Consider the following 111,658-nt stretch of genomic DNA (forward strand, 5'->3'; position numbering starts at 1 on the left):
TGCTGTTTATTGGATTTGTTCTGATCATGGCGGAATGGAATTTTTATAGTTTCATTCCGTGATCACTGCAGGGCAACTTTAACAGAACAGTTAGTCAATAAACGATCAATTAGGGGAATCAAATTTGAATGGTAGCTAGAGTATTTTTAGTGTAAGTGAAGTTGCTTCGTTAGCTACGTGAGCACATACACTGCTGTCCTAATTGTGAGTGCAATGAAAGATATTGGGCTGAAGCCGATCATCACATCGGAGGAGTCTACTAAGGAAATTGGAGGCGCCCGGTTGTCGAGGGACAAGAACATAGTCCAATTACCGATTAGGCATGTATCTAATCGATTTACTTCCGTTAAATAACGGGCAGGGTAGTCGCGGGGAACCGTATCATAAATAGGACGAATTTTTTGATGGGATTGGATAAACGTCCAGGCTGCTTTTTTTTCATCGTTTTTGAGACCACATTGTGGTCGAACAAGTCTTCCCTGTCTTCTTTGGTCCAGTCATCCTCTGTAAACGTCATTTTTGATGGATCTTCATTATCTTAAGCAATGGTTGATTCTGAAAATCGTCCAACAAGCCACCATTCTAGAGAAAGTATTAGAATTTCGAAGTGAGGGTAAGGGCTACAAATGGATTGAACTTGGTGGTAAACAGTGTTACTCTAAAAGTCTATGTTCGACAATACATTTAATAATAGTCACCATTTTAGTTGTAAAGAAAGGTAACACTATGATAAAAGTTGATAATTTATCCTTCTCATTTCCTCAAAAAGAACTATATAATAACATTTCATTTACGTTTGAAGAGGCACAACATTGCGCTTTTATAGGAACAAGTGGCAGTGGAAAAAGTACACTGATAGATATACTAATGGATCCCGAAAGATATTTGTTCGATGGCAAATTAGAGATAGACCCAACTTGCACAATTGGGTATGTAAGTCAGTTCTCACAAGTAGACAACACGAAAGAAACAACCGTTTTTGAATATATAGGAGAAGAATTTATTAAGATACAAAATGAAATCACAGCCATTTATGCGGAGATGGCCACCACGTCGGATATGGATTCGCTACTGGAAAAGTATCAATTGGCTTTGGATGCCTTCGAGGCGATGGATGGGGATAATTTCGAAAACACCATTAATAAGCAGCTAAACCTGGCCAACCTCATGAAGCTAAAAGATCTTAATATATCCGAATTAAGCGGCGGGGAATTCAAACTTATTCAAGTAATGAAGGAAATGCTTAATCGTCCAGACTTAATGATTATGGACGAACCAGATGTATTTTTAGACTTTGAAAACCTAAATGCACTTAAAAAACTTATTAATTCCCACAAGGGAATGCTGCTAGTTGTTACGCACAACCGATATCTATTGAATCATTGTTTCAACAAAATTATACACCTTGAAAACACGGAGATCCAAGAGTTTGACGGGCGATATATCGATTATAACTTCTCGCTGCTTCAGACTAAGATCGAGCTGCAAGAAATCGCGGTTGCTGAAGCTGAAGAAATTGAGAGATACGATCACATCATCGACAATCTTAGAGAGATCGCCACCTATAATTCGGAAGCCTCCAGAGGCAGAGCGTTAAAAGCCAGAGTCAAGTTTCAAGAGAGATTGGAAGCACGTCGAATAAAAGAGCCATTCGTCGATATCAAGCAGCCGAATATCAGTTTTTGTATCGATAAGGAAATGGAAGACACCGTTGTGGTTAACGTCAATAATTATAGCGTTTCCTTTGACGAGTTGCTTTTGGAAAATGTGAACTTCGAGATCAAATCGACAGATAAAGTAGCCCTGATCGGTCCAAACGGTACCGGGAAAACGACTTTACTCCGAGAAATCTTTAAAAACAATCAGGATTCCATTGAAATAAATGCTGATGTTGTTAACGTGGCTTATTTATCTCAGGTTCAAGGCGAGATGCTACAGGATTCCAATACAATATTAGATGAATTCATCGAGGCTGGGTTTGAAACTTATGATGAGATTAGATCATTTATTTCAAACTATGGCTTTGAAGGAGAAATTCTTGATCAAAAGATAAAGTCTTTATCTGGTGGAGAAAAAAACATGCTTCAATTGGCTAAAGTTTCTGCCAGTCAAGCAAACGTATTGCTTCTTGATGAACCGACAAGCCATTTAGATATCTATACACAAATCGCATTGGAGAAAGCTATTGAGGACTACAAAGGTGCGATTCTCATGATTTCTCATGATTTCTATTCTGTTGTTAATGGTATGGATTATGTTTTAATTATTGAGGACAAGACGATTAGTAAAATGAGTATACTAGAATTTAGACAGATGATTTATACAAGTCATTTTAATGAAGACTATCTAGAAACGGAACAAAAGAAAAAGTCTGTTGAAATGAAAATAGAATTGGCTTTAAAAGATACTAATTTTGAACTTGCAAAAGTATTGGTTGATGAGCTAGAAGAGCTGATTAAGTTGCTTTAAACTACAACTCTCTGATTGAAATGATTACAAGAAAGTCAAGTCAGTTACAGCGAATAGGGCTAAAGTGAATTACTCTGAGTTCAACGATGAAACATGATGTTGGTGGAAAAGTATCAAAATAAAAAAGACACTGATGAATAGAATATCTGTCGAGAGACAAGAACATAGTCCCATTTAAAGTCGCTATTTTAGCGGCTTTTTTGTTTGACGGATTGTAATATGAAGTGCGACACCTACTGGAAATAAATAAAAAAGGGCCCATGGCCGGATTCGTGTAGAATGAAGTCACCACAACAACCATTCACACAAGGAGAATCCACCATGAGCTACACACATCTTAGCATAATCGAACGTAGCAAGCTAGAAATCCTCCATCAGCAGGGCAAAAGCTCACGAGCGATCGCAAAGGAACTCGGTAGACATCCTTCGACGATTTGCCGTGAATTAGAGCGCACAGCTTCACCCGAGAACAAGCCCAGAATGCATATCAGGAGCGTCGTAAGGCTTCTGTATCCATTGGCAAATGGTCCGCGATTTTAGCTGCCTCACTGGTGGAAAAACTCCAGGCCACCTGGTCTCCAGAACAGATTACCGCACGTTTCCGCATCGATGGCCTGCCTGTGGTCTCCTTCAAAACCATCTATCGCTGGATATACACGGGAAGGTTGGTTCGAGGCGCGCTACATGTCCTCCGGCACAAAGGAAAACGTCAGAACCCCGCTGAAACTCGCGGTAGATCTATCATTGGAAAGTCCATTTCTAATCGTCCGAAGGAAGTTCGTTCTCGTGAAACGTTTGGGTACTGGGAGCTGGACACGATCGTATCCAGTTGTGGCAAAAGTAAAGGATGCGTAGCCACGCTCGTTGAACGGAAGACCCGCCTGTATACCGCCATTCTCATGCCGATTCGGACGGCCTTGTCGATGGAAATAGCCCTTGGTGTAGCCATCTCACAGTACCCCCAAGGGACATTTCTTACCGCCACAGCTGACCGCGGGAAGGAGTTTGCTTGCTATGCGAATGTGGAAGCAACCCATGGCCTAGACGTTTATTTTGCTGATCCGTATTCATCCTGGCAACGGGGTTCCATTGAGAATGCGAACGGGCTACTTCGAGAGTTTTTCCCGAAAGGTACGGATCTTGCTGGGCTATAAAACGTAGTAAGGTTTCTTCATTTCAGTTTCATTATAAAAATATATATTACTCGCTATCTCTGAGAATTGGATGTTCAAGTTCCGAATGGCCCATAAAACTTTCCAAAGCCTCACCATCTATGAGAAGCTCAATGCTCTTTACTTCTTCGAATTGGAACATTGTTTCCTTTAAAGCTTCTAAGGCGAGAAGCTCTCCTCCCGAACCTAATTTTGCCTCATCGGGAATATGCACGTCTACTATAAGAGCCCCTTCATTTAACTTCATCGAAAACAATTCGACCTTACTCCATAATGAGATGAGTTCAGGATTATTATCTATTTGTAACGCTTCAAACACTTTCCTATACTTATCACTGCTATCTGTATAACTGATTTCTGCTTTACTATGTTCTAGTTTTGACACTTGAGTATCGACGAAGAAGACTTGGATTTCTTCCGATTCTTCGGTACTCTCCAATGGCTTTCCCGAAGCGTTAGTCGAAGATTTAACATTACCTTTTGTATTTGTAGTTATTTTTTCAGAGTCTGTAATCGGCTTATCGCCACATCCCGCTCCTATAATTGCTACTAGACAAAATAACAGCGTAATGTACACACCTTTTTTCATAGAAGCACTCCTCATCACTTTTGACCTAAATACTCTTTAATGCCATCAACAATAGCCATGGCTGCTTTCTGTTGCACAGTTTCCGACATCATTGCTTTTTCCTCTGAACTATTGCTTAAAAATCCTATTTCGAGCAATACAGCTGGCATTGTAGTTTCTCTAATGACTTGTAAACTCTTATCCTTTACACCACGATCCTTAAAACCAATAGCTTTGATCAAATTTTTATGAATGATATCAGCCAATTCTTTGCTACTGCTACGTTGATAGTAATACGTTTCTGTGCCACTAGCCTGAGGTGATGAAAGCACACTGTTACCATGTATAGACACAAAAACATCTGCACTAATTTTGTTTGCTAGTTTCACCCGCTCAGTACGAGTAGGGTAAATATCTGTCTCACGTGTCATGACAACTTCGATTTCCGGCTCATTTAATAGTAATGCTTGGACTTTTAAGGCTAATGCTAAGTTAAAGTCTTTTTCATGCTTATTTGTAATACTTATAGTACCTGGATCAGTTCCACCGTGCCCTGGATCAATTACAACAACTTTTTTTCCTGAATCCCCACCCACAGGTATAGCAGGTAAAGTGCCCCCAACTGATTCCTCAGTTATATCTAAAGAAACAAACAGTTTATCTGCAATGAACTGTTGATTGACTTGGACATCATTTGCATTATTCAATTCAATCACAATTCTAACTTGTGCTGGATCATTCTTGAAAAGGGAGTATCTAACCTCTGTTATATTCGCTAGTCCGTTCACATCCAACTTTCCCATAGAACCCGGTTGAAGAGACTGAGAAATATCAGCGAATGTAGTATTAGGAAAATCAACAACAATACGTTCAGGATTTTTAAGTCTTGAGATAGTTGGAGTAACCCCACCATCTAAAGATACTATCAGCTGATTGTTTGCAAAGTTAATTTCATTAACATAATTTATAGATTCATTTCCCGTACCAGAAGATGGAGGGAGGGGCCCCGAATTATTTTGATTGTTACTCGTCAGACCCACAACTTTGTCTTTATTATTCCAAGTGACTTTAAGACCCATTTCTTCACTTACAAATCGAATAGGGACAACAACTGTATTTTTAATGATTTGTGGTGCCATACTCAGGAGGACTTTCTCATTCTGAACCATTGCTTCTTTATTTCCTACTGCGAGTAGTATCGTCTTAGAATCTTGTTCAATCTTTACATTCTGAGCCTTTTGGTTCCAATCCACTTTAAACTTTAAGTTTTCCGCAACTACACGAATAGGGATCATCACATTATTGTTTACATTTGCGACTTCAACATCTGAAGATAATACAAGTTCTTTGCCATCTAAAATTATCTTGGTTTGAGCTGCTGCATTTCCTTGTAGAGGAAATGCACACAAAAAAAAGACACTAAATAAAATCAAAAAAATGGATTTTCTCATTTTACACCTCAGTTTAATATAAGCTGAAACATTTAACCGACTAGATCAATAAGTTTTATGCACTATTCTACATCCATTTTATTGTTAAGGTTCTCTAAGGAGGAAGGATACATCACTGCTAGAATATACGTCCTTAAAGTTCCTGTCTCTGACTGCATCTATTACTGATATGCATAACTGGAGCAGAAGTAATTGGTTATCAAGCTAAAGCGGTTACTGATCGTTCACCTCCCAATTCGCACAGATATGTAGCAAATTAAATCTAACTACAACGCTTGATTATGACATAATTCTACATTTATTCATAATTATCCTGCAATAGATATTGTTTTTCAGCAAATATCTATAATTTACAAGCTCATTTCTAGCTACACATTGTGTTTGGTGGATAATTTAAATACTATTCCTTCTCATATTATGGTATAATATGTAAAAATAGCAAAAGGGTGGATACTAATGAAAAGCACCGGTATCGTCAGAAAGTTAGACAGTTTAGGGCGAATTGTTTTACCTAAAGAACTAAGATCTACAATGGAGATAGAAGAGAAGGACCCAATAGAATTTTTCATAGACAACACAAGAGGAACGATTGTATTACGAAAATATCAGGGACGGTTGTGTATATTTTGTGGTTCGCCAGACCAACTTTTTCTCTATAAAGAGAGGTTGATTTGTCAGCCTTGCTCGTCTTCTTTCTCAGTTGAAGGATCATCTCAACCTAACATTCCGGACCTTACCCAAAAACAAGAGAAGCATGATCACACTATCAGCAAAAAAAATAAGATCCAATCGCTCAAATTACATTGCGATAGGATCTTATTTTTAAAAGATGCCTTTTGTATTACCCCTTTAATCTTTATAAAGGTTCTTAACTTTCAGGTACTTGATCGGTTGATTCTTAGCCAATCTCAGTTAGAGCTGAAAGCAGTATATAGCCCGAATATGAATATCCATCTTTACTTGTAACAGGAACCCATGTTACTCCGTTCACAACTACATAATCATGACCACTTGTTAATTCTACTCCTTGACCAGCATATACACTTATGACAACTGCTCCAGTTGGTGATGGGGTTTTTCTAATGTTGGCATCTTTAGTGACTAACCAAGTTGTACTCATAATAGTAACTTCATCTGCACTTGGTGCGACTGTAATACGTGAATCTATACCATTTTGGATATTCGGTTTAACTCTATCTGTAGGATTGCTTGAAGCAAACGCCCCAGTTACCGGAAGTGCCATTGCAGCAACTAAAGAAACAGCAATCAATTTTTTCAACATGTTAGATTCTCCTTTTTTTATAACGGATTCTTATCAATTCTCTTTTTCAAATTAATTAGAAGCAGTCAGAGCTGAGAGCAGTATATAGCCCGCTTCAATACCATTGTCGTTCCAGACAAAGACCCATGTTACACCGTTCACAACGGTGTAATCACCACTTTCACTGTGTAATTTAAAGCCGGGGTATACAGTGAGGACATGCGCTCCGGTTGGCGATGGGGTTGCTCTTATGTTGGCCGCAGTATTGACTGTCCATTTTGCTATACTCTTTGCAGATAACTGATCCTTATCAGGAGAAATGGTGATACGTGAATCTATACCATTTTGGGTATTCGGATTAAATCTGTCTGTAGGATTACTTGAAGCAAATGCTCCAGTTACCGGAAGTGCCATTGCAGCAACTAAAGAAACAGCAATCAATTTTTTTAACATTTTAAGATCTCCTCTTATTATGATGAAATATATCAAGTGTTTCTTTCTTCCTTACCTTGATAAAATCCAAATTTAAGTTTCCAGATGGTTCTTAACCAGTCTCAGTTAGAGCTGAGAGCAGTATATAACCAGATACAGTATTATTATCGTTCCAGACATAGACCCATGTTACTCCGTTGACAACAGTATATTCACCACGTTGACTGTGTAATTGATAGTTTGCGGGTACACTTTTGACAAGTGTTCCAGTTGGTGATGCAGTTGCTCTTATATTGGCAGCTACTTTGGTTGCCCATGTTACACTCATAATGGTAACTTCATCTGCACCTGGTGCGACTGTAATACGTGAATCTATACCATTTTGGATATCAGGCCTAACTCTATCTGTAGGATTACTTGAAGCAAACGCCCCAGTTACCGGAAGTGCCATTGCAGCAATCAAAGAAACAGCAATCAACTTTTTCAACATTTTAAAGGCTCCTTTTTATTTGATTTGGAATATGTAAAATTATAGTATTCTCCTTTCTATTTACTATTCACCTTATATATGTTAATAAGAGAACATACATAATGTACCATATAATGTCACAAAAAGGAAATGTATTTTTCGTGACATATTGTTAAATTTTTAATAGTTTAAGACAAACAAAAAAGCAGCTTTCTCCCAATTAAGGATGACCTGGTGTATTCATTATCGAATAATAAGCTTATACATAAAGCCAAAGAACGACCTAGCGAGCACAGTGTCCGGTAGCAATGGTTAAAGACGGGCAAATCTATTATTACCATTTGAATGGTCATGGGGATGTTGTCAGTTTAACGGATCAATCTGGTAACGAAGTAGCGCAGTATGAATATGACGCATGGGGGAATATTGTAAATCAAAGTGGCTCGCTTGCGGATGAAAACCCATACCGTTATGCTAGCTACAGATACAATGCAGAGACTGGCTTGTACTATCTGATGTCCAGAAACTACAATCCGCAACTAGGTTCCTTTATTTCTCTGGATTCCGAACAAGATTTGGATCTGGATCTGGATAACCCGCTGAATCGAAATGGGTACAGCTACGGACTAAATAATCCTATTACATTTGTGGATGACGATGGAAATAATCCATTTATAATATTTGTTATCGTCTTCGTTGTAAAAGTAGTTGCTAAAAAAGTATTCAAAGCCGCTGCTACAAAGGCGAGTAAAAAAAAGGTGTAGTATATAAACGCACTGATAAGAATAGCGGACAGTATATTGGACAGGCAAAAAGTGATGCCAGATACAAAGCAAGACAGAAAGAACATGACAGAAGTAATCCTCTTGCTGAATATAAATTTAAGGAAGTGGGACGGGCCAAGCCTGGGAAAGATTTGAATGTGCTTGAACGGAAAAAATCAACCAATATGGTGGTTTTCAAAAAAATGGTGGAACATTACAAAATAAACGAAATCAGATTAGTGAGAAAAGGTGGAACGAATACGGTATTAGTCCACCTAAAAAGAAATAGTGAAGGGGGGGACTTATAATGGCAGGGAAAAAAAGAGTAAAGGTGAAGATAGGAGATGTCTTCGCAATATGGCTTAATCAGGATCGTTATTGTTATGGACAAGTTGTTTCTGAAGGAAGGATATCAGATTGTATGATTGTATATGATGTGGTATCAATGCAACACCCAAAGGTCAGTGAAATCACTTCGAAACCAATCATTTTCATAATACAGACAGTTAATTCTAGGATTGAAGATGGCATCTGGAATGTGATTGGAAATGGGCCAATCCCAAGCATGACATTTCCGTTGTACAAAGTGGAAACTGAAGATGGATATATGTTGGTGGATCATAAAGGTGATATTGTGAATGAAGACCCCAGTGATTCAGAGATTGAAAATGTCCTCGAATTGGAGTCTTGGTCACCTGTTAGTTTAGAAAAAGCAGTCAATGCTAGGTTTGTAACAGGAGAATGGGACCCGTATTATAATGAATTAATTTATACAGGTTAGATTAATAACACCTTGATAGGCGTAAGCCCGTTAAAACCCGATGGACTAAATCAATGTCGCGGGACAAGAACATATTCCCATTTGAAGTCGCTATTATAGCGGCTTTTTTATGTTATCGGTACAAGTTCTTGTCCCGATTGCCGATTAGATGAATATCGTAAAAGGGGGGGCTCTAAAAGGGGCAATAAAGCAGGGCTGATTGGAGCAGCCTCTCTGTATCATCGCAATATATAATGAAGACACCTTAATGGTTGAGTAGCTAACGGATATTTATCCTTATAAAATAAATGTAAATCACTCTGTATGCAGATTGATCCGCATACAGAGTGATTAATTCTAGAAACAGCTAAACGAGCTGATTCGCTGCAGATCAATGCCGCTGTACAGCCAGAAGAAGCCATTCCAGCGGAAGCCAGCCACCGAATTTCTGCCGACAAATACCGGGAACATCCAGAAGCCGGGACCACGATTCGGCCAAATATATGTGTAGCGAAACAGACAGCCGGATATGGCTCTTGGATCTACCGCAAATAACGAAGCGGGTTGCTGTGGAATGAATGATGGTGGCGGCCCGGTAGGTGCTTGCATGCCTTGTGGTCCGCCACCTCCACCCCCAGGGAACGATGGAGGACCAGGCATTCCACCGGGTCCTCCGGGACCCCCGGGTCCGCCAAACCCTCCGCCAGGTCCGAAAGGAGGTAAAAATGTCATATACATCACTCCTGTTCATTAGTCTAGTTTATTGTATGTAGGCAATTGAGCAGGGGAATGGGTGGGAGCCTATAGAAAACAAGAACTTGTTACCGATTGCCGGAATGGACAAGAACGTAGTCCGATTTCCGATTAGATGGATATCTAAATAATAAGCAATGTAGTAAAAACCTCAATAGGCAGCATAGTGCAGGACAGATTTCACATTTCTTATGGAACAAATGACTCGATAAGAGATAGTTCCTCAGTTCCGTAAACAAAGTGATAAAAACGGCAGTGTGGACTTAATGAACGAGCTGCTGGGGCGGTTTGGTAATAACGTGTTGCGCGCTGCCTTATATGACCATACGGGAGAATCATTTAAGTACATAATAGGCTATTATTTACTAAATGGACTTGAAATTCCGGAGAGATTTATGAGAATAAGGTATGCAACTTTACGTTCAACTAACGAGAAACGGTAGCTTTACAAAACAAAGAAAGCAGCTGACCAATGTGATCGGCTGCTTTTGTTCAACTAACGGGCAGGTTAGTTCGAATATTAGATTAATTGTTTAGAGGGTAAAGGAAGTGGATCCATTTGGAAATACAAACGAGAACTTGGCAGGATTGCCACCAGCCTATACTTGTGTAGGTCAGCTCAATCTATTCCGAGACGAGACGATGGAGTATGTGGCACGACTTGCGCAAGCAGGTGTGGATGTCGAATTTCACCTGTATCCGGGTTGCTTCCACCTTTTCAAAATTCTTGCTCCGGAAACAGAAGTGAGTCAGCGCGCTTGGCCGCATACGAGTGTTCAACATCGATATTCTGTTGGTGGCGATTGGTAGTCTGATTATCAGCTTCGCCAGCAATCTGGAGATGCTGCTCGTCGGGCTGATCATCGCTGGCTGGCGTTGGGAGCAGATCTGCCGACTTCACTGGCCATTATTACGAGCGCGTCGCGCCAGAACGGCCTGGCAAAGTCATCACAGTCACCGGCATGTTCTGGATCCTCGGCATTCTGCTCTCACAGGACCTTTGGGAGACGCACTCAGAAAATTCAGTCTTTAGTATGAGGTGAACGATGATGAAGTCCGTATAATTAGAAATTGAAAGGAGAGTCATATCTTACTCAAAATGGGCATCTTTTTGAACAAATTGGAGGTTGAAAAGATTGAATAGGCACGAAAAAACCATGAATGCACCAAGCCTGTTTCGCAATCGGTTCCTGCAGACGATTTTATTATCAAGCGTGCTCCTGCAGGTTGGCATTTGGGTACGTAATTTCGCTATTCTCCTGTACGTTGCGGAGAGAACAAACAATGATCCATACGCTATTTCGCTAATCAGCGTAGCCGAATTCGCACCAATTTTTGTTTTTTCGTTCATCGGAGGTACATTTGCCGACCGCTGGCGGCCGAAGCGAACGATGATCTGGTGCGATTTATTATCCGCGGTATCGGTATTCGTAGTACTTCTGACCATACATTACGGTTCTTGGCACTCCGTTTACCTTGTCGCATTCATCTCGGCTATTCTTTCGCAGTTCTCTCAACCTTCAAGCATGCGTTTGTTTAAGTATCATGTGCCGGAAGAACAGCTCCAGCAAGGGATGGCTCTATTCCAATCGCTGATGGCCATCTTCATGGTGCTTGGTCCTATGCTCGGAACCTTCGTTTACAGCACGTTTGGCCTTGAAATATCGATCGCTGTCATGGGTTTGGTTTTTCTGCTCTCTGCACTCGTTCTTATTCGTCTGCCAGAAGATCATATGCAATCTCAAACCGTCGCTGTAAAAGGGCAGTTCCGTAAAGAATTCATTGAAGGCTTCCGCTATGTTTGGCAAAGCCAAGTACTGCGGATGCTCGGACTTGCGTTTATTCTCGCGGGACTGGCTGTTGGCGTAGCCCAAGCGCTCAACCTGTTTATCGTAACGGAGCGGCTGGGCAGAAGCGAGGAGTTCCTGCAATATCTGCTAATGGTGAATGGTGCGGCTATGCTGATTGGTGGCGGAATCGTAGCCGTCTTCGCCAAGCGGGTTCCGCCGCAGATTCTTCTTGCGATAGGTATGATCGCAGGCGCAGTCTGCACAGCCATTGTAGGGTATTCGACAAGCGTTTCGCTCACCCTGACCGTTCAATTTCTGAATGGACTTGTTTTCCCTTGCATTCATATTGGGATCAGCACAATGATTCTGAAATGGTCAGAGGCTTCGATTGTCGGCCGGGTGAATGGGGTTCTGAATCCGATGTTCGTTGGCATGATGGTCGTTTCCATGTCTTTCGCTGGCGCGTTAAAGGGTGCCTTTTCGCTGGGTACGATCTATGGTGGTGCAGGATTATTATTTCTTCTTGGCGCACTGGTCATGGTTCCGATCATGAACCAAAAAGCGCCGGATAACACACATATTGCACAAGAGACATAATTTTGCGATATTTATAAGATTTTAATGAGAAGAGCCGGCCATGAAGAAGTGATCGGTTCTTCTTCATTCCCTGGTGGTTAACCCTCCAGAGTCATAGCGGTAAAAATGGTGATGGTTGTTTTGCTGGAAATGGCCCCTGAGAACTTTGATGGCTTCGTCGTTTCAGATTATAGAAAAAACAGTAAGAACTCCAATCAGTTTGCCGCTCAACCAGCCAATGTACAATGATCCTCTGTCGAGGGACAAGAACATGGTCCCATTGCCGAAAAGGACAAGAACATTGTGTCATCTCGGATTAGGTAATTATCTGAATAGCGTCATGATGGAACTCCTGTGGCGAGATAAAAGCACATTAATATAAGACTTCGCTTGAATAACGATTTTTTTGTATCAGGAATTAGGTTTTTCTGACCTAAGGCAAGAACTTAGTGCCATTGCTGAAAAGGTTAAGAAGATGGTACCAATGTCGATTAGAATATTTATCTGTTTCATTAAGCTAACGGGCAGGTTAACGTTGAAACATATTTCTCATACTTCAATTCCATGTTATGGTAATATAGCGTTGGAATTATGAAAAGTGTAGAAGGGTGTGTAAACGAAATGGCTGAAGAACCATTCTCTTTCTAGCGTGTATAGTATGTTTTATCGTTAAGAATGGATGAATGTAAATAATACATATGGAGGTAATTAAGTTTGAGTACTCACTACTATTTCAGTTGGTTTAATAATTTTTTTCCAGAGAAGCTGGTCCATTGTTTGCATGAGGATATACAAGACAGAAAATCGCTTGTTATGATTAGCGCTGATCCGTCCGGTTATACAGGTGAGCAAATTAACTTTGACGATGTTTCTGAATGGACATGGTTGAATCAGGCTAATATTATTTTTGATGAATATCATTTCATTGATTACCGCATGCAGAAGGAAGATGCCCGGCGATTAATTCAAAACGCTTCTGTCATTTTTTTATGCGGTGGATATCCTGTTTTGCAGAACGATTTTTTGGCGGAATATGAATTATCGGATGTTATTAAGAACAGCAATGCCGTTATAATGGGTGCCAGCGCCGGTGCGTTAAACATGGCTGCAAAATGGTTAAGCTTGAATAACACTGATGAAGTTGAAACAAGTACTATTTATGATGGTATTGGCTTTGATCATTTTGCCTATGAATCTCATTCTCAACGCGACTACGCCACGTTTGTTCAAGGCTACCTGTTCCCCTTGTCTGAAGAGATTGACGTTTACGCGGCAGAACAGGAGAGCGCTATACGTGTAAAGGAAGGCAAAATAGAAATAATGGGTCCTGTATATTTAATCTCCCACTCAAAAATTCAGAAATTGGTTGAGACGCTTTAATTAGGGTGAGTGGCTGTGACCTAACAGAATTAATTCCTTTTGATGTATAAAATCAAGGCTTACAGCGAATCATCTCAGGTCTCCTCTCTATGATTGGAATACTGTTTGTAAACAGATGCAATCTTAATGTCCCCGGGACTTATTGTCGGGCAGAAATGATAAATTTTTTAGACCGCCTTCAATGGCGGTCTTTCTATGCTCGGCGGATGCTAGCTGCTCATTTTATTGAACTAGCTGGAAACTCTAGTTGAATGCCCCAGTCTAAAATCTCTTATTAGAAGCAAACTAGAATTAATTGATCTAATAGGAGGTTTTACTATGATTATAAGTGAACTTTGGCATCATTATGAGGCAGACAAACGAATTCAAGGATTTAGCCCGAATACATTGCGAGCTTATGCTTTACAACTGAAGATGCTGATTACAGACCTCGGGGATGTAGATATTTCAAGGGTAACTCTGAATCTCTTGAAGAATACTTAGTTAAACAATCTGATCGTTTGAAGCCAAGCAGCTGGTCATCAAGGTTACACACTCTGTTGTAGCTAATAACCGATGTAATTTTTTAAAGTGTGCTATACTATCAAATTGCGCAACACGGAGCGTGGAATTTTTACAATTATGCGTTTGCACTATACGATCATCTGTACCGGATCGACTTTCCGACGCTTGACCGATTCATGATGCCATTAGGTTCAACGATGCGAGGGCCTTATGAAGACGAGCTCATGTCCATGAGCAGCGATGCGGGCTTGAATAATTGTACGAGCTTGCCATTGATGACCAGCTCGCCCGCTATGACAGTTTGACGGTACCACTCGTAGCGGATGATTATTTGCAGATGCCGGAGCCGAAGCCGGTGCGAGATATTTATGCAGAAATTGCCTCCGTCGCAAAATTGAGCAACGTGAGCACGCAAGAACGAGATTCCCATATCTTCCGGACGTTCAAACTTCGGGGGACGTACACCGGCGGCGATTCAGAAGGGGAGATGCAAGACTGGCAGACGATGAACAGCGTTGCCGACGACTTGTTGCTGTCGCTGACGGATCTTCCGTGGGATGGATACAAGATCCTAACAGCCCATTTCACCAATTACCGTGTAGATGGAGAAGGGCGTTTTGCCTACGATCTCGTATTCCACCGGAAGAAATGCCATTCGGTGAAGACAGCAGTAATGACGGTAACGAGTAGTCGAATACTGACCGAGAGCCGAACGATAATTGGGAGCAGGCTGTTCATTTGGAAACCACAGGCAGATTCGTAGCCGGCACAATGAACGATGCGGATTGGATCGATATCTAACGCTTTGAGGTTAAAAAGGCTGGAGATTGGTTGGTTGTTTTGCAAACTGTTCAGAAGCAAGGTGCGGCTTGGGTGCTTTACCATGATTATTTTCCGAGTCTAATACTTTATTTAATTTGAACACAAGGAAAAAATCCTTTTACAATCATTGTCAGTACGTTATAATACAATCACCAGGTGGATTACCCAACAAAAAAAGTGAAATATTGCAATTAATTAGTGAAGTCTAAGTAATAACCGATATTGATTAACGGAACATAGTGTTGGGTGATGGACACCATGTAAATTTAGGTTGGATTATCTCCTTTTCACAGTCATGTAATCACCCTCGGCTCGTCATAGTCTTGAGCCGCTTATTACATAATAGATATCGGAGGTGTGGTTATGGTCAAGAAGAAAATTTTCAAAACCCTCAGCGCAGCTTTAATCGTTTCTATGCTGGCTACTGGTGTGATAGTCGCTATCCAAGGTAAAACAACGTTAGAGGTAGCGAAGTCAGCAGGGGATAAAAAGGTTGAAGTTATTAAATAAGCGAGACCTTACTATGAAGAAGCTAGGTGCGACTCTAGTAGTCCCAATTAGGGGGTATTCGAAGCACCTGATGCGAAAGTCAACGGAATCAAAAGACTCCAACAGTGGTAGCAACTAAAGATGAAGTGCTCCCTGCTAAGTAGAAAGTGAAAAGAACAAAAATAGTTAATTTATTAACCTCAGCTCGGTTAACCCAGCTGAGGTTTTTTCATTATCATTATGCATTGAAAAAATGTCGAGGGACAAGAACATATTCCCGTTGAAGCTGCTATTTTAGCGGCTTTTTTGTTTTATCGGTACAAGTTCGTGTCCCAAGCAAAGGACAAGAACTTGTACCGATTGTCGATTAGGCATTTATCTAATCAATATAGAGTGGATTATAGCCCAAAATGCAATAAGTATTTGAGGAACGGATAACATTTAGCAAATTGTTCATTTAGTAAATATTCCAAGTATATGGTATAACTCTTCTTGCTGTAACTAGATGAACTTTATGATATGGGGAGCAACAATTATAGAGTTTATGGACATTTATACGACTCGGATAATTCGGATGACAATATAGTTAGCCGCGTCGATGCTATTGTAAAAAAAGTGAAGACAGGCAAAGAGTATAGGTATGTTCTTACACAACTGAGCGTGAAACATTGAGGATCTAAGAGGGGCTGTCTCAAAAGCCCATAATACATCGGTGAAGAGAAATAACGCCTATACGTTCAAAGGGACGAAGCATAGGTTTATCCTGCTTCGTCCTTTTTGCGTATTTCCGTCATTTCGGCTTTTTTGAGCAGATTGTGGGCAAGGCAAAGCCGCTCTCGGGCTCGATCATGCGCCGCACCGAAAGGGTGTACCCTTCCTCGCCGCGCAGTCGTTCCCGTTAGAAATCGCTATTTTTACAATCATTTCATGCAAATGATCGAATATGAACCAAAGGGCGAGAACGGAATAACGGGACGAAGGGCTACCAGAAGGGGGGGACAATAGAAGTCATCGTATCCATATTTTTCAGGTTGGAAGCAGTGAGGTTGAAACGGATCTGAACCGCCCCCAAACATCAAGCATTGTCAACTAAAAAAATTACTTGCTGATTTGTACTTGTATTTGTGTTAAATATTCATCTTCAATTGTGGTTTCTCGATTGTCAGTTTCGTAAATTTCAAAAGGATTGCCTAGCAACTGCAAGTTGTTGTCCTTTGCAAAATGAATGACTTCAAATATTTTTTGAGAAGTTTGATGATAACCTCCATGGTAATAAAAAGTCAGATAATCTCCTTCAGGAAGAATAAAATCATATTCTTTTTCATTTTGATCCAAAATAAAAAACACAGAGTCAAATATTATTGGCTTATTTACAATCATTTCATCAACTTTCACCGAAGACGCATAGATTTGATTAGCAAAATCAAAGATCCTGTTCTCGTGCTTGGAATGAAGCTTTTTAATGGCAAAGTCCATTTCTTCATCTCTGGATATTCGCAAATTAAGCTGAAGACACGGGCGAGCCGGAAACTTTACTACGTTGAATTCGCCAGTTTTTATTTCCAAATTGGCTGATATAACGTTTACCCTTTCATTAATCATGTTCCCTCTTTGTTGCAGCTTGTGGATTCGATCCTGTATAAGCCTTTGTTCTTCATACAAAATTTCCAAGGTTTTATCAAGGCTGTGGTTATCAAGGTAATCTTTGATTTTTTGCATGGAGAAATCAAGTAACCGAAGATCCCTTATTATATTCAATTTGCTAATGTCCTTAAGGCTATAAATTCGATAATTATTTTTCTCGCGTTGTGGTTCTAAGACGCCTAAATCCTCATAATAGCGCAACGAATCAACACTAATTCCATATAGTTTCGATATTTCACTTATTTTGTAATACTCCTTCAAGACCTCAACACCTCAATAAAAATAAATGTAATATGAATAATCAAGTTTGACCTTGGTATCATACCAGAGTTTAAAGTAGTTATACAAACAATAAGAATGGGAGTGAGCAATGTGATTTCAACAAAAACATTTGATCAAATTTATAAAATAATGGAGGAATCATTTCCAACTACAGAATTCGGGACCTATTCAGATCAAAAGGAGTTATTAAAGGATCCGACTTACCACTTATTAATTGAGCATAATGATAACCATGAAGTAATCGCCTTTCTCGCCAGCAGAGAATTCGAGACATTTCGATTTATTGAGCATATTTCTGTGGCACCATCGTTCCGAGGTGGAGGTATTGGAAAAAGTTTGGTGGAGCGATTTATTAGGCAATCTACTTCACCAATTGTTTTAGAAATCGAGCCCCCTAAAACGGAGATAAAACAAAAAAGGGTCGTGTTTTATGAACGACTCGGTTTTCGATTGAATAAGTACAATCACATTCAACCTCCTCTCCGGGAAAATCAGGATACACTACTGTTAAATATCATGAGCTACCCAGAGTTGTTGACTGACTCACAATACGAAAAAATGAAGAAGAAGCTATATCAGGAAGTTTACAAGGTTTCCACCACGTACCCTAATTAAAAAAATTCCTTGGAGGGAAATAACTCCTCAGTTAGTTAATGAGTTGCTCTACTGAGAGAGATGAACGTATTTTGTGGAATTACTCAATTTACATTAAATTAATATTAATTTTATATTAATTTTATAGTAGGAGAACAATTCACCCCTAGTATTAGATTTGTGAATTGAAAGAAGATAACAGTACGTTTCTCGAGGGAGTAAAGTAAGTTTTTCGGAAGAAATATAATATCCACAAGTATTTAAAACTTGAGATCTATAATGTTATTCGTTGAGTACAGAGAAATTAGGTATGGAGGCCACCAAGAATGAGTTTTATTAAAAAATCCGTTCCAGTTTTATTGGCGTTGGGCACAACATTAAGTTTAACTGCATGCCAAAATGACGCAACTTCGTCTAGCTCCGCTTCATCAATTAGTGGTGCTACTTCCAAAGAATTAGCCAGTCAAAAGTCAGCTGCTGAGCAAACAGCCGCTGGATATGAGGTTGAACAGCCGGATACAAGTCGCCCCTTATATGAGGATTATTCAAAAGTTAATGATAACAAGGCTAAATACGTTTTCCAATTCATTGGTGATGGTATGGGTGTAACACCTGTAACGGCCGCTGAACAATATGCAGGTATAGTGGAAACAGGGAAAATTGAACCCAAATTTACGAACTTTACCGAGTTTCCTGTGGTTGGTTTACAAAATCCATTTGATTGTCACTCTTTTATTCCAGACTCTGCTTCGACCGCCACAGCATATGCTACCGGGGTGAAAACACAAACTGACACTGTCGGAATGAACGGTGATTTAGATAAGGCTACGGATTCAGTAGCTGAAAAAGCGCATCGTTCAGGAAAGAAAGTTGGTATCATCACTTCAGTTACATTAAATCATGCAACACCAGCGGGCTTCTATGCCAACGTTGAGAATCGTAATAGCTATTATGATATTGGATTACAAATGGCAAAAACTGACTTTGATTACTTCGCAGGTGGTTCACTAGTAGACCGTACCGGTACAGATGGAAAGCAAAAAGATTTATATGCTGTCATGGAAGAGAATGGATATACAATTGCCGATACAAAGCAAAAATTTAATAATATTAGTGCCAAAACAGGCAAAGTATATGCAATTAGTGAACGTCTTCAGGATGAAGGCTCAATGCCTTATGCAATGGATACCAAGCAAGGCGATCAAACGTTAGCAGACTTCGTTCAAAAAGGGATCGACGTGATGAAAGATAATGAAGATGGTTTCTTCATGATGGTTGAGTCAGGTAAAATTGACTGGGCTGAATTATGCTAACGATGCGAAAGCAACCGTAACAGAGGTAAACGCATTCCAGGATTCGATTAATAAAGCGATTGAATTCTATAATGAGCATCCTGATGAAACCTTAATCGTTGTAACAGCTGACCACGCGACAGGTGGCTTCACCATTGGTAATACAGAGACTGGATATGAAACGTATTATGATTTATTAGATGCACAAAAGGAATCATATGTAGAATTTGATAATAGGCTGGCTGCAATTAAAGAAAAAAATCCTAAATTAACATTAGAAGACGTTTCTCCTTTAATTAAACAGAGTTTTGGGCTTAAATTAGATCCAACCGTTAAAGAAGAAATCATGACATTTGCAGAACGTGAAGCTTTAAAAGAAAATGAAAACAAAGTGGATACTTCAGGCCTTTCGGGCGAAATGAAGAAGGTTGCCGAAAAACAAAATAAGGACGCCGCTGCTTCGAAAAAGGATCTATATTTACTAACGGAAAGTGAGTATCATGAAATGGCAGCTGCCTTTAAAGAGACAATGAAAGCCCCTGGAGATCGTACTGATAGTCAAGAAACATTAGTTCGTTACGGTGGATATGAACCACTAACAATCACTGCTACACGCATATTGAATAAGAAAGCAGGTTTAGCTTGGACAACTGTTGAACATACTGCTGAGAAAATTCCGGTATATGCAATGGGTGCTTCAGCTAAGATGTTTGATGGTCACTTTGATAATACTGATATTTCCATCCGCTTGAATGCTGCTATGGATCAAACGAATAAATAATCTTTTCTTTCTAGAGGCAGGAGAAGCGATGACGTATTGTTGCGTCCTCGCTTTTATAGTGAAGGAACAAGCCTGAATGTTAGGGTCTTTAAAATGAAACGTTTGATAGCGAAGAAGAGTTCCTAACTACTCGAATCACACGTTGCAAGTACAACAATGCCTCCAACTTGTTGGGGGCTGCACTTCATGTGTACATGAAACAAGCCAAGCTGATTTTAATGTTGTCGAGGGACAAGAACATAGTCCGATTACCGATTAGATGAATATCAAAGTGGGGGTAGTGGGTCTCTTTTGAGTGAATAACACGCTAAAGGCCGAATGATGATCAAGAGACCAGCTTCAACGCTCGTAAGTATTTCCACTGGAACAGTAATCCCATTTGAAATGGTTAAAACAAGCTCTTTAATAAGCACTGTAGCAAAGAAATTAGGAGGATGGTGAACTTACTTTTGGATCAAGGGGGTGAAATCATACGCTGAAATCGTACTGTGTGCTGATTTTTTATTTTTGAGGGACAAGAACTTGAACCGATTACCGTATTGGACAAGAACATGTTTCTATTGCCGATTAGGCATATATCTAATCGTTATTTGCCCGTTAATTCATTAAACTAACGGGCAGGTTAGTTTAATCAAGTTGGTGTTCGACTGCTCATAGAAAATTTGCTAGTTGCTGGCGATTTATCTGAGAACAATTTCTCCTCTTTGGCAATTTTGAGATGATAGAAAGAGTAACCGTATCTAAACACAGTATTATTGATTTTTCTTTATGTAAGTGAGATGGGGACAATTGTAAATAATTCTGTGTATTTTAACTTTGAAAAAATAACGCTGATGCGATGGTCAATTCTCTTACATTAGCGTTATGCTGTTTAAGTTATGATTGATTCAGCTCTTATACCTTAGCTGACCTTCTAACATACCTCTCCGTCCGTTCATCTTGAATGACACCGCTGAAATTCAGGCCAAAGCCGAAATCGTATACATTATTCTCACTGTCAACATGACATTCCATATCATGAGCTACATCCTCCAACTGTTCCTCTACGGTGCGCATATTAGCCGGCACTTGCATCGGAAGAAGACCGGATGGTTCCCTGACACCAGTCAGTATTTCCATAATGGCAGGATCCTGCACGCCAAAGTTGGCAAGAATGGCATCAGCCTCTGATTCAAACTCTTACACTACGGTCGGGTTAGATAACAGCATAGAGACGATGATGTTTTTCACGTTCAATTTGGCTTTAGTATCAAGTACGATATCTAGGTCCTTCGTGTTTTGCGGTGTTACAGATTTGCCCTTATATGATCGATTTCCATCTATATCAGATGCATGACCTGCCAGACTATGCTCACGCGTATGCTCTGCTATATACGTTCCGTATTGAAGGCTGATCGGACCTATCCGTTGCCGCCATGCAATTCATCCTCCTTGCTGTAGCCGGTGCCCGATTTCGATGTGCTTATAAATACGAGTCCAACCTCTGCTTCGTCCGGTTGATCCGTTACATCAAAATATTTTGAGACGATATCCAAGTTCACGAGGTACTCTGTGCGCTCCGGAATCGGGTTGCCGAACCAATCCTTGCTTGCAGCAAGATAGCGCTGCGGAATAAATATTTTGCTTCTCGTTTTAAGCGGAAGTATATTGCTTTTATTCTTCAGCATTACGATCGATTTCAGCTGAGCTTCATACCCCTCACGCATATATTCAGCATTGCCTACGATTTCGAAACTCACCTCTGGATCCAGATACGGGTTCTCAAATAGACCCAGACGGAATATGTTCCTCAGTAGTTTTCAAATTGCAGGGTAGATATAAAATCAATTAAGGTAAGAGTAAAGACGGTCCTGCCAGTATCCATTTTAGTGACATCATTGATATTCTATAAGAGATAAACATTAAATTTGGGCCACGTACCGTTTTGATTATGAATTTCGGTTCGCAATTCAAATCATCCGAAAGCAGGGTATATATGATTCTTACAAGGAAAGAGGCCGTAGCAATCGAAAAAATACGCAATCGTAGCACTCGTAGCAATCGAAAGGAAATTTCTGTAAACTAGGGATTAGTACGTTCGATGTAGAAGATATAGTTAAAGATCTGGTTCAGCGTTTAGCTATTCAGCGATCGGACACTGTAAAGGAAGAGTGTGAAGTTCTCTTGGACAAGTATGAAATTGATGAGCCAAAAGACTAAATCTAATACATTTGGACTCTTGAATTTAGGTGTAGTCATACTCCCAGCTCCATTTTAACAGATATGAGATTATCCACACCAAGAATTTGTTGTGTGTCAAATGTCTCTTGAAATAAACAACAGACCAAGGAATAATCCTTGGTCTTTTTCAGCTTTGCGAGAAAAGCAATAGTTGAAGTTCTTCTCCGTTACTTTGAATAACTCTCTGATACCAATACCAATAAAATGAATCTTTTTGTTTAAGATTCCTCTGCCATCATCATTCTGGTCAACATAGATAAAACCATAACGTTTCGCCATTTCGGATGTTAATGAACTGATAATGTCAATTGCGCTACGTGGTGTGTATTTTTTGATTCAATTAGCATAATTTGACGTTCTTCGTCTGTACTTAAAGGTACTCTCTGGAAAACTTTTAGCTCGATATCTGCAAAACTACACATTCTATCAAGTAGTCTTGATTTAAAGCCCATGTTTGATTAAACTCCAGATGCGTTCGAACCTGTCTTGATAGTCTGGTAAATTCCAGGATTCTTTGAAGGACGGGAGGCTAAACACCGCAAACGCAGATAGGATCGCCTCTGCACGTTCTAAGTAGGGATCGTGATAGTGCATCAATCTGTCAATAATTTGGTAGGAATCCCACAGAACGTCGCGTAACACTTGTGGATTGCTATCGACGTATTGTGTATTCAGGGCGAACATTTGTGGATTCTCGTTATACGCGCGTTTTTTGGCGTTAACAAATGCCCAGAGCCAATCGTGGAGCAAGTCTTGTGTATTGATCAAATTATTCATATCTAATTTGATTTGTTCTGAAATCATTCGGTTGAACCAGCTCTTAGATACGGCTGCCCAGAGCTCCTGTTTGTTTTTAAAGTGTTTATAAAGCGCTGCATGGGTGATATTTAATTCATCCGCAATTTGAGAGAGTGTCACTTCAGATTTTTCCGTGCGTTTAATTAACGCTTCTGCTGTTTCAATAATAAGCTCTTGTGTGATTTTAGCCATGAATTTTGGCAGGTGATTATTGGGGTTTTTAAGCAAAATCATTTGCCTTCAAGCACCCGCGTCACCGTGTTGCCAACCCTTCTTTCTGATGAAAATCCTTTAATATCTGTTTGTATATATACCTATATGTTAGCACAAAGAAGAATGAGCAACAATTATTGACTTTTGTAACCAACGATATTATGCTGGTTATGCAAGTTACAAAATCGAAAAAAAGTTACTTGCATATTATTCAGTGCATAGGAGGCCATTAAATATGAAAGCAGCACAGATTACCAAATACTCAAAAAATTTCATAGTAGAAATTAATGATATTCCAGTCCCAGATATAAATGATAACGAAGTCTTGGTCAAGGTGAAAGCGGCGGCAGTTAATCATTTAGAATTACTCATCGGTACTGGGAGTGTGAAGCTGATTCAGGATTATGAGTTCCCTTTGATCCTCGGAAACGAACTGACGGGTGTTATTGAGAAAGTCGGAAAGAAGGTTCAGGGGTTCAACGTTGGCGATGCCATTTATTCACGCCTACCATTACAAAAAATTGGCGCTTTTGCGGAATATGCGGCAATTAATGTGGATGCTATCGGACATTTACCCTCTAATCTTGATTTTGTAACTGGGGCTGCTGCACCATTAACCGGTTTAACTGCCTATCAAGGTTTGCATGAAGAATTAGCAGCCAAATCTGGCGAAACTGTGTTTATCCCCGGAGGGTCTGGGTCATTTGGCCAAATGGCCATTCCTATTGCCAAAAGCATGGGGCTTGAGGTCATCGTCAGTGGAAATACGCAAGCGTGTGAACGGACTATAGCGGCTGGAGCAGACCGATACATTGATTACACGATTGAGAACTATTGGGAACAGCTTAGTGATGTTGATTATGTGATTGATACCTTGGGACCAAGCGAATTTAATCATGAACTTTCAATTATTAAAGCAGGAGGTCGCCTTCTTTCTCTGCGAACCGGTCCTAACAAACGGTTTGCCCAAAATCTAGGCTTGTCAGGTTGGAAACAGAAACTCTTCACCATTGCTGGGGCTAAATATGATTACAAAGCGAAGAAAAAGAATATTCAATATCATTTCATTTTTGTTCGCAGTGATGGTGAACAATTAAAGAAAATCACCAAGATTATTGAAGATAACGGGATTGTACCAGCGGTGGACCCGACTGAATTCCACATTGAAGATATTAATGAGGCTCTGAAGCTTGTTGCGACTGGTCATCCTAAAGGAAAAGTCATTATCCGATTTTAAGGAGAGCACCTAATGAAAGCTGCACAAATTTCTAGATATTCCAAAACACTTGAAGTGAAAATCAACTCAATCGATATTCCATCAATCACATCAACTCAGGTTCTGATCAAGACTAAGGCAGCCGGTGTTGATCCACACCTTGTCTTGGCGATTACAGGAAAAGTTAAGTTGTTCGATCATTACAACTTTCCATTGACTCTAGGCAACGAGTTGGCTGGAGTTGTGGTTGAAGTCGGCACCGGTGTCCAAAATTTCAAAACAGGTGATCTCGTGTACACTATGCCACCGCTAGATACAATGGGAGCGTTCGCTGAATATGTCGCAGTAGATGCATCTATTGTGGCTAAAATACCAGCTAATCATTCCTTTACAGAAGCAGCGGCCGTACCATTGTCTGCTTTGACGATCATCCAATCACTAGATATTTTAGGTGCTCAACAAGGCAGTAAATTATTTGTCTCTGGAGGTACGGGGGGCTTTGGACAAATTGCCATACCTTACGCGAAGTCACAAGGACTGTTTGTGACCGTCAGTGGTAGTGGATCAGCGCGTGATTTGGCCAATCGACTCGGTGCAGATGAGTTTATCGACTATGAAACGCAGGACTATACTCACATACTGAGAGGCTATGATTATGTTATTGATACCCGGGGCGCCAGTGAAATTAGTAAACAAATTAAGATACTAAAGCCCGGTGGTAAATTATTGTCGTTTAAGCGCTGGTCCCAATGCCCGTTTCGCTAATAGAAGCGCAGACTTGTCAAAGGCGAAGAAGATTCTTTTCAGTTTACTGGGGTTGCCTTTTGATGGGCTAGCGAAATGGCATAAGAAAAGTTACGATTTCATGTACGTTCAACCAAGTGGCAAGCAATTAGCAGCTTTCACACAGTATCTTGAAAAAACAAAATCTAAGCCGGTGATCGATTCTGAGTACCCCTTTGATCAAGTGAATGCCGCAATCACTAAGATTGCAACTGGCCATAGTCAAGGGAAAGTCATATTGAAAGTAGATGATGAAGAATGAAATTGAATAATAGAACGATACTGGTGACAGGTGGCACGTCTGGAATTGGCTCTGCTTTTGCAAAACGTTTTCATGAGATGGGAAACACAGTGATCATCACAGGGCGCTCACAAAAACGCATTGGTCAAGCAGTAAAGAACAATCCTGGAATTATTGGGATGGTAGCTGATGTTAGTGATGCTAAAAGCGTTGAGCGACTTGCCAAAGAATTAGCTATACATTATCCCAAACTGGATATTGTTTTTAATAATGCTGGAATCATAAACGAGTTTGACTTATTCGATGAAAGTATTACCTACGAGTATCTTATTTCGGAAATCAACACAAACTTGAATGGTACAATTTATGTGACTAAGGCTTTGTTGCCTCTGTTAGCCAAACAAAGAGAGGCAATGATTGTCAACGTTACTTCACTACTTGCTAATATTACAGTAGCCAACGCACCGACTTATTCTGCAACGAAGGCTGGCATACACATGTTTAGTGATGCATTACGTGAACAAATCCGTTACAAAGGAAAAAATATTCATGTGATGGAGCTTTGTCCACCAGTTATCTCTGAAACCAATCTCACGGACACTTATGATGAAGGATTGATGAATAAATTGATCTCTTTCCCCTTAACAAAGCTTGTTAATGTTGGTATTAAAGGCATGTTGAGAAATAAACTACGCGTGAACGCAGGTTTTACCAAAGTTATGCGCTTTTCAATGAAGTTCGCCCCGGATTTTATCACGCATACTTGGGGTCAAATGATTCTTAAGCAAGGTAATAAGAAAAACTAATCTTATACACTTTTTACGGACTATAGTTCGTTTTCATTGCTTGTGATATTGAATGGATTAGCATTACATTTTTATTCTTTACCGATCGTTCTCAATATGTTATATTGAGTTTGGGAGGAGGGAACCAGCATGGGACGTTACAAAGAATTTGAAGAAAATGTAGTACTAGATAAGGCGATGAAGCTCTTTTGGGAACAAGGTTATGAAAAGACATCAATGACGGATCTAGTTGAGCATATGGGCATCCATCGGAGAAGTTTGTATGACACCTTTGGCGACAAACATACGTTGTTTCTGAAAGCAATGGATCGATTTCGAACTAAAGTAAATAGCGAGCTTGCAGGAATAGTTAAAGGCTCTGAGACGGCTGTTGAGGCTCTTCAATTGATTATTAGTTACATGATATATGGGAATGAAGATACACCTTCTGGTTGCTTAATGGTGAATTCTGCTGTGGAATTAGCTATGCGCGATGTAGATGTGGATTCAAAGGCCACTGAATCATTTACACTAGTAGAGCAACTGTTCAAGGATATTATTTTGTGGGGACAGAAGAATGGAGAATTGACCCTAGATTATGATGCCGGAGTACTGGCAGCACATCTGAATGCGGTTGGTATTGGGTTAAGGGCAATGGCGAGAACTTCCATTCCTAAAGAGAACCTGCAGCGTACTGCCAATATCTCTATAAAACTTTTAACTAAATATTTATAGGTTAATTGTCCTCTGTGTATCAATGCATATTCTTTTTAGAATGGTCGTTTTAATATGGTGAATCAACAAAGTTCTCTTCTTGAAGAGATCATTCTTTTGCTGATTTTAGAATGATCATTCTTATATTATAAAGCATATCCCTCCTTCAGCTAAGAAATTGTATCTTCACAATGGGAAGAAGAATACACAAAATGTTGTTTTGGAAAAATAAACTACAAAATTAAAGGAGTATTAAAAATGAAAATTTCTGAACAAGTCGCATTTGTCACTGGTGCCAACCGAGGTCTTGGTCGATACCTAACGCTAGAACTCCTATCCAGAGGAGCAAAAGTTTATGCAGCAGCAAGAAATCCAGAAAGCATTGATATTCCGGGTGTAATCCCTGTGAAACTGGATATTACCAATCCTCAAGAGGTGATTGAAGCTGCTAAGATCGCTCAGGATGTAACACTTCTAATAAACAATGCCGGATCGTCAACAGGTGCATCTTTACTTGAAGGAGACCTAGATCAAATACATTTAGAATTTAACACACATTTCTTTGGTACTCTTTCCATGGTTCGTTCTTTTGCACCAATTATGACTAAAAACGGCGGTGGTTCGATTTTGAATATTCTTTCCTTATTGTCTTGGTACAGTTCGGGTACTGTGGGCGCTTATACGGCTGCAAAAGCTGCAGAATGGGCATTGACGAACGACCTACGTTTAAATCTCCACTCTCAAAATATCCGAGTAGCGGGGTTACATGTGGGCTATATGGAGACAGACATGACTTCCAACATAGACATGCCTAAATCCAATCCTGCAGATATCGCGAAAACAGCTATCGATGGCATAGAATCTGACAGCTTTGAAATTATTGCAGATGAAATTAGTCGTAAGCTACAAGGTGCACTTGCAGGTGGCGTATCAGCGTTATACCCACAACTTTCTAAATAAAAAACTAATTTAAACTACAGAGGAGTTGTTCGAAATGAGTAAATTGTGGACTAAAATAAAAATCGGAAAAATGGAATTGCCTCATCGTTTAGCTATGGCACCAATGACACGTAGCAGAGCAGAAGAGGACGGTACACCGGGTGAACTAAGCTCCCTTTACTATGCTCAAAGAGCATCGATGGGGTTAATCATTAGTGAAGGCACACAACCTTCTGATGATGGGCAAGGTTACTTGAATTCACCTGGTATCTATACTGAAAAGCATATAGAAGGTTGGAATAAGATTACGAATGCAGTACATAAAGCTGATGGTCATATATTTATCCAGTTAATGCATGTGGGCCGCATGTCGCATCCAGATAATACACCCCATCATCGTCAACCTGTTGCTCCATCCGCAATCGCGCCAGGTGTGGAGATGTTCACCGCTAAAGGAATGCAGGATATCCCGGTTCCGCGGGAGTTAACTAAAGAAGATATTCAAACAACCATTGCTGATTTCCGAAAAGCAGCAGCAGCGGCTATAAAAGCAGGAGCAGATGGCGTCGAAATTCATGGAGCGAATGGTTATCTGATTAATCAGTTTCTTGGAGAGAATTCAAATACACGGACAGACGAATATGGAGGCTCTATAGAAAATCGTAGTCGCTTCGCGATCGAAGTAGCGAAAGCCATTATCGAAGAAATTGGAGCAGAAAGAACCGGCTTCCGTATTTCGCCAGGAACACCTCTTGGAGGAATACAAGATGGGGAACAAGGTTCTGAACTTTATCTCCACCTCGTAAAGGAATTAGCTCAATTGGATTTAGCTTACCTTCATGTCATGCATCTTGGAAATGAGAAGCTTCTCCAAGACATTCGTACAAGCTGGACAAACACATTATTGGTCAACAGAGCAGGGCGTGCCATTGATGATATTAGTGTAGATATTGATAGTGGCACAGCTGATCTGGTACCTGTTGGTGTATGGTCTTTGGCTAATCCAGATTTTGTGGAACGTCTCAAAGTAGGGTTCCCTTTAAATGAAGTTGATCGTAATACTTTATATGCTGGTACCGGAAGTAAGGGTTATACAGATTATCCTACGATGGATGAAGTGAAAGCACAAAAGCAGTAACAGCAGTAAGAACAAAAATACCATTAAGGGATAAACAGCAATTGAAAGTTGCTGAATGTGCTGTAATGTTACAAGCAGCAGTTCAAGGTATTCAGTCCAGGGGAGAGCGTTCCTTCGGACGTGGTGCTGTAGTAGGCATAAGACCTTGATTGATACACTCGTACCGTGTGCCGATTCCTGGACGTAGTGTGCGGAGTCCGGAGATGACTTCAAAACAGCATTTGCCAAAGGTGCAGCAGCCGTTGAAGGTGCGAAGAAAACAGAAGACATTGTGGCGCATGGGCCGCGCGGGCACAGTTGACGACCGCAGCCTGGGTTACCCTGAGGCGGGCGCATATGTGCTGGGTGTTATATTTACAGAGCTGTCCGATGTCGAGAGACCTTAGCGGCTTTTTTATTTTATCGGTACAAGTTCGTGTCCCGAGCCAAGGACAAGAACTTGTACCGATTACCGAAATGGACAAGAACATGGTCCGATTACCGATTAGACATATAACTAAACGGTTCTTTTCCTCGTTAATTCATTAAGCTAACGAGCAGGTTAGCGTAGAGAATAATACTTGTTAGACGGAGATTGAGTAGCATAATTAATCCATTGTGAAGTCGACCATTTCATTGGTCGACTTCTTTTTTTCTATTGCGCGGTCAGAATTTGTGGACCTTCAGCTGTGATGGCGATTGTATGCTCGTATTGAGCGGCGAGCTTGTTGTCCATCGTCCGTGCGGTCCAGCCGTCAGAATCAAGTGTCATGAATTATGTGCCTTCGGTGATCATGGGCTCAATGATGAACACATACCCTCCTTGATACGGAGGCCTTTTCCGGGCTTGTCGTTTCCAGGTTGAGTTATTCATAATATCCTTCATTAGATTTTCTCAAACTTCTGAATTGATCCGCATCATGCCCGAACCAGACTTGGGAATTCGTGCGTGCAGCTAAAGTACGAATTTTCTCCACTGTGTTTCGGTAGCCGATCAAATCATAGATTATACCAGGTGGCTTGACCGGAGGACCAAAACTTTCCGAAGTATAGATGGCATCGGAAGCTAGAATGATTCCGCCGGTTTCTGGCATATCGATCTGGAGACCTAACATTCCCCATGCATGACCGCTCCCGAAATTCAAGATTTTGATACCATCCACCAAATCCAGATTGTCTTCTCCCGGTTTGATTGTTTTCCATTGCAGCTGGTTCTTGATCCATGCATCAATATCAGCCCACACATAGGCACCTTCTTTTTCATTGCGGGCGTAGGTCTGCAGTGCTCCGTTAAACTCATCCTCATGGACGATAATGGTCGCATTCGTGAACAATTCGAGGCATCCTGCATGGTCCAGATGCAAGTGGGAGGCAACGACATACTTGATTTCCTCAGGTCTAACCTTAAGCTGCTCCAGCCGGTTATGCAGGTAACATTCCTCGCTTGCTACCCATGGAGACGACAGTTGGGTCGACTGGGCCCAGCGCCCTTGAGTGCCCATGGAGTTTGGGTTGCAGGCTGTATCAAACAAAATCTTTCCCTCAGGATGATCAATCAGTACCGTATAGATTGGAAATTCAACAAATTGTGTCTGGGCATTCGGATTAATAATGGTTGCTGGATTATGCATGGAGATGATCCAATTTTTATCCATGCTCATTCGACCGTTATCCAATACATATAGCTTAGGACGCATTTTAATAATATTTGTCATATTATTTACCTACCTTCGAAGGAATTTAGTACACTCAGTACTGGTATAGACATACATTAATGCAAATAATAAAATGATATAAGTAGGCACTTTAAAGTGTCCTGGGAATTTCATAGTGCATGGGAGGGGAACGGTTTGGCACATACAACTAAACACTCTGATATTTCGTTATCCAATTGCGGCTATAGAAAAGTTCTTGATATCATCTCTAGCAAGTGGACTGCACTTGTTATATATGCCATGGAAAACGGTAGAATCAGATATGGAGAAATGTTACGGAGGGTTGAGGGTATATCAAAAAAAATGCTTACCCAGACGTTACGCAAGCTGGAGCGTGATGGTTTGGTTCAACGACACATTATGCCTACAGTACCTTTAATTGTCGAATATTCACTAACAACATTAGGGGAAACATTGCTTCAGCCGATGAAAGAGTTAAGGCAGTGGGGAAGAGAACATTACACTCAAGTTGTAGAGGCGCGAGTTCAGTATGACTCTGCTTATACTACGGTTCCACATGAAGCCGACGGCATTAATTAATGAATTTAACAGTACATTCAGAGTGAAAAGAAGCCCCTTTTCAGGGGCTATCCAGCTACTCTATCAAAAAAAATCACCACAACTAGAAATATACCAAGAGCCTATTCATTATAAAAGTAACAAATCTAGTTACCATTGGTATGGATGGTTTATCCATTGTAATGGACCCCGCATCACAATCTGACAATCTCGACTCTTGATTTGTTAAAAGTTCCCATGATGGTGCTGCTTCTTACAAGAATAATAAGTTAAGTTTCAATAACTTGTATGACAACACCAATATAAATTACACAGTTGAGGACCGCAAATTAAAGGAAGATATTGTTCTGGATAAGGCACCTTCCGCTTCCTCGCCAGTAAAGTTCACGTATAAATTCAAAATAAAAGGTTTGGATATGGAACAAGATAGTACCGGGAAAATCTATTTTGTTGATAAGAAAAGCCGCTTGAAAGTCTTTTATATTGAACAACCATTTATGTATGATTCCTATATTCCAGAAGGGTACAAGAAGACAGAACAATCTGACGATATTCCTGAGGAAGCACGTTCCTATGACGTGAATATGAAATTGGTTAAAAGAGGCTCTACATATTTTGTTGACATCATTCCTGACCGAGCCTGGCTTGAAAATCCTAAGAGGGTCTATCCCGTAACGATTGATCCTACAATTATTCGGTTTCAGCCTAATGCAGCCGACGGGAATGACACCAACATCCGCAGTTATTTCCCAACACAAACCGGTGGAACCGAAACTTCATTAGGCGTTGGATTATACAAAGACTCCACGCAAACCAATGTCATTCGATCTTTATTAAATTTCATCGATTCCAGTGGGTGCAAGTATCTTAAGCGCCGATGTGAATTTATGGCTTTCGAGCGTGGCTAAAGACACTAATGTTGAAATTGGTGCATACGAATTAAGCAAGTCAAGGTTAGAGGAAAGCGCAAATTGGAACACCACAAATGGAACAACAGCTTGGACTAAAAAGGGGGGCGACTACAAAAGCACTTTATTTGATTCAAACCAAGTTAGTTATCTAACTGATCTCGGGGTTAATTATAAATGGGATGTCACAAACCAAATACATAAATGGAGAAGTGCAAACTACGGAATTTTGTTAAAAAGTTTATCTGAATCTACAAACTCGTATAAAAAATTTATTTCGAGCGATTCTACATTGAATGCAACGAATCGCCCAATGCTGTCTGTTACGTATTTTAACGGGAGTCGTCTTGGGCTTGAAATTATTGGACATACGATAGCCATGACTTGGTCGGTGGTCGAAGCTATACGAATATGACTACAGGTAATAATGTTATCCAATATAATGACCTAAGCCTAAAAGGTCGTGGTGGATGGTACGAAATTGCATTTCGATGCAAATGGTGATAGTTATACAGAAGTGTATACCGGAAAGTTGTTGTATGAACAAGATCTCCATGGAAATAAAATATCATATGGATATAACAGCTCAAACCAACTCACTTCAATAACAGATCCTAGCAATCGGGTCACTACGATGAATTACAATGCATCAGGGAAAATTTCTAGTATCACAGATTTCGCTGGTCGTAAAATTAACTACGGGTATGATACCGCTGGCAATCTGGCAAATGTTGATGCTTATTTAGATGCAACCAATTATCGAAGAACCAAGTTTTCCTACGATTCGAGCCATCACTTAACGACAGTCACAGATCCAAGTGGACGGAGAACGTCATTTACGTACAATAATGAATTATTGCAGAAGGTACAAGACCCTTTTGGTGACGGAGCAAATGCTGATTTAGCAAGTCGACCTGGAACCACATATTCATATGATTTGCCGAATTACGTGTCAACAGCTACGGATCGGAATGGAAATACAACGACATATAATTCTAATTTGAATTATGTGGTAACCCAAATAACCGACTCGTTATCAAGGGTCACCCGCTTTGCTTTGGATGATAATTATAACCAGCTGGTAATTACTGATCCGAAAGGTAATGATACCATTAACACGTATGACGCCAATGGTAACATTACGAGTACAACGGATCCAGAACAACATAAGGAAATCTCGACATATGATAACTATAGTAACCGCACGAGTTATACGGATGCCTTAAATCAAAAGACGACCTATGAATTCAAGACATTTGGTGATTTTCTTAAAGTTACAAATCCATTGTCGCAAAGCACGAGTTATACCTATGACTCGTATGGAAATAGAACCTCTTCAACGGATGCTGATGATAATAAAACAGTCTATAAATATGATTCACAAGGGATCAATCAAGTTAGTAGTGAAGATGCAGCGAATCAATTCACCACGATGGAATATAACGGTGCAGACCAATTGGTAAAAGTAACCGAGCCAAATGGACATGTCTCAAGAAATGATAACAACAGAAGTTGGAATGATTTGGACATGTATCGATAATTAATTATTAATTTGATCTTTGTATTATTGACCTCAACAACTTATTTGTTGAGGTCAATATTATAAAAAGGAGATGCGAAAAATGACTTTTTTTGAACAAGGGGAAGAGCTCTATGAAGAAGGTAATTATGATGAAGCATTAGTTTACTTTAAAAAAGCTCTCAATGATAATATAGATATCCCAGATACACTGAATTACATGGGAAGATGTCTTACCGAGTTAAAAGAATATAATGCCGCAATTGAAGTTTACGACAGGGCAATTAGACTATTCCCTACATGGGAAAGATTATACTTTAATAAAGGTTATGTCTATTTACAATTAGGCAATACTGAAGATGCACTAATTTTTTGTAAACGTGCAGTAATGATAAACTCAAATTCTGAAGATGCTTTGTATTATATTGCCCTTTGTTATCAAAAAAAGGAGGAATATAAGAAAGCAATAGAATACTATCAAAAATCATTAGCACTTAATACTAATCAAGAAGAGGCCCACATTAACCTAGGATTAATTTTCCATGAATTGGGCAATAATCAAGAAGCGCTCGACGAATTTCAGTGGGCTTTACAGATAGATCCGTCATCAACTAATGCAATGTATAACAAAGCATTAGTGTTAAAGCATATGGAAAAAAAAGAGGAAGCTATTATCGATTTTAAAAAGATCCTAATATCAGAACCTGAAGATTACGATGTAAGGTTACAAATCGCAAAAATTCATCTTGAAGAAAATCAATTTGAATTAACAGCATATTATTTAGATTCAATATTAAGTTTTGATCCAAATAATACTGTTGCGCTTTATTTCAAAGGTAAGTTGCTTGAGAGACAAGGCAATTATGAGGCCTCAATCAAACTATTAGAACATGCCTCTTCATTAGACCCGATTGATATAGATATTTTGTTACTATTAGCTCAAACTTATAGTTTGATCCATTTAAAAGAAAAAGAAAGAGCTTGTTACATCTGCATCTTAAAAATTGAGCCTGAAAATATAATTGCAAAAAATAAATTGCGATAAAGTATTGAAACAATGGAAGAAACTGAACGAGTACAATGGCTAACAATCTCATCGAGGGAATAGTCATATTATCAGATCATAAAATTGTTGAACGAGTTTAAGAGAATTTTGAAGGTTACTAGTAGCTTCAGATAATATATATAGAACTGGGTAACTTCACATGAAAGAAGATCAAGTAATGCTAAGGTACAAAGATGATTTAGGTGCAGTAGGCACTATACCGTTGTTTAGAAATCAAGTTCAGAAATGGTTCAACTGTTTAAAAAACGCTCAACAAGTTATCGTTTACATAGGTTCAGCATATAGAGGTGTAAACCCTAATAAAATTATTGATTGGTCAATTGAAAATGTCTCAGAATCTTTAGTTTCTATGAAAGATACTGACCCCATAGATTTAACTTGGGCATCCATGGTGAAGTGTCGGGGGACAAGAACATATTCCCATTGAAGTCGCTATTTTAGCGGCTTTTTTGTTTTATCGGTACAAGTTCTTGTCCCTAGTCAAGGACAAGAACTTGTACCGATTGCCGGAATGGACAAGAACATAGTCCGATTTCCGCGTGGAAATTGTCTAAATAATGCGTGTATCGAGTCGTTCTTTTCTCACTTAAAGATAGAGAAAATATACTTGAATAAGGCAGCAAACAAAGCAGAGGTTGAACAGCAAGTGGGCGAATACATACTGTTCCACAACCAAAACCGCTTTCAGAAAAAACTAAACGACCGTTCCCCGGTTGAACTTATGTGGCGAGATAAAAGCACAATTCGCTTTCTGAAGGCAAGAACTCAGTTCCATTGCTGAAAAGGTTAAGAACAAGGTACCAATGTTGATTAGAACATTTATCTGTTCCATTAAGCTAACGGGCAGGTTAGTTTAATGAATTAGCTGTTAAATATGCTAACAAGGGAACTTAAATAATCATGAAAATAGCTAAAATGTACATCGAATATTACGAAAATGGGGAGGTAAAGAATTGTGATGTAGCCTAAGAGAATGTTAAAGGAATTGACCTATACAAAGTCGTTTTATTAGCGGCTTATTCTGTTTCAAGGTACCAATTTCTGGTTCCATGCCGAGGGAACGAACGCAAGTCAAAGCCCAGAATATTACTTCATCATTTTATAATATATTGTTTCTATCGAAACAATTAAAAGAATCTATATTGTCTAAATCTAATATTAATGTTAATATAATTTTGTTTCATTCAAAACAATATACAGTTTTTGTTTTGTGTAAAACAATAAAATAAGGAGAAAGCGCATGAAAAGAATAAATTCGAGTACCTCACACAAACAGTGGCAGATCTCATTTCACAAGTCGTCATCCGCTTCTCCGTTAGTTTTTATTTCCGGACAAGTGGCTTCAAACGAAAAAGGCGAGCTAGTCGGGAAGGATGGCTATCTGTTTCAGGCCAAGTAAGTCTTTACCAATCTGAAATTAGCTTTGGTCGCCATTGATACCGAAGCAAAGAGCATTGTTCAAATGAGGATTTATGTTGTAAACCATAAGCCTGGGTTGGTTGATTCGATCTTTCAAGCCGGATTTGAAGTATTTGGCGACGGATGGCCCAAAACGGCTAGTACCTTATAGGTGTTCAGGCGCTTGATTTTGAGGAATGGCTAATTTAATTGGATGCAATTGTATCGATTTCCAACTAAGAGAGGAGAAATATGAAAATGAATTATGATGTGATTATCATCGGCGGGGGACCTGTCGGCATGATGTTGGCAGGGGAACTCGCTTTGGCGGACGTCAAGGTTTGTATTTTGGAGAAATTAGAAGATACCACCCCATACTCTAGAGCACTTAGTATCCATCCTCGTACATTAGAAATGCTGGACTTGCGCGGTTTAAAAACGGAATTGTTGAAGATCGGGAAACCGTTGCCGACCGGGCATTTTGCAGGCTTGGAAACTCGGTTGGACTTTACGGTCATCGACTCTTCATCCAATTATTCATTGTTTATTGCCCAATCCGAAACCGAAAAGGTACTGGAGCGCAGAGCCAGAGAGCTAGGTGCAGACATACGGCGAGGAACGGAAGTATCGTACATCTCACCAAATTCAGAATATGTAGAAGTGGTAGCCACTGGAACTGAAGGCGAAATGACATTAACAGCAGCATATGTGGTTGGTGCAGACGGAGCCGGAAGCATTGTACGTAAACAGGCGAATATTCCCTTTAACGGAACGGATGTAACACTTACTTCGGTCCAAGGCGACGTTGTGCTTAAACGCCCGCCTGCAACGAGTGTCGTTTCCAGCTTTGACGAGAACGGAATGATCATGATCGTTCCTGTGTCTAAAGAGTTGCATCGTGTAGTTTTTATCGATCCGGATCGAAAATCTATTCCTAAGGATACACCGGTCACGCTGGAGGAACTACGTTCGGGAATGCTCCGCATGTTAGGGGACGACTATGGGATTTCAGATCCGTACTGGATGACTCGCTTTGGCAATGCTACCCGACAAGCTGACCGCTACAGGGAGGGAAGACTATTCCTTGCAGGAGATGCTGCTCATATTCATTTCCCTGCCGGAGGTCAAGGTATGAATGTGGGACTGCAAGAGGCTATGAATCTTGGGTGGAAATTGGCTGCGGAAGTGAAAGGATGGGCACCAGAAGGGTTGCTCGATAGTTACCATGAAGAGCGTTTTCCCGTCAATTCAGCATTGCTTAGGAATACACGTGTACAAACGCTGCTATTTGGTAACGATTTTTCATCGACTACGATGGATCTGCGGAGATTGATATCCAACTTATTGGAAATTCCTGAAGCAAACTACCGCTTAGCGAGTCAAATTGCAGCCGTGGATGTTGGCTATAAAGTGCTAGATACAGTTTCTGAACATCCGTTAAATGGTCGCAGACTTGCAGAGATCAAACTGCGTAAGGAAAACGGCGATATCTTCAGCAGTTACGAACTTTTCCGGGAAGGCAAATACATATTGCTAAATCTCGTTAATGATCAACTCGTGGAAGGCATCATTCGTCGTTTGCCCAATCAGCATTTCACATGTGTTAGTGCGATATTGGCGGAACCAGCCCTGGACTGGAACAATGTGCACACAGCAATGATTCGTCCGGATGGATATATCGCATGGGCAATTTCCGAACAAGACAGTGAACTGGAACAATGCATTAAGGAAGGTATTAAGAGTATCAGAAAAGGGTAAGTTTTTTACTATTATTGTTTTGAAGGAAATAAAAAAATGTCCGGAAGCCGCTGAATCATCGCTTTCCGGGCTTTTTCTATGGGAGGTGTTGGTATGAGAAAAGTTCCGTTTGTTTACCTTACACTCGCGATGTCAGCTACGTTTTGGGGCGCAAATTTCAACGCGGGGAAATAGCCTTAGCCGTGATGAGTCCCACCTAGGTAGCAGCTTGGCGGTTCGTCCTTGCGGGTATATTCATTTTTGCTTTGTATTGGAGCTCTTATGACTATTTAAGGAATATTTTGGTCTACAAGGTTCCAAAAATAAACGTATCAAATGTTTTTTGTGAAACAATTATGTATAATGAGGAGAGATACGCGAATAGAGGAGACCAAAGAGAATGCAGCCAATGGATCTTTCTAAACAATGGATTTTTAAAAGCTTTATCCATCTTATGAGTCAACAGGACATAAGGGAAAGCAAGTTATCCGTCAGAATGAGTGAGGAACTACATAAATTCGAAAAGGAATTTGGCGAAAAGGGGAATTTGACCTTGTCGGAGATTCACCTCATCGCATGTATCGGAGATTTCTCACCGATTAATGTCACCTCCATTTCAGAAAAAACCGGATTAACTAAAGGGTCCATCACAAGAATTAGCAAAAAACTTCTAAAACTGGCCTTGATTAAAAGACAGCAGATTAATGACAATAAAAAAGAAGTCTATTATAGTTTGACTTCAAAAGGCCAAAAAGTTTATGTTATCCATCATCGAATCCATCAAGAAATTGAAGAACGATTCATGAATTTTCTAGATAAGTATACTGCTAATGAACTTGTTTTTGCGAGCAAGTTCATCCAGGATTTAAAAGAGTGGGATTATTGAAAGATATACGCCTGAATCGTCGATAAAATAAATGCCCATAGAGCTGCTAAGTTAGCAGCTTTTTTATCTCAATGGTATTACCCCTCCAATTAGACATAATCCAAGAATTCTTCGTCTGGATTCATTCAACTAACGGACAGAATAGTTGAATTAGATAGTAAATTGAGAAGATAATAAATTATTCGAGTTAGGAGAAGCATGAATAAAAGGAAGTGGTGGCCTTACATCGGCACGCAAAAAACTAGGCTACCCGCAGCAAAGTGTTCGTGGGGTTGCCTAGTTTTGTTGTGGTTACAGGTTGTAATCGATGCCTTCGCCAGCGCCTGTGAGGGCGTTTACGTATACGTGAGAAACGCCTTCGATCCCAGTGACGGAAAATGCGTATACAAGCTTGCTGTTTTGGATCTCCAGCTTTGGCTTACCCGAGACGTTTACTTTTGAGCCGAGCTTCTCAGAGGCTTGCTCCGCTGTTAGTTTCGGGTGAAGTGGAAAGGTTTTATTGTAATTGTAATAATATCTATACGCATCAAAGCTTTTCAACGCACCGGTACGGCGATTAAATTGCCATACGACTTGCATCTGCGGAATGGAAACTTGTTCCCGAACCGGGATATACGTGAGATAAATTGAGGTATCTTTTATTTCTTTTGCTACTATTGTCAGACGTTCATCAGACCAGCGCGCCATCCAGGTGTCCGCAACCGCGATAGCCTGCTTTAAGTCCATAGATTGCTCCACAGCTCCTTCTTCGGAGATCGAGCCGTCGCGTGTCACTTGGAGCACGTGTCCGCTTTTACTCAGTGTTGCAATATAGGAGCTGGTTGGTTTTCCAGCGGTGTCCGATAACTTGAAATCCATGACTTCTCCTAATTGGGGGCTGCTCCCGCCGGAGACCATGTTGACGATTTGCTTACCTGCTCCTGTATTCCAAGCTTCGCCCATGAAGATTTTCGCTTTGGCCGCAAGCTCCGTAGCCTTATAAGTGGTTTCGCCGGCGAAAACGGTTCCTGGCTTTGGAGGTGCATAAGGATTCTGATTGTACAGGAACTCGTTAAAGGCTTTATTGCCGTACGTGGAGACCGAGTCGAGTTGAGACAAGGCCTCTTCCATTTCGGTCGAGATCCGTTCTATATCCGATAAAGAGGTACCATCACCTTTCTCTCTCATCAGATCAAGATACGGTAGGGCGGTACTCGCGAACTTTCTCAGACGCTGAATTTGTTCTAATTGATCCGGGTTGAGCGAAATTTCCTTCTCGCTGGCGGGATAGGCTAAGTAGCGGCTGCCGTTCGTGATAAACGATTCGTACGCTGGCCAAGATTGAAAGTTCGTTGTAGCGGATGCACTCCTTACAAATTGCAATATAAGATTGGCATTTTCAATCGCAGATTGAAGTGCTGCTTGCCGATCTGCAAACGTAGGTGCCGCAAGGGACTCCGCAAGCGCATAGTCGAAATTGCGCAAGTAGATCGATTGCATATGCGACCAGTATTGCGTATTGCGCTGTTGTTGCTGCTCCCATTGTCGATTATTCTGATGCTCCGTATAACTGAAATACGTGCCCGCTAATGTCGTCGCGCAAAGCAGACCAATGATGGATTTGGTAAGAACATTCATGTCTATTAAAGCTCCCGTCTTTATGTTCATAATGCTTATCCACTTTAACAAAGATGAGAACACAGTTTAATGAGTAAATATTGCCAATGCAACTCGCTAACCCGTTGACCAATTCTGCACGCATGAGGCTGATGAAAAGTACATTAGAGGTAGGAAATAATATCATTAGGACATTAGATTATTCACGTTAATTTTCGTTTAATCTTTTACGACTACTTATGCTAGGATATTGAACTAACGGGAAACGATAGCTCAATATTTTAAAGAAGTAGCAGATCAATGTGATTGGCTGCTTTTGTTCAACTAACTGGCAGTTAAAGATTAATTTTATTATTATTCATCGGATTTTTTGAGAACTGGCTTCAAAGGACGCGAATGATACTGACAATTTCGTGCAGGAAATGCACGGCAAGTCATTTTTGTTTGCGATAGTATTTAACTCGAAGGGAGGGAGAACGATGGATTGGTTGGAGAGGATGAAAGGCGCCATGGATTATATTGAAACAAATTTGGGGGAGTATATGTTGTTTCGCATATAGTCTGACCTTGCTTTCCTATCTCCAGTGCAGCTCGTTTAATCTTGTCACCGGACAAGTCTTCACCGATTATTTGGCAATTTTTCCTCTTAGTAAATTTTCCATGAGTATGGTATAACTCTTCTTGCTGTAAAAAAATAGACAAGGGGATACAACATGCAAAAGAAACACAAGTTTTGGAATAGTCCCCAGCTTAATGATTGCTGCTTCCTTAATTTCTACATCATTGCTCAATAACACCACTGCTTGGGGGAGCCCTCCCTCCGAAAGATCAACGCTCCAAGAAAGCAACATTTCCGACGACTCTAAGTTGACGTCTAACACTCCCAAAGAGATTGATTCGCTTCGAAGTGAGAAATCGAAGACATTCTTAAATGAGAACGGGACGTACACGACTCAAATTTCTGAAACTCCAATTCACTATCAAGATTCCTCTAATCAAGAGTGGAAGCCTATTGATAATCGTTTAAACACGACGAGTCAAATGGCTTACAATGAGGATAAATTCACCATTGGCCTAAACTCCGTATCGGAATCAAATCCGGTAAAAACCACGCAAAGCATATCTAGCACAAAAGCTGCAGGAATTGTTACGGATAATGTAATGAAATATAAAGGGCTTTATCCTGATACTGATTTAATCTATACCCTGGGAAATGACAGACTGAAAGAAGAGATCAAACTCAGTAAAAAGCCGACCGGCAAAAAGTCAGTGATTTACTCATTTGCCTTAACCCTAGGAAACCTGGATTATCGCCAGGAACAGGATGGCTCCGTTTCCTTGGTTAACCCATCTACAGGCGATACTGAATATATCATAGACAAACCGTTGATGTATGATTCCTTTATACCTGAAGGCTATCAGCAAGTAGAGGGGGTTAATGCTTACCCTGAAGAATCTCTTTCCTACGATATTCACTATGAATTGAAAGAAAAAAAGGGACAGTTATACATATGAACTGCACCCCAATTGTTAGACACCATCAGCAATTGGAGGTGCAGTTTTTTTCAAAATTTAATTTAGACTTGAAGATAGAAGCTATTCATCAATACTTATCAGGAAATGAAGGGATTAAAACCATTGCGAAATCCTTAGGAATTAATCATGAAGTCCTGCGTCTTTGGCATTATGAAGTCAGAGTTTCTTTATCTTCATGAGTTTGAAAGTGTGGATCACTTCAAGCAAGAACTAGCACGGTACATGGATTACTACAATCACAAACGCATTAAGTCAAAATTAAAAGGCATGAGCCCGGTACAATACCGAGCTCATGCCAAACAAGTTGCATAATAATATTGGTCTAACTTTAAGGGGTCACTTCACATGATCGGCTGCTTTTGTTTAATTAACGTGGAGAACACTTCTAAAACTGGGTGAACGATCAGAAATGTTTGGCAACTTCCTTTGCTTTTGCAATTGCTTTTTCCTTAATAATTGGTGCTTGCTCTAATGATGCCGTTCCCTCCACAAAAATTGCCTCAATAGATTGAATTCCATAGAAGTGTAATATCTTTTTTAGATAGCTGAATCCCATTTCAATCGGAGCAAGTGGACCTTCCGAATAAACGGATCCGGAAGCTTGAATGTGTAATGCTTTTTTGCCGGACAACAGACCCACAGGGCCATTCTTGGTATATTTGAAGGTCTTACCCGGAATTGATGTCACATCCGTGTATGCTTTCAGAACCGGTGGGATCGAGAAATTCCACATAGGTGAGACGTACACATACTTATCGGCAGCCACGAATTGGTCAATAATTGCTTCATGACGAGCTATTTTTGATTTCTCAGCATCAGTCAGTTGATCGAAAGACGAACCTGATCGCATCTTTCCCCATCCGCGTAAGACATCAGCATCGATTTGCGGAATGTTCTCTTGGTACAGGTCTAAATAAACAACTTCATCTGTTGGATTTGCCTCACGGTATGCTTCAATAAATTCATTTCCAATTGCGAGGCTATAAGATGACTGAGGATCAAGAGGATGTGCAGTGATGTATAGTATGGTTGACATGGTTTAAAACTTCCCTTCTGTAATTAAATTAAATACACTTTCTGAATAAATCATATCGCATATATACTATTTGTGAAGTAGGCACAATCATGTGGTATACTCTAAAAAAAGGTACTGTAACGGAGGAGAACACATGCAAAAGGACCCTGTAGGTGGTGAAGTGCTACATGCCAAATTGGGTGTGTCCGGATCCGGCTTCGGAAATTATGGAATCGTAGTGGCTATTAAAGATGATAAAGGTTATTTGCACGTATACGCTCATCTATCAGCTGCAGGCGTAAAAGTTGGCCAACAAGTTAAACGGGGGCAGTTGATCGGAAAGCAGGGCAGTACCGGCATCAGTAGTGGAGCGCATTTGCACTATGAGGTGCGTAAGGCAGCCAGTCCGCAATATGGTTACACTGCCACAGAAGCGGGAGTGGTTGAGCCGACACAGTATCTTATCAACTATTACGGCTTGAAGCCTGATAAGGAGGACAAACCAGTGACACAAGCAAGAGATACCAATGTACCTAGTAAATGGGCAGAAGCGGCATGGGCAGAGGTTACAGCCAATGGGTATTTTTGACGGGACACGTCCGGGGGCAACTATTACTCGCGAGGAAGCTGGAATCGTGGTTAATCGGCTACGGAAAAATTTCCTGGCCTTGATTGCTACGACTAATGGCAATGTGTCAGATCTGGACGATCGACTTAAGAAGATTGAAGCGGAAGGATGAATATGGTAATATGTCCGTAAATCCGATAGCATCGGTTAAAGAGGCTCCACTGGCTTAACGCTAGTGGAGTCCTTTTTTTATTTAACAAATATTTTACACATTTCCCCTTACTTCGACATTGGAAATATAATACTATGATCTAGTAACATAAATACAAATATTTGGAGGTATTGGAATGATTGTGTCTATGAAAAAGAAACTGGTATTAGCTATGTCGACTTCCGTACTCGCTCTATCATTTGTTATTGCTCCAATCTCCGCATTTGCTAGCACGCCGAATCCTGTTGACAGAGCAAAGATTGAAACGCCAGTTGTTACTCCACAACCAGTTGAAGTTGATGATGGCACTGTTACGACAATGGGATTCAAAAAATCAGCCTTTGTATTTGCTCTAAAGCATGGAGGGGAACTGCTCGAAGATTTGTTGGAATATCTAGGTAAAAAAGAGTATGCTGATTATGTGAAAGAAAATCGTTTATCTATCGCGAACTTTATAGAAGAGACTTAACTGGTAGTAGAGAAAAACTTAATTGGATTTTTAATATTCGAATGCAGTATTCCACAAGGTGCAGCGACAGTAATAGCTAAAGCTATTATGTTTATTGCATTTTAAATAATTTACAAGGTGGGAATGGAATGAATGTAGATGAACAGCTTGAGCTTTTGAAATATCAAATCAAGCTCATTAGAACGGTGGTTGCCTCGGATGAACATCCATATTTCATGTTCCTACTTGATCACGATTTTAATGAAAAGCAAACTCGTTCTTTGACCGATGTGTTATACATATTTAACCGCAGGCTAAAAGAACAAACTAATGCAAGAGACGAACAAATGGAGCTCTTTCACAGGGAGAAGTTGGAAGATATAAAGGAACGTAATAAGTTCTTTTCGGTTCCTGACGATTTTCTATTTAGTGATTCCCCACCAACATATGAAGAGTTCGTATCTATCGTGAAGTTGATAGCGCCAACAGATGTTAACCCATCATATCTTTTGAAATCTCTTCAGATGCAAGAGATGTATGTTAATCTATGTGAACATTTGTTAAAACAACAAAATTGAATCGGTAAAAGGGCACTGCTGGCATAACGCTTGCAGTGCCCTTTTTTGTTTACATATATATTTTTATCAAGCAACGTGTCCGGTGTTTGTTAGTCCGCAGCTCAGCTGCAGCTTTGCGGCCCAGCCATCGTTTGACAATCCGGACCGCTTGATAATATTTTTCTGCCCCACTCACATAAATGTATGTGATGTCTCCTGCGCTGTTGTACTTCCAAGGTATTTGCATCCCCAATCCCAACCCTTCTATTACTTTTTGAAGTTTTTGATCGACAGTATTAAAGCAGCTACTGAGATAACGAATCCACCTATGGAAATAATCCAGATTGCGATATCCATTTTGCATACCTCCAGTTTCATTTTATTTTACATCTGTGTTAAGATTGGGATGAGCAGGCGCTGTGTTAGCCGCCTACTCGGGAACTTTTAACGTTTGCGTGGTCCGCGGCGTTTGGTTCCTTTTTTCTTTTTCTTGCTCTTAGCGGCGGTACTTAGCATATTGACGATGGCCGTCGTCATGTTTGCGATCGCTGTTAGGAGCAAGACCCAATCTAATGTTTTCATTGCTGTTGTTCACCTCCTCCTTATATATATAATTATACAACGAATATCGTTGAATGTCAACGAATATAGTTGAATTATGCATCGCAATATTATATAATTAATTTGAGGTGAGACTATAAATGTTGAAGTTGAAGCTGGCTGAACTTATTGACGAACGTGGCTTGAATACACGGCAACTGAGTAAAATGACGGGCATTCGTTGGAATACGATTGCTGATATGGCCGAGAACAAGTCCAAGGCTTGGTCGCCTGACAACCTGAACAAGATAATGGAAGCATTAGAACTTAACGATATATCTCAATTGATTAATTACGAAAAGGAGCAGCAGGGGTAATCCTGTTGTTCCTTTTTTTAGTTATTGAATAACGAACGTATATTCGCATATAATAATAAAAAAAAGAAAACATACGTTCTTATTATTGGAGGGATGAACATGCCAGTGAAATACTTGGGTTGGTTAGTGGAGATCATTTACGAGGACCAAAGCGGAAAAATCACGAAACGCCGTATCCAGGTCAAGAGCATACGGTCAGGAATGATTAAAGCTGATGATCTATTGTCGGGGCAGCCGCGGACATTTAAGGAATCCGGTTTACTGGCATGCTATCCGATCAGGACGACAGCACAAGGGGCTTAAACATGTTGACGGATTATGAACGGAAGGTACTGAGGATCTTGTACAACTACAATAGCGGACGGCGGCGGTTTCCAACGATTCACGAGTTAACGATTAAAACAGGTAATGGCGAGAAGGTTGTCATGGCTGCTCTTAACGTGCTAATAACTGCCAAGTACATACATTGGGATGATAAGTCAGACACCAGCAATATTGTAATTTTGGAAGGTTGGGAGCGCGAAGGGGAACGGCCTAAAGTCGATCATAGACCAATACCATCTAATAATAATAACATGGACTATTGGACTCAATATTAAGGGGGCGTTAACTATGGCTAGCAAATTGACGGCGAACGGTGTATACGAGGGATCTCGGATTATCCTTCCGGAACATCGTGAAGCGTACGTAAAGGCTATGAGTGAACAGGAGAGACGAGGGAAACCTGTCCTGGACGAGCAAGAATTGCAATTAATTGAAGATGTTTTAATGGAATCGTTCCATGAACATACGACCGTCACTCTGACCGTATTTAACCCGTTCGATGATGAGGTGCTGCGGGGAGTAGTTACAGCTATTGATAAGCCGAATAGGAGAATTAAACTTGTCCGGGGAGCAGAGGATTACAGTTGGCCTAAGATAGAAGAGATTATTAAAGCAAGCATATAAAAAAGAAGTGCCTTGGTCTTTATGACCGGAGGACCTTCTTATTGATACGGAACATCATTTTTAATTAGAACTGTTTTAACCTCCTGTAATTTCAATTTTCTTGAAATCAAAAACAAAATTTTTGTTGTTTTCCTGAATATGTCAATATATAATAAATATGAAATTACATACTTTAAAGGAGGATTTTTCTATGTTTAAAAAATGTTGTCTTCTTTACTAGTTTCGGCACTTATTATTTCTGGAGGTGCTTCTGCCTATGCTTCGCCAGAAAAAAGTGCTAATGTTCCAATTAAACAAACTACTTCTATCAGCAAAGATTTGTATACTGTTGATGGTGAATTCCTTGGTAGTTTGAACAAAACCACAACTATAGAACAAGTAGTTGACAAAAACGGTGAACCTTCTTATATCTCTACTGAGATTAAGGATTACGAACTAGCAGAAGAATATGCAGCTATTCCTGCATATGCAGAAAAATTCGCAGATTCAACCGAAGTTACAACCTTTTCTGTTAATGAAGAAAATGAATTAGTAGTAAATGGTGAAGTGATCACAGAAAATGACTTCCCTACACTCTCAATAGGCTCCTCCAATGCGAGTGGTACTCCTTCATTCTCAATAAACTCTTCCGATGCCGGTGGTGCTCCTACAATTTCGCATTATTATAGCAACAGTGATAGAACTAGATATACCTTTGGTACATATAGTGGTGTATCTTTTAAATTTGATGGTGGGGTATATGTTGGTCCTACTGGAAGTAATGCTTCCAGAACCAGCATAACGAAAAGCAATAATTATTTCTATGAAGCTAAAGCAGCTATGGATTCCGTTGAAACTAATTATCGTGACACCTATGTAAAGGCGGCAGCTTTTGCGTTCGAAGCTGCTGTGACATTCTTCTCTCTGAGTACAGTAATTGCAGCTATACCTCTTGGAGGAGCGCTTGCATTTATTGCAATAGATCTTTATAATACTTTTAGTGATCTTCAAGATGATGTTGGAGAGGCCTATTATGCTGTCTCGCATATGTAACTAATATATGTAAATAACTCAGGATCATTAGATTTGCTTCATACCTTTTTTGCAAATTAAACAAATTAAAGGAACCTACTATTCCATTTTATTTTGGTAATGAGGTTCCTTTATTTTATTTATGAAGTTAATGTTATGAATAGCACAAATATTACAAGGGGTGATCTTATAAACTGGACAGTATTTGTAGGCTTAGGTTTATATATTTACATTGTGATATTAGTGAGCTACCGCTTGATAAGAAAAGAAGCAACAAAACACCATATACAGAACATTGCATTACTGATTACTGCTATTATTTGCATAAACGCGATAGATTCAGTAAATATATTTAGACCGATAATTATGCTGGTTACGTTTGTGATTTTAGTTATATATGTATCTATTTTAATTATAAAAAATATTAAGAAGAGATCGGATTAATGAGCCGGTCTTTTCCTTATGAATTTTAATCTTCTTCTGTAGGATGATAGACATAAACACCGGGAAGCTCGGGTCGATGTCTTTTGGTGATTGCAAGATATCTGTTCACGACATCTTCACCAAGAATCGAATGATTATACTCTCTTGAACCAGTGTTGTACCAGAAAGTATAGAGTGCTCCCCGAACCTTAACATCGACTACAATTACAGGAGCATCCGGTTCGTCTGCATATGGATCGTTTGGATCACAATCAAAGTCGTCTACCGATATAAAGCAATGTTCTAACTCTCGCCAGGTTAAAGCGTCTTTCATACGATCCTTAACAAATTCAGTGAATAGTACATTCGTAAGTTCTCTTATGCGGCCATAATCAATACCGTCCTCAACCTCATATACGTTTTCGAAAAACACACTATTAAATCCTTGTTTGAATCCCTCCAGAAACACCTCTGATGATGATTGATATACGTTAATCCTTCTGGTCTTATAAACTTCTCCATGCTTTAAAATTTGTGCAGCTTGCTCATACTCTCCATCCCATCCACCTCGACGACAAAAACGAACCTTTGATCCTTTTGGTGCAAAAATATTCATACTCATTAATGGTGCTCCTCCCCATAATAGCGCCCTAGAAGGTTGGCGGGCTATTTGATATAATTCAATATTAGACAAAGGCGAAGTACTGGTTTGCTTCACAGAAGACAAGACATCAACAAAAATCACAAAAAAAATCACAATCTCTGCGAACGTGTACGAACGTGTGCGAACAAAAAAATAAGACGATGATCCTAAATCGGCTATTATTATAGGCACACGAACGCAGGCGAGTGCGGGCGAGTGCGGGCGGGTGCCGATAGAACATCCCTTTAATGAAATTTGTTCATATATGAGAAACTGGAGTATGATGGGGGAAGGCAATGCTGATAATCACCATTTAAATAATTTTATTTTTATTGTTAACCATACAGGTAAAGAGTTACCAAAAACCTAATGTTTTTCTTTTTAGCTATTGTTCCAAAGGATTGTCCTTGGAAATTTCCTATAAAATCAATGCCACATATGGAGCGATATCTTCGAGATTTAATGACCTGTGCGGATGGCATTCCGAAAGCATTACGTTTATACAAAAAACATTTATAGAGCGGAATTTTATTGTAGGTATAAAGCTTTTGGACCCGGCTAACATCACCATACTTCCTTGAAGGGGGACATCTGTTTTGGATGAGCAGTTTCTAGATTTATTGGCCGAGAAATATGATACGGAAGAAAAAATCATAACAGAGATCATCAACCTTGAAGCGATCTCCAATCTCCCGAAGGGAACCGAGCATTTTGTCAGTGATTTGCATGGGGAGTACCAGGCTTTTCAGCATGTACTAAGAAACGGTTCAGGTACCGTCAAAGAGAAAATCAAAGAATTATTCCGTGAGGTTTGGACAGATCAAGAAATCAATGAATTTGCGGCGTTGGTTTATTATCCGGAAGAAAAAATACAGCTGGTTAAAGGGGACCTGTGTAATAAGCAAGCTTTGAACCAGTGGTATAGACAAACGATTGAACACATGCTTAAGCTTATTTCTTATGCCTCTTCCAAGTATACGCGCTCGAAATTGCGTAAAGCTCTGCCCGAGCAGTATGTATATATTGTAGAAGAGCTTCTATACAAGACGGATTCGACCAACAATAAGGATCCTTATTACGAGGAAATATATCGGCAAATTATATCCTTGGGCCAGGCGGACAAGCTCATTATCGGCCTTGCTTATACGACTCAGCGTCTGGTGGTTGACCATCTTCACGTGGTTGGAGATATCTATGACCGGGGGCCGGACCCCGATAAAATTATGGATACGCTAATCAACTACCATTCTGTAGACATTCAGTGGGGGAACCATGATGTCCTCTGGATCGGTGCCTACGCGGGTTCTCTCGTCTGCCTTGCGAATATTATCCGGATCTGCGCCAGATATGACAATCTGGACATCATCGAAGATGTATACGGAATCAATCTTCGCCCACTGCTAAACTTGGCGGAGAAATACTATGAAGACAATCCGCCCTTCAGACCTAAGCTACAGGCTGGCCATAGCGTATCGGAGCAGGAAATTCTGCAGATCACCAAAATTCACCAAGCCATTGCCATGATCCAGTTTAAACTTGAAATCCCGATTATCAAAAGACGCCCATACTTTAATATGTCTGAAAGACTTTTGCTGGAGCAGATTGATTACGACAAAAATGAAATCAAAATCTGCGGTAAAACGTACCTGCTGGAAAACACCTGTTTCGCAACCGTAAATCCGCAGAAGCCTGAACAATTGCTGGAGGAAGAACGTCAGGTGATGGAAAAGCTGCTGTTCTCCGTTCAGCATTCCGAAAAGCTGGCCAGACATATGAATTTTCTCATGAAAAAGGGTAGCCTTTATTTAAAATACAACGGGAATTTGTTAATCCACGGCTGTATTCCTTTGGATGAAGAAGGAAATATGGAAGAAATGCAGATTGAAGACAAGACATATGCGGGCCGGCAATTGCTTGATGTTTTTGAAGATTATTTACGTTACGCCTTTGCGCATCCGGAAGAGACAGATGATCTGGCGACGGATATGGTATGGTACATCTGGACAGGGGAATGTTCCTCGCTCTTTGGAAAGAGAGAAATGACCACTTTTGAACGGTATTTTATCCAAAATAAAGAAGCACATAAGGAGAGAAAGAATCCTTACTACCATTTACGTGAAAATGAAGAGATCTGTCGAAAAATCTTGCTGGAGTTTGATTTGAATCCGGATCATGGACATGTCATTAACGGCCACACGCCAGTCAAAGAAATTCGTGGAGAGAACCCTGTTAAAGCAAACGGAAAAATGATCGTGATTGACGGCGGTTTTTCCAAAGCCTATCAATCCACAACGGGCATTGCCGGATATACCTTGTTGTACAATTCCTTTGGCATGCAGCTCGTCGCCCATAAGAAATTTAATTCAAAAGAAGATGTGTTATGTAACGGAACGGACGTGTTATCTGTAAAAAGATTGGTGGACAAAGAACTGGCGCGGAAGCTGGTGAGGGAAACCAATGTCGGGGAGAAGCTCCTGCAGAAAATCTCAAATTTGAAGGATCTACTAGAATATCGCTACATGAAATGATTCGATTGCTAAAAGTACACACCCGGATCAACCGTTTAAGTGCAATTTGATGTAGACGCTCGTATTGGGCAGGGAAGTAATAATACCCTGCCTGTGCGAGCCTTTCTTTTTTTACAGAGCGATTTAACACGAGGCCTATGAGATATCATCGCCGGGAGGATATCATTTTATGAAACATCTCGTCTAATAACATTATTTCCGCTTTTTGGCTGATGGCGTGGTTCCCAAGCTTTACATCAATTATGAAGTCATTGCTGAGCATCTGGCGGTAACGGGAAATAATATCGTTGTCAGTCAATTTTCCCATTTCCTTCGTTTCGGGTGGGATTACCGGAATTCCGGCTTGCTCTACCAGATGAATGTTTTGTTTAATATCTGCGGCGATCTTGCTTAGAGTGCTTACACTTCTTGCTCTATCTATATCCACCATTCCGTCATTCGTATAGAAATGCTTGTTGACGATCGCCAGTGCAGTATGCGAAATATGGAATGCTTGAATGTCTTTTTGGATTTCAACATGCAAATCCACCGACTCAAATATTTGGGCAAGCTCTTTCACTCTCTCGGTCATCAGTCCATTTATTTCACCAAAAATGGTTCCTTGATGTTTTTCAGAACCGAATTGGGCGTATAGAACATCTTCTTTGATGTCTCCACCGGCACCAGGGAAGCCCGGAAGTAAGCGATCTCCCACGATTTCAAGCCAAGAATCATATCCAATGGTGTTGGTCAAGGTGACGATGGTCTTGCTCCGATTATGCTTGATCGCAGACAGGGCAGATTCGACCTGATCATATCGGACTGGGACCAAAATGAAATCATAAATGTCGTCGTTATCAAGCTTTTCTATCGAATTGATCGATATTTGCTTTATCGTTCCATTATCGTTGTATTTCAGTCCGTCCCTTTTCAGTGCCTCCAGTCTCTTTCCTCGTGCAAGTATAGTGACGTCTAGTCCCGACTGTGCGAATCGGAGTGCATATACACTGCCAATCACGCCGGCGCCAAATATCAAAAGTCTATGTGGTCTGGTGCTCAATATGATCCTTCCTTTCAAAGAATTATTCACAGATTGTTTAAGCAACACCTGTTTGATAAGATGATAATATCGCATGCTTATGATTTCAACCGGCAGAGTTAGTGGAAAGTTGCATAGACAACACATTGTGATAATTGATGTTTAACAAGGAGGTATAGTAATGGTAAATCAGGAAGATCCGAGGGTGTTGCGTACTCGACAGTTAATTAGAACTGCGTTCAGACATTTGTTGCGGAGAAGGGGATTTGATGCAATCACGATCAAAGATATCGCACAGGAAGCAACCATTAACCGCGCCACCTTTTATGCCCATTTTGAAGACAAATATGCTTTACTTGACGAAGTCACAGAACAGGCTTTTCATGAGATGATTCCTGAGCATGTGGCGAATGCACAGGAGTTTACGGATGAAATATGTGACCAGTTGATCTTGCTGACGCACCAATACATCGTAGATTTTTATCGGATCTGCAGAATAAATTCCAATTCAATGGCTAAGCTTGTCGATGAAAAAATAAAGAAAATGCTGCAGCAAACTATAGAAAGCATTTTTTTGAAAGGGGATACCCACCATGGGGCGGACAAGCATCATATAAAAATTGCGGCGGCCATGACAGGTTCAGCGATCTATGGCGCTGCGCATTATTGGTTAAATGTCGAGGAAAAGGATCGAACCGATGAGCTTGTAGACATTGTTCGTCTCTATGTAATGAACGGCCTGGGCTGCATCGTAAATGGTGATGAATGCAGATGAAAAACGAAACTGGTCAGATAGGAACAATGGTGTACCATAAGTTACACACTTAGATTTGGCTACTTAACGAATGATGGATGATGTTGAAAATAAAAGGGCATAATTCCATGAAAGAAGGGTATTTTGTGTCATTTTAGTAGGGAAACTTTATGTCAATGTACAACGACAGCGGAGAGCATCAGCTGTCGAGGGACAAGAACATATTCCCATTGAAGTCGCTATTTTAGCAGCTTTTTTATGTTATCGGTACAAGTTCTTGTCCCAAGCCAAGGACAAGAACTTGTACCGATTGCCGGAATAGACAAGAACATCGTCCGATTACCGATTAGATGTATATCTAAATAAAAAGCAATTTAGGTAAAACCTCAATAGGCAGCATAATGCAGGACAGTTTTCACATTTCTTATGGAACAAATGACTCGATAAGAGATAAACACGGGCAGATAGTTAATAAGAAAGTGAAATAGTGGTACTGTGACTAGCTGTTGAGGACAAGAACATAGTCCGATTGCCGATTAGATGGATATCTAAACATTATTTTTCCGTTAATTCATTAAACTAACGGGCAGAATAATTTAATTAACTCTAACAGAATACCGGGGGATCGAGCATTTGCTAAAATAGCAAATAAAACCTCATCTGAGAAATTTGACTATTAACAAATAAATAGAGAAAAGGGTATCGGCATCCACAGAGTGCATCGCAATGAACATCAAAGCAAAACAAACGAAAGAAAAGGAACGTTTGTTTAAGTGTGCTTCGTGACGCAACCGAAATAAGAGCGGAGTGTATACGCCCTTATTTCATTGTTGGATTCTTGACACAGGAACATTTTGTTCTCTGAAGTCACCGGCTAAAATCAAAAACGGACCTGACCATCGTCGTTTTAAGCCTTTTGCCGGGATGAAAAACGGTGTCAGGACGGAATGTTGATAGCAGTTTGAATGTTTTTCAGATCGAGCTGAATTTGCTCTGGAATATGGTAGGGATGGTATAAGCCATGCTGCACCATGTAATTTGATATCTTTTCATGAGAGTCTATGGCTTCATCGAGCTGTTTCATCAAAATTTGCTTGGTTTCGGGGGTGGCACATTCGGTCACAGCCATGGCGTAATTTCTGACTCCGCTCTTGGCGTTTATCAACAAATCCATTGCGATCACGTCATCAGTCAGCGTATGAAGGCCTGACATGTGTTCTAATATTGGGTTCATTTTTTTATCTCCTATACAGTCGCTTTAGACAGGACTCCACCGAGCTCCTGAAGCTGCTGTTGTGATAATGTCACATCTTGTTGCAAAATTTGCATGAGTTCCGGGTCAGTTACCAGAGCTTGCATGGTCTTGGATTTAGTCATGCAAACCGTCTTGAATGCAGCTATTTCATGTACCTCGAGCAACTCATGCAATGCGTAATTGGAATTCATTCGGATTGTCCTCCCATGTATCTATCCATATTCAAGGCTTTAAGATGACTTTAATGCAATCGTCCGTTTTTGTATCGAATACTTCATAGCCCCGCTTGGCCTCGCTGAGCGGAATGACGTGCGTAACAATGTCACCAGGGTCCACTTTACCAGACGTAACCAACTCGTACATATACGGCATGTAGTGAATAACCGGAGCTTGTCCGGAACGAATATTCACGTTTCGCTGCATGATGTCACCGAGCGGGAATCCGTTATAACGTCCGCCGTATACCCCAGTGACTTGAATGGTTCCGCCTTTGCGGACAGCCTGAGATGCAATGATAAATGCGCTCATGGTGCCGCCTTGCAGTTTCAAACCGCTGGCTAAAAATTCAAGATCGCTCATCTTGCCATCCATTCCTACCGCATCAATCACGACATCGGCGCCACCTTTGGTCATTTCCTTGAGAGTGTTCCCAATATTCTTATCCTGTTCGAAGTTTACGATTTCCACATTGTTCGTTCGCTTCGCATGCTGCAAGCGGTAATCGACATAGTCAACGGCTATGACCCGCTTAGCTCCTTTCAGCCAGCAGAATTTCTGGGCCAGGAGTCCGACTGGACCGCAGCCGAGCACGATGACCGTATCTCCATTCTTTACGCCGGCGTTATCTACGCTCCAGAATGCCGTCGTCATGGCATCGGCGATCAAGCTTAGCTTTTCGTCTGGTTGTTCGCAGTTTTCAGGAATCTTAAAGTGGGTAAAATTAGCAAACGGAACCCGTAAATACTCGGCTTGCCCGCCAGGATATCCGCCGGTCGTTCCGGAGTAACCGAAATATGCGCCCATATCCCCGTGTTCGTTTGAATTGTCACATTGGCTTTCCAGCTGATTTTTGCAAAAAAAGCATTCTCCGCATGCGATGTTAAACGGAATGATCACACGGTCGCCTTTTTTTACCTTTGTCACGCCAGGACCTACTTCTTCTACGATCCCCATCGGCTCATGTCCGATGACATAGTTCTCCTGAAGGTTAGGGATCATCCCGTGAATAAGATGAAGGTCAGAACCGCAAATGGCGGTACTGGTGATCTTTACGATCATATCGTCCGGTTTCACAATCTTCGCATCCGGCACCTCTTTGACCACGACATTTTTAATCCCTTGATACGTTACCGCCTTCATGCTTTATGTCCTCCAATATGTTCATCTGGGGTCCGATCAAACATCCCTTTACGCGATGTATCATCAGGGAACAAATTCATCTGACCGATCATCACCGTATTTTTTGCCGAAAGCTGATCGAGTTGGTACTGTTCGTTCAGCTCGTAAGGATGGAACCATTTTTTGCGAATCATGAGCTCTGTGATTTCCTGGTGCAGCGCAATCCCTTGCTTAAGATGATTGTGCAGCAGGGCTCGTACATCGGGTGAAGCCGTTTCCGTTAGGGCGATGGACAAGTTACGCACACCCTCTTTAGCCCGAAGAAGGAAGTCCATGGCAAAAGTCATATCTGCCATTTCCGGCATATTTAATGAATTAATCGGATCTAAATAATCAGTATTCATTGAAGTTCCCCTTAATGTGTTATAGGTGTCGGGCTATTCGGAACAGGCGCTCCGAAAGGAGCTCTTGCGTAGATTGCTTGCAGCTCGGCGATCTGTTGTATGGATTGAATGACGTCTTTCTGCGTTAAAGCTTTTAGCTCTTGGTCAAAGACCAGGCCTTGCATCAGTTTTGACTTGGCGAGGCACAGCGTTTTAAAGTTTAACGCTTCGTGCAGTTCCATCGATTCGTGCGGAGCTAGCGTTGGATTATTCATTCAGAAAGGATCACCTCCTTTTTTCATCAACGTTAGATTTTCCAACGTATCGGATTTTATACTAAAATGGATTGCGGGAGATGGAAGATCCGAATATTCCCATACAGTTGCAGGAATATAAACAAAATCTTAATCCGATACTTATTTTTGTTTTATATGATCTTGGAAAAGGGAGGAGGACTCACTGTGCCCAATAAAAACAAAATTGATCTAGCCACCAAAAATGCAAGAAAACCGGCAGAAGATACACTTAACTCGAGTGGTAATACGCTGGAGCAACATGCATCTAACGCGGTTTCTGAGGTGCAGACGGCTTTAAATCAGGCAATAAGCTCGTTAAATGAATCTAATGCAACAAATTCACAAGCGTTGGAAACGGCCAGGCAGCAATTGACCCGGGCAGAGGAATTTTTAGATCAAGCGCAAACTTCAGCAAACACATTACGTCTGCCGAACCAACAATAAAACTGGCGCGGAATATGCTTGGCAGAGATTTCCCTTCTTTTCTGAATTTTCTCCGATACTCTCTGCATGGGTAATTGCCCTACGTTGACGCTCGGAGGGAACATTTTCTTAGAACACATAGAGTCACCGTCAACATGCTTCGGCTTACGCCGAAGTTTTTTGTGTTTTTAGATGTCTCGGACAATTTCAAAATCAAGGTTGAAAAAGAATGATTAAGGGCCAGGCATTAGAAAAAGTCTTGAACATAATTATAGGTAATATCTATTCAACTATGTTGAGGAGGACATCATACAGCCTATGTTACCTATGGAAGAATATTTCGGTAAGTTAGAACTCGTTCATTCCTTTTACGGGGCTATGCCTACAGGCGTTAGTGTATCCGAAATAGGGCGTATCTTTATTTGCTTTCCGAAATGGGGAGATGACGTTAGATTTACGGTAGCGGAAATTGTTGAGGGTCAGTTGCAACCTTATCCTAATTTAGAAACGAATTTGATCAACCCATTGAATATCGCTATGTCCTTCATCAGTGTCCAAAGTGTTGTTACAGATGGAAGGGGAACCCTGTGGGTACTGGATACGGCTGCACCAAATTTTTCTGAGCCAATTAAAGGAGGGGCAAAATTAGTCGCAGTAGATTTAGAAACAAATACAATAAGAAAAGTATATACATTTGCAGATGATGTAGTCTTGCCGACAACGTATCTGAATGATGTCCGATTTGACTTTCGTGTAGGTAAAGCAGGTTACGCATATATAACGGATTCTTCTTCCAATGGTCCAGGCGCTATTATCGTCGTAAATTTAGAAAACGGAAATGCGTATAGACGGTTGCATGGAGCAAGCTCAACCTCACCCGATCCGTATTTTGTACCGAAAGTGGAAGGTAAAATTTTGATGAATCGAAACGCGGATGGTTCGACATCTCCCTTTCGATTGGCCTCTGATGGTATAGCCATTTCCCCTGATGGAAAAATGTTATTCTATTGTCCATTAACCAGTCGCCAGCTATACTCGATCTCAACAGAATCGTTAAGAGACAGAACGATACCGGATTTCAAGTTAAGTGATCTTGTGCAGTATTGGGGAGAGAAGGGTGCATCTGATGGGATGATCACGGACGCAAAAGGAAACGTTTATGCTGGAGATTATGAAAACGATAGTATCCGAAAGATATTGCCGAATGGAATCATGGAAACCATCTCCCATGATCCCAGAATTTTATGGCCAGATACTTTTTCTATTGGTCCGGATCAATACTTATATGTAATTGTGAACCAATTACATAGACAGGCAAGATTTCATTATGGAAAAGACCTGCGACAAAAACCCTATATTTTACTACGTATGAAAATTGATGAATTACCTGCTCCTACCTTTTGATAAATAGAACCCATTAAAACTAAAAGAGGCAGTGTTTCACCATGTTGTGTCTCAAACGGTATGATCATGGTCACAGGAGTTCAACCTTCGTCATGGACATACGTATATAGCACTGCTATAATAGAGGTATGAACACATATGACAAAATATTAGCAGCTGCTCTTAAGGTACTCGAAGAAGAGGGCGGAGCCCAATTTTCGACGCGAGCTGTAACTTCGATCGCGCAGGTTACGGCACCTACACTCTACCACCATTTCGGTAATGCCGATGGACTCCTGAGTGCAGCTATAGTGGAAGCGTTCAAACAGTTATTTGAAAGCAAAATTGCCGCAGTGGAGTCCCCTATTCCAGAGATGGCGCTTCGTCAGGGGTGGGATGACTATGTCCGCTTCGCGGCAGCCCGTCCTCGGATTTATGCGGCAATGATGGGGCGGCTGCTCGAGGGCGCCCATATCGAGGCGGCAGATCAGTCGTACCAAGCACTGGTGCAAAATGTTCAAAGAGTCGCCGCCGAAGGAGAACTGGCTGTTTCAGCCGAAGCTGCGGCAGATCTGGTCTGGGCTTCCGCCAATACGGCCTCTTGGCTGTATGTGACGGCCCAAATTCGCAAGGCACCTCCCCCCCAGCCCGACGTCGTTGATCTCATCCGGGAAAGCGTAATGCAGATCATTTTGATCCAAAGGCCGGACGCAGGTTCAAAATGAAGGATCGATGACAGAGCCTGGAGACTCCAGACAAAGCCCCAATGTGGGCTTTGTTTTGTTTCACGGTGGTAAAGATGAAGGACCACAAATAGTGGCACATAAGAGATCGCCTATCCAAGCAGGATGGCGATCTTTTTCATTTTCAGAGGGATTCGATGATCTCAATCCTCAGCCACGGTATCTCGTGAGCGTCGAAGTACATCACGCTGCGCCCGCCAAAAATGATGTTAAGGCCGCAGGAGAACAACACTATGCAAAAATGTATAGCACCGCTATAGACAGTTCTGTATAGCGGTGCTATAATAACCGTATAACAGTGCTATACAGCGATCCATAACTTATCAAACTCAGGAGGTTTACAATGCCATATAAAACTCAAGAAATGGTTGTTGTCACAGGTACTTCAAGTGGAATCGGCAGGGCTACCGCGGAGAAGCTCGCCGCTGACGGATTTCACGTTTTGGCTGGGGTTCGCCGTCAGGAAGATGCCGACAAAATCAAACAAAAAAATATCGAACCGGTGATTCTCGATGTTACCGCTATCGACACACTAAGGGCGCTGGCCGAACGAGTGGAGCAAGATCCGCTTGGTCGCCCTTTGCGGGCCGTGGTCAACAATGCCGGCATTGCCGTTAATGCACCTCTTGAGATGGTTCCGCTGGATGAATTTCGCCGTCAGATCGAAGTCAGCGTGATCGGGCAGGTCGCGGTTATTCAGGCGCTTACTCCGGCCTTGCTGAACAGCGGCGGACGCGTAGTCAATATCGGATCCGTTGGCGGCAAAATCTCAATGCCCGGTTTCGGAATTTATTCGGCTGCAAAGTACGCGATGGAAGCGATCAATGACAGTCTCCGCAGAGAGATGTCCTCGTTCGGACTCAAGGTCATCATGATTACTCCGGGCGGTGTCAGCACCAGCCTGTCGGAGAAAGGGGTTACGACAGCCGATCGGCTGTCCAAGTTGATGACGCCCGATCAGCACAGACGCCATGATCGTCTTTTTGACGCCGTGAAGGCTCAGGCTGAATCGTGGGCAACGGACGGTATCCCTCCTAAGAAAGTGGCAGAAGTGGTTTCACGAGCCATCCACGCAAGTAAGCCGCGCACCCGCTATACGGCCGGCCGCGATTCGGCACTGCTGACCCGACTGGTTCGTATTCTCCCGGATAAACTCCTCGACCGGATGCTCCGGAGCCAGATGAAGCTACAGTAACGGGAGTATGAATGATGTCACAACAACAGTTTGAACATGCCATTATTGTTGGTGGATCTTTAGGTGGTCTAATGATGGGGCTTGCGTTATCCCGTTCTGGTTATGCAGTGACTATTCTTGAACGTGCAGATTCATCATTAAGGAATGGTGCTTTTATTCGCCTACACACAAAGCCTTATTCTAATAGTGAAATTGAACGAGAACTAAGACATTTGGCATCCAATGGTAACAACAACGTTGAAGCCTGGTCAGCCATTCAAGAACGTTTGCTCAATGCGGTCGCTAAAGAACCTGGTATTACCCTTCAGCACCATACACGAATTGTTAGTATTGGGCAAAATGAATCTTCTGCTTGGGCTACCAGTGAAAAGGAGCAGACGTTTAAAGGAGACTTTTTGATTGGCGCAGATGGATATCGCAGTATTGTCCGCCGTTATTTAAGCCCTGACAAACCATTCGCAGATTATGCTGGCTATTTGGTTTGGGTAGGGAAAGTGGATGAAAAATTGCTGCCGAAGAAAGACTGGAAAAAACGTCAGCTTTCGAACGCTTATTTTAACGATAGTGCTGCCGGTACATTGACAACTGCGGTAATGCCAGGGATAGAGGGGGGAACCAATCCTGGCCAGCGATGGATAGGTTTTTGCTGGTTTGATCATTCGCATAATCAATTGCTGTCTGAATTAGGCGTGTTAAAGGATGGGATTACCCAGCATTCCTTATACGGTGAAGCTATTCCGGTTTCGCTGCTGGAAGAACTATCACAAACCAGCCAAGCCCATTGGAGCAAAGAAGATGATGCCATTCTGCAAATCGCGATTAAGGATCGCAGTTTAATCGGGGCACCTGTTAATGAATACATCCCTAATATATTGTCAAAAGGAAGAATAGCCATGATTGGCGACGCAGCTCATACCATGTCGCCAATGTCGGGCGCAGGCTTTAATGACTCACTTGATGATACGGTTGCCATCATGGACGCCATTAAAAAGTATCCGAATTCGATAATAAATGCTTTGAGTGAATACCAAACACGTCGTTTAGATGTGGTTCGTCAAGATGCTCTTGCGGGCCAGGGCTTTAATCGTTCTTTTGGTCGCTTATAAGAGCATTTGCTAAGCATTATTTATAAATTAGGAGGAATTAGCATGAAGGATACAAATAACCGTTACGTTACTGTACTCTGGGAGGCGAGAGCTAAGGCAGGGAGAGAAGCTGAGATGAAGGCATTTATGACTGCTGCTGTCACCCCGTCACGCAACGACCAGGGCAACATTGACTATGAGGCTCACGAGGTAGAAGGCCAGCCTGGTACATTCATCATCTACGAGCGCTGGGAAAACCGGGATGCCCTCGATCGGCACCTGAGCGCCCCGCGGATGCAGGAACTGGTGCCCCAGCTCTTAGAACTGATGGAGGGATCCATTGAGGAAGGGATTCGACTCCTGAAGCCGTTTCGTCCAGCGCAGTAAAATACAACACTGAGCAGAACTCATTAAGTTTTTAAGTTCTGTCCGGAAAGCGGAAAGCGTGAGAGTTATTTTTTTATCGGTTAAAGACTTTAGGGGGAGGTAAAACATTGGCAACGATCGATGATTTTGCAGTACTAGATATTCGTGTCGGAACGATTAAGGAAGCGGAGTTTTTTGAAGAAGCAAAGATCCCTGCGATAAAGCTTAAGATTGATTTTGGACCGGAGATCGGGATGAAATCCTCAAGTGCACAAATAACTAAGCGTTACAAGGTTGAAGAAATTATAGGAAGGCAAATTGTAGGAATCGTTAATTTTCCTCCTCGGCGCATTGCTGGATTCAAATCGGAGATATTAGTTTTGGGAGGAGTCCCGGAAAAAGGAGATGTTATTCTATTAAAGCTGGATACTGAAATACCTAACGGTACTCCTATTGGATAAGTCAGATGACGAGAACTTGATAACATTCCCCATATGATGTCATCGACGGCGACAGTCGCTCTTTGTTTGAACTAACGTGGGAACGTTAACTCAATACAATTAAGAAAGCAGCAGACCAATGTGAGAACTGCACCCCAATTGTTGGACACCATCTTACAAATCGGAGGTGCAATTGCCGAGGGACAAGAAACATGTTCCCATTGGAGTTGCTATTTTAGCGGCTTTTTTATTTTATCGGTACAAGTTCTTGTCCCGAGCCACGGATAAGAACTTGTACGGATTGCCGGAATGGACAAGAATATATTCCGGTTTTCGATTAGATGGTTATCTAAATAAAAGTGATATATTTAAAACCTCAATAGGCAGCATAATGCAACACAGTTTTCACATTTCTAATTGACTTGTTGGTCCAAATCCTACATTTTTCCTTATCTTGGTGCTGGTAGTCATAGTCAATTTCCTGGTCAGGAAACTGTTCTCACGTGCAGCAAGTGGGGCCGCCGGCGCTGCTAAGTGAGTTGGATCGGTAAGCGACCCCGTACCGTTGGGGCCAGTTCAGGGCCGTTCAATGCCTGCGAAGATGCGCAGGACTTCTGCCGCATGGGCGGAGGGGTCGAATGGTGGGTTGCCAATCCCATGTGTGACAGGTTCCGTGGTCACGGAGTCCCAAAGCCGTTCGTGTTTTCCTGCGGCAAAGTCGAGGAGGGCGTCGCGGACGAGGTTATCCCGGATCGCTTGCTCGTCGCTATGTCGGGGGCGTTGCTGGCCGACAATGCCGTACATCTCCGTGCCGTGTACCGCAGGCGCACCCTCGACAGGGCCAACGGCGAGCAGGTGGGCGTTTCCGCCTGCAGCGGCGTGGGCGAGTGCCGCACGGGCTGCGGGTAGGGTATAGATGTAGTCGGTAAAGAGCGCCCCGCGGACTTCGACAGGAGTACGTCCGTTGACGTTGTAGGCGGCGACGATACCCCGAGCACGGCTTCGAGGGATCCGCGACTTCGTTACCAGCTCGTCAACAAGGTTGTCGATGCTGCCCGGGTCGAACTGCTTGGTCGCGTTGATAACCCACCAGTCTCCCTCGTTCGTCGCCGTGCTAAAGAGAATGTCGACGTCGCGGTGACGCCCGGATTCGAGGACACGCAGCGGTGTGTCGGCGAGAACGCCACTGGTCTTAGAGTGATCGTTCACGATGCCAATAGTCGTGTTGTCGATGCCGTTTCGGTCGCCGATGTCACGTGGGTTAACCTTGGTGAGCGTCTCGGCGAGGAGCTTCCCATCCAGGGTGAGTAATTGTTCGGGATCGTCCGCGATGCCAAGTTCGGTGAGAAACTTGTTCGCTAGTTCTTCAGCCCACCAGGCCGGAACGATCCGAGAAGCGCCGCCGGAGAACGCAGCGAGGCGCTGGTAGAGGCCGTCGGCCGCTGGCGCTGCGAGGAGCGCTATCGAAGAAAACGCGCCGGCGCTGTGGCCGGTGACGGTGACGTTCTGAGGGTCGCCACCGAAGCGAGCGATGTTCTCCTGCACCCATCTGAGCGCGGTGATGATGTCCTGCAGGCCGAGGTTAGTGGCGTCTGCAAACGTGCCACCGTATTGAGAAAGAGAGAGCCAGCCGAACGGGCCGAGCCGGTAGTTCAGGGACACCCCAATGGCACGGCCGGTGGCGGCGAGACCTGAGGCGTTCGAGGTGGTCTGGGTGTTTGCGCCGCGTTCGAAGCCTCCACCGTAGATGTAGACGATCACGGGGAGCGGTTCGTCGCCAGCGTTTTCCGGTGCCCAGACGTTGAGGTTCAGGCAGTCCTCGCTTAAACCGTTGTCGGCATCTAACCAGCTATTGTCGCCAGGTTGCAGCGGTGCGGGTCCCTTTTGGTCGTATGGCAGATCCGGGTTGAACGGCAGCAAGATGGGGCGGCGGAAGCGTTCTGCGCTGGCGTAGGGGATGCCCAGCCAGGAGCGGATCGCTCGAGTGTTTCCGTTGAGGGTGTGGTCAGGTTTCATTTGTATTTCTCCTTTCATAGGTGAAGCGATATGATCATTTTAGTCCATTATTTATAATAAGTGAAGGTGAAAACTAGACTTAATATGACATATTTAGGACATATCAGTCAATCCCATCAGCCTTGGAGTGATTAAGGATGCTGTGTTGGTGTGTACACGTCCAAATTGGGGGAAAATATCTTGAATGCCGTAGCTACCGACCATTGAACATTACGAAAACTTTTTTAAGAAACAAATCTATTTAATTGCTAAACTATTTGCATTTTCTATGGAACATCTATTTTCTCATTGGTTACAGTTTGGGTGATGAAAAAATATAAAATCCATTCTATTACACAGATTAATTATTCAAAAGGCCAATGGTTGATAACATGTGGTTCATTGACTGGTGTAGGGAGGTGAAAACCCAGAGACTCCACAAATCTATTCCGCTTTGTTTTTTACCTGTTTTCGATTGATTTTACGTTTCCTGAAAGGCGTATACCCACCTGAATACAGTGATCCCGCCTGAAATCCCAGGGATTTTGCAAAATGCAGCGGATCACATTCCTTTTGCTGTTCCATTAAATTTAACATAATTTGGGCACATGCCCGGGCATCATCTAGTGCGTTATGGTGATTTAGGCTAATTCCAAAATAGTTTGAGATAATGTTTAATTTATGGGAGGATAGCTCTTGTAGCAGCTTTTTCCCAATTCTGTACGTACATAAATATTGTATTTCTGGATAGCTTTTTTCAGCGGCATCTAAACAATACCTTAGTACGCTTATATCAAAAACAGCATTATGTGCAATAATAATTTCTCCGGATATTAATGGTTCAATGGTTGTCCATAGATCTCTAAATATAGGTTGCTTGTCAACCGTGGAAGATGTAATACCATGGATGGCAATATTCATTCGATTAAACGGCTGTTGTGGATCAATTAGCCATTCATATTCACCCGTTACAATCCCATCTCTAACTTGAACTAAACCCAGAGAGCACGCACTCGATCGGTTTAAGTTTGCGGTTTCAAAATCAATTGCTGTAAAATTCAACAGTGCATTCTCCTTTATCTTCCCATCCTTAAGAGTAGGATAGGACCCGCCTATTTAACTACTTTTCCTTTTAAGGGATAAACCTTATCAGAAGAAATAAATATCATTTCTTCGGAAAAAAACTTTTTAAAATACTTTTCCACCCTAAGATGTATATCCATTTGATACCATTCTGACAACTCATTCTCTTTAAACAAAAATGGCATGCCTAAGCGCTCGGAACGTTTCCCCCTTGTTCCATCTCCAATGTTAAGTGTGTCGATGTAGATCCGATCAACGATGGACTCCAGTGTTTTAGGAAAATCGGGTGTGAATGGAAGTACAGGCGAAATGGAAGCTTGGGTAGCGATTCCTACGTTATTCACTTCTTTTAATGCCTTCAAGCGTAATTTAATACCCGGAGCATGGGGAGCGAACAATCGTTTCATATCTTCCCGATCTGTTTCTATAGTCATGGAGACAAGGACCTCACTTTTTTGATTTAGTTCAAGTAAGAGGTTAATATCCCTTACGACAAGAGGACTTCGTGTTTGTATTTGAAGGAAATCTGGAGGGTGTTTGACCATTTCCTCTAAAATAGAGCGTGTTAGCTCCGTCTTCCGTTCCAGTGGTTGATAGGGATCTGTTGCTGTAGATAAAAAGAGATTAATGGGTTTATTTCTTCGACGAAGATTGACCATCTCATTCCGATAATTATCGGCCGCATTTGTTTTGATGCTTACCCATTCTCCCCATGGAGTATCACTGTACCTTTGAATAGGCATTTCTCTAACGTAGCAATACCTACATCCAAAAGCACAACCACTATAAGGATTTAATGAATGTGTGAAACCAACAGTGGAATCTCCTTTCATTTCAGTTAAGATTTTTTTTGCTGTTATGCTATTAACCTGCATGTTAGCCTCCTTTATTTTGGATGCTGATACTCAATTAAATTAAAGAGCTATCGGATCAATCACTACAAGTAACGTGAAAATTTAATTTGGGGTAATATGTGCTGTCTTTCTGAGACACTAACGCAACAGTTATATTAATTGATCTAATTAAATTTAGAACATAACACCAAAATACCATAACCCTCCTAATCATTGACTTAATCTATCACACATTAGGATTAAACGTTACTTGTACCCACTACCGGTTTTGTTTCGTCCCAATATTATGGTATGATCATTTTAGGTCATTAATCAGATTAGATGAAGGCAAAAAAGGGAATTTCAATGACATTTTACGGACATTGAGATTCATCATATGCTCATAGAGGAGGTTAGTGTAATCGTTCATTCATTCAAACAGGAAAATAAAATAAGACCTCTTATGTATAAACCAGTGTTTTCTTACCCATATGATCTGGAGATTTTTAGCGTATCTTCTCTCAAAGAGCGAACCCCAGAGGAAAGTATGAAAGTCACTTATCGTTATGAATTTTATATGCTCATTTGTGTCACCGAAGGAATGTGTACTCAATGGATCGATTTTGAGCCCATCCCTTGTAAGGAAGGAACATTGATAGCAGTAACACCTGGACAAGTCCATAATTTTGGACAAGATGAGAACTGGGACGGATGGGTTATTCTATTCCGTGAGGAATTCCTTCTTCCTACTTCACTTACGTTGAACGAACTGAATTTATCGTTTGATATTGGAAGAACCCCTAAGAGTTTAACTTTAAATAATACAGAGCTGCAGCGAGCAATCACTTGGATAGAGCAAATGCTTCAAGACTCTTTAATTCAAGTAGCCAAAGAAGATGTTCATATGTTGTTACGGTTTCAGCTTTATGCATTTGTAACTTGGCTTAATATAATTCAAAAACAAAAAAAAATCCCTTCTACTTCTCAGGTCTCACAAAAGTTTTTAAAATTTCAAGAATTAGTGGAGAAAAATTATGCCCAATTAAATCATGTTAGTGACTATGCTGCCCTTTTAAATTGCACAGAAAAAACTTTAACACGGGTTACAGTCGCAGCTGTTGGAATAAGTGCTAAAGCTTTCATATCAGCTCGAATTAGTCTCGAAGCTAAGCGGTTGTTAATGCATACAGATTACTTGATTAGCGACATTGCAGAAAGGCTTAACTTCCAAGAAACCACTCACTTTAGTAAATTTTTTAAACGGGAAACTGGCTATACGCCTGTAGAATTCCGAAAGCAGAACCTTTAATTATTTTTTGTCATGCCTAAGTACATGGATGGGGAACACATCTAAAAGGACTTGGTTTAACCATTACAGAGTTTTAAAGATAACCATTTATTCTTCAAAAGGGAGTGATACTGTGATACAAGGAACATTATTTGATAATGAAAATGATCGACCGTTGGCTAATCGCGTGCGTCCTCAATCGTTGGAAGACTTTATAGGACAAAAACATTTACTTGGCCCTGGAAAAGTTCTGCAAGATATGATTAAAAATGATCAAGTGTCTTCTATGATATTTTGGGGTCCTCCAGGTGTTGGCAAAACAACACTAGCTAAAATTATTGCCAATCAAACCAAGTCTAAGTTTATTGATTTTAGTGCTGTAACTAGCGGTATTAAAGATATCCGGAATGTAATGAAAGAAGCTGAGGGAAACAGGCAATTAGGGGAGAAAACCCTTCTATTCATCGATGAAATTCATCGCTTTAATAAGGCGCAACAGGATGCTTTTCTTCCGTATGTGGAAAAAGGAAGCATTATTCTCATCGGTGCGACAACCGAAAATCCATCGTTCGAAGTTAACTCGGCCTTACTATCTAGGAGTAAAGTATTTGTCCTTCATCAATTAAGCAGTGAAGATATTGTTGGAGTGTTAGAAAAAGCGATAATGGATCCTAAAGGATACGGAGATCAAAAGATCGGTTTTGAAGAGGGCGTACTTTCTGCTATCGCAGAATATTCAAATGGCGATGCCAGAGTGGCATTAAACACCTTAGAAATGGCTGTGCTAAATGGAGAGAAACAAGATGAAGCTATTCTAATTAGCAAAGAAGGGCTGCTTCAAATTATTCATCGAAAATCACTATTGTATGACAAAGATGGAGAAGAACACTACAATATCATTTCTGCATTGCATAAATCCATGCGAAATAGTGATGTAAATGCATCTATTTATTGGTTATCACGAATGTTGGAATCAGGTGAAGATCCTTTATTTATCGCTCGTAGGCTGGTTAGGTTTGCAAGTGAGGACGTAGGTTTGGCAGACAATAGGGCGTTGGAAATCACTGTTTCGGTGTTTCAAGCATGTCAATTTATAGGAATGCCAGAGTGTGATGTTCATCTAACACAAGCCGTTATTTATCTGACTCTGGCTCCCAAATCAAATTCGGCTTACTTGGCTTATCGCTATGCAAAAAAAGACGCCTTACACTCCATGAGTGAACCTGTTCCTTTGCAACTTCGGAACGCTCCAACGAAGCTTATGAAAGAGCTGAATTATGGCAAAGGGTATCAGTACGCCCATGACACAGAAGAAAAGCTAACAAGGATGCAGACCATGCCAGACTCCCTGATCGGACGCGAATATTACCATCCGACAACACAGGGGTCTGAATTCAAAATTAAACAAAGGATGGAAGAAATTTCAGCATGGCACAAGCAGAACAACAATCAAAAATGATAACTTTGTAAATAGGAGAGAATCAAAATGAAATTAGAAGAAATCGTAGAATATTGTTTGTCTTATCCAGCCTCATATGAGGATCATCCTTTTGGAGACGGTTGGACAGCCATACGCCACAAAGGAAACGAGAAGATCTTTGCGTTAATATTTGAAAAAGATGGTCATCTTTGCGTTAACTTGAAATGTGATCCTGATCGTTCTGAATTCCTTCGAAACGCATTTGAAGAAGTTAAGCCGGGATATCATATGAGTAAAGAGCATTGGAATACGATTATCTTAGATGGAGACCTTCCGGAGGATGACTTTCACGATATGGTAAAACATAGTTTTGACCTGACGAAACCCAAACGTAAAGTGAAAAAATAAATGATCGAACAGCAGGTACTGATATGGCTTTATTCACTAATAAAATGTACCCTCTGTAAAGGACATTTAAAAAAGGTTATGCAAGTCCTCAGACATTTGTCAAGGACAAGAACTTGTACCGATTGCCGAAATGGATAAGAACATAGTCCGATTGCCGATTAGGCGTATATCTAATCGTTATTTTGCCGTTAATTCACCCACAAGCAGTTGCGCTGATGCTCAGAGGCAGTATACCTGATGAGGCAAAAATGATACTCAGTTGAAGCATATGTGAAAAATCATTGTAACACACTTAAGCTTATAGGATTTTTCGAACAGGAGGATACTGAGTTTTAAGTGTGTTGATAAAAAAAACAGCTAACTATGATTATGTTCTTAGTTAGCTGTTTTTTATTCATCTTTTTAATTTTCTATAAAAACTATCAATCTCTTGTGAAATTCTCCATCATTCCAGCTGGATACCGGCTACCGGCTGATCCGTGTGGAAGGATCTCTTTAATACGTTGAAGATCAGTTTCTGTAAGTTTAACGTTAGCAGCAGCAACGTTTTGCTTAACCCGCTTAGCACTTCGTGTACCCGGGATCGGAACGATATCTTCTCCCTGGGCGAGAAGCCAAGCCAGTGCCAATTCGGCTACAGAAATACCTTTGTTAGAAGCCAGTTCATTAAGTTGTTCCGTTGCTCGTAAATTGTAGATATAATTTTCGCCTTGCCAGCGCTCGTCGTAACGGCGCATATCGTCTTCCGCGTACTCTTGGGCTGGTTTAACAGCACCTGTCAGGAACCCTCTGCCTAAAGGAGCGTAAGGCACTAAACCTATACCGAGTTCATTCAATGTCTTTCGTATATTGTTGTCCTCAATCTCGCGTTCGAATATCGAGTATTCAGTCTGAAGCATAGAGACCGGGGTAACCGCGTGAGCTTTACGAATTGTGTTTGAACCGGTGTTGCTCAAACCGAAATATTTAACTTTGCCTTCTTTGATAAGGTCTCCGACGACCCCTGCTACTTCTTCGATAGGAACATCGGGATCTGGGATATGCTGATAGAACACATCAATGTAATCAGTCTGCAGATAGCGAAGACTGTTCTCAGCTACCTTACGAATATTTTCTGGCCGGCTGTTAAAACGTGTTCCAATCTGCTCGGCTGTCATATCAAAGCCAAACTTGGTAGCCAGTACTACCTTGTCACGAAAATCCTTTACAGCTTTACCCAGCAACTGTTCATTGTGACCATTTCCATATCCATATAATTCTGCCGTATCAAAAAAGTTAACTCCAAGCTCATAAGCTCGACGAATAGTTGCTATTGCTTCATCTTCATTTGAAGGACCGTATGCCATTGTCATCCCCATCGTACCCAAACCAATAGAAGAGACTTTTAAACCTTGTTGACCAAGACTTCGGGTTTGCATTTTTGTTCCTCCTTAAATAATTCTATCACCTAAGTGTTTAAAGCCTAGATAAAAAGGTATCCAATCTTAGCTCGTTCAATATGAATTTTCATCACTGTTATTCATAGGAACAAAAAACATAATATCATGGGAGTTGAATAAAGTAAACAAAAAGTATATAAAATGTCTATTTAGTATAGTTTGTTTAAAATGATGATTATGAGATATAATATAATTTATAAGGGGGCAGTTAGATGGAACGGCAGATTGAAAAACAACATCAGATGAGGCAAAAGCTTACTAATAGATTGTTATTACACGTTAGAAAAAATGGGTTTCAAGGTTTGAAAATGGATGAAATCTCAAAGATTATGGATATAAGCAGGGCGACTTTATATAAATATTTCTCTACCAAAGAAGATATTATTTCGTTTATTGTGAGTACATTTGTCGAATACATCCACGAAATTATTGAAGATTCTGATGCTGATCAAGTATTTGTTCAGCGATTTCAGCAAACATTTGAACAAACAATCTTATTAAAAGAGTTCATCACAGACATTTTCTTAAGGGAACTTGAAAATAGTTATCCTGAGAACTATGAGCGACTAAAAGAAGCCATGAAGCAACGAGAATATCAGGAATTGGCTTTTTATGATGAAGGAATAAAAGAGGGTTTTTTTAATAAGATTGATGGTAGGCTTATCATTATGCAAGATGAGATTCTAAGTAACGTTTTAGATGTAAAGTACCTGATGGAGAACCATTTGACTGTGTATCAGGTGCTATTTAACTATTACAATCTAAAGAAATTTCAGTTGTTTAAACCTGATAAAATTAAAATGATGGATGACCACTTGATGATCCCTAGAATTGAGTGCATGGCACAAAAAATTTCAAAAAACTTATATTAATCTTAGCAATTTGGATTATCTAATTTTCTATAAAGTGAACACGCCTTAACCTTAAGTTGGGCATCATATGGGGGTTTTTCCGTGATATATTTTAGGAGCATAGAAAAAAGCGCGAATGAAACGCACGGCTACAAAACGCAGCATTAGACCGGAGCGTACCCCCATCGCACACTTTTCTTTTCTGTACGCGCTTAGTACATCTGTACTGAATTTTCTAAAAAATATTTTTGTAAACCATCAGTTTGATTGTTTGCCGCCTTATTCAAGTATATTTTCTCGGTCTTTAAATGAGAGAAGAACGACTCGATACAGGCATTATATAAACCATTTCCACGCCTGGAGTGACTACCTAGCATGCCGAGTTGTTTCAGTTTACGGTTAAATGGCTTCGAAGTATATTGAAATCCTTGGTCCGAGTGCAGGATTACGCCACTCAGATCCAGATGCTGACGGAGTCTATCCAACGTGTCATGAACCAAAGCGAGGTCATGTCGTTCAGGATTTATACAATTTCGTATTGTATAAATCCTGAACGACAGAGAGATATCAAGTTTAAATTTGCATCGTTAAGTTAAGTAAGGACAAAAGGGCACAGTTTCACGAAAGTAGGGAGGAAATTCATATGAGTCCGATGTGGCTATGATGTACACTCCTTACCTTAAGCCACAGGAGTGTGGAAACTTAACCAGTGTGCTTGGCTGGAGGTTACTGACAAGAGTGGCAGAGTGTGGAAGGTATAATTAATCAAATAATGTGTTACAATAATACCAATAAGAAGCAAAAAGAAGACCTGAGTTAAACATTAAAGAGTTGAGTATACATTAGCTGTCGAGGGACAAGAACATGGTTCCATTGAAGTCGCTATTTTAGCGGCTTTTTATTTTCTCGGTACAAGTTCTTGTCCCAAGCTAAGGACAAGTCGCGGGACAAGAACATAGTCCGATTTCCGATTAGATGAATATCTAAACATTGAGCACATGCTCTTAAAACCTCATTAAGTACCTAATTCGTGAAAATATCCACATTGTTATGGAACAACTGACACGATGAGAGGTTAAACACGAGCGGCTAGGTATTAAAAAAGCGAAATTTCAGACTGAAACTAGCTGTTGAGGAAAAGAACTTGTACCGATTGCCGAAATAGACAAGAAGATGTTCCCATCTCCGATTAGATGAATATCTAAGTGTGAGTAGTGAGTCCTTTTGAGCGGACTAACAGGCTAAAGGATGGATTATGATCAAGAGACCAGCTTCAACGCTAGGAAATATTTTCACTGGAACTGTAGTCCCATTTGAAATGGATAAAACAAACTTTGTCAATAATAATGTCATAAAAACTGATGTGATTGAAAAAGATGGATGCCATTCCTAAATGCAAATATAAATGCCTCATGGGATTTATGTAATGACATTATGCAATACAGAATAAAACATTATTTATTTTGATTCCAATAAGAAGTGAAAGTACACATTCCCAAGGCGGGTTTTTGGATTAATTTTATGTTTTAACGGGCATCAATAAACTGTGTATTGCTATATAGAAAAAGCATTTCAATGCCGCGATTGACAATTGGTTTGCTAACTGGTGTAGGGTCGCTCTGTACGGTCTTAGTGCGGAGCTTGATCTGTTCAATGAATTGGAACAATCTACTAAATCATCTGACAAAACAAGAGGGGAGACACACCGACCGATGGATATGAACAATGAGGGGTGTAAAGCAAGCGAAGTTATCGATGTGGACACTGGACCCACATTTGTCCTTCGTGGGAGCGTCGTCACTATGAATGACTTAAATGAAGTGATCGAGAATGGACGCGTGGTCGTAAGTCGCGGCAAGATCGCCTGCATCTTGGAAGCGGGTCAATCGCTACCGCCTGAATATAATTCGGTGCCTGAGATTTTAACTGACGGGACGATTTACCCAGGCTTGCTTGATCTACACAATCATTTCGTTTATAACGTGCTTCCGCTATGGGGGGTGCCTGAACGGTATCAGAATCGCACACAGTGGCCGAGGAAAAGAGAGTACGTTTCAAACATTTCGCTTCCGATACGGGTACTCGCGGGTTATTCTCGCACCGCCCGGGCGATAGTCCGCTACGTTGAGGCGAAAGCACTTATCGGTGGAACGACGACCGGCCAAGGGATAAGGACTAGGGTACAGGGTGGCATTCGCCTTTTTCATGGAGCGATGCGTAATGTTGAAGAAACGAACGACGACCGCTTGCCTGAAGCTGGCACTCTCGTCCAGAACCTACAGAACAATTCTGAAGCTATAAAAAATTTCCGTCGAGACCTCGAAACCCACACGGCTTTCTTCTACCATCTTTGCGAGGGCGTGGATACATCCACCCGGCGTTACTTCACTCAACTGATTGAGAACGACCTCATAAGAAAATCTCTAGTCGGTATTCATGCCCTAGCATTGAAGCCTGAAGACTTCAACACGCTTGCAGATCAAGGCGCGAAAGTAGTTTGGTCGCCTTTCAGTAATTTGCTTCTTTACGGTCAGACATTAGATTTAGCTACATTGAAAGAATCAGGAGTACGCTTTAGCATCGGCTCCGACTGGTCGCCCACCGGCAGCAAGAACCTCTTACAAGAATTGAAAGTTGCACGACACGTCGTAGAGAGTCAGGGCGCGGGATTCAACTCACGAGGCCTAGTGCGGGCGGTGACAGCTGACGCCGCTGCCGTTACAGGTTGGCAGCAACACCTCGGAGTCCTGAAGGCCGGCGCAATGGCCGACATCTTGGTAATAGACGGGACTGGTGGCGATCCATACGATCGCCTGATCGACGCGACCGAGGCTGACGTGAAGCTTGTAGTAGTGCATGGAGTAGCCCGTTATGGGGATCGCGACTTCATGGAAACCCTCAATGTGGTACCAGAGCAGGCGCCGGAGCCGCTGTTAGTAGGTGGAAAAAAGAAAGCTTTTCAGCTATTCGACCCCGACTCGCAACTCGCAGATCTGACAGTGCGAGACGCCAGCGAGATCCTTCGAGACGCTATGGCAGATCTGCCCGCCTTCCTTTCATCAGTGAAAAATGATAATGCACGTTTGATCTCCCTCGGTGTTGAACACCCGCAACCTTTCGTCCTTGAACTGGACAACGAGTACGCGCCGAATCCAGATGAATCTTCGGCACCGGGCCTGTCAGCCGATTGGGATAACATCGCAAAAAGTGTTGACCTCGATTCCTTCGTTGTTAATTCTGATAACTACTGGCCACTCATCGAAGCTCAGAACAATATCAGTGACGAACTGAGGAGGGTGCTTAAGGAAGCCTACCAATGAAGAACTCTAATTAAAAAAAAGTGTGACACAATAATGATAATCAATGATCAAGGTGGACGTGGAACATACATTTGGTGTTATAGAGATTACCACACCAGAACCATAATAAACTAAGGAGATGTTGTTGTAATGGCAAATAATGAAACAAAACGTCGTTACTCCGCTTATTAAAGGATTAAGTGATAATGAAAAAAACGAAAAAAGAGGGTATGTGATTGTGGATGGCCATCCCTCAATTACAACATCGAATCATAGTCGAGAAAAGGCTGTAAGAGTCCTTAGTGAGGTTGTAATACCAAAAGAAAAAATGACTTCATATGATTTGTTTAAGGCTTTACATGATAACTATAATTGGCGTAGGCATCAAGACGAAACCAACGAACATGGTGAGCAGGAAGAAATAAATAAACTGCTAGATTATGTTGTTGGTTAATGTGGTTTGAACAGTTCACTCATGATACAACAACTACCTCTGCATTTGAACACGTATTTATTGGTGAAGAAGGAAGAAAGCCAAACATTCTTGATGGCCATCATTTTTGGTATCATTATTACATCAATGATGGACCGTATGAATTGACTGAAATTGAAGATTCCATTTATTTTGTGAAATATGTAGAAGTCGGGCTTTCTGAAAGATCTAAAAGAGCAGAGTTTATTACCATAAAATATGCTTATGAAAAACGTGATGGGAATGGAGAACTAAAGTTATTTAAGAAAAAGGTTAATATATCCATGCCAGCCAGGACCTTATACTGCCGAACAGGAATCCAGCTGCAAGAATATGGAGGCTACCCGGTCCGGATCCATTTGAGAAATACATACGTTTTTCCAACCGAAGACGACCACAGCGTTGTGAAAAGTTTGATCAAAATCCCCAATTAATTTATTCCGTTAAAGGGTATTTAATTGAATAAATATATGTTAATTTATCGATGTTGTGAAGGAATATACTTAACGGAGTTTAGTTTAATAAAAGTTCCATTTAAAAAGGAATCGCGGTTGGCGATTCCTAAGATTATTATTTATTTGCTGTTTTTATGGTACTAAGTGAATTGTTAAGTGCTGTTTTACACTTGTTTACATCAGGGTTCGATGAACGAACTGCTGCCAATACAACATCAATTGTTCCATCAATTTTCGTCCATGTAGCGCCATCGATTTTTCGAAGCTTAGGTTCCTGTGTGTCCCATTGATGTTCTAATTCATCTGCCCCTTTTTTCGCTGAAGCTAAGTCATTTTTGTTTACAGCGTTTAATATATCATTTTCAATTTTTGCAAAATCGTTTAATTGACCTCCTAATGTAGCTTGATCAGCAGCACCTTGTGATGCAATATAATTACTGCGCCAGTTATAACCGCCTATACCAACAAGTAAAAAAATTACGAGTACAACAATAGTTTGTGTTAGCACATGTTTCTTATTTGCATTACTTTGGTTTGTATCGGCTATATCACTTTTAGCATTTGTATCAATTTTTGAAACGGCAAGGAAAACGATGATCGCTAAAATAGCGATAAGAAAAATGACACTCGTAACGGTTGTCCCTAGTCCTAATCCGCCATTTACTTTTGGTTGAGATAGGTAATCTCCAAGTGACGCTCCAAGAGGACGAGTTAAAATATATGCAATCCAGAAAGCTAATACCCCGTCAAGTTTCAAAAATTTATAAGCTAAGAACACAAGAGCAATAATAATAACAACGCCTATTCCTGTGTTAAGATAACCAAAACCAAGTTGTTCTGAATATAAATCGCCGACTGCAGTTCCAAGTGCAAAGGTGAAAAGGATCGTAAGCCAGTAGAAAACTTCTCTTTTTTTAGTAAAAATCGAGTGGATCGATAGTGTTTTTTCACTAAGATACCAAAATAGAAAAGTCAGTCCTAGTAGCACCGAGAAAACAGCTGTACTAACCTCAAGTGGTACGCTCATATTATCTGTCAAATTATCCGTTACCAGTGTTCCAAATACACTTATAAGAACAACTGTTACCCAGTAAATGGCTGGAACATATTTGTTTGCTTTAAGTTGAAAAAACAATGCAATAAAAAACGCAACTCCCATAATAATGGTAGTAAGTGTTAAACCAAGTCCAATGTTGAAATTGATGAAGTCAGCAAATGTTTCACCAACAGTTGTACATAAAATTTTGATGATCCAAAAGAAAATCGTCACTTGTGGCACTTTGTTAAGTAAAATTATCATTTTATTTTGGTTTTCTTGCATATATAATTTCCTTTCTTTAAAGTGGTCTCCCACAACTTTATTATATTTCATTCTCTCTAAATAAGGATACCCCATCCAAAGTGGAGCTCGTTTTCAGCGAAATTCCGAGGTTGTAAGTCAGATTATCGATGATTAAAGTACCGACCACGCTGATGAATACGACCGACAGCCAATAGATCCAACGGCACATACTTATCCGCCTTGAACTGTAGAATCAGAGCCCCGATCAAAAGCACCGTCATCAAGAGCGTCGTTATGGTCAGGCCATGATTTTAATGATCCAAAAAAAGATGGTGACTTGCGGTACTTTGTTTAACATCCGCATTCCCGGGCTCATGGACGGCTGAATCAGCCCCTTCTGATTATGCGTATACTGTTCCATTTCCTTCCTCCTTTATCGTCATAGAAACCACCGGCCTCAGCTGCTCATACTGCCCATGTTGATTCGGTTTATATCCATGAGTGTAACAGCTAAAAATTAGAATTTTCTGTGAAAATGACCCATCTCAACCGAAGCTGCGCAGTAAGCGTTGGATAAAATTGCATCCATGGAGTATTGGCATTTCTCATCATTTTTTAATTTCTGTCACCTATAACTAGTGGGGAAGGGTGAAGTGCTAATCATGCATGGATTTCACTCCATCCAAAACGAATTGTAGGGAGGGCTTTATGGATAACAACACGAACTTCATCAGAAAGAGCCGAATCGGCAAAACTTTAACCGGGATCGGCTTGTGTCTCTCCATTGCTTTTTCCGGAAGTATGATGCTGCCGACCCATCCGGTTCACGCGGCTTCCGTATCCGGCAGCTCCGTGGCGGATCGGGTCATCTCGACAGGGAAACAATTTTTTGGCGTTCGCTACCAGTTTGGAGCACCTTCCGGACGAACGGACGAATTCGATTGTTCCTCATTCACGCAGTATGTCTTCAAGCAAAACGGCATCGATCTGCCCCGCTCATCAAGACAGCAATCGCAGGTAGGTACGCCGGTTTCCAAGGATCAATTGCAGCCGGGGGACTTGGTCTTCTCCGATACGAATCACGACGGCGTCATCAATCATGTCGGCATTTATATGGGGAACGGTCAGGTCCTGCATACTTATAGAGTCGGTATTGGCGTGACGGTGTCCAATTTTTCCGGCAGTACCTGGGATCGCACCTTTGTAACCGCTCGTCGCGTCATTTCCGACAATGGACAGGCTTCCAGCGGGCAGACACCAAAAAATCAAGATGCTGAGCAGAGCAATAACGGAAAGGATCCAAGCAGCCAAGATTCCAATGGACAGAATTCTGCCGACACTTCCGTAGCTGCGCCTTCGGTATCGGACCAAATCGACAAGCCGACAAATATACAGAAGCATTCCTCCAAACATCAGTGGAGAAATTCCGAAAGTGCAGATGGAGAGGATCAACAAGGGGAACACTAGAAGAGTTTACAAGGCAGGGTCTCAAGCGAGACTCTGCCTTTTAGAAGATATAAGAAAGTATTAGCTTCGGAGGGTGGGGCTTCCTTAAATCGCAAGAAATACTACCGTTAAATGCGGTCTGGCTTCTTAGAATGTACGTCAATAGACGTTTTTCTTATACAGAAAATGTAATAAAGGATTATCATTTGTTTACAATTTCAGGGGATGACCAAACTAGTAGGGATTATCAGCGTCAGCACCTATCTTCTCATCGATTTCTCATGATATTTGAATATACTTGTCATCGCAGCTGTAACCTGGAGGAGATATCAATGAAACGGATACTTATTATAGAAGACGAAAAAAGCCTTGTGCGTTTTATCCAGCTGGAACTTGAGCATGAGCAATTCTTTGTACGGGCTGCCCATGATGGAACCAGCGGACTTCAACTTGCCTTGAAGGAGGAATGGGATCTGATCCTGCTGGATATTATGCTGCCACATTTGGACGGGGTAGAGGTATGCCGCAGGCTCCGGAATGTGAAAAGCACTCCTGTGATCATGCTCACGGCCAGAGACGGACTGGAGGACCGGGTGCACGGCCTCGACAGCGGTGCGGATGATTATATCGCCAAGCCATTTGACATCGAGGAGCTTCTGGCCCGCATGCGCGCGATATTCCGCAGGATCGAGCTGCGGGATCAGGAGGATCGGGTAATACTGACATTCAGGGACATCATTGTGGACCTGGATGCCAGAGTTGTTACCCGTGGCGGTAACCCTGTCAAACTGACCAAGCGTGAATTCGACCTGTTGGCCATGTTTATGAAGCATCCAAACCTTGTCCAAACGAGAGATATGCTGCTCGACTTGGTATGGGGCTACGATTCGTTGGTGGAAAGGAATGTGGTCGATGTGTACATCCGATATTTGCGGAATAAGCTGGATGTTCCCGGAGAAGAAAGCGTCATCCAGACCGTGCGCGGAATGGGATACGTGTTGCGGCCATGAAACGGATGACCGATTGGCTCAAACGGCTGCCTGTTATATGGAAGCTGACGATCGGCGCAACGCTACTCATTTTTCTGCTGTTCGCCTCGTACAACTTTGCCCAGTACCTGGTCTTGAAGCACTGGATGCTGAACCAGGAGCAGGACGCGCTTCATGTCATGATGTCACAGGTCCAGGGTTATTTAGAGGATCAACCGGCTAACGGGGAATTGCTGCATTCACCGGAAACAAGTTCTTATATGCGAAATGTTCTAGGAAAAAATCAAATGATTCGCCTAATTGATAAAAATGGGACGGAGCTGCTGCTGGCTACGGACCATTTTAATCCGCTGTGGATCACACCGCTTCCGAGCACGATTAACTCCTTGCAGGATGTGTGGCATGAGGAGGACCATATTCTCGTTTACCGGGCTCCTCTTATGATCAAGAACGAAGCTGGAACGATTGAAATTGCAACGAATCTCGAGACCTTCGACCATTTTAACGCTACGCTGCTGTGGGTCATGGTGATCGGGGGCTTTTTGGCCGTATGTATTAGCGCCGCCAGCGGCTGGGCGATCGCCAAGCAGTTTTTACGGCCGGTTAAGGCTCTTGCCATCACCATTCAAAATGTGAAGCAAAACGGGCTTCAGGAACGCGTCGCAAATATCGAAAACGGGGATGAGCTATCGCAGCTGGCGAGCCTGTTCAATGAACTGATGGACCAACTGGAAGTGTCCTTCCGCCAGCAAAAGCAGTTCGTTGACGATGCTTCGCATGAACTGCGCACGCCCATCACCATTCTGGAAGGCCACTTGAATTTGCTGGACAGGTGGGGGAAAAGGGATCAGGCTATCCTGGAGGAGTCGCTGGGGGCGTCGCTTCAGGAAGTCCGAAGACTGAAAGGGCTCGTTCAAGGGCTCCTGGCGCTGTCGCGGGCTGAGTCCTCGACCTTGACCAATCATATTGAACAGATCCGGATTGAACCGTTTCTGACCAAAACTCTCCGTCGGATGGAAGATCTGTATCCGGAATTCACTTTCCGTATGAAAGGGGAGGGGACTGGCAAAATGGTGAAGATCAATCCGCTTCACCTGGAACAAATGCTGTTTATCGTCATTGAAAATGCGGTCAAATATTCAGGGGATCATAAAGAAATCGACATTCGCAGCTATGAAGAAAAAAACCGGGTGCGCATATCCATTCAGGATCATGGAATCGGCATCCCGACGGCTGAGATCCAGCATGTTTTCGACCGATTTTACCGTGTAGACCGGGCCCGCAGCAGAGAAATTGGAGGAACGGGTCTGGGTCTCGCGATCGCCAAAAATCTCATTCAGCACTATCAGGGCGAAATTGCTCTCACCAGCGTCGAAGACGAAGGAACCCGCGTAATCTTGTCTTTCCCGGCGGTATCATTATAATGACGGTGCAATCGAAAGACTGATTCTCATTAAATTTTCATTATTCTGCGTTAAGCTTATTTCCACCGATCGTTATCGTTAACAGATCAGAAAAAGCAGAAGGAGTATGAGAAATGAGTATCTGTCAAATCGATTATGAGCTGTTTCATTTCATTAATGAGTGGGGAAGATCCGCATCCTCCCTGAATTCTGTTATGCGTTTTTTCGCGGAGCGTGCATTCTATTTATTTTTTGTCGGTCTATTGGTCTATTGGTTTAGCCGTAAGGAAAACAACCGAAAAATGGTAGCGGAGTCCGTCGTTTCCGTTGTCATCGGGCTTGGGATCAGCTGGGTGATCGGCCATCTATTTTACCGGGATCGACCTTTTGTAGCCCATACGGTGCTGCAGTTGATACCGCATCCGGTCAACGCGTCGTTTCCAAGCGATCACTCCATCGGAGCTTTTGCCATTGCCGCTTCTTTCGTTATATATCGCCGAAAAGAAGGAATAGTCTGGCTGCTCTTGTCTGCTGCTATTGCTTTCTCCAGGGTATGGACAGGTGTACATTATCCGTTCGACGTATTGGGTGGGGCGCTGATCGGTATCATAGTTGCAGCAGGGGTGCACCGCCTTGCGGAGCGCTTCTCGTTCATTTCCCGTTCGTTTAAAGCAGGTCTCGGGTGGTATGAAAAATACGAATCGAAGATATTGCCCCGGAACGTGACCAAGGAAGAACAAATTCAGTCAGGGAAGTAACCTGGGACGAAGATGATTACAGCAGCCGGAATCATATTCCGACCATTATCGTGGGGGATCATGTCTGTCAAGCCTCATTGAGTCAAAAAATCTCCCATTTAAATGTTCTTCGGACACTGGAAGATCTGTACGACCTATCGCATCTTATTATCAATGGGGAGTGAGAAGCATGTATGACCAGCTACAGGATTTGGATCTGTTTTTGGAGTCCATGCATGATTTGGAAACAAAAATTCGTCAACTGATTCAACGTTCCGGCCTTTCCGAGGAAGAGCAGTGGTTTATTTTGGGGCATATTTTGGTCGTTCCCGGCAAGGATATTTCATGTCAGCAAAATTAAGGTCGAGTCTTGGGCAAAGATCCTGGCCGGATCTGGCTTTAAAAATAAACTGCCGTGCTAAATTGTTGTATCCATAGGAGGGAACAAGCATGCCTACCCGTCACCCAAGAATATTGATTTTGACAGCCGGATTTGGAGACGGCCATCAGCAGGTTTCCTCGGCATTATTGCATTATTTTCATATGCTGCAGGTCAACCAGGTGCAAATCATTGATCTCATGAAGGTAGCGCATCCTGTGTTAAATTCCTTTTTTTCGAAGATGTACCAAATGAGCCTGTTCTCGTCTCATCTGGGCTTCGATTATTATGGCTGGAGCTATTACATGACCAGGGATTCCAATCCATCCGGCCCGGTGAACCGATACCTGAACGGATTCGTCAGACGAGAGATGCTGGAGACGATCGGCCGTTTCCGGCCAGATGCGATCATCAACACCTTTCCATTCGGCGTCGTGTCGCACCGCGAATGCGACCACAACGCTCGCACGTTTACCGTCATTACCGATTACGCTCTTCATTCACGTTGGATACATCCGGATACGCATAAATATTACGTAGCCACAAACGATATCAAAGACTTGATGATGAAAAATTATGTCTGCATGGCGGGGAAAGTCAGCGTCACTGGCATTCCTGTCCGTCCCCAATTTTATAATATAGGAGTAAAATCTCCGATTCGAAAGGTTACTTATGGAGGATCCGAAGGCAAACAGATCTTGATTATGGCAGGCGCATTTACGTCGTTCCAGCAGCTCACCGAGCTCATATATCTGCTGCTTGGCCAGCAATCTTGCGAAATCACGGTCGTATGTGGGCGTAAGCAGCATACCTTCGACAAATTGACTTCGCTGTATGCCGAACATCCACAGGTGAAGTTCCTTGGCTATATAGAGAACATTCACGATCTGATGGCTACGTCCTCCTGCATCGTGACGAAAGCCGGTGGCATCACTTTAACTGAGGCCGTCATCCTAAAGCTGCCGATCTTTATTTTGAGCCCCTTTGGAGGCCAGGAGAGGGAAAACGCCTTGTACTTTAAGAATAACGGCATTGCCCAGATTTCATCCAACGTCCGTCAGCTTGCGGAACAGCTTCAGCTATTTCTTGAGGCACCGGTGTTGTCCGACCGGATCCAAGGGAAAATGGCCGGATTCCACCAAGGAGCAGCTGGCGAGCTGATCGTAAAGGATATCTTGTCGACGCTGCAGTATCGTCAAGATCCAAGTTCGGGTTACGAGCTGTAAATGGTTCGGATTTTTGCTGCTGATAGGCTTGGTAATCTACATTATTCATTTGCTTCGAACAGGGGATGCTGAGTATCTTACATGCTGTAAGCTTAGTAGAAGTGACTTTGTAGAACCATTCAAACGCTCTACACAGAGCGACAATGGATCGAACAGGAAGAACGGTACGATTTTACTTCAACTTACTTGCAGAACGGTTTATGCCCATTATATAAGCCTATTGGCAAGAGGATGGGGGGGATGTATAACTATATTGGACTGTTATGGAAAAACAAGGTATAGAAAGCCACTGCGCGGATCTGATGCTCTTTAATCAGTATTTATGGCGTAAAGCCAGGGAGCTTGAAGAAAATGAACTGGAGAATGTTAGGCGAATCGATCAGATTTATGAGATGATCAAGGACATTAGTAAGATATTTGAGGTTAGAGCCGGACACGGCTCAATAGAAACGAACTCTATATATTTTAAAACAGAAGATTCTATTTTCTGGCATGGGTGCTTGTAGGGGAGAATGCATGTTGGAGGAGATATATTTCATTATTTTCTGAAGATAAGCAGAAAAAAAGCATCTCCTGAAGGAGATGCTTTTTTTCTTGAGTAGAAACATTGTTAGGATTGCTACTGGGTATCATTCGTCCTAAATCGAGGAAGTATAAATATATTACTCTCTTTTTTCATTATCTAATCGCCGACGAAATACCAAAGCCGAAACAGCAAATATAATAAAAGATAATGTTGAAGCAGCAGTAACCATCTTCAACACATTTCCTATTGGGGGGTTAAACAACAGAGCAATTGAGATGATTAAAACGGCACCTGTTAAACCCATTCCCAAAATTGAGATCGCTAAAATCTTGTTCATCAAATCACCTCACAGGTAATTGAAACAAGCTACTGCTCCAGCGATACCACCAGCACCAAGAACTGCATATGCACCAATACATGCAGCACATATCGGAGCAGTCACTGGTGTCGGTACTGCACACGAACCACCGCACGCAACCGCAATAATATAAGCCGCCGTACCACCAATGCCAAGCACTGCTCCAAGACAACCTGCCACTGCGCCTACACTCTGCGGTTGAATTCCAGAGTTAACTGGCTCTTCTGCAAGCATTTCTTCATCTGTGATATAAGGTCTGTCAGTGTCCACGGATTTAACAACTGATCCATTCAAATACGTCTCAACTCGGAAGTTTCTTCCCTCATTTTTGGTCACCAACATTTCATTTGTCTGCAATACGGTATTATCCTTATCGAAGAATACTGTTACGTTACTAGGAAGACTATAATCCCCATGCAAAGGAACTGTAACAACCGTAACTCCACCGCCAACCGTGTACACACTCGATTTTTCCAAATCAAAAGCTGACACAGGGGCGATATTCTCAATTTCACCTTCTTCTACTCCATGTAGCGTTGCATCGATCAATTCTTTGGCTTCATTACCTATAACTACAACAATATTTTGGCTGTTATCCGCTTGTGCTGTAACACTCAAATTTGGAAATAAACTTAAACAGAAAATAGACAAAATCATTAATACTGGCAAAAAGACCTTTTTCGCCTTTAACATAGTAAAACCTCCTTTTTTTTAATATTTCGTCATAACATTTCCTCTTCAAGATTGATACCGTCTGTACACAATTGCTTAGATACCAGTTCGATAGCATCTTCATGTTCAATGAGGGCTTTTTCTTTCTCGTTGTCCGGCGTACCTGGGAATGTATTATAGAACTGAATGCTGTTAGGCCTGGATTTGGATTTCTTTTCCTGCACCGAGTTGGTCTCCTGACACGTTGCCCATTAAGCTGAAGCTTAGGGCAAACGTACCTGCAACTAACCAAGTCTTCTTAAATTTCAATAACATTCACGCTCCTTATAACAAGTTTTGAGGATTTCCCTCACATATATAGACGCCAGAAAAGGAAAATAGTTACTTTTTTATTTATTATTTTGCACAGAGTCCAAAAAAAGATAAAATAACCGCCTATATGGACGACACACCGTAGGAACAAATTCCGCATATAAGTACGAAAACCCGTCTCTAAAGGTATATGATTACGTCCAGGCTTATAAGGATCAATATCCGGAAGTTCGCATAACTGCTGATCATGACGATTTTATCGCTGTTCAAGCACTAAATGGAATTATTGCACCCAGGTGATCTGGAACACGTTACGGATTTCTGTCCTCAAATTAGTATTGGGAATGATTTGTACTCTCGGGTTTGCATTATTGATTAATGAAGTGAAAAATAAATTTCTACGCACGTCGGTTCAGACATTTGTGTTTTTACCATACTTCATTTCTTGGGTTGTATTGGGCGGTATTTTCATACAACTCTTAAATCCAGAGTATGGATTAGTCAATCAATTGATTAAATCCATGGGTTTTGAACCTATCTTCTTTTTGGGCAGCAATAAATGGTTTGTACCGATCGTTATACTTACTGATGTATGGAAAGAGTTCGGTTATGGTTCAATTATTTTTCTGGCTGCTCTGGCTGGCATCAATCCGGCTTTGTACAAGGCTGCTCAAATTGACGGGGCAAGCAAGCTGAAACAGATGCTAAACATTACACTTCCCTCACTTGTTCCAACCCTCTGTGTTGTACTAACTATTAACCTTGGCTCAGTCCTAAATGCAGGGTTTGACCAAATATTCAATCTGTACAATCCTCTTGTCTATGAAAGCGGAGATATTATTGATACCTTTGTATATCGCATAGGCTTGATCGGCGGGAATTTCAGTTTCGGTACGGCGATTGGATTGTTCAAATCCTTCGTAGGTCTCTTCTTGAACGTAGGCGGGTACCGTATTGCATATAAAGTTGCAGGATACAAGATTTTCTAAGGAGCGGTGACACATGGGTATGACATCTAAATTTAGCGCATTTCAATTTATTAACAATATTCTCATGATTATTCTTGCAGCACTTTGCATCGTACCTTTTCTTCATGTGCTTTCTCTATCATTGAGTTCAAGTGAAGCCGTATCCGCTAATGAAGTGACGTTTTGGCCAGTTGGATTAAATTTTTCTTCCTACATGAAGGCATTTGAAGACACACAATTAATTAGTTCAATCTGGGTTTCTATTCAACGAACATTTTTAAGTGTAACTCTAGGTTTACTTGTGAACAGCATGGCAGCATATGTGTTGTCTAAGGGCGGGGGAAGAAACGGAATTGCGGGTTATAAGTTTTTTGTAGGTTTTTTTATTGTTGCGATGCTCTTTCACGGAGGCATGATACCAACTTATCTGGTCGTTACCAAAATCGGACTTTACAACTCGGTGTGGGCACTGGTTCTACCGACAATGGTGAATGTGTTTTTTATAATTCTGATTATGAACTTTTTCAAGGCTTTGCCAAAAGAACTTGAAGAAGCAGCCCATATGGATGGTGCTGGATACTGGAGAGTTTATCTCAAGGTAATGCTTCCCTTATCTATGCCTGTACTGGCAACTGTAGGCTTATTCACCGTTGTAGCTGAATGGAATGAATGGTTCTAATTCATTCAATCGGGCTAATGCAGCACTAATATCAAGACGGATATCGACATCTCTAGCAATATCGAGGGATATCGATTGGGACTGAAAATCGATTACTTCGTGCACCATTTCTTTATTTCGTGATCTCGTACGATACTCGTTTTTCACAATATTTTGCGCGATTTTGAATAGCCAAGTAAATATACTGGAGTTACACTTAAACAAGTGAAAGTTTTCCATTGCTTTTAAAAAAGCTTGTTGCGTTAAGTCATCGGCAGTTGCCGAATTTGTCTTTACTGCAATATAATTTCGAATTCTATCTCGATATTGATTATAAATGGCTTCGAAATGCTGGATGTGCTCCTGCTTCTCCGGAAGAACAGGGATTTTCTTTTTGTCTTGAGCTCGTGACACCAGTAGTACCTCCTCCTGAACTTACAATTCATTAGACACCGAAGGGAGGTAAAAAGCCACATCATTTTAAAATAATTTTACACGACGCCACTCCACTTTTTTTAAACCCCGAAAAAGCAAAGCGTAAAGGCAATTCAGCTATGTGGTATTAAGTGAGGATTACCAGTGGAGAAAGAGATTCAGGAGCTTAAAAAACGTATTGGCTTTCTGGAAAAGCAAGTTCAGAACAAACAACTTCAGTCATCTAATATATTGAGGTTGAGCTTAACTTTTATAACAGTACTCGTGACTTTGCTCATCTTGATTGGAATCTTTCAATTTATAACCCCCCAACCAATTGAACTAACTGGGAACGATAACTCATTATAGTCATTGTCCTATTAGAGCATGCTGATGCGTTATTTCGGGGAACGGATGCGCCCCGTTTACACTTGACACGCCACAATGAATTTGTAGATTTTATATTGAATTGTTTATCTGATTGACAAAGAATTAGAAGTCACTTTGTACGTGCATCATCTTCTTCCAAATGGATTTCTACGCAGAAGTCTTCCTTGTAAAATCATCACTGCTCCCTGTTTTGTAACCATTTAACCGTTCCAATGAGACCTAGGAGTCCGATTAAGAAAACCAGTAAATAACTAGTACCCAACAAGGGAAATAAAGATACTCCGCTTTCCTGCAAATGCAAAGCAGGTACCGACCAAGGCAGATAAGCTCCAATGGCGGTAGGACCGAACACCAATGCCAACATTAAAGTTGTAAATGCAAAGCCGATCGGCACCAGATAACCACGTGATATACAGGCCAATAGGGCAAGAGGTGCACTTAATAATAGGTGGAGAGCACCAATTATAAGTATTAAGAACAAATAATGTTGTACAATCGCAAACGAAAAGCCAGGAAGTCCGATTGCAAAACCAAGTATTAAGGCATAAGCAAAGCTGATCAACATCATTACAAAACACCAGAATATAATTGCGACATATTTGGCAATCGCGATTTTACCACGCGATACAGGCAAAACGAGCAAATCCTTGAGCGTCCGATCGGAATACTCACGGCCAAATGTCCAACTTGTCACCAATCCAAACCCCAGCAGCCCAAACACGGATGCATACAAAAACGCAGTCCGTTCAAAAAAAGAAGGCCAATTGGGCTGTCCTAAGAACAACGTGATGACAAACAATATAAACAGAAGCGTGCCCCATAAAACAAAGGACCGACGCAATTTGTAAACTTCAACGCTACAGGCTGTCAACAATGGTCTCATTCCGTTTTTCCTCCTCAACTCCGATTACATTGAGAAAATAATGTTCCAAATTCTCTTCTTCAATTTTAAGCATGGTGAGCGGTACTTCATGATGAGCAAGCAAACTCGCAATATGTTCGGGATGCTTAACGGCATGATCATCCGGTAGCGCAAAGCCGTTATTCGAAGTCGAATGTACCGCATACCCGGAGTCTGAAAGAATAGCTTGAGCCTTCCGATCATCCTTCGTTCCGATCATCAACTGCTTTCGGCGGATTGTTTCAAAGTCTTTTGTTGTCAGTTCTTCAAGCAACACGCCTTTGTGAATAATGCCGATTCGAGAAGCCAATTTGGACATCTCCTCAAGGATATGGCTCGATATAAACACGGTAACCCCATGTTGGGAAGCCAGAGCTTTCAGCATTTCCCTTACCTCGACAATTCCGGCTGGATCAAGCGCATTGGTTGGTTCATCGAGAATCAGAACGTCCGGCTTATGAATTAACGCTTTGGCCAATCCAAGTTTCTGCGCGTTACCAAGTGACAAATCTCTTGCCTTACTATCCGCATATTGGGTCAGATTCAATTGCTCCATAATCTCGTTAACTGCCCTCGGAACAGATAATCCTCGCAACCTGGCCATCAAATTCAAGTTTTCCCTAACCGTAAAGTTAGGGTAGGCATAAGGAACTTCCACCATATAACCTAGTCTTCTCGACAAATCGGGATTTCCGTTCGCCCAGCGCTGACCAAATATATACACTTCTCCGGAAGAAGGCTTGCTCATGCCGAGAAGAGCTCGGATGGTTGTCGTTTTTCCTGCACCGTTCAACCCCAAGAATCCATAGATTTCTCCTTTCTTAACGGAAATCGAAACGCGATCTACAGTGACTTTATTCCCGTATTGCTTTGTCAAGTTAACGGTTCGAATAATATCTTCCATAGTAACAGTCCTTCCCATAACCTAAATTAAACGAATATAAGAGCCGGCAGCCATATGAGATGTTGAAAAGAATTCCGCCGGCCTTGTCCAAATCAGTTTGCGCGATAAATGGAATTCAAGTAATTCGAAATCGATGCGGTATCATTAATGGAGGCCCGCAGTGCGATGTAACCGTCGGGACGAATCAATACGAATTCATTACTTGCTACATCGTAAATTCGATAGGCATTCCCTGCTGTGTCTATTATGCCTTCCACTCTCTCCACATGCGATGGCAGGATGCAATGCACATGGAGTTCGTCGTAGGTGAAGTTCTCCAAAGAAAGATGATCTGTGCGGTTTACAAAAGCCAAAAGAGTCCAGTGTGGGCCGCGCAACAGGTCAAATACACTTCCTGCAAACCCTGTACCTTGCAGACCCTCGGCATTAGGAGCACGATCCCCGGGCAATGAACGGGTAACATTCGTTCGAGCAGACGGGCGGGTAATAGAACTTGACCGATAGGAAATGAGAAGCCCACTCGTCAAATCGTCGGATATGGTGCTCAAAGATTGGGACAACCCTCCGCCTTCAGTCGCCGTTCCTATGACCCCTCCCATCTTCTTCGTGCTGTCCTCAAGCACGGCTTGAGCCACTGGGCGGCGCTCCTCATCGTACGTGTCGAGTAAGGCGGTGTCCGCTCCGCGTAAGACAGTCGCCAGCTTCCAGCCGAGGTTGTACGCGTCCTGCATCCCCGTATTCATGCCTTGACCGCCGGCCGGCGAATGAACATGAGCAGCATCGCCGGCAAGGAAGACCCGGCCGTTGCGGTAACATTCAACCATGCGAACGTTGACCCGGTAGATGGAAAGCCAGGAAGCATCCGTGAGCCGAACAAGTCCGGCCCCGGCCCGACGGTCAAACATGGCTTGATACGCCTCTAGCGATGGCTGCTCTGGTTCTTCAATGTCTGCCGGAATTGTAGCCTGCAGTTGCCAAATATCGGATTTCGGCAGCGGTGTCACCCCCACCATCCCTTCCGAAGATGTCCAGATATGGATATGGTCACGATCTAACCCTTCCAATCGTACATCACCAAGATACCATCGCTCATGATCGTGTGTTTCCCCAACCAGCGGTAAGTGAATAAACTTGCGGATATTGCTTTTGCCCCCGTCAGCGCCGACTATATAACGAGCGCGAATTTGCTCTTCTCCTTGTGGTGAATTCACGGTTACCGTTACACCATCCAAATCCTGAACAAGCCCTACAGCTTCCATGCCCAACTCAACTTGACCGCCAAGCACTGCATATCGGACGCGCAATGCTTTTTCAACATCAAATTGAGCAATCCAGACCGGATCACGATAAGGTGTTTCAAGTTCGGCGCTGACCGCAACGGTAATAGCCGGCTTGTCCACACTCCTGCCATCTGCGGTATAGTAACGAACAGGCAAATCCACAACACCTGTGTCAATAATGTAGTGAACGGCCTCCAAATCATCAACAACCTCAAGCGAGCGGGGCTGGATTCCTTTGGCGCGAGAGGCCACATTATACAAGGTGCTTCGTTCAATAATACGATGGTCTACGTTTCGACGGGCAAGGTCGCAGGCAAGTGTAAGCCCTGTTGGTCCGGCCCCGACAATGAGAACATCAACAAAAGACTGCATGGTTTTCATAGATAAAGTTCTCCTTGATCATTGATTTGATATGCTACATTTGTTATACTACACCGTGCAGTGTAGTTTGTAAAGTGGAACTCATTTTTGATAGTATAGCTATAGGGGGGAAACATAAGGATGGATAATATGGAAAACAAAAAAATCCGCAAAGGCTCTTCAGACAAACGAGCCAAAATTATTGCGGCAGCACGAGACCTGTTTCTTTCCGATGGGTTTGATCGTTCCAGCGTCGATGCAGTCGCAGCTAAAGCGGGAGTTTCCAAACGGACAGTTTATGATTATTATGGCGACAAACAGAACCTACTGCTTGCCGTTGTGGAAGAATCCAGTTCGGCGGTTCTTGACATGATTGAGCAAGGGATTTCAGACCACCTCCGGGAATTCGAGGATCTGAAGCAGGCGCTCATTTTATTTTGCGAACAAATCGTAGCTTCAGCGAACGGATCGTCCGACTACATGGCTTTGATCCGTCTGGTTATGGTGGAAGCCGCCAACCTGCCCGACTCTTTTTTTGAAAGGCTGGATAACGCAACTGAAGAGGGGATCATCAGGAGGTTTACAGAGTTTGGACAAACCGGATTGCTCGATGTGCCCGATCCTGAAATAGCTACAAAGCACTTCGCTGCATTAACGTTTTTATTGGTATTTAATCAACCTAGAAAAACAGGGGCATTGGAGGAAGAACAAACCAAACGTATCATCACTGAAGGCGTACACGTCTTTCTTTGCGCTTATGCACCACGTACCGTTCAAAACGAAAATCAACCATCATACTGATTGCGATTTTGCTTAACGATAAAAGACTGGTGGGGCCGCCAATTTAACGTTAATATACGCTAAAGATGTGTAGCGTTTCAAAGCAGGCCTCCAAGTTAATGACCGCTAATGTCTCGGAATGATACGAATAGAAAAGATCAGCCCCAGGCAGATGACAGACAAAGAAGAAGCTGCATTAATCGCTGGTCCGAGCACGGTGGTTCTCTTCAGGATCAGACGATTCTTATCGTGATGTTTCATACTGGCTTACGAACATGGAAGTATGCGATTTTAGTCTACTGGAGTTGATTCCGGATTTAACAGACCTGGCATTCAAAATTTATGATCGGTAGATACATGATACTGCTTCACAACTTATAACTTATTAAAAAAAAGACATATGGAACTATTGATAGAAAAACTATATTTTGGGTTCTTGAAAAACTTGTCAATCAGTTTAGTGAAAATTTCTTCAATGCTTGGTTTGATATAGCAGGGATGAGAAGTGAGGAAATCAGTGTTCCTCTTGGGAAAGAAATCATTGAGATGAGAGATCAATCGTTCCCGAAAATAGCTCTCAAGTGTAGTAATCAATAAGCAAATTAACTACATCGAGTGAAACTTCAAAAATCGGTTGATTCATATGTAAAAAATTGAATTTTTAAAACCGTTAATTTTAAAATTAACGGTTTTTTGTTGTAATATCGTCGTAGTATTGGAAAAGAAGGAGACAATGTTCTTGTCTTTTAAGGAACAATGTTTTTGTACTGTCGATGGACAAGAACATGGACCCATTGAATACTAATTAAATCTGTATTAGCCGTTGAATCTATCGACGACAAAGAGATCCGATATTGGCTTGAAACTATTGAAGAATTAGAAAAAGAAAATCGAGAAATATTGGATTTGCAAGTTAGTCCTACTACTGATTTAGATGTGGTATCTAGTCATGTATTGTCACAAGTTCAGGAATTTCCAGATCTTGAGGCAGAAGCTCATTATAGACTGGGGTTATTCTTTAATATTAATTATGGTAGTGCATACAAGGCGTTTGAGCACTGGTCAGAGGTACCTTATACTACTGATGACTCTTTTACATTTGAAGCTGCAAAAGGCAGGCTTGAGATACTTGAGGATAATCTCGTAGCATGTAAAGTTTTAAGAATTAGACTTAAGGACGATGATGTACGGGAAGATAAACGATTACTAGATCGAAAGGTCATGGAACTTATAAAGAATATGGAGGTTCTGTCAACAAACCAAAAAGGTTATCTTATCTGGGGTAACTACATTGATAAGTCATATACTAAAAGTACATGGAAACAAGGATTATCAAAAGCATTCTTGGCAGAAATTGAAGAATGGAAATTAGTTGATAATGAAATAATAAATCAATCATATCTAGTAAAGAAAGATTTAGATGTCGCCGGACAAGAACATTGTTCCATTTAAAGTCGCTTATTTAGCGGCTTTTTTGCTTTAAGGAACTAAGTTCTTGTCCCTTGCTGAGGACAAGAACATTGTACCATTGCCGAAAAGGACAAAACTTTGTGTCATTCCCGAACATAAGAACGGGACAGGCGAATACGATAAAGGCCTCCTGGCTAGGGCTAAGATGGATGATAGATAAAAATGGAATTAAAGCACATCTGTATTCTGAAGTGGCAGAAGTATCTTCAATTATGATCAATCAAGATTTTATTAATGAATGTAAGCGGAAGTTTGAGGAAAATTGGATAGATGATGCATGGAAAAGTGGTTTTGCTTTGTCTATAATTGCAGTTTTGGATCTATTTAAAATTCAAGTAGTTGAATTTACAACACCAAAAAAACTAATAAGTCATTAAACTAACGGGAAACGATAGCTCATAAAACCAACAAAGCAGCTGACCAATGTGATCGGCTGCTTTTGTTCAACTAACGGGCAGGTTAGTTGAATGAATATCTTTCCAGTCATTGGGTAGACTACTCGCATTGGTGAGAAGTTATTTCTGCGAGTAGATTCTTCTCAAGGAGGATATTATGAGAGTTAAGACACTGTTTCTTCTAATGATAATAAGTTTGTTCTATTCGATGCTGTCGAGCACTGCTACAGCCAATAACATAGAACCATCCGAATTTGTGGCAGCCCCCACTGGGGGCAAAACTCGCCTGGGACCAGTAAATCGGTTTGCAAAAGCAATACTGCGAAACGATCTTGATGAGGCACAAAAATATGTAGAAAAGGGTTCTGTCCAAATCCCCGAGATATTGAGGAATACCCAAATCAGTGGAGTGCAGCTCGTTTCCTCACCAAAGTCAGATGTGAAATACCTACTAGCTCATTTTAATGATGAATTTTTAGAGGAAGAACGACTTGCTTTCATATGGGAACTAATCATAAAGGAAGACCGTATCACTAAAATCAGCATTCTGTTCGACGGAGCCAATCCGCTCGTCGATGAGGCCCGATTGATCAGGGAATACCAACTGAGGTTCAAAAGGGACGTACTGGTACCCTCTGGGTTTCCGTTCGAGATAACTCACTTCGACGGATACGTTGATGGTAATGAATCACTTGAACTAATCTATCGAAACAAAGCACTGAACGGCTTCTTCCGGGTCAAAGTATTCCCAGTGGTAGTAGAACTGGAACGGTACAAAGGAAAGGATGATGTGTATTATCAACTAAAAGACGGAACGAAAGCATTGTACCGGCCTAAATTCGAATTGGGATATGAACTTCGATTCCAGAAAAACGGGATGCAATATACGCTTGCGATTGGAAACAAGAAAATGTTGAAAGCGAAGTTTAAAGCAACAGACTTACTCAAACTTGCCAATTCTATGATATAGAGAATCAAGAGCCAGATCTTGGCTTGCTTGTGCTAACTCACAATGTCTAGAAAGAAAAAGGTTAGATTAGCGTAATCTATGATTGAATAGGTGATTACACTAATGGGAAACGATAGCGATATGAAACAAAAAGCAGCCGACCAACGTGATCGGTTGCTTTTTTTCAGCCAACGGGCAGGATACTTTAAGTACAAAAGGGAACAACATACCTCATATAGAACACTTAATCTCTAATAGGGAGGGGAACAATATTGCATAATAGTATGAATAAGAGACAATTTATTGAGATGACAGTTAAAGAACAACGTTCAGTTGTATTTAAAGTTAATAATCAAGATGAATTTTTCCGTGGTGTTTCTAAAGAATTAAATGAGGGCTGCCTATTTGTTGAAACAGAAGAAGGCATAAACTTTAAAATTGAAATGGATGACATCATTGAGATTTATGCTATCAAATCTTCATCTCCAGGACATATTGCTATACAATCCCCCACTTTGATGAGAGGTAGCAAAGATGACCTTGAAAACCTTGTACTCCTGTTTGAAGGTTTAAATGACGATGTAAAGAAACAAATTATCTTTTCTTTATCCAAAGTGATGGGTAAGCAAGTGATCATTTCGAAAATGGATATGACTTCATACAATTCATCTGAAATTGAGATGATTGCTAACACAATAAATGGATATATACTCACTATTAAAACACAGGATATTTTTCGTTCGGAAATTTCTAAATCCTACAACAATATGGATTTACCTCAAAAGACTTATTTGGGGCAAGGGTTAGATCATTAATCAACTAACGGGAAACTTTAGTTAAATAGCCCCAGATTAAAATCTTCTATTTGAAGCAAACGAGAATTAATTGCTCTTATAGGAGGTTTTATTATGATTTTAAGTGAACTTTGGAATCATTATGAGGCAGATAAACGAATTCAAGGGTTGAGCCCGAATACATTGCGTGCGTATGCTTTACAACTCAAGATGTTGGTTTCTGATCTAGGGGATGTAGATATTTCGGGAGTAACTCTAAATCTCTTGAAGGAATACTTAGCAAAGCAATCTGATTGTCTAAAACCAAGCAGCCTAGGGCACCGTATCCGTTTTGTACGTTCCTTATTCGCTTTGCATATGAAGAAACCTATCTATCTAGCAATCCTTCTATTAAACTGCGTGAGCCAAAAATGGAGAAGCGGGTACCTAAGTTTTTGATGGAAGAAGATGTGATTCATTTAAAGATCTCTTGTCAGACCTTACGGGAAAGAGGCCTTCTTGAATTCCTATATTGTACAGGATGTCGTATAGGTGAGGTGGAGAAGTTAAACATTGAGGACTTGAACTGGGAAAACTGCTCGGCTATTGTAAACGGAAAGGGGGCAAAGCAAAGAGAGGTTTACTTCACCACGGAGTGCAAAGTATGGTTGAAGAAGTATTTAGACAGTCGCGAAGACTCGTGTAAAGCCTTATTTGTAACAGATACCAATCCAGTGAAACGTATGGCCATACCGACACTCAGATGGAAATGTCGAGGGACAAGAACATGGTCCCATTGAAGTCGCTATTTTTGCGGCTTTTTTATTTTATCGGTACAAGTTCTTGTCCCGAGCCAAGGACAAGAACTTGTACCGATTGCCGATTAGGCGTGTATCTAACCGTCATCTTGTCCTTCATTTCATTAAACTAACGGGCAGGTTAGTTGAACAAAGGGAACTGACAGTCTTCCTTAGACTGCCATCAAGAAAAACGGATTCTCTATATGAGATTCGGATGAAAAATGAAGGATAAATTGATTATGTAATGAGAAAATCTGAATATGATCTGTTTTTGTTTGACAATTTCATAATCTTTAGCTACTATAGCACCAATGACAGTGTTCACTGACATACTTTGAAAAGAGGAATAGAGATGTCTAACAATACAAAATTAAGCAGCAGAGAGAAATTAATGACAGCAGCCATTGATTTAATTTCGATGAAAGGCTATAGCTGTGTAACCACTCAAGAAATTGCTGCTACTGCTGGCTTAAGTGAAAAAACATTGTTTCGCCAATTTGGTACGAAACAGAACTTATTAGAAACAGCTTTTGACCATTATCACTATTCAGAAGAAATGGCAAAGATATTTAAAGATGAGTTAGTATGGGAACTACAAACAGATTTATTATTGATTAGTAAGACATACCATGAAATTATGAATCGTAATCGTAAAATGATTATGATCAGCATAAAAGAGGAAGATAATTTACCTGGCTTTCGAGAACGAACAATAAAACATCCTCGTCAACTGATGGAGGTGTTAACTAATTACTTTAAAACAATGTATGACCAAGGAAAATTGGTTGAGACGAATCCTGAACTACAAGCCTTTTCTTTCATGGCATTGAATTATGGTACGTTTATAAACCATCTGGATGCACGATCTCATTTTCCGTCTCTCTCTTTGGAAGATATTATTAAAGAAAGTGTGTGGATCTACTCTAGGGCATTAACTCCCTAGTTTTTTTACAACATTTATGTCAGTAAGTACTGACAGTCATTTTAGTTATTTAATCCAAACACATTAAAGAATTGAGGTAGTTCATTTGAATACAAAAGCTGCTACAACCAATGAAACGGGTCCACTGTTACTCCGTGTTCTAATTTTCACACTTATTATTTCAGTCATGAATGGAACGATGTTTAATGTCGTATTGCCAGTAATCAGCAAAGAATTTCAACTTTCTGCATCACAAGTAACTTGGATTGTATCAGGCTATTTGATTGTGTACGCCATAGGTACTGTTACTTATGGAAAATTGACAGATAAATTTAGTATTAAAAGTTTAATTACATTTGGTCTTTTACTTCTGGCAGCTGGTTCTCTTGTGGGAGTAGCTGCTACACAGTATTGGATGATCATCGTCGCACGTATCTTGCAAGCCGCTGGTGCGGCTGTCATACCTGCGTTGGCTATGATAATTCCTGTTCGTTTTTTTTCACCTGAGAAGCGTGGGCACGCCTTGGGGACATCTGCAATCGGGACTGCTCTTGGAGCAGCACTTGGTCCAATTATCGCCGGATTCGTATCAAGTGCTCTGAATTGGAAGTTTCTCTTTGTGATACCTTTGTTTTCTCTTTTTGCGTTACCTTTTTATAGAAGGTATTTGGATGATGAGTCAGTGTCCAATGTAAAAATTGATTATGTTGGCGGTGTTCTGTTAGCAGGGACGGTTGCCACTTTCTTACTTGCACTCTCAAAAGCAAATATTTGGTTGTTAGTGAGCGGAATAATCGTATTAGTATTGTTTATCCTGCGAATTCGCTATGCTTCCGATCCCTTCGTGAATCCAGCAATTTTTAGAAATAAACATTATTCGATGGGGATGGTCATTGCATTTGTACTAGTCGCTGTTGGTTTCGGCATTCCATTTCTGACACCTCTCATGTTGTCGGATGTTAATGGTCTGTCACCTGCATTCACCGGATTCATTATGTTACCTTCAGCTCTTATTACTGCCTTCTTAGGCCGAAAAGGTGGAAAATTAGCTGATGATAAAGGGAATCCGTTTCTACTCTATACTGCATCATCACTTCTAGTTGGTGGTTTCATTATTCTCTCGTCAGTCGCAGGGATGTCGCCTACGTATACTCAAATATTCCTTACCTTAGGTGTACTGGGTCAATCTTATATGCAAATTGCAATGTCAAACACCATTTCACGAACCTTGCCTACGGCTGAGGTTGGAATCGGTATGGGATTACTATCGATGTTTAACTTTATTGCAGCAGCAGTATCCACGGCTATCATTGGTAAGCTACTTGACGGTGGAACAAGTACTGTACACTTGAATCCGTTTGTGCAGGAAAAGATTGCTTTTGCGTACAGTAACATTTTGCTGGCGCTAGCTGCGGTAGTCGTTTTAATGACAGTTCTTTATTATTTTCAATTTGGACGTAGATTGAGCAATAAATAAACACCTAATTAGGAAAGGAGGTGAGGTCAACGAATAATCGGCAATTCTAGATTAATAATCATTTCAGAGTCTAAGATTATCTGAGGTTAAAAAAATTTCTTCAGTGCATGGTTTGATTTAAAAATAAAAGAATAATTGTCGAGGGACAAGAACATTGTCCCATTGAAGTCGCTATTTTAGCGGCTTTTTTATTTATCGGTATAAGTTCTTGTCCCAAGCCAAGGACAAGAACATGTTCCTATTGCCGGTTAGGCGTATATCTAATCGTCATCTTGCCCTTCAATTCATTAAACTAACGGGCAGGATAGTTTAACAAATAAGTCGAAGAGTTAAGAGGGATTAACCTTGCTTAAGGAGGAGAGAGATGACGTTGAATTATAAAAAACGTTGTTCACGAAATGCGTGGGCTATTGCCGGTATTAAATAATTTATACATAAAAGAGCTAAATGAACTATGGAAAGAAGAGGGGGAGGTTCCACCTCACGTTGCATTTGGCAATATACTGAATCCGTATTTAATCAACCTACTCCAAGTAAACCATGAATTAACCAAAAGTGAGGAAAAATTACTTGTTATAATTTTTGGATTTATTGAACAAATGGCTTTAAGTAATGATGTTGATGTTCGAAATGTTGTAAGTGTAACCGTTATGGCTCGGCTAGGCGACGATACAACAGTTTTGACTAACGCCTTGAAATATCTAGGGAAAAAAACAAAAGTATTGTCTAAAGAAATTGAGGCGAGTTATGGAAGAAGTGGCAATCTAAAGATTCTAGATTCAACTATCGGGAAATTTTAGTTTAACTAAGATGCCGTTATTAATCTTATGTATCAATACATTTGAGCTTACAGGCTGGATAGCAACCGGCGGTGATGGACTTGATAGTTGAAATTGATGGTTATTTTGAAAATGTACTTATCATCGGCAAGACATGTTCAATTTCGGAATTAAGAAAGAAATTTATAGTTACGAATGGAAGTTCAAAGTCTATTTTTTTAACTTGGGCTTAAATACCGAACTGACCGAAATTCAGATGACGTGTATAACTAAGCAAAAAACAACCGCTTAATATATCGGTTGTTTTTTGCTGTATTAAGGGGCTTTGTGGTAATTGAGACCAAGTAATTATTGTCCTACAAACTATGTTCTTGTCCTTCGATACGAGGAGGAGCATTTGGAACGAACGGTTTCACTGAAATATTGATAAATAAACGACAGATTGGCGAAATTTAAAAATGAAAATCGGCGTAAACGGAGCAAGCGGACAACTCGGTATAGCTACAGTAAAACATTTGTCAGAGCAGGGAAATGGGCATAGCATTATGGCTATAACTAGATCGCCTGAAAAAATCAGCGAAGAAGGCGTTGAAGCACGCTTCGGGGATTACGATCAACCCGCATTTCTACTGGAGGCATACAAAGGTTTAGATCGCCTTTTGCTAACCCCTTCTATGAGTTTGCGGCCTGGGGCACGTGCGGCGTAAAACATAGCAGCAATTGATGCGGCTGTCGAAGCCGGTGTGACCCACATTGTACTAATGTCATCTGCTGGAGCACGAAACGTACAAAAATCGAACATTGGATACGACTATTAGATCAGCGAGCAATATTTGATGAGAACGGCTCTGAACTGGAGCATTCTGAGAATGAGCTATTATACGTAATCAATCATAACGGAAGCCCAAATGTCTTTGGAGATGGTGTACTGGAATAACCGAAAACAAAGTCAGCTTCGTCTCGCGAGACGATCTCGCTGCGGCAGCAGCAGGCCTTCTGGCTGGTGAGGGTCACAATGTTCTGAGTGGCTGGGGGAGATCCGTTCCGGCATACGCATGGAAGCACTGACTCCCGAAGCAAGCGCAAAATTACACGACTTTAAAAAATATCGGCTCAATTCATGTCTGCTGACAAATATGTATTCGTGCTCCTTTATGGAATCTTTCTTTTCCAGCGATAATGAAGTAGGACGCTGCTGGGCCGAACAGGAGTATTTGGCCTGCGATACGACCACCTTGTCCAGCTATTAGGAAAGCTTGAAAGAAGTAAAATATGGAAAAACAAGGATGCGATCTGCTTCCTAAAATGAATCTGTCGCTCCTGTTCGGCGGAGTATCGAATTTGCCGTTTTACTACCGCAAACTGCCTGGAAATATTTCGGACGTGTTGACGATTTAAAAGCTAATGACTGACATGGGCTTTTTCGCGTACAAGAAGATCAAGCTTGTCATGGACCGCGGCTTCTACAGTGAGGCGAACATCAACGCGCTGTACTGACATCATCTAAAATTTCTGATTGGTATCAACGTAACGCTGAAATACGTGCAACAGGAACTGGAATACGCCAGGCCGCACCTTGGCTCTTCCGAGGTTGAAAAGGGAGAGCAGCCACTGGGTAAAGGTGAAGGTTCTATACTTGTAATTCGATGAAGTATTAAGGAAGTGAAAAGGTAGTTTTTCGAACGGGATTGTACCTGTTGGTATATTTTTAGTCCAATGTGTATCTCCATTCTGCAACACAGATTGGATTCAACGTTTGTTAAATTGTTAAAAGTTCTATCGTATAATAAACCGCGAGGAGGATAAGAAATGTTTGATCATAGATCATTGCAGATGCTTAATCAGATGATTCATTATCCGAAGTTGTCAATTCCCGATTTGCGGCTTCAAATGAATCTTTCACCCAGACAATTTGCTTATTCTCTCGATAAGCTGAATGACGCATTGAAAAAATTAAATTTGCCAATGGTTCAGGTGAATCAGACAAGCTTTACGATCGACGAGCAACTAAAAGAATACTGGAAGCAGGAGGAAGTAGCACTTAATCGCAAGCAATTGATTTTCCAGGAGAATGAACGATTGTACCTGATTTATCTGTATACGTATATCCGCCGGGAACAGGTTGCGGCAATCCATTATCAATCGCTACTCCAGGTTAGCCGGAATACGGCACTGGCTGATATCAAGAAGTTTCGTGCACTTTGCGAAGGTACAGGTGTCAAGCTATCGTATAACCGGACAGACGGCTTCTTTCTGGAAGGAGAAGAACGCTATAAACGCCGGTTCGCCTCGGTTTGCATCGGGTCACTTCTTCAGTTGCCAATGGGCCGTTCTGGATTACAGCTTGTGCTGGCTAGCTGGAAATATGAAGACACGAGCAAAATCATTAGGCAGCAACTAAACGAAATGGCGGAAGCGTATACAATTGATTTTGTCGGTAATCGGCTGGATCAATTGGTATATGAATTGATGTTTCTGCAATGTCGATACGGGCGGCATACCTTGATACTGCCGAAAACGCAAATCCAATTAATTAAAACCCAGCGTCTTTTTCAAATGGGTCAAACTTTAGCCGCTTATTTATTCCAAGAAGTGTCGGAGACAGAGATTATTTACCTGACCATTCAATTGCTATCCGCTGCTCAAGGCATATCTCAACTTCATTTTGATGAAAAGCTTAGCCATATCTCAAACGTAATTATTCAAGAAGTTGAGCGGTTAACATTGGTCCCATTTAAGGAAAAACATAATCTGCAATTGACGCTCTACAGACATTTGGTGCCGGCTTATTTCAGAATAATATGTGAAGTGCCTCTATCTAATCCTTTGATTGATACGATTAAGACAGAACATGGCGTATTGTTCAGATTGGTCAAACAGGCCTTGCAACCCCTTTCCGAGTATACAGGGCAGATAATCTCTGATGAAGAAGTTGGTTACTTTACGATCTTGTTTGGTGGCCATGTCCGTAAGCTAGAGTCCAAAACCAGAGTGTATCGGGCGACTATCGTTTGTCCGAATGGAATTAGTTCCTCCATGATGCTGCATACCCAGCTGCGCGAGTTGTTTCCAAACTTGCATTTTACGGAATTCCACTCTGTCGCCGAGATGGAACAGATCTCACAGGAAAGTTACGATATGATTTTTTCAACTATTTATTTGGAATCTCCGAAACCTGTATATCTGACGCGGCCAGTGTTGACTGCCCTGGAGGAAGAGTATTTACAGCAGGCTGTCACAGCCGACTTTAATTTGCCTGATCAGACCTCTATCCCCATTGATGAGCTGATGGCAACGATACGCAAACATGCCACGATAAAAAATGAAAGAGCACTTTACGAAGATCTGACCAAACATATACGAAAAAGCTATTATACGGAGAGGAGCTATGCCCCCATGCTTTCTGAGCTTTTAACTGCGGATAAAATTCATTTCACGGATGCTTCGGTTGACTGGAGAGAAGCCATTCGCTTGACGGCAAAACCATTGGAGGATCAAAACTACATTACCAAAGACTATATCCAGGCGATGATTGATCGAGTAGTGGAAATAGGTCCTTTTATTCATGTCGGAAAAGGAATCGCAATTCCTCACGCCAGACCAGAACAAGGTGTAGAGAAGCTGGGCATGTCGCTGCTGCGGTTTAAGGAGCCCGTACTGCTGCTTGATCAGGAGGAACATGCAATTGATATGTTTATCTGTCTGGCAGCTATTGATAATAAAATGCATTTAAGAGCTTTAACGGAATTAACATCGTTTCTTGTCAATGAAGAATCCTTGCAGCGCTTGAAAGATGCGACAACTGCAGAAGAGATTATCGCCATGTTGCAAAAAAAAGGAGAAGATGATAAATGAAAATTTTAACGGTATGTGGTTCAGGATTGGGAACAAGCTTCATGGTAGAGATGAACATCCAACAGCTATTAAACGAAATGGGAGTAAGCGGGGTTGAGGTCGATCACTCCGATTTAGGATCTGCAACATCGGACAGTGCAGATGTATTCTTCCTTGCCAAAGACATTGCAGAGGGTGGTGCAAGCTTGGGGAATGTAGTGGTCCTGGATAATATCATTGATCTTGTTGAGCTCAGAACGAAATTAACAGCTGTTCTGCAACAATATAATTTGCTGTAAGAGGAGTGGGCAAGAATGGATAAACTTCTAAAAGTATTGGTTGACATATTAAGTGAACCTTCCGTAATCATCGCTTTAATTGCTCTCGTCGGTCTGCTTGCTCAGCGGAAAAGCTTCTCCGACACCCTTCGAGGTACGATAAAAACATTTGTCGGATTTCTCGTTATTTCGGCGGGCGCCGGTGTCCTATCAGGAGCACTGGCACCGTTTGGCGATATGTTTAAAGCCGCCTTTAATGTAAACGGTGTCGTGCCGAATAATGAAGCCATTGTTGCTCTTGCTGTAAATGAATACGGTTCCTCCACAGCATTAATTATGTTTTTCGGTATGATTGTAAATCTGCTTATCGCAAGGTTCACCAGATTTAAATACATCTTCCTTACCGGTCACATTACACTGTATATGTCCTGTATGATTGCCATCATCTTGACGGTGAGCGGTTTCACATCCGTATCTTTGATTCTTTTCGGCGCTCTCACTGTCGGTATATTTATGTCACTATCTCCGGCAATCGTTCAACCTTTTATGCGTAAATTAACAGGTAATGACAATGTCGCCTTGGGTCATTCCGGTGCGCTCGGCTTTGCTGTTGGTGGCTGGGTCGGGATGCTGGTCAGAGGTAAGAAGGAGAGTGTCTCCACCGAAAAAATCAATTTTCCCAAAGGACTCGGTTTTTTACGGGACAGTACGGTCAGTATTGCCCTGACGATGGCTGTGTTCTATGTAATAGTAGCTCTTTTTGCGGGCCCTGAATATGTAGAAAGTACTCTAAGCGACGGGAAAAACTATATTATATTTGCCTTACTTAAGGCAGGACTGTTCTCTGCAGGTGTCTTTGTGATCTTGTCTGGCGTACGTTTGGTGCTTGCGGAAATAGTGCCGGCATTTAAAGGGATCTCCAATAAAATTGTACCGAATTCCAAACCGGCACTCGATGTTCCTATCATTTATACGTATGCTCCAAACGCAGTATTAATCGGTTTTTTCTCCAGTTTTGCCGGCGGTATTGTAAGCATGCTGATCATGGCAGCGACCGGAGGCGTTGTAATTCTGCCGGGGGTTGTTCCACATTTCTTTACCGGTTCGGCAGCAGGTGTGTTCGGAAATACAACAGGCGGCGTACGTGGCGCGGTTCTCGGAGCTTTTGTGAATGGTTTACTGATCAGCTTCATGCCAATCCTGTTGCTTCCTGCGTTTGGTGATCTTGGACTCGCTAATGCTACATTCTCTGATTCCGACTTTGGTGTAGTTGGGATGTTCTTGAGCGGATTATTCAACATGGGCGGCAAAACGTTAATTATGGCAGGCATCGGAATTGTATTGCTGATCATGCTACTCGTAAGTCTGCGTAAACAGGATAGTGCTCCGCCACAAAATAATACACAACAAAACTAAATAATCTAATTGGGAAAAGAGGTTGTACAAATGGAATTTGATGCACGCGATCTACAAGCGGTAACAGCGATAAGGACTTTATCACTGGATGCAATTGATAAAGCAAACTCAGGGCATCCCGGTCTGCCTTTGGGAGCAGCCCCTATGGCTTATGCTCTTTGGTCACAAGCATTGCGGATAAGCCCTGCGAATCCCAAATGGGAGAATAGAGACCGGTTTGTTCTATCTGCGGGGCATGGATCAGCGCTGTTGTACAGCTTATTGCATTTATCCGGGTTTGACGTGACGATTGAAGATTTGCGGCAGTTCCGACAATTAGGCTCAAGAACACCCGGACACCCAGAAGTGGGTCACACCGACGGTGTGGATGCAACAACAGGCCCGCTTGGACAAGGAGTCGCAATGGCTGTTGGCATGGCTCTGGCTGAAAGACATTTGGCAGGCATATATAATAAAGAATCGTTCCCTATCGTTAATCATTACACGTATTGTTTATGCGGGGACGGGGATCTGATGGAGGGAGTGGCTAATGAAGCGATTTCCCATGCCGGACATGAGCAACTGGATAAGTTAATCGTATTATACGATTCAAATGATATTTCACTGGATGGACAATTAAGCCACTCCTTCTCGGAGAATGTAAAGCAGCGGTTTGAGGCTAGCGGTTGGCAGCATTTATTGGTTACCGACGGGAATGATTTGGCGGAAATTACAGCAGCCATTGAATTAGCCCGAGAGAATCATACCCAGCCTTCGATTATTGAGGTAAAAACGGTTATAGGTTATGGATCACCGAATGCGGGAACTCATAAAGTCCACGGTTCTCCGCTTGGAGAGGCAGGTTCTGCAGCCGCCAAACTCAGCTATCAGTGGGATCTGCCGGCATTTGTTGTGCCGGACGAGGTCTATGCGCAGTTTCGAGCAAGAGTCGCAGATAGAGGCACCGAATCAGAAGCTGAATGGCAGGCGCTTATGGTTAAATATGAACAGAATTATCCGGAGTTGGCCAAGCTATTTAAAGACAGCCACCGGAATGTACTACCGTCCAATTGGATCGAAGTGGTGGAAACTTATGAGGCTAGCTCCAGTAAAGCGGGCCGGGATACAAGTAGTGATCTTCTGAATTTGATTGCAGGGCAGGTTCCCTATTTGTTTGGCGGCTCGGCGGATCTGGCAAGCTCGAATAAAACATTGATCGCCGGCGATCAGCGCTTTTGCAAATCAGATCCGGCCGCACGCAACATCTGGTTTGGTGTCCGCGAGTTTGCAATGGGCGCGGAAATGAACGGTATTGCGCTGCATGGCGGTTTAAAAGTGTATGGTGGAACGTTCTTTGTCTTCTCTGATTATCTCAAAGCAGCTATTCGCTTGGCAGCGCTGCAGCAGTTGCCTGTTATTTATATCCTGACCCATGATTCCATCATTGTCGGAGAAGACGGACCTACACATGAACCGATAGAACAATTAGCCGGTTTACGGGCTATGCCGAACTTGCATGTGATTCGACCTGCAGATGGCAATGAAGTAGCCGCTGCATGGCAGGTAGCGATAACATCCACAACGACTCCGACTGCTCTGGTTCTGACCCGGCAAGCCCTGCCGATCCTTGAGGGCAGCTTTGAAAAAGCGCCTGAAGGCGTCAAGCGGGGCGGATATGTATTATCGCCAGCTTCCAAGGAAGTGCCCGATTTGATTCTGATTGCGAGTGGTTCAGAAGTGGCGCTAGCTGTTCAAGCACAAAGTGTGTTGGAGAATGAAGGTGTCTCAGCATCGGTCGTAAGCTTGCCGAATACTTCTGCTTTTGATAAACAGGACGATGCTTACAAAGAAGCGGTTCTGCCGAATGCAGTGCGCGCCCGCGTCGGTATTGAAATGGGGGCAAGCTTCGGTTGGGAGCGGTATATCGGACTTGACGGGAAAATGCTGGCCATCGACCGATTCGGTGCATCGGGCAAAGGAACGGAAGTTGTAGAAGCTTACGGATTTACTTCGGAGAACCTTGTAGCTTTGGCTCACGGAGTACTTGCTTTACAGAAGGAAACAATTCAATAATTATATTGAATGAATTTAGACATTTACTGATTCCTAAAATGAACAAGAAGAACTTATTCTATCAAACGATAACTGAGACATTTTGGTGATATATTTGAGATTGATTTAAGTGCAGTAATAGCAAAGATCCTTGCTATTACTGCACTTTTTTATTTTATTGTGGGATAGAAGGGAAGCAGAATCCTTAGAGTGACTCATATTCTGTGAGCTTTGTTTGATCAATTGAGTTTTTAACTGAAACTCCTTGATCTGGGGGCAGTAATACCTAAAATTAGCGTTGTATGAATGAAATGAACCAATTGAAAGAGTGACGAATAATGCTGAAACAAAAGATTCATCGAAACGAGAATCTTGAAATGCCTATACGTTTTTTAGAGAATAGTAACAATTTGAAATCCAGCATTTTTCTCGGACAAGTTGGTCTAACTATTTCAATTAAAGAGTTAGAACTAGGGAATATTCAGGAGTACAATTCCTTATTTGTATTCGTTAATCCGGACAATCAGTTGAACTTTAATAGTAGCGTAAAGTGTCTTCCTAAAAACAAGTACCTGACCTTTCATTTTGTAGGCACACATGCAGATGCAGCACCTTATTATGAAAAATTATTACTATATATTAAGCAGTGCGGGTATTCTGTGGTTGATGACGTAATTGAGATTACTTACATCGATTATGGGCTCACAAACAACATTTCTAGATTCGTTACCGAGATTCAAATTCCCCTAAACCATTAATTATCTATTGACCCTCCATCTACTGGAGGGTTTATTTTAAGGGAAATAAGTTTTAGGAGAGAGAATAAATGATCGGAACCATCGTTAATGTAATAGCAATAATTATAGGTAGTATGGTAGGAACATTATTTAAAAAGGGATTGAAAACGTCGTGGCAAGGCTTACTTTTCTTATTAGCACATGTTTTATCCGGTTTAATTACTCCAGTGCTGCTAACTGAAATATCGATTGTAGGAGGAATTCTTATTTTTTGCTCTGGATTAAGTATACTTGGCATTCGTAAATTCAATTCACTCAATTTAATTCCATCATTGGTAATTCCACTTTTATTTTTTATCTTTAAAAGTGCTGTAGGGATTTAGCTGAAAATTCTCCAATGAAGAGAGGATGAGTAAAGATTTCTAAATGGAGCTCGCGAAGTGTGATAAAGTTCTACTTACGATATTGTTGAGTAAATTACTTCAATGCATAAAACGATAAGACAAAACAAGCATTAGTACTTGTTAGTGGAATAATATACTCATTAAAGAGCAGGTACTTCGGTATCCTGCTCTTTTTATTAAGCTAACGGGCAGAATGGCGCCTCTCGCTAATTTTAATCCTCGAGTTGGATGCCGGAAGCTTTCAAATGCCCATAGGTAACAATTCTACTAAACTGAGATGCAGCTTCATCCGCAGGAAGAGGCTGATCGTTTTTAATCCACCAAATGACAATCCCCATGAAAGCCGATACGAGATATTCGAGCAGTAATTCCTTGGATATCGATAAATGGGATTGTCCTTGAATAGGACTCCACCCCTCATTTAATTTGTCTTTAATGATATTCTCCATTTTTGCTCGAAACTGATAGATTCTATTCTCTTCAATTAACATGGCATAGTAAAAGGTAGTGTTGAGAGAAATATGTTCCAGTACAGTTTGCATGACAGTCTCAAGTATAGAAATACTGAAGGGATTCATGCCGATGGGACAAAGAACGACGGCATCCTTTAGTTCGCTTAACAATTCATTTATACATGTGTCTAATAAATCGGGTTTATTTTGATAGTGAAGATAAAATGTATTTCGATTGATCATAGCCCGATCAGCAATATCCTGAATCGTTATCGCTTCATATCCTTTTACCTGAATAAGCTCATAAAACGCCTTGCGAATCGATTGTTTAGTACGAAGTATTCTTAGGTCGGTTTTCTTATTCATTATATTCTGTCCCCTTCAATTTATTTAGAGCAGTTAAGCGACAAAGTTTGTTGAGATGTCTGTTATCCTTCAAAACTAATAATATTGAATATTGAGCGTGATATTACTCTCTATTATAATGAGCGATAGATAAATAAACAACACAACGTTCATTATTTATCTAATGACTATAAAATTTTAGGAGGATATACAAATGACATCTAAAAACCAAAATGAGCTTGTCCATAAGGCAATCGCTGTTCTGGAAAGTTTTGAGAGCGGCAATCCCGAAGCAATTATGGCTTACGTTCATCCAGATCAATATATTCAGCACAACCAAGGCTTATCTGATGGTCGTGCCGCCATGCTTGGTGCACTTGACCACTTAAAGGAAATTGGTACGAAGGTAAGTGTTAAGCGTGCTTTGGTCGACGGAGATTATGTGGCACTTCATTCCGTATATGAGTTTTTCGGCTCCAAAATCATCATTGATATTTTCCGTTTTGAGAATGGACTGATCGTTGAACATTGGGACAATATGCAAGAGATGGTGGAACGGACACCAAGCAATCATACGATGATAGACGGACCGGTCACGATAAAGGATATCGACAAGACGGATGCCAACAAAGAATTTGTCAAAAGCTATGTTGAGAACATCTTGCTAGGGAAGAACCCTGGCCTGCTTGCCACTTACTTTGATGGGGATAACTACATTCAGCATAGTCCACATATAGCAGATGGCCTTTCCGGTCTCCATGCTGCATTGCAGGCGCTGAAGAAGAAAAACATTGAATTTGAATATACTCATGTCCATCAGGTGATTGGACAAGGTGATTTTGTTCTTACAGTAAGTGAAGGTCTCTTCGACAATCAACCTACTGCTTTCTACGACATGTTCCGCGTGGAGAATGGAAAGATCGCCGAACATTGGGACGTCATCGAGGCCATTCTGCCGGCAGAAAAAAGAAAGAATTCGAACAGCAGATTTTAAGTTTGGTGCAGCTGAATCGCAAGAAGACATCACTGAATTTAGTTATGGTGATGTCTCTTTGGCATGGTGGAAATACTTGAGTGATAAATTTTGACTTTTTTATATCCAATGAGATTAAGTGAACTTGTGGAGCAGCTATATTTTAAGGTGTTTTACAGTTGAAAATTGCAAGGTTGATCATCAACAATATGTTCATTAAAATAGACGAGGAGTAGCGGATTATGAGAATACTGAAACAAAAAATGACGTGGCTGGGAGTGGCGATCGTCCTGGTCGTGTTGATCGTATTCGGGTTGGCTATGATGGGTTCGGTGCTTGGATCGAAGCCAAGGAGCTTCCGGTGGCCCTTGTAGTCCTTGACCAGCCGGCGGAGCTGGCGACTGGCGGAACGTTTGCGATAGGGGAGATAATTCAAGAGACCTTAGGTTCGAACCCAGCACTACCATTCGTATGGTATGTTGTGGATTCCGAGGAAAAAGCTCGGGAAGGGATGGATAAACGCGATTTTTACGGAGCGGTAGTGCTTCCGGTTGATCTGAGCACCGGATTGCTCTCATTAGCAACTTCTTCGCCGATTCACCCTAATGTGAAGCTCATCACCAACGAGGGGATGAGCACTCAAGCCTCGACGGTCGTAACACAGTCATTGGGGCAAGCGCTGAAAATGATCAACGAAGAACTGTCGCATCAGCTGCTTACGCAGATTGGTCAGCAAAAGGAGCATATTCCGGTTGAGACGGCGAAGGCTTTTATTACACCAATGAACGTTCAAGAGGAAGTGATGCATTCACCGGGGGGGAACAATGCGTCAGGGAGTGCGCCGGCTTTGTTGACTCAGATCATGTGGATCGGCAGCCTGGTGACCGGAATAGTCTTGTTCCTGGCAGGCAAGAAAGTGGTCGACACGGGTTCAAGAAGATGGAGGGTCAGTGCACTGCAAGCAATCGTGGGACTTGTGATCGTAAGCTTTTCATCGGGCTTCACTATTTGGATGGCCACTTCGTGGTACGGCATGGAAATGGCGGATGCAGGGGCAACTTGGTTGTTCTTATGGCTGGTCGGAGCGGCGTTCTTCTTACTGCAATCTTCCTTGCTGAATTGGATCGGATTCCGGGCTATGCCGCTGCTCGTACTACTGATGTTCTTCTCCATCCCGCTTCTGAACATGGCTCCGGAGTTCTTGCCACAGACGACACGAGATTGGATCTATTCATGGACGCCATTGCGGTTCGCAGCAGGAGGGCTGCGGGAAGTGATGTACTTCGGTGGACTGGACGCGGCCTCTTCGAACACCTCTGTATTGTGGGGCGTCATCGGGGGATCTCTGGTGCTACTGCTCGCTTCCGGATTTAAGGCTGGTCGATCGACGGATGCCGTGCCTACTTCTGTTACAGTCGGTTAAAAATGAAGTATGAGCGATCAATGTTACGTTGTCAGTGCGGAAAGTCGCTCCTCCTCAAACGACAATTTCTTTAAGGCATGATTGAGTATAGCAGGGAAGAGAAGTCAAGGTGATATTGATAAAGAGTCTTACAAAAATCTTTAAATATTTCGAAAATATATACTATCTAAACTTTATTCTCATGGATTGTGACATAATAAAGATTTCCAAACATTTCCACAGTCAAGAACATATTTACAATGAAAGCCGCATTATTGCATCTCAAAGTTGCTAATTTTAGCGACTTTTTTCCTTTAAGGGTACAAGTTCTTGTTGTTGATCGGTATTATAAAGCAAAAAAGATCGGATTAAAGGAATTAAGAAACTGTCGGTGGACAAGAACATAGTTCCATTGAAAGTCGCTATTTTAGCGGCTTTCGTATTATCAGGTTAGCCAGTAATTTAAATTGTACCCTCTGTAAAGGACATTTAAAAAAAGGTTAGGCAACTTCTTTAAGCTGCTGTCTGTATTTTGCAGGCGGTAGCTTTTTTAAATTCCATTGCCCTCGATAATGATTGTAGTAAA

The 111,658-nt window shown here is 41.5% G+C and carries 116 protein-coding genes and 8 pseudogenes (1 of these 124 only partly in view); 89 read left to right on the plus strand and 35 right to left on the minus strand.

The features are described from left to right. The 3 genes and pseudogenes from ACFVQB_RS19570 to ACFVQB_RS19580 form a co-directional block, all read left to right on the plus strand. Positions 1-62, plus strand: the final stretch of a protein-coding gene (locus ACFVQB_RS19570; RefSeq protein ID WP_379442452.1) for a serine hydrolase domain-containing protein. Its footprint begins 1,846 nt before the window's first position; only the last 62 of its 1,908 coding nucleotides appear in the window; the start codon falls outside the window, past its left edge; the stop codon is at positions 60-62. A 664-nt stretch (positions 63-726) separates the two neighbouring features. Then, positions 727-2,469, plus strand: coding sequence for an ABC-F family ATP-binding cassette domain-containing protein (locus tag ACFVQB_RS19575; protein WP_379442454.1), 1,743 nt, complete (start codon positions 727-729; stop codon positions 2,467-2,469). A 321-nt stretch (positions 2,470-2,790) separates the two neighbouring features. Beyond that, positions 2,791-3,614: pseudogene (locus tag ACFVQB_RS19580) on the plus strand (IS30 family transposase); the annotation flags it as partial. Between the two features lie 55 nt (positions 3,615-3,669). Here the strand turns inward: ACFVQB_RS19580 and ACFVQB_RS19585 are convergent. Together ACFVQB_RS19585 and ACFVQB_RS19590 are read right to left on the minus strand one after the other, a co-directional pair. After that, complete coding sequence (locus ACFVQB_RS19585) at positions 3,670-4,230, minus strand: GerMN domain-containing protein (RefSeq protein ID WP_379442456.1); 561 nt, start codon at positions 4,228-4,230, stop codon at positions 3,670-3,672. 14 nt (positions 4,231-4,244) lie between these two features. After that, entirely contained in the window at positions 4,245-5,660 is a 1,416-nt protein-coding gene (locus ACFVQB_RS19590; protein WP_379442458.1) for an N-acetylmuramoyl-L-alanine amidase family protein, read from the minus strand. Positions 5,661-6,116: 456 nt separating this feature from the next. On the opposite strand from ACFVQB_RS19590, the gene ACFVQB_RS19595 reads away from it, so the two are divergent. Further along, positions 6,117-6,626 (plus strand): AbrB/MazE/SpoVT family DNA-binding domain-containing protein, encoded by a 510-nt coding sequence (locus ACFVQB_RS19595; protein WP_379442460.1) that lies wholly within the window; start codon positions 6,117-6,119, stop codon positions 6,624-6,626. Here the strand turns inward: ACFVQB_RS19595 and ACFVQB_RS19600 are convergent. The 3 genes from ACFVQB_RS19600 to ACFVQB_RS19610 all read right to left on the minus strand — a co-directional run bounded on the left by ACFVQB_RS19600 (position 6,559) and on the right by ACFVQB_RS19610 (position 7,843). Continuing rightward, entirely contained in the window at positions 6,559-6,942 is a 384-nt protein-coding gene (locus ACFVQB_RS19600; RefSeq protein WP_379442462.1) for a hypothetical protein, read from the minus strand. The two genes, ACFVQB_RS19595 and ACFVQB_RS19600, sit on opposite strands and share 68 nt — an antisense overlap. 51 nt (positions 6,943-6,993) lie before the next feature. Beyond that, entirely contained in the window at positions 6,994-7,374 is a 381-nt protein-coding gene (locus ACFVQB_RS19605) for a hypothetical protein (protein ID WP_379442464.1), read from the minus strand. A 91-nt stretch (positions 7,375-7,465) separates the two neighbouring features. Then, the gene (locus ACFVQB_RS19610) at positions 7,466-7,843 is read right to left on the minus strand and encodes a hypothetical protein (protein WP_379442466.1); all 378 of its coding nucleotides are present in this window, start codon (positions 7,841-7,843) and stop codon (positions 7,466-7,468) included. Positions 7,844-8,130: 287 nt separating this feature from the next. Here ACFVQB_RS19610 and ACFVQB_RS19615 point away from each other — a divergent pair, with 287 nt between their 5' ends. Together ACFVQB_RS19615 and ACFVQB_RS19620 are read left to right on the plus strand one after the other, a co-directional pair. Further along, positions 8,131-8,586, plus strand: a complete 456-nt coding sequence (locus ACFVQB_RS19615) for an RHS repeat-associated core domain-containing protein (RefSeq protein WP_379442468.1) — start codon at positions 8,131-8,133, stop codon at positions 8,584-8,586. 307 nt (positions 8,587-8,893) lie between these two features. Then, entirely contained in the window at positions 8,894-9,367 is a 474-nt protein-coding gene (locus ACFVQB_RS19620; protein ID WP_379442471.1) for an Imm26 family immunity protein, read from the plus strand. A 336-nt stretch (positions 9,368-9,703) separates the two neighbouring features. On the opposite strand, the gene ACFVQB_RS19625 is transcribed toward ACFVQB_RS19620, so the two are convergent. Then, positions 9,704-10,078: a collagen-like protein gene (locus ACFVQB_RS19625; protein WP_379442473.1), complete on the minus strand. Its 375-nt coding sequence runs from the start codon at positions 10,076-10,078 to the stop codon at positions 9,704-9,706. A 591-nt stretch (positions 10,079-10,669) separates the two neighbouring features. Between ACFVQB_RS19625 and ACFVQB_RS19630 the strand changes: the two are divergent. The 6 genes and pseudogenes from ACFVQB_RS19630 to ACFVQB_RS19655 form a co-directional block, all read left to right on the plus strand. Next, positions 10,670-10,909: pseudogene (locus ACFVQB_RS19630) on the plus strand (alpha/beta hydrolase fold domain-containing protein); the annotation flags it as partial. Between the two features lie 326 nt (positions 10,910-11,235). Beyond that, on the plus strand, positions 11,236-12,486 hold the full coding sequence (locus ACFVQB_RS19635) for an MFS transporter (RefSeq protein WP_379442476.1): 1,251 nt from the start codon (positions 11,236-11,238) through the stop codon (positions 12,484-12,486). 693 nt (positions 12,487-13,179) lie between these two features. After that, positions 13,180-13,845, plus strand: coding sequence for a Type 1 glutamine amidotransferase-like domain-containing protein (locus tag ACFVQB_RS19640; protein WP_379442480.1), 666 nt, complete (start codon positions 13,180-13,182; stop codon positions 13,843-13,845). A gap of 318 nt (positions 13,846-14,163) precedes the next feature. Then, the gene (locus ACFVQB_RS19645) at positions 14,164-14,328 is read left to right on the plus strand and encodes a hypothetical protein (protein WP_379442484.1); all 165 of its coding nucleotides are present in this window, start codon (positions 14,164-14,166) and stop codon (positions 14,326-14,328) included. A gap of 277 nt (positions 14,329-14,605) precedes the next feature. Continuing rightward, positions 14,606-15,112, plus strand: a complete 507-nt coding sequence (locus ACFVQB_RS19650) for a hypothetical protein (RefSeq protein ID WP_379442488.1) — start codon at positions 14,606-14,608, stop codon at positions 15,110-15,112. A gap of 422 nt (positions 15,113-15,534) precedes the next feature. Continuing rightward, positions 15,535-15,681 (plus strand): hypothetical protein, encoded by a 147-nt coding sequence (locus tag ACFVQB_RS19655; protein ID WP_379442492.1) that lies wholly within the window; start codon positions 15,535-15,537, stop codon positions 15,679-15,681. 1,077 nt (positions 15,682-16,758) lie between these two features. Here ACFVQB_RS19655 and ACFVQB_RS19660 read toward each other — a convergent pair. After that, entirely contained in the window at positions 16,759-17,565 is an 807-nt protein-coding gene (locus tag ACFVQB_RS19660; protein ID WP_379442496.1) for a MerR family transcriptional regulator, read from the minus strand. 111 nt (positions 17,566-17,676) lie between these two features. Here ACFVQB_RS19660 and ACFVQB_RS19665 point away from each other — a divergent pair, with 111 nt between their 5' ends. The 3 genes from ACFVQB_RS19665 (at position 17,677) to ACFVQB_RS19675 (ending at position 20,253) form a co-directional block, all read left to right on the plus strand. Next, positions 17,677-18,201 (plus strand): GNAT family N-acetyltransferase, encoded by a 525-nt coding sequence (locus ACFVQB_RS19665; RefSeq protein WP_379442500.1) that lies wholly within the window; start codon positions 17,677-17,679, stop codon positions 18,199-18,201. 305 nt (positions 18,202-18,506) lie between these two features. Beyond that, positions 18,507-19,493 (plus strand): alkaline phosphatase, encoded by a 987-nt coding sequence (locus tag ACFVQB_RS19670; RefSeq protein ID WP_379442504.1) that lies wholly within the window; start codon positions 18,507-18,509, stop codon positions 19,491-19,493. Then, positions 19,471-20,253 (plus strand): alkaline phosphatase, encoded by a 783-nt coding sequence (locus ACFVQB_RS19675; RefSeq protein WP_379442508.1) that lies wholly within the window; start codon positions 19,471-19,473, stop codon positions 20,251-20,253. The genes ACFVQB_RS19670 and ACFVQB_RS19675 overlap by 23 nt, the downstream gene beginning before the upstream one ends. An 894-nt stretch (positions 20,254-21,147) precedes the next feature. Here ACFVQB_RS19675 and ACFVQB_RS19680 read toward each other — a convergent pair. Together ACFVQB_RS19680 and ACFVQB_RS19685 are read right to left on the minus strand one after the other, a co-directional pair. Further along, positions 21,148-22,052: pseudogene (locus ACFVQB_RS19680) on the minus strand (glycoside hydrolase family 3 C-terminal domain-containing protein); the annotation flags it as partial. Between the two features lie 862 nt (positions 22,053-22,914). Continuing rightward, complete coding sequence (locus ACFVQB_RS19685; protein ID WP_379442512.1) at positions 22,915-23,505, minus strand: TetR/AcrR family transcriptional regulator; 591 nt, start codon at positions 23,503-23,505, stop codon at positions 22,915-22,917. Positions 23,506-23,719: 214 nt separating this feature from the next. Between ACFVQB_RS19685 and ACFVQB_RS19690 the strand changes: the two genes are divergently transcribed. From ACFVQB_RS19690 to ACFVQB_RS19725, 8 genes and pseudogenes are all read left to right on the plus strand, one after another. Next, complete coding sequence (locus ACFVQB_RS19690) at positions 23,720-24,721, plus strand: NADP-dependent oxidoreductase (protein ID WP_379442518.1); 1,002 nt, start codon at positions 23,720-23,722, stop codon at positions 24,719-24,721. A gap of 12 nt (positions 24,722-24,733) precedes the next feature. Continuing rightward, a complete protein-coding gene (locus ACFVQB_RS19695; RefSeq protein WP_379442522.1) occupies positions 24,734-25,465 on the plus strand; it encodes an NADP-dependent oxidoreductase in 732 nt (243 codons plus the stop codon). Between the two features lie 13 nt (positions 25,466-25,478). Continuing rightward, the gene (locus tag ACFVQB_RS19700) at positions 25,479-25,745 is read left to right on the plus strand and encodes a zinc-binding dehydrogenase (RefSeq protein ID WP_379442526.1); all 267 of its coding nucleotides are present in this window, start codon (positions 25,479-25,481) and stop codon (positions 25,743-25,745) included. Continuing rightward, positions 25,742-26,530: an SDR family oxidoreductase gene (locus ACFVQB_RS19705; RefSeq protein ID WP_379442529.1), complete on the plus strand. Its 789-nt coding sequence runs from the start codon at positions 25,742-25,744 to the stop codon at positions 26,528-26,530. Before ACFVQB_RS19700 ends, ACFVQB_RS19705 begins: the two co-directional genes overlap by 4 nt. A 129-nt stretch (positions 26,531-26,659) precedes the next feature. Continuing rightward, positions 26,660-27,244 (plus strand): TetR/AcrR family transcriptional regulator, encoded by a 585-nt coding sequence (locus ACFVQB_RS19710; protein ID WP_379442533.1) that lies wholly within the window; start codon positions 26,660-26,662, stop codon positions 27,242-27,244. Between the two features lie 237 nt (positions 27,245-27,481). Beyond that, positions 27,482-28,183, plus strand: coding sequence for an SDR family oxidoreductase (locus ACFVQB_RS19715; protein WP_379442537.1), 702 nt, complete (start codon positions 27,482-27,484; stop codon positions 28,181-28,183). A gap of 34 nt (positions 28,184-28,217) precedes the next feature. After that, positions 28,218-29,300 carry an alkene reductase gene (locus tag ACFVQB_RS19720; protein ID WP_379442541.1) on the plus strand — a complete coding sequence of 361 codons (1,083 nt, stop codon included), beginning with the start codon at positions 28,218-28,220 and terminating at the stop codon, positions 29,298-29,300. 29 nt (positions 29,301-29,329) lie between these two features. After that, positions 29,330-29,686, plus strand: a pseudogene (locus ACFVQB_RS19725) (DAK2 domain-containing protein); the annotation flags it as partial. Between the two features lie 248 nt (positions 29,687-29,934). Here ACFVQB_RS19725 and ACFVQB_RS19730 read toward each other — a convergent pair. Continuing rightward, positions 29,935-30,128, minus strand: a pseudogene (locus ACFVQB_RS19730) (type I methionyl aminopeptidase); the annotation flags it as partial. A gap of 17 nt (positions 30,129-30,145) precedes the next feature. Further along, the gene (gene ahlS / locus ACFVQB_RS19735) at positions 30,146-30,994 is read right to left on the minus strand and encodes an AhlS family quorum-quenching N-acyl homoserine lactonase (RefSeq protein ID WP_379442545.1); all 849 of its coding nucleotides are present in this window, start codon (positions 30,992-30,994) and stop codon (positions 30,146-30,148) included. Between the two features lie 135 nt (positions 30,995-31,129). Between ahlS and ACFVQB_RS19740 the strand changes: the two genes are divergently transcribed. From ACFVQB_RS19740 to ACFVQB_RS19785, 10 genes are all read left to right on the plus strand, one after another. Next, the gene (locus tag ACFVQB_RS19740; RefSeq protein ID WP_379442548.1) at positions 31,130-31,534 is read left to right on the plus strand and encodes a winged helix-turn-helix transcriptional regulator; all 405 of its coding nucleotides are present in this window, start codon (positions 31,130-31,132) and stop codon (positions 31,532-31,534) included. Between the two features lie 395 nt (positions 31,535-31,929). Next, the gene (locus ACFVQB_RS19745; protein WP_379442551.1) at positions 31,930-32,421 is read left to right on the plus strand and encodes a hypothetical protein; all 492 of its coding nucleotides are present in this window, start codon (positions 31,930-31,932) and stop codon (positions 32,419-32,421) included. Continuing rightward, entirely contained in the window at positions 32,393-32,836 is a 444-nt protein-coding gene (locus ACFVQB_RS19750; protein ID WP_379442554.1) for a DNRLRE domain-containing protein, read from the plus strand. Before ACFVQB_RS19745 ends, ACFVQB_RS19750 begins: the two co-directional genes overlap by 29 nt. Before the next feature lie 66 nt (positions 32,837-32,902). After that, a complete protein-coding gene (locus ACFVQB_RS19755) occupies positions 32,903-33,961 on the plus strand; it encodes a hypothetical protein (RefSeq protein ID WP_379442558.1) in 1,059 nt (352 codons plus the stop codon). Between the two features lie 82 nt (positions 33,962-34,043). Next, positions 34,044-34,985: a tetratricopeptide repeat protein gene (locus tag ACFVQB_RS19760; RefSeq protein WP_379442562.1), complete on the plus strand. Its 942-nt coding sequence runs from the start codon at positions 34,044-34,046 to the stop codon at positions 34,983-34,985. 160 nt (positions 34,986-35,145) lie between these two features. Continuing rightward, entirely contained in the window at positions 35,146-35,433 is a 288-nt protein-coding gene (locus tag ACFVQB_RS19765) for a hypothetical protein (RefSeq protein ID WP_379442566.1), read from the plus strand. An 84-nt stretch (positions 35,434-35,517) separates the two neighbouring features. Further along, the gene (locus ACFVQB_RS19770) at positions 35,518-35,787 is read left to right on the plus strand and encodes an IS3 family transposase (protein ID WP_379442569.1); all 270 of its coding nucleotides are present in this window, start codon (positions 35,518-35,520) and stop codon (positions 35,785-35,787) included. A gap of 459 nt (positions 35,788-36,246) precedes the next feature. After that, positions 36,247-36,405: a hypothetical protein gene (locus ACFVQB_RS19775; protein WP_379442572.1), complete on the plus strand. Its 159-nt coding sequence runs from the start codon at positions 36,247-36,249 to the stop codon at positions 36,403-36,405. Positions 36,406-36,662: 257 nt separating this feature from the next. After that, a complete protein-coding gene (locus ACFVQB_RS19780) occupies positions 36,663-38,162 on the plus strand; it encodes a monooxygenase (RefSeq protein ID WP_379442576.1) in 1,500 nt (499 codons plus the stop codon). 379 nt (positions 38,163-38,541) lie between these two features. Further along, a complete protein-coding gene (locus ACFVQB_RS19785; RefSeq protein WP_379442579.1) occupies positions 38,542-39,027 on the plus strand; it encodes a MarR family transcriptional regulator in 486 nt (161 codons plus the stop codon). Positions 39,028-39,318: 291 nt separating this feature from the next. On the opposite strand, the gene ACFVQB_RS19790 is transcribed toward ACFVQB_RS19785, so the two are convergent. Then, positions 39,319-40,644 (minus strand): hypothetical protein, encoded by a 1,326-nt coding sequence (locus ACFVQB_RS19790; RefSeq protein WP_379442583.1) that lies wholly within the window; start codon positions 40,642-40,644, stop codon positions 39,319-39,321. A gap of 732 nt (positions 40,645-41,376) precedes the next feature. On the opposite strand from ACFVQB_RS19790, the gene ACFVQB_RS19795 reads away from it, so the two are divergent. The 3 genes and pseudogenes from ACFVQB_RS19795 to ACFVQB_RS19805 form a co-directional block, all read left to right on the plus strand. Continuing rightward, positions 41,377-42,138 carry a hypothetical protein gene (locus ACFVQB_RS19795; RefSeq protein WP_379442586.1) on the plus strand — a complete coding sequence of 254 codons (762 nt, stop codon included), beginning with the start codon at positions 41,377-41,379 and terminating at the stop codon, positions 42,136-42,138. Continuing rightward, entirely contained in the window at positions 42,135-42,338 is a 204-nt protein-coding gene (locus ACFVQB_RS19800; RefSeq protein WP_379442589.1) for a transposase, read from the plus strand. The genes ACFVQB_RS19795 and ACFVQB_RS19800 overlap by 4 nt, the downstream gene beginning before the upstream one ends. Beyond that, positions 42,301-42,471: pseudogene (locus ACFVQB_RS19805) on the plus strand (IS3 family transposase); the annotation flags it as partial. The gene ACFVQB_RS19800 and the pseudogene ACFVQB_RS19805, both read left to right, overlap by 38 nt. A gap of 91 nt (positions 42,472-42,562) precedes the next feature. Here the strand turns inward: ACFVQB_RS19805 and ACFVQB_RS19810 are convergent. Continuing rightward, on the minus strand, positions 42,563-43,195 hold the full coding sequence (locus ACFVQB_RS19810; protein ID WP_379442592.1) for an FMN-dependent NADH-azoreductase: 633 nt from the start codon (positions 43,193-43,195) through the stop codon (positions 42,563-42,565). Between the two features lie 133 nt (positions 43,196-43,328). Between ACFVQB_RS19810 and ACFVQB_RS19815 the strand changes: the two genes are divergently transcribed. From ACFVQB_RS19815 to ACFVQB_RS19830, 4 genes are all read left to right on the plus strand, one after another. Further along, positions 43,329-43,763 (plus strand): M23 family metallopeptidase, encoded by a 435-nt coding sequence (locus ACFVQB_RS19815; protein ID WP_379442594.1) that lies wholly within the window; start codon positions 43,329-43,331, stop codon positions 43,761-43,763. Continuing rightward, positions 43,750-43,914, plus strand: coding sequence for a hypothetical protein (locus ACFVQB_RS19820; RefSeq protein ID WP_379442598.1), 165 nt, complete (start codon positions 43,750-43,752; stop codon positions 43,912-43,914). Before ACFVQB_RS19815 ends, ACFVQB_RS19820 begins: the two co-directional genes overlap by 14 nt. A gap of 175 nt (positions 43,915-44,089) precedes the next feature. Beyond that, the gene (locus ACFVQB_RS19825) at positions 44,090-44,422 is read left to right on the plus strand and encodes a hypothetical protein (RefSeq protein ID WP_379442602.1); all 333 of its coding nucleotides are present in this window, start codon (positions 44,090-44,092) and stop codon (positions 44,420-44,422) included. 128 nt (positions 44,423-44,550) lie between these two features. Then, positions 44,551-44,979, plus strand: a complete 429-nt coding sequence (locus ACFVQB_RS19830; RefSeq protein WP_379442606.1) for a hypothetical protein — start codon at positions 44,551-44,553, stop codon at positions 44,977-44,979. Between the two features lie 423 nt (positions 44,980-45,402). Here ACFVQB_RS19830 and ACFVQB_RS19835 read toward each other — a convergent pair whose 3' ends face one another. Beyond that, positions 45,403-45,540, minus strand: a complete 138-nt coding sequence (locus tag ACFVQB_RS19835) for a hypothetical protein (RefSeq protein WP_177031296.1) — start codon at positions 45,538-45,540, stop codon at positions 45,403-45,405. A 119-nt stretch (positions 45,541-45,659) separates the two neighbouring features. Here ACFVQB_RS19835 and ACFVQB_RS19840 point away from each other — a divergent pair, with 119 nt between their 5' ends. From ACFVQB_RS19840 to ACFVQB_RS19855, 4 genes are all read left to right on the plus strand, one after another. Continuing rightward, a complete protein-coding gene (locus ACFVQB_RS19840) occupies positions 45,660-45,875 on the plus strand; it encodes a helix-turn-helix domain-containing protein (RefSeq protein ID WP_379442610.1) in 216 nt (71 codons plus the stop codon). A gap of 99 nt (positions 45,876-45,974) precedes the next feature. After that, entirely contained in the window at positions 45,975-46,178 is a 204-nt protein-coding gene (locus ACFVQB_RS19845) for a hypothetical protein (RefSeq protein ID WP_269054571.1), read from the plus strand. A gap of 309 nt (positions 46,179-46,487) precedes the next feature. After that, on the plus strand, positions 46,488-46,823 hold the full coding sequence (locus ACFVQB_RS19850; RefSeq protein ID WP_379442616.1) for a YolD-like family protein: 336 nt from the start codon (positions 46,488-46,490) through the stop codon (positions 46,821-46,823). Between the two features lie 201 nt (positions 46,824-47,024). Next, complete coding sequence (locus tag ACFVQB_RS19855) at positions 47,025-47,855, plus strand: hypothetical protein (protein ID WP_379442620.1); 831 nt, start codon at positions 47,025-47,027, stop codon at positions 47,853-47,855. A gap of 448 nt (positions 47,856-48,303) precedes the next feature. Here the strand turns inward: ACFVQB_RS19855 and ACFVQB_RS19860 are convergent, their stop codons facing one another. Then, the gene (locus tag ACFVQB_RS19860) at positions 48,304-48,879 is read right to left on the minus strand and encodes a hypothetical protein (RefSeq protein WP_379442624.1); all 576 of its coding nucleotides are present in this window, start codon (positions 48,877-48,879) and stop codon (positions 48,304-48,306) included. A 617-nt stretch (positions 48,880-49,496) separates the two neighbouring features. Between ACFVQB_RS19860 and ACFVQB_RS19865 the strand changes: the two genes are divergently transcribed. Next, the gene (locus tag ACFVQB_RS19865; RefSeq protein ID WP_379442628.1) at positions 49,497-51,428 is read left to right on the plus strand and encodes a fructose-1,6-bisphosphatase; all 1,932 of its coding nucleotides are present in this window, start codon (positions 49,497-49,499) and stop codon (positions 51,426-51,428) included. A gap of 145 nt (positions 51,429-51,573) precedes the next feature. Here the strand turns inward: ACFVQB_RS19865 and ACFVQB_RS19870 are convergent, their stop codons facing one another. After that, positions 51,574-52,467 (minus strand): 2-dehydropantoate 2-reductase N-terminal domain-containing protein, encoded by an 894-nt coding sequence (locus ACFVQB_RS19870; RefSeq protein WP_379442630.1) that lies wholly within the window; start codon positions 52,465-52,467, stop codon positions 51,574-51,576. A gap of 160 nt (positions 52,468-52,627) precedes the next feature. Between ACFVQB_RS19870 and ACFVQB_RS19875 the strand changes: the two genes are divergently transcribed. Continuing rightward, a complete protein-coding gene (locus tag ACFVQB_RS19875; protein WP_379442633.1) occupies positions 52,628-53,221 on the plus strand; it encodes a TetR family transcriptional regulator in 594 nt (197 codons plus the stop codon). A 916-nt stretch (positions 53,222-54,137) separates the two neighbouring features. On the opposite strand, the gene ACFVQB_RS19880 is transcribed toward ACFVQB_RS19875, so the two are convergent. From ACFVQB_RS19880 to ACFVQB_RS19900, 5 genes are read right to left on the minus strand one after another with little or no spacing between them, the layout of a single operon-like run. After that, positions 54,138-54,434, minus strand: coding sequence for a spore coat protein (locus tag ACFVQB_RS19880; RefSeq protein WP_379442636.1), 297 nt, complete (start codon positions 54,432-54,434; stop codon positions 54,138-54,140). An 11-nt stretch (positions 54,435-54,445) separates the two neighbouring features. Beyond that, entirely contained in the window at positions 54,446-54,646 is a 201-nt protein-coding gene (locus tag ACFVQB_RS19885; protein ID WP_379442639.1) for a hypothetical protein, read from the minus strand. Positions 54,647-54,677: 31 nt separating this feature from the next. Beyond that, positions 54,678-55,814: a zinc-dependent alcohol dehydrogenase gene (locus ACFVQB_RS19890; RefSeq protein ID WP_379198357.1), complete on the minus strand. Its 1,137-nt coding sequence runs from the start codon at positions 55,812-55,814 to the stop codon at positions 54,678-54,680. Beyond that, on the minus strand, positions 55,811-56,197 hold the full coding sequence (locus tag ACFVQB_RS19895) for a spore coat protein (protein WP_379442643.1): 387 nt from the start codon (positions 56,195-56,197) through the stop codon (positions 55,811-55,813). Before ACFVQB_RS19895 ends, ACFVQB_RS19890 begins: the two co-directional genes overlap by 4 nt. 11 nt (positions 56,198-56,208) lie before the next feature. After that, positions 56,209-56,451, minus strand: coding sequence for a spore gernimation protein GerQ (locus ACFVQB_RS19900; RefSeq protein ID WP_379442646.1), 243 nt, complete (start codon positions 56,449-56,451; stop codon positions 56,209-56,211). Positions 56,452-56,637: 186 nt separating this feature from the next. Between ACFVQB_RS19900 and ACFVQB_RS19905 the strand changes: the two genes are divergently transcribed. From ACFVQB_RS19905 to csaA, 7 genes are all read left to right on the plus strand, one after another. Next, positions 56,638-56,916, plus strand: a complete 279-nt coding sequence (locus ACFVQB_RS19905) for a hypothetical protein (protein ID WP_379442649.1) — start codon at positions 56,638-56,640, stop codon at positions 56,914-56,916. 297 nt (positions 56,917-57,213) lie between these two features. Further along, complete coding sequence (locus tag ACFVQB_RS19910) at positions 57,214-58,299, plus strand: L-dopachrome tautomerase-related protein (RefSeq protein WP_379442651.1); 1,086 nt, start codon at positions 57,214-57,216, stop codon at positions 58,297-58,299. A 128-nt stretch (positions 58,300-58,427) separates the two neighbouring features. After that, positions 58,428-59,003 (plus strand): TetR/AcrR family transcriptional regulator, encoded by a 576-nt coding sequence (locus ACFVQB_RS19915; protein ID WP_379442653.1) that lies wholly within the window; start codon positions 58,428-58,430, stop codon positions 59,001-59,003. 361 nt (positions 59,004-59,364) lie between these two features. Next, the gene (locus ACFVQB_RS19920) at positions 59,365-60,216 is read left to right on the plus strand and encodes an SDR family NAD(P)-dependent oxidoreductase (protein ID WP_379442655.1); all 852 of its coding nucleotides are present in this window, start codon (positions 59,365-59,367) and stop codon (positions 60,214-60,216) included. A gap of 11 nt (positions 60,217-60,227) precedes the next feature. Beyond that, positions 60,228-61,322: an FAD-dependent monooxygenase gene (locus ACFVQB_RS19925; RefSeq protein WP_379442658.1), complete on the plus strand. Its 1,095-nt coding sequence runs from the start codon at positions 60,228-60,230 to the stop codon at positions 61,320-61,322. Positions 61,323-61,364: 42 nt separating this feature from the next. Further along, on the plus strand, positions 61,365-61,688 hold the full coding sequence (locus ACFVQB_RS19930; protein WP_379442661.1) for a putative quinol monooxygenase: 324 nt from the start codon (positions 61,365-61,367) through the stop codon (positions 61,686-61,688). A 107-nt stretch (positions 61,689-61,795) separates the two neighbouring features. Next, complete coding sequence (gene csaA, locus ACFVQB_RS19935) at positions 61,796-62,128, plus strand: chaperone CsaA (RefSeq protein ID WP_379442663.1); 333 nt, start codon at positions 61,796-61,798, stop codon at positions 62,126-62,128. A 555-nt stretch (positions 62,129-62,683) separates the two neighbouring features. On the opposite strand, the gene ACFVQB_RS19940 is transcribed toward csaA, so the two are convergent. The 3 genes from ACFVQB_RS19940 to ACFVQB_RS19950 form a co-directional block, all read right to left on the minus strand. Continuing rightward, the gene (locus ACFVQB_RS19940; protein ID WP_379442665.1) at positions 62,684-64,123 is read right to left on the minus strand and encodes a carboxylesterase family protein; all 1,440 of its coding nucleotides are present in this window, start codon (positions 64,121-64,123) and stop codon (positions 62,684-62,686) included. Between the two features lie 423 nt (positions 64,124-64,546). Then, complete coding sequence (locus ACFVQB_RS19945) at positions 64,547-65,164, minus strand: 3'-5' exonuclease (protein WP_379442667.1); 618 nt, start codon at positions 65,162-65,164, stop codon at positions 64,547-64,549. Between the two features lie 50 nt (positions 65,165-65,214). Beyond that, the gene (locus ACFVQB_RS19950; protein ID WP_379442669.1) at positions 65,215-66,060 is read right to left on the minus strand and encodes an SPL family radical SAM protein; all 846 of its coding nucleotides are present in this window, start codon (positions 66,058-66,060) and stop codon (positions 65,215-65,217) included. A gap of 355 nt (positions 66,061-66,415) precedes the next feature. On the opposite strand from ACFVQB_RS19950, the gene ACFVQB_RS19955 reads away from it, so the two are divergent. From ACFVQB_RS19955 to ACFVQB_RS19965, 3 genes are all read left to right on the plus strand, one after another. Continuing rightward, positions 66,416-67,327: an AraC family transcriptional regulator gene (locus ACFVQB_RS19955; RefSeq protein ID WP_379442671.1), complete on the plus strand. Its 912-nt coding sequence runs from the start codon at positions 66,416-66,418 to the stop codon at positions 67,325-67,327. A 112-nt stretch (positions 67,328-67,439) separates the two neighbouring features. Next, the gene (locus ACFVQB_RS19960; protein WP_379442673.1) at positions 67,440-68,765 is read left to right on the plus strand and encodes a replication-associated recombination protein A; all 1,326 of its coding nucleotides are present in this window, start codon (positions 67,440-67,442) and stop codon (positions 68,763-68,765) included. 27 nt (positions 68,766-68,792) lie between these two features. Further along, on the plus strand, positions 68,793-69,134 hold the full coding sequence (locus ACFVQB_RS19965) for an MmcQ/YjbR family DNA-binding protein (protein WP_379442675.1): 342 nt from the start codon (positions 68,793-68,795) through the stop codon (positions 69,132-69,134). 422 nt (positions 69,135-69,556) lie between these two features. Here the strand turns inward: ACFVQB_RS19965 and ACFVQB_RS19970 are convergent, their stop codons facing one another. After that, positions 69,557-70,552: an aldo/keto reductase gene (locus tag ACFVQB_RS19970; protein ID WP_379442677.1), complete on the minus strand. Its 996-nt coding sequence runs from the start codon at positions 70,550-70,552 to the stop codon at positions 69,557-69,559. A 233-nt stretch (positions 70,553-70,785) separates the two neighbouring features. On the opposite strand from ACFVQB_RS19970, the gene ACFVQB_RS19975 reads away from it, so the two are divergent. The 4 genes from ACFVQB_RS19975 to ACFVQB_RS19995 all read left to right on the plus strand — a co-directional run bounded on the left by ACFVQB_RS19975 (position 70,786) and on the right by ACFVQB_RS19995 (position 75,629). Further along, a complete protein-coding gene (locus tag ACFVQB_RS19975) occupies positions 70,786-71,445 on the plus strand; it encodes a TetR/AcrR family transcriptional regulator (RefSeq protein ID WP_379442679.1) in 660 nt (219 codons plus the stop codon). A 1,691-nt stretch (positions 71,446-73,136) separates the two neighbouring features. Beyond that, positions 73,137-74,744: an amidohydrolase family protein gene (locus tag ACFVQB_RS19985; RefSeq protein WP_379442681.1), complete on the plus strand. Its 1,608-nt coding sequence runs from the start codon at positions 73,137-73,139 to the stop codon at positions 74,742-74,744. 139 nt (positions 74,745-74,883) lie between these two features. Further along, on the plus strand, positions 74,884-75,177 hold the full coding sequence (locus tag ACFVQB_RS19990; RefSeq protein WP_379442683.1) for a hypothetical protein: 294 nt from the start codon (positions 74,884-74,886) through the stop codon (positions 75,175-75,177). Continuing rightward, complete coding sequence (locus tag ACFVQB_RS19995) at positions 75,177-75,629, plus strand: hypothetical protein (RefSeq protein WP_379442685.1); 453 nt, start codon at positions 75,177-75,179, stop codon at positions 75,627-75,629. The genes ACFVQB_RS19990 and ACFVQB_RS19995 overlap by 1 nt, the downstream gene beginning before the upstream one ends. 580 nt (positions 75,630-76,209) lie before the next feature. On the opposite strand, the pseudogene ACFVQB_RS20000 reads toward ACFVQB_RS19995, so the two are convergent. Together ACFVQB_RS20000 and ACFVQB_RS20005 are read right to left on the minus strand one after the other, a co-directional pair. Next, positions 76,210-76,971: pseudogene (locus ACFVQB_RS20000) on the minus strand (COG4705 family protein); the annotation flags it as partial. Positions 76,972-77,230: 259 nt separating this feature from the next. Continuing rightward, positions 77,231-77,353, minus strand: a complete 123-nt coding sequence (locus ACFVQB_RS20005; RefSeq protein ID WP_379442687.1) for a hypothetical protein — start codon at positions 77,351-77,353, stop codon at positions 77,231-77,233. Between the two features lie 287 nt (positions 77,354-77,640). Between ACFVQB_RS20005 and ACFVQB_RS20010 the strand changes: the two genes are divergently transcribed. The 6 genes from ACFVQB_RS20010 (at position 77,641) to ACFVQB_RS20035 (ending at position 83,112) form a co-directional block, all read left to right on the plus strand. Next, entirely contained in the window at positions 77,641-78,399 is a 759-nt protein-coding gene (locus ACFVQB_RS20010) for a C40 family peptidase (RefSeq protein WP_379442689.1), read from the plus strand. Between the two features lie 311 nt (positions 78,400-78,710). Continuing rightward, positions 78,711-79,388, plus strand: a complete 678-nt coding sequence (locus ACFVQB_RS20015; RefSeq protein ID WP_379442691.1) for a response regulator transcription factor — start codon at positions 78,711-78,713, stop codon at positions 79,386-79,388. Further along, a complete protein-coding gene (locus tag ACFVQB_RS20020) occupies positions 79,385-80,791 on the plus strand; it encodes a HAMP domain-containing sensor histidine kinase (protein ID WP_379442693.1) in 1,407 nt (468 codons plus the stop codon). The genes ACFVQB_RS20015 and ACFVQB_RS20020 overlap by 4 nt, the downstream gene beginning before the upstream one ends. A 113-nt stretch (positions 80,792-80,904) precedes the next feature. Next, positions 80,905-81,528, plus strand: a complete 624-nt coding sequence (locus ACFVQB_RS20025) for an undecaprenyl-diphosphatase (protein ID WP_379442695.1) — start codon at positions 80,905-80,907, stop codon at positions 81,526-81,528. A gap of 169 nt (positions 81,529-81,697) precedes the next feature. Further along, on the plus strand, positions 81,698-81,868 hold the full coding sequence (locus ACFVQB_RS20030) for a hypothetical protein (RefSeq protein ID WP_379442697.1): 171 nt from the start codon (positions 81,698-81,700) through the stop codon (positions 81,866-81,868). Positions 81,869-81,957: 89 nt separating this feature from the next. Beyond that, a complete protein-coding gene (locus ACFVQB_RS20035; RefSeq protein WP_379442699.1) occupies positions 81,958-83,112 on the plus strand; it encodes an MGDG synthase family glycosyltransferase in 1,155 nt (384 codons plus the stop codon). Positions 83,113-83,774: 662 nt separating this feature from the next. Here the strand turns inward: ACFVQB_RS20035 and ACFVQB_RS20040 are convergent. Genes ACFVQB_RS20040 through ACFVQB_RS20050 form a run of 3 tightly spaced genes read right to left on the minus strand, consistent with a single transcriptional unit; the run spans position 83,775 to position 84,892 of the window. Beyond that, a complete protein-coding gene (locus ACFVQB_RS20040) occupies positions 83,775-83,975 on the minus strand; it encodes a hypothetical protein (RefSeq protein ID WP_024630061.1) in 201 nt (66 codons plus the stop codon). A 9-nt stretch (positions 83,976-83,984) separates the two neighbouring features. Then, positions 83,985-84,689: a hypothetical protein gene (locus ACFVQB_RS20045; RefSeq protein ID WP_379442701.1), complete on the minus strand. Its 705-nt coding sequence runs from the start codon at positions 84,687-84,689 to the stop codon at positions 83,985-83,987. 29 nt (positions 84,690-84,718) lie between these two features. Further along, complete coding sequence (locus tag ACFVQB_RS20050; protein WP_379442704.1) at positions 84,719-84,892, minus strand: hypothetical protein; 174 nt, start codon at positions 84,890-84,892, stop codon at positions 84,719-84,721. Positions 84,893-85,324: 432 nt separating this feature from the next. On the opposite strand from ACFVQB_RS20050, the gene ACFVQB_RS20055 reads away from it, so the two are divergent. Both ACFVQB_RS20055 and ACFVQB_RS20060 read left to right on the plus strand, forming a co-directional pair. Beyond that, entirely contained in the window at positions 85,325-85,969 is a 645-nt protein-coding gene (locus ACFVQB_RS20055; RefSeq protein WP_379442919.1) for an ABC transporter permease subunit, read from the plus strand. A 13-nt stretch (positions 85,970-85,982) separates the two neighbouring features. Further along, a complete protein-coding gene (locus tag ACFVQB_RS20060) occupies positions 85,983-86,627 on the plus strand; it encodes a carbohydrate ABC transporter permease (protein ID WP_379442707.1) in 645 nt (214 codons plus the stop codon). Here ACFVQB_RS20060 and ACFVQB_RS20065 read toward each other — a convergent pair. From ACFVQB_RS20065 to ACFVQB_RS20080, 4 genes are all read right to left on the minus strand, one after another. Then, positions 86,589-87,020: an RNA polymerase sigma factor gene (locus ACFVQB_RS20065; protein ID WP_379442709.1), complete on the minus strand. Its 432-nt coding sequence runs from the start codon at positions 87,018-87,020 to the stop codon at positions 86,589-86,591. The genes ACFVQB_RS20060 and ACFVQB_RS20065 overlap by 39 nt on opposite strands. A gap of 565 nt (positions 87,021-87,585) precedes the next feature. After that, positions 87,586-88,293: an ABC transporter permease gene (locus tag ACFVQB_RS20070; protein ID WP_379442711.1), complete on the minus strand. Its 708-nt coding sequence runs from the start codon at positions 88,291-88,293 to the stop codon at positions 87,586-87,588. After that, positions 88,268-89,215, minus strand: coding sequence for an ABC transporter ATP-binding protein (locus ACFVQB_RS20075; RefSeq protein WP_379442713.1), 948 nt, complete (start codon positions 89,213-89,215; stop codon positions 88,268-88,270). The genes ACFVQB_RS20070 and ACFVQB_RS20075 overlap by 26 nt, the downstream gene beginning before the upstream one ends. A 92-nt stretch (positions 89,216-89,307) precedes the next feature. Beyond that, positions 89,308-90,876 (minus strand): FAD-dependent monooxygenase, encoded by a 1,569-nt coding sequence (locus ACFVQB_RS20080; RefSeq protein WP_379442715.1) that lies wholly within the window; start codon positions 90,874-90,876, stop codon positions 89,308-89,310. 120 nt (positions 90,877-90,996) lie between these two features. On the opposite strand from ACFVQB_RS20080, the gene ACFVQB_RS20085 reads away from it, so the two are divergent. From ACFVQB_RS20085 to ACFVQB_RS20170, 18 genes and pseudogenes are all read left to right on the plus strand, one after another. Next, positions 90,997-91,656, plus strand: coding sequence for a TetR/AcrR family transcriptional regulator (locus ACFVQB_RS20085; protein WP_379442717.1), 660 nt, complete (start codon positions 90,997-90,999; stop codon positions 91,654-91,656). A gap of 879 nt (positions 91,657-92,535) precedes the next feature. Continuing rightward, positions 92,536-93,087, plus strand: coding sequence for a hypothetical protein (locus tag ACFVQB_RS20090; RefSeq protein ID WP_379442719.1), 552 nt, complete (start codon positions 92,536-92,538; stop codon positions 93,085-93,087). Between the two features lie 167 nt (positions 93,088-93,254). Next, on the plus strand, positions 93,255-93,482 hold the full coding sequence (locus tag ACFVQB_RS20095) for a hypothetical protein (RefSeq protein WP_379442721.1): 228 nt from the start codon (positions 93,255-93,257) through the stop codon (positions 93,480-93,482). Between the two features lie 175 nt (positions 93,483-93,657). Beyond that, positions 93,658-94,470 (plus strand): hypothetical protein, encoded by an 813-nt coding sequence (locus ACFVQB_RS20100; protein WP_379442723.1) that lies wholly within the window; start codon positions 93,658-93,660, stop codon positions 94,468-94,470. Positions 94,471-94,721: 251 nt separating this feature from the next. Continuing rightward, positions 94,722-95,264 (plus strand): hypothetical protein, encoded by a 543-nt coding sequence (locus ACFVQB_RS20105; protein ID WP_379442726.1) that lies wholly within the window; start codon positions 94,722-94,724, stop codon positions 95,262-95,264. Between the two features lie 93 nt (positions 95,265-95,357). Beyond that, entirely contained in the window at positions 95,358-95,681 is a 324-nt protein-coding gene (locus tag ACFVQB_RS20110; protein WP_379442729.1) for a site-specific integrase, read from the plus strand. After that, positions 95,681-96,022 (plus strand): tyrosine-type recombinase/integrase, encoded by a 342-nt coding sequence (locus ACFVQB_RS20115; protein WP_379442921.1) that lies wholly within the window; start codon positions 95,681-95,683, stop codon positions 96,020-96,022. Before ACFVQB_RS20110 ends, ACFVQB_RS20115 begins: the two co-directional genes overlap by 1 nt. Positions 96,023-96,374: 352 nt before the next feature. Beyond that, complete coding sequence (locus tag ACFVQB_RS20120) at positions 96,375-96,965, plus strand: TetR/AcrR family transcriptional regulator (protein WP_379442732.1); 591 nt, start codon at positions 96,375-96,377, stop codon at positions 96,963-96,965. A gap of 85 nt (positions 96,966-97,050) precedes the next feature. Beyond that, positions 97,051-98,421: an MFS transporter gene (locus ACFVQB_RS20125; RefSeq protein WP_379442735.1), complete on the plus strand. Its 1,371-nt coding sequence runs from the start codon at positions 97,051-97,053 to the stop codon at positions 98,419-98,421. A gap of 398 nt (positions 98,422-98,819) precedes the next feature. Further along, on the plus strand, positions 98,820-99,221 hold the full coding sequence (locus ACFVQB_RS20130; RefSeq protein WP_379442737.1) for a DUF7674 family protein: 402 nt from the start codon (positions 98,820-98,822) through the stop codon (positions 99,219-99,221). 437 nt (positions 99,222-99,658) lie between these two features. Continuing rightward, positions 99,659-99,907 (plus strand): NAD(P)H-binding protein, encoded by a 249-nt coding sequence (locus tag ACFVQB_RS20135; RefSeq protein ID WP_379442740.1) that lies wholly within the window; start codon positions 99,659-99,661, stop codon positions 99,905-99,907. 492 nt (positions 99,908-100,399) lie between these two features. Beyond that, positions 100,400-100,778: pseudogene (locus tag ACFVQB_RS34565) on the plus strand (IS1634 family transposase); the annotation flags it as partial. Between the two features lie 231 nt (positions 100,779-101,009). After that, on the plus strand, positions 101,010-103,055 hold the full coding sequence (locus tag ACFVQB_RS20145; protein WP_379442747.1) for a BglG family transcription antiterminator: 2,046 nt from the start codon (positions 101,010-101,012) through the stop codon (positions 103,053-103,055). Continuing rightward, on the plus strand, positions 103,052-103,333 hold the full coding sequence (locus ACFVQB_RS20150; protein WP_379442751.1) for a PTS sugar transporter subunit IIB: 282 nt from the start codon (positions 103,052-103,054) through the stop codon (positions 103,331-103,333). Before ACFVQB_RS20145 ends, ACFVQB_RS20150 begins: the two co-directional genes overlap by 4 nt. 15 nt (positions 103,334-103,348) lie before the next feature. Then, complete coding sequence (locus ACFVQB_RS20155) at positions 103,349-104,728, plus strand: PTS ascorbate transporter subunit IIC (RefSeq protein ID WP_379442754.1); 1,380 nt, start codon at positions 103,349-103,351, stop codon at positions 104,726-104,728. A gap of 30 nt (positions 104,729-104,758) precedes the next feature. Then, positions 104,759-106,780, plus strand: coding sequence for a transketolase (gene tkt, locus ACFVQB_RS20160; RefSeq protein ID WP_379442757.1), 2,022 nt, complete (start codon positions 104,759-104,761; stop codon positions 106,778-106,780). A gap of 317 nt (positions 106,781-107,097) precedes the next feature. Beyond that, positions 107,098-107,517 (plus strand): GyrI-like domain-containing protein, encoded by a 420-nt coding sequence (locus ACFVQB_RS20165; protein WP_379442787.1) that lies wholly within the window; start codon positions 107,098-107,100, stop codon positions 107,515-107,517. A 68-nt stretch (positions 107,518-107,585) separates the two neighbouring features. Further along, complete coding sequence (locus tag ACFVQB_RS20170) at positions 107,586-107,879, plus strand: DUF554 family protein (protein WP_379442792.1); 294 nt, start codon at positions 107,586-107,588, stop codon at positions 107,877-107,879. Between the two features lie 233 nt (positions 107,880-108,112). On the opposite strand, the gene ACFVQB_RS20175 is transcribed toward ACFVQB_RS20170, so the two are convergent. Then, the gene (locus ACFVQB_RS20175; protein ID WP_379442797.1) at positions 108,113-108,718 is read right to left on the minus strand and encodes a TetR/AcrR family transcriptional regulator; all 606 of its coding nucleotides are present in this window, start codon (positions 108,716-108,718) and stop codon (positions 108,113-108,115) included. A 193-nt stretch (positions 108,719-108,911) separates the two neighbouring features. Between ACFVQB_RS20175 and ACFVQB_RS20180 the strand changes: the two genes are divergently transcribed. The 3 genes from ACFVQB_RS20180 (at position 108,912) to ACFVQB_RS20190 (ending at position 111,093) form a co-directional block, all read left to right on the plus strand. Continuing rightward, positions 108,912-109,691, plus strand: a complete 780-nt coding sequence (locus tag ACFVQB_RS20180; protein ID WP_379442801.1) for a nuclear transport factor 2 family protein — start codon at positions 108,912-108,914, stop codon at positions 109,689-109,691. Between the two features lie 221 nt (positions 109,692-109,912). After that, positions 109,913-110,044, plus strand: a complete 132-nt coding sequence (locus ACFVQB_RS20185) for a hypothetical protein (protein ID WP_379442805.1) — start codon at positions 109,913-109,915, stop codon at positions 110,042-110,044. Beyond that, positions 110,032-111,093, plus strand: coding sequence for a YhgE/Pip domain-containing protein (locus tag ACFVQB_RS20190; RefSeq protein WP_379442809.1), 1,062 nt, complete (start codon positions 110,032-110,034; stop codon positions 111,091-111,093). Before ACFVQB_RS20185 ends, ACFVQB_RS20190 begins: the two co-directional genes overlap by 13 nt. Positions 111,094-111,658: the final 565 nt, after the last annotated feature.

The sequence above is a fragment of the Paenibacillus sp. NPDC057886 genome (genome assembly GCF_042796655.1).
Taxonomy (GTDB): domain Bacteria; phylum Bacillota; class Bacilli; order Paenibacillales; family Paenibacillaceae; genus Paenibacillus.

Bases quoted from the DNA above. Each gene is read 5' to 3' on its own strand.
- ACFVQB_RS19955 (WP_379442671.1), top strand. From the start codon at position 66,416: ATGCTCATAGAGGAGGTTAGTGTAATCGTTCATTCATTCAAACAGGAA.
- ACFVQB_RS19610 (WP_379442466.1), bottom strand. From the start codon at position 7,843: ATGTTGAAAAAGTTGATTGCTGTTTCTTTGATTGCTGCAATGGCACTT.
- ACFVQB_RS19600 (WP_379442462.1), bottom strand. From the start codon at position 6,942: ATGTTGAAAAAATTGATTGCTGTTTCTTTAGTTGCTGCAATGGCACTT.
- ACFVQB_RS20005 (WP_379442687.1), bottom strand. From the start codon at position 77,353: ATGGAACAGTATACGCATAATCAGAAGGGGCTGATTCAGCCGTCCATG.
- ACFVQB_RS20130 (WP_379442737.1), top strand. From the start codon at position 98,820: ATGCGTGGGCTATTGCCGGTATTAAATAATTTATACATAAAAGAGCTA.
- ACFVQB_RS19885 (WP_379442639.1), bottom strand. From the start codon at position 54,646: ATGAATTCCAATTACGCATTGCATGAGTTGCTCGAGGTACATGAAATA.
- ACFVQB_RS19760 (WP_379442562.1), top strand. From the start codon at position 34,044: ATGACTTTTTTTGAACAAGGGGAAGAGCTCTATGAAGAAGGTAATTAT.
- ACFVQB_RS20170 (WP_379442792.1), top strand. From the start codon at position 107,586: ATGATCGGAACCATCGTTAATGTAATAGCAATAATTATAGGTAGTATG.
- ACFVQB_RS19620 (WP_379442471.1), top strand. From the start codon at position 8,894: ATGGCAGGGAAAAAAAGAGTAAAGGTGAAGATAGGAGATGTCTTCGCA.
- ACFVQB_RS20045 (WP_379442701.1), bottom strand. From the start codon at position 84,689: ATGTTAAAGGCGAAAAAGGTCTTTTTGCCAGTATTAATGATTTTGTCT.
- ACFVQB_RS19835 (WP_177031296.1), bottom strand. From the start codon at position 45,540: ATGAAAACATTAGATTGGGTCTTGCTCCTAACAGCGATCGCAAACATG.
- ACFVQB_RS19855 (WP_379442620.1), top strand. From the start codon at position 47,025: ATGTTGTCTTCTTTACTAGTTTCGGCACTTATTATTTCTGGAGGTGCT.
- ACFVQB_RS19785 (WP_379442579.1), top strand. From the start codon at position 38,542: ATGCAGCCAATGGATCTTTCTAAACAATGGATTTTTAAAAGCTTTATC.
- ACFVQB_RS20035 (WP_379442699.1), top strand. From the start codon at position 81,958: ATGCCTACCCGTCACCCAAGAATATTGATTTTGACAGCCGGATTTGGA.
- ACFVQB_RS20135 (WP_379442740.1), top strand. From the start codon at position 99,659: ATGAAAATCGGCGTAAACGGAGCAAGCGGACAACTCGGTATAGCTACA.
- ACFVQB_RS19990 (WP_379442683.1), top strand. From the start codon at position 74,884: ATGAAACAAAACGTCGTTACTCCGCTTATTAAAGGATTAAGTGATAAT.
- ACFVQB_RS19840 (WP_379442610.1), top strand. From the start codon at position 45,660: ATGTTGAAGTTGAAGCTGGCTGAACTTATTGACGAACGTGGCTTGAAT.
- ACFVQB_RS19995 (WP_379442685.1), top strand. From the start codon at position 75,177: ATGTGGTTTGAACAGTTCACTCATGATACAACAACTACCTCTGCATTT.
- tkt (WP_379442757.1), top strand. From the start codon at position 104,759: ATGGAATTTGATGCACGCGATCTACAAGCGGTAACAGCGATAAGGACT.
- ACFVQB_RS19815 (WP_379442594.1), top strand. From the start codon at position 43,329: ATGCAAAAGGACCCTGTAGGTGGTGAAGTGCTACATGCCAAATTGGGT.
- ACFVQB_RS19645 (WP_379442484.1), top strand. From the start codon at position 14,164: ATGATTATAAGTGAACTTTGGCATCATTATGAGGCAGACAAACGAATT.
- ACFVQB_RS19685 (WP_379442512.1), bottom strand. From the start codon at position 23,505: ATGATTTTGCTTAAAAACCCCAATAATCACCTGCCAAAATTCATGGCT.
- ACFVQB_RS19745 (WP_379442551.1), top strand. From the start codon at position 31,930: ATGGAACAAGATAGTACCGGGAAAATCTATTTTGTTGATAAGAAAAGC.
- ACFVQB_RS19765 (WP_379442566.1), top strand. From the start codon at position 35,146: ATGAAAGAAGATCAAGTAATGCTAAGGTACAAAGATGATTTAGGTGCA.
- ACFVQB_RS20015 (WP_379442691.1), top strand. From the start codon at position 78,711: ATGAAACGGATACTTATTATAGAAGACGAAAAAAGCCTTGTGCGTTTT.
- ACFVQB_RS19965 (WP_379442675.1), top strand. From the start codon at position 68,793: ATGAAATTAGAAGAAATCGTAGAATATTGTTTGTCTTATCCAGCCTCA.
- ACFVQB_RS20180 (WP_379442801.1), top strand. From the start codon at position 108,912: ATGACATCTAAAAACCAAAATGAGCTTGTCCATAAGGCAATCGCTGTT.
- ACFVQB_RS19985 (WP_379442681.1), top strand. From the start codon at position 73,137: ATGGATATGAACAATGAGGGGTGTAAAGCAAGCGAAGTTATCGATGTG.
- ACFVQB_RS20040 (WP_024630061.1), bottom strand. From the start codon at position 83,975: ATGAACAAGATTTTAGCGATCTCAATTTTGGGAATGGGTTTAACAGGT.
- ahlS (WP_379442545.1), bottom strand. From the start codon at position 30,994: ATGACAAATATTATTAAAATGCGTCCTAAGCTATATGTATTGGATAAC.
- ACFVQB_RS19770 (WP_379442569.1), top strand. From the start codon at position 35,518: ATGGACAAGAACATAGTCCGATTTCCGCGTGGAAATTGTCTAAATAAT.
- ACFVQB_RS20120 (WP_379442732.1), top strand. From the start codon at position 96,375: ATGTCTAACAATACAAAATTAAGCAGCAGAGAGAAATTAATGACAGCA.
- ACFVQB_RS19850 (WP_379442616.1), top strand. From the start codon at position 46,488: ATGGCTAGCAAATTGACGGCGAACGGTGTATACGAGGGATCTCGGATT.
- ACFVQB_RS19710 (WP_379442533.1), top strand. From the start codon at position 26,660: ATGGGACGTTACAAAGAATTTGAAGAAAATGTAGTACTAGATAAGGCG.
- ACFVQB_RS19715 (WP_379442537.1), top strand. From the start codon at position 27,482: ATGAAAATTTCTGAACAAGTCGCATTTGTCACTGGTGCCAACCGAGGT.
- ACFVQB_RS20175 (WP_379442797.1), bottom strand. From the start codon at position 108,718: ATGAATAAGAAAACCGACCTAAGAATACTTCGTACTAAACAATCGATT.
- ACFVQB_RS20075 (WP_379442713.1), bottom strand. From the start codon at position 89,215: ATGGAAGATATTATTCGAACCGTTAACTTGACAAAGCAATACGGGAAT.
- ACFVQB_RS19895 (WP_379442643.1), bottom strand. From the start codon at position 56,197: ATGAATACTGATTATTTAGATCCGATTAATTCATTAAATATGCCGGAA.
- ACFVQB_RS20150 (WP_379442751.1), top strand. From the start codon at position 103,052: ATGAAAATTTTAACGGTATGTGGTTCAGGATTGGGAACAAGCTTCATG.
- ACFVQB_RS19810 (WP_379442592.1), bottom strand. From the start codon at position 43,195: ATGTCAACCATACTATACATCACTGCACATCCTCTTGATCCTCAGTCA.
- ACFVQB_RS20165 (WP_379442787.1), top strand. From the start codon at position 107,098: ATGCTGAAACAAAAGATTCATCGAAACGAGAATCTTGAAATGCCTATA.
- ACFVQB_RS19695 (WP_379442522.1), top strand. From the start codon at position 24,734: ATGAAAGCTGCACAAATTTCTAGATATTCCAAAACACTTGAAGTGAAA.
- ACFVQB_RS19690 (WP_379442518.1), top strand. From the start codon at position 23,720: ATGAAAGCAGCACAGATTACCAAATACTCAAAAAATTTCATAGTAGAA.
- ACFVQB_RS19820 (WP_379442598.1), top strand. From the start codon at position 43,750: ATGGGTATTTTTGACGGGACACGTCCGGGGGCAACTATTACTCGCGAG.
- ACFVQB_RS19975 (WP_379442679.1), top strand. From the start codon at position 70,786: ATGGAACGGCAGATTGAAAAACAACATCAGATGAGGCAAAAGCTTACT.
- ACFVQB_RS19845 (WP_269054571.1), top strand. From the start codon at position 45,975: ATGCCAGTGAAATACTTGGGTTGGTTAGTGGAGATCATTTACGAGGAC.
- ACFVQB_RS19875 (WP_379442633.1), top strand. From the start codon at position 52,628: ATGGTAAATCAGGAAGATCCGAGGGTGTTGCGTACTCGACAGTTAATT.
- ACFVQB_RS20185 (WP_379442805.1), top strand. From the start codon at position 109,913: ATGAGAATACTGAAACAAAAAATGACGTGGCTGGGAGTGGCGATCGTC.
- ACFVQB_RS19940 (WP_379442665.1), bottom strand. From the start codon at position 64,123: ATGAAACCTGACCACACCCTCAACGGAAACACTCGAGCGATCCGCTCC.
- ACFVQB_RS20010 (WP_379442689.1), top strand. From the start codon at position 77,641: ATGGATAACAACACGAACTTCATCAGAAAGAGCCGAATCGGCAAAACT.
- ACFVQB_RS19775 (WP_379442572.1), top strand. From the start codon at position 36,247: ATGAAAAGAATAAATTCGAGTACCTCACACAAACAGTGGCAGATCTCA.
- ACFVQB_RS20030 (WP_379442697.1), top strand. From the start codon at position 81,698: ATGTATGACCAGCTACAGGATTTGGATCTGTTTTTGGAGTCCATGCAT.
- ACFVQB_RS19655 (WP_379442492.1), top strand. From the start codon at position 15,535: ATGGTCAAGAAGAAAATTTTCAAAACCCTCAGCGCAGCTTTAATCGTT.
- ACFVQB_RS19595 (WP_379442460.1), top strand. From the start codon at position 6,117: ATGAAAAGCACCGGTATCGTCAGAAAGTTAGACAGTTTAGGGCGAATT.
- ACFVQB_RS19925 (WP_379442658.1), top strand. From the start codon at position 60,228: ATGATGTCACAACAACAGTTTGAACATGCCATTATTGTTGGTGGATCT.
- ACFVQB_RS20145 (WP_379442747.1), top strand. From the start codon at position 101,010: ATGTTTGATCATAGATCATTGCAGATGCTTAATCAGATGATTCATTAT.
- ACFVQB_RS19900 (WP_379442646.1), bottom strand. From the start codon at position 56,451: ATGAATAATCCAACGCTAGCTCCGCACGAATCGATGGAACTGCACGAA.
- ACFVQB_RS20115 (WP_379442921.1), top strand. From the start codon at position 95,681: ATGGAAGAAGATGTGATTCATTTAAAGATCTCTTGTCAGACCTTACGG.
- ACFVQB_RS20055 (WP_379442919.1), top strand. From the start codon at position 85,325: ATGATTTGTACTCTCGGGTTTGCATTATTGATTAATGAAGTGAAAAAT.
- ACFVQB_RS19615 (WP_379442468.1), top strand. From the start codon at position 8,131: ATGGTTAAAGACGGGCAAATCTATTATTACCATTTGAATGGTCATGGG.
- ACFVQB_RS20020 (WP_379442693.1), top strand. From the start codon at position 79,385: ATGAAACGGATGACCGATTGGCTCAAACGGCTGCCTGTTATATGGAAG.
- ACFVQB_RS19830 (WP_379442606.1), top strand. From the start codon at position 44,551: ATGAATGTAGATGAACAGCTTGAGCTTTTGAAATATCAAATCAAGCTC.
- ACFVQB_RS20070 (WP_379442711.1), bottom strand. From the start codon at position 88,293: ATGAGACCATTGTTGACAGCCTGTAGCGTTGAAGTTTACAAATTGCGT.
- ACFVQB_RS19590 (WP_379442458.1), bottom strand. From the start codon at position 5,660: ATGAGAAAATCCATTTTTTTGATTTTATTTAGTGTCTTTTTTTTGTGT.
- ACFVQB_RS20025 (WP_379442695.1), top strand. From the start codon at position 80,905: ATGAGTATCTGTCAAATCGATTATGAGCTGTTTCATTTCATTAATGAG.
- ACFVQB_RS19670 (WP_379442504.1), top strand. From the start codon at position 18,507: ATGAGTTTTATTAAAAAATCCGTTCCAGTTTTATTGGCGTTGGGCACA.
- ACFVQB_RS19625 (WP_379442473.1), bottom strand. From the start codon at position 10,078: ATGACATTTTTACCTCCTTTCGGACCTGGCGGAGGGTTTGGCGGACCC.
- ACFVQB_RS20085 (WP_379442717.1), top strand. From the start codon at position 90,997: ATGGATAATATGGAAAACAAAAAAATCCGCAAAGGCTCTTCAGACAAA.
- ACFVQB_RS19915 (WP_379442653.1), top strand. From the start codon at position 58,428: ATGAACACATATGACAAAATATTAGCAGCTGCTCTTAAGGTACTCGAA.
- ACFVQB_RS19795 (WP_379442586.1), top strand. From the start codon at position 41,377: ATGATTGCTGCTTCCTTAATTTCTACATCATTGCTCAATAACACCACT.
- ACFVQB_RS19910 (WP_379442651.1), top strand. From the start codon at position 57,214: ATGTTACCTATGGAAGAATATTTCGGTAAGTTAGAACTCGTTCATTCC.
- ACFVQB_RS19825 (WP_379442602.1), top strand. From the start codon at position 44,090: ATGATTGTGTCTATGAAAAAGAAACTGGTATTAGCTATGTCGACTTCC.
- ACFVQB_RS19930 (WP_379442661.1), top strand. From the start codon at position 61,365: ATGAAGGATACAAATAACCGTTACGTTACTGTACTCTGGGAGGCGAGA.
- ACFVQB_RS19720 (WP_379442541.1), top strand. From the start codon at position 28,218: ATGAGTAAATTGTGGACTAAAATAAAAATCGGAAAAATGGAATTGCCT.
- ACFVQB_RS19790 (WP_379442583.1), bottom strand. From the start codon at position 40,644: ATGAATGTTCTTACCAAATCCATCATTGGTCTGCTTTGCGCGACGACA.
- ACFVQB_RS19585 (WP_379442456.1), bottom strand. From the start codon at position 4,230: ATGAAAAAAGGTGTGTACATTACGCTGTTATTTTGTCTAGTAGCAATT.
- ACFVQB_RS20060 (WP_379442707.1), top strand. From the start codon at position 85,983: ATGGGTATGACATCTAAATTTAGCGCATTTCAATTTATTAACAATATT.
- ACFVQB_RS19575 (WP_379442454.1), top strand. From the start codon at position 727: ATGATAAAAGTTGATAATTTATCCTTCTCATTTCCTCAAAAAGAACTA.
- ACFVQB_RS19970 (WP_379442677.1), bottom strand. From the start codon at position 70,552: ATGCAAACCCGAAGTCTTGGTCAACAAGGTTTAAAAGTCTCTTCTATT.
- ACFVQB_RS19705 (WP_379442529.1), top strand. From the start codon at position 25,742: ATGAAATTGAATAATAGAACGATACTGGTGACAGGTGGCACGTCTGGA.
- ACFVQB_RS20080 (WP_379442715.1), bottom strand. From the start codon at position 90,876: ATGAAAACCATGCAGTCTTTTGTTGATGTTCTCATTGTCGGGGCCGGA.
- ACFVQB_RS19800 (WP_379442589.1), top strand. From the start codon at position 42,135: ATGAACTGCACCCCAATTGTTAGACACCATCAGCAATTGGAGGTGCAG.
- ACFVQB_RS19920 (WP_379442655.1), top strand. From the start codon at position 59,365: ATGCCATATAAAACTCAAGAAATGGTTGTTGTCACAGGTACTTCAAGT.
- ACFVQB_RS19880 (WP_379442636.1), bottom strand. From the start codon at position 54,434: ATGAACCCAATATTAGAACACATGTCAGGCCTTCATACGCTGACTGAT.
- ACFVQB_RS20100 (WP_379442723.1), top strand. From the start codon at position 93,658: ATGAGAGTTAAGACACTGTTTCTTCTAATGATAATAAGTTTGTTCTAT.
- ACFVQB_RS19860 (WP_379442624.1), bottom strand. From the start codon at position 48,879: ATGAGTATGAATATTTTTGCACCAAAAGGATCAAAGGTTCGTTTTTGT.
- ACFVQB_RS20155 (WP_379442754.1), top strand. From the start codon at position 103,349: ATGGATAAACTTCTAAAAGTATTGGTTGACATATTAAGTGAACCTTCC.
- ACFVQB_RS19950 (WP_379442669.1), bottom strand. From the start codon at position 66,060: ATGCAGGTTAATAGCATAACAGCAAAAAAAATCTTAACTGAAATGAAA.
- ACFVQB_RS19890 (WP_379198357.1), bottom strand. From the start codon at position 55,814: ATGAAGGCGGTAACGTATCAAGGGATTAAAAATGTCGTGGTCAAAGAG.
- ACFVQB_RS20095 (WP_379442721.1), top strand. From the start codon at position 93,255: ATGATAGATAAAAATGGAATTAAAGCACATCTGTATTCTGAAGTGGCA.
- ACFVQB_RS20110 (WP_379442729.1), top strand. From the start codon at position 95,358: ATGATTTTAAGTGAACTTTGGAATCATTATGAGGCAGATAAACGAATT.
- ACFVQB_RS19780 (WP_379442576.1), top strand. From the start codon at position 36,663: ATGAATTATGATGTGATTATCATCGGCGGGGGACCTGTCGGCATGATG.
- ACFVQB_RS19605 (WP_379442464.1), bottom strand. From the start codon at position 7,374: ATGTTAAAAAAATTGATTGCTGTTTCTTTAGTTGCTGCAATGGCACTT.